Below are 111,694 nucleotides of genomic sequence, written 5' to 3'. Positions count from 1 at the left end.
GACATCAACTCCGAGTTCGGCCAAGCCGACGTGGTGCTGGTGCTGGGCGCGAACGACGTGGTCAACCCGGCCGCCAAAAACGACCCGAACTCGCCGATTGCCGGCATGCCGATCCTCGAAGCGTTCAAAGCCAAGACCATCATCGTCAACAAGCGCTCGATGGCCAGTGGTTATGCTGGGCTGGATAACGAACTGTTCTACCTGGACAAGACCATGATGGTCTTCGGTGATGCCAAGAAGGTCATCGAAGACATGGTCAAAGCCGTCGAGTAACACTGCCTCAGCGCAATACTCGAAACCCCGGCCTGCGATAGGCTGGGGTTTTTTATTGCTGCATGAAACCCGACCAAAGGCTCTAAATCGCTGCCTGGCATTCGACCATGGTAGCGGGCCGAAATTTTTTGAAATCACTAAACTGCGCACCTTGCTTCCGTAGCCTGAGATAAGAATCCATGTACCGTGATCGCATCCGCTTGCCTTCGTTGTTGAACAAGGTCATGAGCGCGGCAGACGCCGCCGCACTGATCGAGGACGGCATGACCGTCGGCATGAGTGGCTTCACCCGTGCGGGTGAAGCCAAGGCCGTCCCTCACGCCCTGGCCGAACGCGCCAAGACGTCGCCGCTGAAAATCACCCTGATGACCGGCGCCAGCCTGGGCAATGACCTGGACAAGCAACTGACCGAAGCGGGCGTACTGTCACGACGCATGCCTTTCCAGGTCGACAGCACCCTGCGTAAGGCAATCAACGCCGGCGAAGTGATGTTCATCGACCAGCACTTGTCGGAAACCGTCGAACAACTGCGCAACAACCAACTCAAGTTGCCGGACATCGCGGTGATTGAAGCGGTGGCGATCACTGAACAAGGGCATATCGTGCCCACCACGTCTGTGGGCAACTCGGCCAGCTTCGCGATTTTTGCCAAACAGGTGATCGTCGAGATCAACCTGGCGCACAATCCGAACCTGGAAGGGTTGCACGACATCTATATCCCAACCTACCGGCCGACGCGCACGCCGATCCCGCTGGTCAAAGTTGATGACCGTATCGGCAGCACCGCGATCCCGATTCCACCGGAAAAGATCGTCGCCATCGTGATCACCCACCAGGCCGACTCCGCCTCCACGGTGACGCCGCCCGACAGCGACACCCAAGGCATCGCCAATCACCTGATCAACTTCCTCAAGCAGGAAGTCGACGCTGGCCGCATGACCAACAAGCTCGGCCCGCTGCAGGCCGGTATCGGCAACATTGCCAACGCGGTGATGTGCGGCTTGATCGAGTCGCCGTTCGAAGACCTGACCATGTATTCGGAAGTGTTGCAGGATTCGACCTTCGACCTGATCGACGCCGGCAAGCTCAGTTTCGCCTCGGGCAGCTCGATCACCTTGTCGGAGCGACGCAACGCCGACGTGTTCGGCAACCTGGAACACTATAAGGACAAGCTGGTACTGCGCCCGCAGGAGATCTCCAACCACCCTGAAGTGGTGCGGCGCCTGGGCATTATCGGCATCAACACCGCGCTGGAGTTCGATATCTACGGCAACGTCAATTCCACCCATGTCTGCGGCACACGGATGATGAACGGCATTGGTGGCTCCGGGGACTTCGCGCGCAATGCGCACTTGGCGATCTTCGTCACCAAGTCGATTGCCAAGGGCGGCGCAATTTCCAGCGTGGTGCCAATGGTCAGCCACGTGGACCACACCGAGCATGACGTCGACATCCTGGTGACCGAGATTGGCCTGGCCGACCTGCGTGGCCTGGCGCCACGGGAACGGGCTAGGGTAATCATCGACAACTGCGTGCACCCGGCCTACCGAGATGCCCTCAACAGTTACTTCGATGCCGCCTGCGCCATCGGCGGGCATACCCCGCACATCCTGCGCGAAGCACTGAGCTGGCACATCAACCTGGAAGAAACCGGGCACATGCTCAAGGCGTGATTGATACAGATCCGAGCTGATGCAAATACAGTTTCATCAGCTCGATGGATTCGCCCCCACTTAATGATAAAACTGTACTACTGTACCGGTCATTTCCTACCGAAATATCCTACGAACCTCACCAAAAATACCTATTTCGCACTATCTCAGTGCGGACAGGTACAGTTGCCCCATTTACGTACAGTACAGCAGCTATAAACAGTTAACTGGCCCCTCACAATACAGGTGAACTGTATCTAGAGAGTGTTGCGCCGGAAGAGGATCATTGGCATCAGTTAAACCACTACCTAATCCCGCCACAAGCGGAAGGATGTCATCATGGAACGTACACTCAGTTCCGAACTGTTCTTCGAAGAAAAAGCTGTAAACACCCAGGCCTCCCTGCCTCTGCGCGTTATCGCCAACCTGATGTTGTGGCAGCGCCGCATCTCCAGCCGCCACCAACTGGCTCGTCTGGATTCGCGTCTGCTGGCTGACGCAGGCATCAGCGAAGCTCAACGCTACGAAGAGCTGAGCAAGCCGTTCTGGCGCTGATTCAGCGCTCGCTGGCCCTGACCTGACGGGTCCACTGCCAGCAACCTGATTTGTCAAAACAAAGCCCGCCCCGGGAAACCGGAGGCGGGCTTTGTTGTTTCCAGGATTCGGATTTTTAACGGAAAACAGAAGCCTAGCGCAGCAATAGGTACAGTTAAAAATATATAACAGTTAAGCGGTACAATTTAACATTGGTGTATCTGTATCGGTCGGACGCCGCCACCCAACATGGTGTTCCAAGACCTCATGAAAGGTACTCGCCATGGATACGTCACCCTCCCTTTATAAGCGACTGTCACTCCAGGCAGCCTCCATTCTGGCCAAGTGGCTACGCCATGCTTATGAACGACGCCAATTGTCGCAGCTTGATACCCGGGAGCTCTCCGACGTCGGCATCAGTCAGGGCGACCGAATGGCCGAGCTGTCCAAGCCGTTCTGGCGTGACTAGGCAGTCAAGGCGCTTCCCGAACGGATAAGCGGCGGCTTAATATCCATTCACAATGTGGCAAACCGCGCAGTACAGGCGTCTGATCCCCAATGGCTGCCCTGCGCCACCTTATCCGTTCATCTACTGGAGTCATCCCATGTCCCGTCTTCGCCTGCTGAGTGCTGCCACCCTGTTGGCCCTGGCCGCCAACGCCAACGCGAGCAGCTTCATCGTGACCACCGACTCCATCGTCGGCGCGCTGAAGGCCACTTCCGACGCCACCTCCGATGCCACGTCCTCCCTACGTGACAACAAGGTCGTGCGTGCAGCCCGTGACGACGCCGCCAGCTTTGTCGCCAGCGAAGGCGCCATCCGTGGCGTGAAACTGGAAAGCGCCCTGGCCCAGATCCGCCAGCAAGCGCCGCAATTGAACACTGCCACTGATGCACAACTGGCCCAAGCCATCCTGGCCATCTGACGACAAGGCGGACGCCCGGGCGCTGGCTCTCGCCCGGGCATTGCGCTAGCCTTGGCGCTCGTTTTCAGTTGTCGAGTGCCATGGTTTTTTCATACCGCCTTTTAATCGTCCCTGTGATGTTTTCGTTCGCTTGGTCGCCGATGGCTTCAGCCTTTGACCTCACCACCCAGAACACCGTCGTGAGCGCGTATGTCACCAGCAAGGTGACCTCCGCACCCTTCGACAGAAAAGTGATAATGGCCGCCCAGGATGACGCCGCTGCGTTTATCGCCACTGACGGCCAATGGCGGGGCGCGCGGCTGGAGTCGGCACTGGATTATCTGCGCCGTAGCCAACCAAAACTTAACGCCAGCGACCTTGAACTGGCGCAGGCAATTCTCGTCCAATAATCATCCTTATTTTTTGGAGTCATTCCATGCGTAGCCCGCTGATTGCTGCCACCCTGGGCCTGCTGTTGTTGGCCGACATCGCCCAGGCGCATACGCTGGTGGCCACCAGTAACATCATTGTTCGCGCCTCCGGCCGCACCATTGATTTCACCTCGGACACGACCACCTCCATCCGCGACTCCAAAGTCGTGCGCGAAGCCCACGATGACGCCGCCAGTTTCGTCGCCAGCAATGGCGAGATCCGTGGCGCCCACCTTGAGGCCGCCTTCGACGCCCTGCGCACACGCCTGCCGGAAGCCCGCGACGCCAGTGACCAGACCCTCGCCGAAGCCATCCTCGCACTGTGAGGCGAATCGTCGCCTGGCTCCTGGCCGGGGCAGTGCTGCTGTGCGCCAGCGCAGCCCAGGCCAGCCTGCAGCTGCGACTCAAGACCGAAGGTCTGAGCCCGGCTGAACAACAGGCCAGCCAGGCGTTGCTCGACGAAGCGATGCGCTCCCTGCCGCCACGCTTTGTCGAGCAGTTGGACCGGCGCATTGATGTCGGCTGGACCGACAAGATGCCCGAGAACGCCTACGGGCAAGCCTCGCTCGTGTCCGAGCTGGACCTCAACAGCAACCTGCTGGCCAGCCTGACCGACGGTAGCGCCGCCACCCAGAAAACCAATCGCCCCCACGGCACTGTGCGCCGGGAAATGCTCGCCACGGTGCTGCATGAACTGACCCACATCTATGACCGTGCGCGCCTGTGGTCCAAAGAAGACCGCACGCTGATCAATCGCTGCAGCCGCCAGAACAACCTCACCGGCCTGATCGGCCTGCCTGATCAATGCCGTGGCCAGAATGGCCGGCGCTTTACCCTGAGCGATGATCCACGCCTGCTGGACCTGGCCGGTTGGCCGCAATACGTCGGGCGCCGTGGCGAGCGTGAGCAGCACAACCATCAGGTGGCTCGCAGCCCGGACATTTACGAAACCACCAGCCCGCTGGAGTTCGTCGCGGTCAACATGGAGTATTTCCTCCTCGACCCTAGCTACGCCTGCCGCCGTCCCGCGCTGTTCCGCTATTACAAGGAACACTTCGGCTGGGCCCCGCCGCAACAAGACACCTGCGCCAGCACCTACGCGTTCCTCAATGCCGGTAACGATTTTGCCAAGACACCGCTGGGCCATGTGGACCCGGAGCGCGTCTACGAGATCGACTACCTGCTGGCCGAAGCCAACCAGAACCTGGTCAGCCGCTGGGGCCACAGCATGCTGCGCCTGGTGATCTGCGCACCGGGCCGCCCGCGTGGACCGGATTGCCGGCTGGACCTGGACCAGCATCTGGTTCTTTCCTATCGAGCGTTCGTCGGTGACGTACAGCTGTCGAGTTGGGATGGCCTGGTCGGCAAATACCCCTCGCGGCTGTTCGTGCTGCCGCTGGCGCAAGTGATCGATGAATACACCAAGACCGAGCTGCGCGGCCTGGCCTCGGTGCCGTTGAAACTGACCCGCCAGGAAATCAACGATACCGTCGAGCATGCCGCCGAAATGCATTGGAGCTACGACGGCAACTACTTCTTCATCTCCAACAACTGCGCGGTGGAAAGCCTGAAACTGCTACGCAGCGGCAGCGCCAATCCGCAATTGACCGGCCTGGACAACATCACCCCCAATGGCTTGCTCGAGGTGCTGAGCGCACGCGGCCTGGCCGACACCAGTGTGCTGGATGACAAACGCAGGGCATTGCGCCTGGGTTATCACTTCGACTCCTTCCGCGAACGCTACCAAGCCATGTTCGATGTGCTGCGCAAACACCTGCCGATCAAACAGACCCAGGTCGAAGACTGGCTATCCCTGAGCGCCGAGGAGCGTCGCCAGTGGTTCGACCAGGCCGATCTGCGCACCAGCGCCGCGTTGCTGCTGCTGGAGCAGGCGAGCTTTCGCAAGCAGTTGATGCTGGCCCAGGACGAAGTCAAACAACGCTACCTCGGCGCCCGCGAGCTGAAAAACGGTGGCATGGAGAAAGCCAACGCCACGCTGCAACAAATCCTCGCCAACAGCGGCTTCCTCAGTCGCCCGGCGGAACTGCTCGGCAGCGGCGGCTATGGCTTGCCGCAACCTTCGGAAGCCACGCGTCTGGAATCGGAAAGCGCCGAGCGCCAGAAGCAGCTGCAATCGCTGACCGGCGAATTGGACAAGGAGGTGAGGGCGCTGCTGGAGCCTTCCCGTTCAGCCGAGATAGCCGCCTGTGAAGCCAACCTCAAGCTGGTGGGCGAACACTTGCGCAAGCTGCACAAAGCCGCCGGCGGCCTCGAACTGCCCTAAAAACCTCAAGCAAAATATAGACAAATGTGGGAGGGGGCTTGCCCCCGATAGCGGTGTGTCAGCCTGCGCATGCAGTGACTGGCACCCTGTTATCGGGGGCAAGCCCCCTCCCACGTGTTGATCTACATAAATCCAGGGACCGCGTGCATTCCCTTCGTCACCTGTTTTTTCAGCGAAAGCTGGCTGAAAGCTTACCCGTCTAGGATCGCCCCCACTGCCGGCAACAGACCGGCTGTTAACAACAACAATGGTGATTCCCGATGTCCGCCCGTACCCGCCTGTTCGCCCCAACTCCACCCGTACGCCTCGTGCCTTTCGTTCTGCGCTGACCGCCACCCGGTTTGCCATTCCCTAGCCGCGCTACGCCTGGAGTATTCCTATGCTGACTTTCCTTGGCTTTGCCATGGTCATCACGTTCATGTTCCTGATCATGACCAAGCGCCTGTCCGCGCTGATTGCCCTGATCATCGTGCCGATCCTGTTCGCGCTGTTCGGTGGCTTCGCACCCGAGATCGGCCCAATGATGCTGGCCGGTATCACCAAGCTTGCGCCCACCGGCGTGATGCTGATGTTCGCCATTCTGTACTTCGCCCTGATGATTGACTCCGGCCTGTTCGACCCGGCCGTGCGCAAGATCCTCAAGATGGTCAAGGGCGACCCGCTGAAAGTCTCGGTCGGCACCGCTGTACTGGCCCTGGTCGTGTCCCTGGACGGTGACGGCGCCACCACCTACATGATCTGCGTGGCCGCCATGTTGCCGCTGTACCAGCGCATCGGCATGAGCCCCCGGATCATGGCCGGCCTGATCATTCTCGCCGGTGGCGTGATGAACATGACCCCTTGGGGTGGCCCGACCGCTCGTGCCGCCAGTGCATTGCATGTGGACCCTTCGGACATTTTCGTACCGATGATCCCGGCGATGGCCGCCGGTGTGGTCGCGATCCTGGCGATCGCCTACCTGTACGGCAAGCGCGAGCGCGCACGTCTGGGCGAACTGCACCTGCAAGGCGATGAGATCGACCACAGCGAGATCAGCGTCTCCCAATACCCGGACGCCCGTCGCCCGAAACTGATCTGGTTCAACGGCGCGCTGACCTTCGCCCTGATGTGCGCGCTGATCGCCGGCCTGCTGCCGCTGCCGGTGCTGTTCATGGTGGCGTTCAGTATCGCGATGATCGTCAACTACCCGTGCCTGCAGATGCAGAAAGACCGCGTCGCCGCCCACTCCGGCAGCGTACTGGCGGTGGTTGGGCTGATCTTCGCGGCCGGTATCTTCACTGGCATCCTGTCGGGTACCGGCATGGTCGATGCCATGTCCAAGAGCCTGCTGGCGGTCATCCCTGATGCATTGGGCCCTTACCTGGCGGTGATCACTGCACTGGTGAGCATGCCGTTCACCTTCTTCATGTCCAACGACGCGTTCTACTATGGCGTACTGCCCGTACTCGCCGAAGCCGCCAGCCACTACGGCATCACGGCTGCAGAAATGGGACGTGCGTCGATCGTCGGACAACCCGTGCACCTGTTGAGCCCACTGGTACCCTCGACCTACCTGTTGGTCGCTTTGGCAGGTATCGAATTTGGCGATCACCAGCGCTTCACCCTCAAGTGGGCAGTGCTGGTATGCCTGTGCATAATGGTCGCCGCTTTGCTGATGGGGATTATTCCGCTTTTCAGCACTCTATAATCCCAAACACCCAACCGCGCGGCGCTGCAGCTTGCGCGGTTTAACACTCGCTTAAAGGAATACACATGGAATGGCTGACCAATCCGGAAATCTGGATTGCCTTCTTCACCCTGACGGCCCTCGAGATCGTCCTGGGCATCGATAACATCATCATGATTTCGATCCTGGTCAGCCGCATGCCCAAGCACATGCAGGCACGCACCCGGATCTTCGGCCTGGCCCTGGCCATGGTCACGCGCATCCTGTTGCTGTTGTCGATCACCTGGGTGATGCAACTGACCGCCGACCTGTTCGTGGTCTTCGGCCAAGGCATCTCCGGTCGCGACCTGATCCTGTTCTTCGGTGGCCTGTTCCTGCTCTGGAAAAGCTCCCAGGAGATGTACCACGCGCTGGAAGGTGAAGACGAAACCCACGACGAGCCGAAGGGCGCCGGTGGCAAGTTCATCTACACCATCATCCAGATCGCGATCATCGACATCGTGTTCTCCCTGGACTCGGTGATCACTGCGGTCGGCATGGTCTCCCATGTACCGGTGATGGTCGCGGCGATTGTCGTGGCGGTATTGGTGATGATGCTGGCAGCCGGCACCATCAGCGAATTCATCGACAAGCACCCGTCGTTGAAGATGCTCGCGCTGTCGTTCCTGCTGGTAGTCGGTACCGTGCTGATCGCCGAATCCTTCGACGTGCACGTGCCAAAAGGCTACGTCTACTTCGCCATGGCGTTCTCGCTGGCGGTGGAAGCGGTGAACATCAAGATGCGCACCGCGATCGCGAAAAAGAAGAAACAGCAGGATCCTGTGAAACTGCGCAAAGACATTCCGGGTCAATAAACCCGAGCCAGACAATTAAGGGGCCTGCACAGGCCCCTTATTTTTATCCGCAAAAAGCTGATTTCATGACAGTTTTATTTCAATCCCCACTTTAGCTATGCGATGCTGGCGCAGAGCGCATTCGCCAACTACAGCTTAAGTACAAGACGTAGAGCGGCACGCGGCAACTTTCCTTCGCTCATTTTCGAGCGCACCCACACGGGGGGCCGAGCATGCTGACCTTGCTCAATCTGCTTTCCGCCGTGACCCTGCTTATCTGGGGCACGCATATCGTCCGTACCGGCATCCTGCGGGTCTACGGTTCCAACTTGCGCCAAGTCATCGGGCAGAACATGTCCAAGCGCTGGCTGGCGTTTATCGCCGGTATCCTGGTGACGGCCATGGTGCAGAGCAGCAACGCCACGGCAATGCTGGTCACGTCCTTTGTCGGCCAGGGCCTGATGGGGCTGATGCCCGCCCTGGCGACCATGCTCGGCGCCGACGTCGGTACCGCGCTGATGGCGCGGGTGCTGACGTTTGATTTGTCTTGGCTGTCGCCGCTGCTGATTTTTCTCGGGGTGATCTTCTTCCTGTCACGCAAACAGACGCGGGCAGGGCAGTTGGGCCGGGTGGGTATCGGTCTCGGGCTGATCATCCTCGCACTGCAATTGATTGTGGAAGCGGCCGGGCCGATTACCCACGCCCAGGGCGTCAAAGTCATCTTCGCGTCGTTGACCGGCGATATCCTGCTCGACGCCCTGGTCGGCGCCTTGTTCGCGATGATTTCCTATTCCAGCCTGGCCGCCGTCCTGCTGACCGCCACCCTGGCCGGCGCCGGTGTGATCGGCCTGCACGTGGCCATCGGCCTGGTGATCGGCGCCAACATCGGCAGCGGCGTGCTGGCGTTTCTCAGCACCAGCATGCAGAACGCTGCCGGACGCCAGGTAGCCTTGGGCAGCCTGTTGTACAAATTGATCGGCCTGCTGCTGATCATCCCGGTGCTCGACCCGCTCGTACGCTGGATGGATGGCCTGGACTACAGCGCGCAAGGCATGGTCATCACCTTCCACCTGCTCTACAACGTCAGCCGTTGCCTGATCCTGTTGCCGACCATTGGCCCGATGGCCCGCTTGTGTGCCTGGTTGCTGCCTGAGCGCGAAGAGGTGAACGGCAAGGCCAAACCACGCCATCTGGACCTGGCCGCCCTGGCCACACCCAGCCTGGCACTGGCCAACGCTGCCCGCGAGACCCTGCGCCTGGGGGACCTGATCGACAATATGCTCACCGCCATGCTCGAAGTGCTGCGCGGCAAGCAGACCGCCATCACCCAGGAAATGCGCAGCCTCAGCGATGATGTCGAAGCGCTGTACAGCGCGATCAAACTCTACCTGGCACAAATGCCCCGGGAAGATCTCAGTGAACACGACAATCGGCGCTGGGCCGAGATCATCGAACTGTCGATCAACCTGAAACTGGCCGGCGACCTGATCGAACGCATGCTGCGCAAAGTCCAGCAGCAGAAAACCTCCCAGCGTCGTCAGTTCTCCGAAGTGGGCCTGGAAGAACTCACCGGCCTGCACAGCCAGTTGATCGCCAACCTGCGCCTGGGGTTGTCGGTGTTCCTCAGCGCCGACCCGGAAAGCGCCCGCCAGTTGCTGCGCGAGAAGCGCCGCTTCCGCGCCCAGGAACGGCGCCTGGCCCACGCCCATGTCAGCCGCCTTCAGCGCAAGATCGTCCAGAGCCTGGAGACCAGCTCTCTGCACCTGGAACTGATTGCCGATATGAAACGCCTGAACTCGTTGTTTTGCAGCAGTGCTTATGTAGTGTTGGAAACGTCTGACACCGGCGCGCTCTCCGCCGAAGATATTGCCGACATCACACATTCGCCCTGAACGTACGGTGGCCCGTGAAGTCAGTTAAAAATGACCTCACTCGCCAGGAAGCTTGTTATGCGTCGCCTGTTGTTCGCTTGCCTGCTCATGGGATCTGCCCACGCCTTTGCCTTTGACCGCCTGCAAGTCGAGGGCTACACCTTGCCCAACGGCCTGCAATTGTTGCTCAAACCCGGCACCGAACGCGGGCATGTAGCGATCCGCCTGGTGGTCGGTGTAGGCCTGGATGACTTCAACTGCGCAGACAAAGAGCTGCCGCACCTGCTCGAACACTTGCTGTTCAGCGGCATCGACGGCGGTGGCGAAGCCGAGCTGGAAGACCGTATGCAAGCCCTGGGCGGCGAGTGGAATGCCTACACCAGCAACGCCGATACCACCTTTGTGATCGAGGCGCCCGCGCAAAACCAGCGCAAAGTGCTGGACCTGCTGCTGGCGATCATCACCCGCACCGAACTGACCGACGCCAATATCAACGCCGCCAAGCGGGTAGTGGAGCGCGAAGACGGCGGCCACTACTCACACTTGCAACGCCTGTTGGACCGCCAAGACCTGGGCCACACCGCCAGCAACCAATTGGCCGTCGAACTGGGGCTCAAATGCGCCGAGCGCGCCGAAGTCGATCACCTGACCCGCGACCAGCTGGAGAACCTGCGCGCACGCTGGTACGCCCCCAACAACATGACCCTGATTATCGTCGGCGACCTCGACAAACTGCTGCCCGCCTACCTGGAACGCACCTACGGCCAACTCGATCCGGTCGACCCTACTGAGCATCCGGCGCTGCCGGAAATACAACACGCCGCTGCCAGCCATCGCGAGTTGATCCACGGCTGGGTCGGCAACAGCGCCAAGTTGCACTGGTTGTTTCCCGAACCGGTGCTGGACGAGGGGCATGATGAAACCTACGACCTGCTCAAGGATTACCTCGACTGGGCGCTGTACCGCCAACTGCGTCTCAAGCACGGTTTGTCCTACGGCCCCTGGAGCGAGCGCGAAGTACTCGGCGGTGTCGGTTTCCTCAGCCTGAATGCCGACTTAGAGCGGGAAAATCTTCCCGAAGCGGAACACGTACTCCAGGACCTCAAGGCCCGACTGCTCAAGGACGGCCTCGACCCAGCGGTATTTGCGCGCCTGCAACAAGCTGCCATTGCGCGCCAGGCGTGGGCCGTGCAAGGCAACAGCGCCTTGGCCGACTACTACTGGAGCGCGTCCGGCGATTACAACAACGGCCACTTCAGTGACCCGGCCAAGCGCATCAAGGCCGTGAGCCTGGACCAGACCAACCAGGCCATGCGTGAAGTGTTCAAGCAGCCCGGTTACTGGCGTATCGAAAAACCGCTGCTCAGCTACGACATGCTGAGCTGGATCGGCGCCGCAGTGCTGGGACTGATCGCCTTTGTGCTGATCGGCGTGCGGCTTTATCGCAAACGGATTGCGCAATGAGGCACCGGACAACGGCCTAAGACGTTATTCTGTCTGGGATTTTTTCCTACAAGACTGTGAACCGCCGAATGCCAAACCTGACCCACTTAATCCAGCGCATCCTCGAGCTGATCAAGCGCTACCCAGGGGTGATTGCACTCGGCGGTTTTATCTCAGGCGTGGGCAGCTTCATTCTGGTGGATCGCCAGCAGGGCATGGCCAGCTGGATTGCGGTGATCATGCTGGTGAGCTGGCTGTGGCTGATGCTGGAAAACAGCTTCACCCAGCTGTTCACCAGGATTTTCAAGCGCGAAATCCCCGAACCGCTGTTGCGCTACGCGACCCAGATGATCCACCAGGAAAGTCTGTTTTTCGTGCTGCCGTTCTTTTTCGTCACCACCGCGTGGAACAGTGGCCAATCGGTATTCACGGGCTTGCTTGGCGCCGCGGCGCTGATCTCGATCACCGACCCGCTTTACTACAAGTGGCTGGCGCCCAAGCGCTCGCTGTTCCTTGCACTGCACACCTTTACGCTGTTCGCGGCGCTGCTCACCGCGTTGCCGATCATCCTGCACCTGACCACCGCCGAGAGTTACAAACTGGCCCTCGGCGTGGCCATGGCACTGTCGATCCCCAGCCTGGCGGTAAGCCTGCCGCTGCGTAGCGTCAAAGGCTGGGCGATGCTGCTCGGGGTGACCGCCGCCATCGGCTGCGCCGGGTGGTTCCTGCGCAGTTGGGTGCCTCCGGCCACCTTGTGGATGACCGAAGTGGCCATCAGCACCCAACTGCAGGACCGCACGCCAGGCGACGACCTCAAGGAAGTCACTGCCGCCCAACTGCGCAGCGGTGGGCTGTACGCCTATACCGCGATCAATGCGCCGCGTGGACTGGATGAACGCATTTACCACGTGTGGAAATTCAATGGCCAAGAGGTCGACCGCATCGCCCTGGATATCCACGGCGGGCGCAAAGAGGGTTACCGCGCGTGGACCCACAAGCAGAACTTCCCGGCCGACGCCGTGGGCCGCTGGCAGGTACGGGTACTGACCGAAGACGGGCAGGTGATCGGTGTGCTGCGCTTCAAGGTGACGGACTCAGCACAAACGGACAACCCAAAGTAGGCCGTATCGTGCTATTACGTAGGAATTGTGGATAGCCAAACAAGCTCGGAGCTTATGACCCCCCCTACAACGGCCGGCGCAGCCCACCTCGATACGTCCACCACCCCGCCACAACTGCGGATTACGGGGGACTGGACGCTTGCCCACTATGCCAGTCTGAAAAAGCTGTCGGACAAGCTCGACGGCCAATACGACGCCGGCGCGCGCATCGACCTCAACGGCCTCGGCGCCCTGGATACCGCCGGCGCCTCGTTGCTGGTGGAACTGCTGGGACCGACCCGCATCGAGCAGTCCGCCGAACAGACCGATTGCAGCTTGTCTGCCGCCGACCGCGCGCTGCTCAAGACCGTCTACCGTTCCCTGAATGATTTTTGCGTGCCGGAAAAAGCCCCGGAAGAAGCGGCGGGCATTCAGGTTCTGGCACGTATCGGCCGTGCGGTGGACACGGTCTGGCAGGACACCAAGAAACTCCTGGGTTTCGTCGGCCTGATTCTCGAAACCTTCGCCCGTAGCATCTTGCGCCCCAAGCGCTGGCGCGTGACGCCCATGGTTGCGCACCTCGAACAGGTCGGACTGGATGCCGCGCCCATCGTGGCTTTGCTGACGTTCCTGGTGGGTGCGGTGGTGGCCTTCCTCGGCGCCACGGTGCTCAAGAGCTTCGGTGCGACGATCTTCACGGTAGACCTGGTGGCGTTCTCTTTCCTACGGGAATTCGGCGTCTTGCTCACCGCGATCCTGATCGCCGGCCGCACCGCCAGTGCCTTTACCGCACAGATCGGCTCGATGAAGGCCAACGAAGAAATCGACGCGATCCGCACCCTGGGCCTGGACCCGATGGAACTGCTGGTACTGCCCCGCGTGCTGGCGCTGCTGGTGGCGCTGCCGATGCTGACGTTCCTGGCAATGCTCTCGGGCGTCATCGGCGGCGGCGTGGTGTGCGCGGTGGCCCTGGATATTTCGCCGGCGATGTTCCTCTCGCTGCTGCAATCGGACATCGGCGTGCAGCACTTCCTCGTGGGTATGGTGAAAGCGCCGATCTTTGCGTTCCTGATCGCTGCGATTGGTTGCCTGGAAGGCTTCAAGGTCAGCGGCAGCGCCGAATCGGTCGGTGCCCACACCACCTCCAGCGTGGTGCAATCGATCTTTGTGGTGATCGTGATGGATGCCGTGGCCGCGCTGTTTTTCATGGAGATGGGCTGGTGAGTCGTCTACACCGAGCGCCCAGTGAGGCGGTGATTGAAGTGCGCGGCCTGTGCAATCGCTTTGGCAGCCAGAGCGTGCATGAAAACCTCGACCTGGATTTGTACAAGGGCGAGATCCTCGCAGTGGTTGGCGGCTCCGGCAGCGGCAAGTCGGTGCTGTTGCGCAGCATTGTCGGCCTGCGTCGTCCCAGCGAAGGTGAGGTGCGGGTGTTCGGCAAGAACCTGCCGAGCCTGCCGGAGCACGAACGCTCTTTGGTGGAACGACGCTTTGGCGTGCTATTCCAGAAGGGCGCGTTGTTTTCCTCGCTGACCGTTACCGAAAACGTCGCGCTGCCCTTGATCGAACACGCCGGCCTCAGCCGCCGCGACGCCGAGCACTTGGCCGCCGTCAAGCTGGCCCTGGCCGGGCTGCCATTGTCGGCGGCGGACAAATATCCGGCCTCGCTGTCCGGCGGCATGATCAAGCGCGCCGCCCTGGCCCGCGCATTGGCGCTGGACCCGGACATTCTGTTCCTCGACGAACCCACGGCGGGCCTCGACCCCATCGGTGCGGCGCAATTCGACCAACTGATCCTGACCCTGCGCGATGCGCTGGGCCTGAGCGTATTCCTGGTCACCCACGACCTGGACACGCTGTACACCATTACCGACCGCGTGGCGGTGCTGGCACAGAAGAAAGTGCTGGTGGCCGATGCCATCGATGTTGTCTCGGAAACCGACGACGCGTGGGTCCACGAATATTTCCACGGCCCCCGTGGCCGCGCGGCATTGGATGCCGCTCAATCGCTCAACGAGGTATGACATGGAAACCCGAGCCCATCATGTGATGATCGGTCTGTTCAGTGTGATCGTGGTGGTCGGCGCGATGCTGTTCGGCCTGTGGCTGGCCAAGTCCAGCGTCGACAGCGCCTTCCAGGACTACGAAGTGATCTTCAACGAGGCGGTCAGCGGCCTGTCCCAGGGCAGCTCGGTGCAGTACAGCGGGATCAAGGTGGGCGACGTGATCAGCCTGAGCCTGGACCCCAAGGACCCGCGCCGCGTGCTCGCGCGCATCCGCCTAGCCGGGCAGACGCCGATCAAGGAAGACACCCAGGCCAAGCTCGCCCTGACCGGTATCACCGGCACCTCGATCATCCAGCTCAGTGGTGGCACCCCGCAGAGTCCCGAGCTCAAGGGCAAGGACGGCAACCTGCCGCAGATCATAGCCTCGCCATCGCCCATCGCGCGCTTACTGAACAACAGCAACGACCTGATGACCAGCGTCAACCTGCTGTTGCACAACGCCAATCACATGTTCTCCCGCGAGAACGTCGAGCGCTTGAGCAACACCCTGGAGAACCTGCAGCAAACCACCGGCGCGATTGCCGACCAGCGCGGCGATATCAAGGTGGTGATGCAGCAACTGATGCTGGTGAGCAAGCAGGCGACTGCGGCGCTGGAACAGACCACCGTGCTCATGCGCAACGCCAATGGCTTGCTCAACGAACAAGGCAAGCAGGCCTTCGGCAGCGCCGAGCAGGCCATGAAATCCCTTGAACAAAGCACCGCGACCATCAACACCTTGCTGACCAACAACAAGGACTCGGTGAACAGCGGCATGCAAGGCCTCAACGAACTGGCGCCGGCGGTGCGCGAGCTGCGCGAAACCCTCGGTTCGCTGCGCGCCATCTCCCGCCGCCTGGAAGCCAACCCCAGCGGGTACCTGCTGGGCAGCGACAAGAACAAGGAGTTCACGCCATGAAGCGTGCTTACACAATGATCGCCCCTTTGGCCCTGGCGCTGGTGAGCGCGTGTTCGATTCTGCCCAAGGCCGACCCTTCGGATGTGTATCGCCTTGCCGCGGCGCAGACCGCCAGCCAGGGCGCGCCGGTCAGCTGGTCACTGCGTGTGAACAAGCCGCAGACCAGCGAGTTTCTCGACAGCCCGCGCATTGCCGTGGTGCCCACTGGCGACCTGATCAGCAGCTATGCGAACTCGCGCTGGAGCGATCCGGCGCCGGTGCTGTTGCGCAACCGCTTCATGGACGGCTTCCAGCGTGATGGCCGGGTGACGCTGCTAAGCACCGATGACACCAACCTGCAGTCCGACTACGAACTGGGTGGGCAATTGCAGGCGTTCCAGAGTGAATATCACGGCGGTGCGGTAGAGGTGGTGATTCGCCTGGATGCGCGGCTGGTACGCGGCAGTGATCAACGGATCGTGGCCAGCCGACGGTTTGAGGTGAGGCAACCGGTGAGCGACACCAAGGTGCCGGCAGTGGTTGCCGGGTTTGGGCAGGCGGGGGATCAATTGAATAAGCAGGTGGTAGGGTGGGTTGTTCAGCAAGGCAATAGTGCAGCTAAACACTGAGGGCCTCATCGGGGGCAAGCCCCCTCCCACATTTGAATGTGTTCACAGATCAACCTGTGGGAGGGGGCTTGCCCCCGATAGCAATCCGAGCCTTAACCAAAGAACCAATAGCACACCGCAATCGCCGCAACGACGCCGGCCAACTCCGCCAGCAACGCACAGCCCACGGCGTGCCGCGCGCGCTGGATACCCACCGAACCGAAGTACACCGCCAACACATAGAAAGTGGTCTCGGTACTGCCCTGGATCGTCGCCGCGACCAGCGCCGGGAAGCTGTCCACGCCCTGGGTCTGCATGGTCTCGATCAACATCGCCCGCGCGGCGCTGCCGGAAAACGGCTTGACCATCGCGGTCGGCAAGGCATCGACAAAGCGCGTGTCCATGCCCGTCCAGGCGACCACATGGCGTATGCCTTCAAGGCCGAAGTCCAACGCGCCCGACGCTCGCAACACCCCCACGGCGCAGAGCATCGCCACCAGGTACGGCAGCAGGTTCTTCGCCACGTCGAAGCCTTCCTTGGCGCCTTCGACAAACGCCTCGTAGACCTTGACCTTGCGCAGCGCACCGATCACCAGGAACAGCATGATCAGGCCGAACAAGGTGAGGTTGCCAAGGATCGAGGACAGCCCGGCCAGCGCCGTGGCGGAGAGGGTCGCCAACAACGCCATGAAACCACCCAAGACCAGCGCACCGGGAACCAGGTACGCCAGCACCACCGGGTCCCACAGCCGCAGGCGCTGCATGATTGCCACCGAGAGCAGCCCCACCAGCGTGGATGCACTGGTTGCGAGCAGGATCGGCAGGAACACCAGCGTCGGGTCCGCCGCGCCTTGCTGGGCGCGGTACATGAAGATGGTTACCGGCAACAGCGTCAATGAAGATGCGTTGAGCACCAGGAACAGGATCTGCGCGTTACTGGCGGTGTTGGGGATGGGGTTGAGTTCCTGCAAGGCCTTCATGGCCTTAAGCCCGATGGGGGTGGCGGCGTTATCCAGGCCCAGGCCGTTGGCGGCAAAGTTGAGGGTGATCAAGCCGATGGCCGGGTGGCCGGCGGGTACTTCCGGCATCAAACGGCGGAACAGCGGGCCGAGGGCCTTGGCCAGCCAATCGACGATCCCGGCTTTCTCTGCGATGCGCAGAAAACCCAGCCACAGCGTCAGGGTGCCGAACAACAGCACCATGACTTCCACCGATAATTTGGCCATGGCGAAAATGCTTTCGACCATTGCCGCGAATATCCCGGCGTTACCGCCGACCAGCCATTGCGCCAGTGCCGACACCATTGCCACGACAAAGAAGCCAAGCCACAGGCCATTGAGCATCAGTTGAATCCCCCGAAGAATGGGACGAATGATAGCGGGGCCGGCAGAAACGACAAACCCCGGAATTTTCCGGGGTTTGTCTTTAAGCCGTCACGCTATCAGCTGCGGGTGGCCTGGGCGACCGGTGCGGCGGTCTTGGTGCGCCAATGCGGCAGCGAGTTCCAGTAGCGCTCGCCCTTGGCGTCGTCGTACATGCCTTCCCAACGGGAGATCACCAGCACGGCCAAGGCATTGCCGATCACGTTCAGGGCAGTACGCGCCATGTCCATGATGCGGTCGACACCGGCGATGAACGCCAGGCCTTCCAGCGGAATGCCCACGCTGCCCAGGGTGGCCAGCAGCACCACGAAGGACACACCCGGCACGCCAGCGATGCCTTTGGAGGTGACCATCAGGGTCAGCACCAGCATCAGTTGCTGGCCGATCGACAGGTCGATGCCATACAGCTGGGCAATGAAGATCGCCGCGATGCTCTGGTACAGGGTCGAACCGTCGAGGTTGAACGAGTAACCGGTCGGCACCACGAAACTGCAGATGGCTTTCGGCGCGCCGTAGGCTTCCATCTTCTCGATCACACGCGGCAGCACGGTCTCGGAACTGGCGGTGGAGTAGGCCAGTACCAGCTCATCCTTGAAGATGCGCATCAGCTTGATCACCGAGAAGCCGAACAGGCGGGCAATCAGGCCGAGGATCACGAACGCGAAGAACAGGATGGCGACGTAAACCAGGATCACCAGCTTGGCCAGCGGTAGCAGCGAGGCAAAGCCGAAGTTGGCAACGGTCACCGCGATCAGTGCGAAGACCCCGATAGGGGCGTACTTCATGATCATGTGAGTGACTTTGAACATGCTCTCGGACACGCCCTGGAACATGGTGACCAGCGGCTCACGCAGCTCAGGCTTGAGGCTCGACAAGCCAAGGCCGAACAGCACCGAGAAGAAGATGATCGGCAGCATCTCGCCACGGGCGACGGCGGCAAAGATGTTCGACGGGATCAGGTTGAGGATGGTCTGGATGAACGCATGCTCATGCTGCACTTCGGCAGCAGTGGCGGTGTACTTGGAGATGTCGACGGTACCCAGGGTACTCATGTCGATACCCGCGCCCGGGTGGAACAGGTTGGCCAGCAGCAGGCCGACCACGATAGCGATGGTGGTGACGATTTCGAAGTAAAGGATGGTTTTGACGCCGATGCGCCCGAGTTTCTTCGCATCACCCACACCGGCAATGCCGACGATCAGCGAGGAAATCACAATCGGGATCACGATCATCTTGATCAGGCGGATAAAGATATCGCCCGCTGGCTGCAATACGTTGCTGATCCACCAGGCTTTTTCAGCACTGAAATGGTTAAGCACTGCACCGATTGCGATCCCCAGCACCAAACCGATGAGGATCTGCCAGGCGAGGCTTAGCTTTGCCTTCTTCATGTCATTACCCTTACTTCAAGTGAACTTAAGGCAAATGCGCCAGCCGCAACGCTCGAGAGCGAAAAAGTGTGTGCATCTGCCTCCATGGAAGGTCACCGCAGCATGGCCGAAATGGCTTACTGGCAGGCGAAAAAAGGCGCAACTATTCCCATGCAAGGGTTCGACGTCTAATGCCGTAAACGCCTACCCTATGCCGAATCGGCATGAGATTTTTTAATAATAACTGTCCGAACGGTCAGTTCAAATGTGACATTTTGTCCGACAAAAATGCCGTGAACCGGCCAAACCCGGCTCGCTCAGAGATTCGGGACGTCCTCGGGGACCTGGCGGAAATGCCTGAGAATTCCATCATTTAGTGTCGGAAATGTCCTATGGCACCCACCAAAATTTATCGATAGATGGTCTACCCGACACACTAAGTAATGTTTGGAGATGAGCAGAAAGGTGATTGGCGACTAAGGGCGGCATGAACAGCGAAAAAAGGAGCGTTAAAGCCCGCCGCAAGTTCAGCAAGCCGATGGCTTGTGAACCTGCGTCGCAGCTTTTCGCCTGACCCGGCCCTTGCGCAGGCACTCCCTGTACCCGTAGGTCGCGCCGATCGTAGGTGATCAGAGCAACCCGGCCCCTTGGTCATGCACCGCCCTTGGCAAGCGGTGCAAACAGAAAGAAGCAAGGGCTTCCTTCTATGGACGCCGGCCCCGCAGACAACACGCGTGTCAGACGGAACCTAGTACCAATTCGGATCTTTCTTCAGCTGCTCCATCAGCAGCTTCTGCATGCCTTCATCCGGTTTACCGATAAAACGGTAATCGGCGTGCCGTGTTGGAGACTTGTCCTTCGGCAGACCGGCCGGGACTTCCACCAACATGGCGTAGGCATCTTCCTTGTCGAGGCTGAAGGCAACGATCAGGCGCTTGTTCAGGCAGGTGTCCGCGGTTTCGCAGAGCGGCCCGACCAGGTACTTGTCGCCATCTTCTTCCACGGCATTCATTTGCTCAGCGGTGCCGGACAGGTTTATCACCCATTCCGGCAGGCGCTCTTCTTTCTTCACCACGCCTTGCCAGGTCTCACGGTATTGCGGGTCCGCGCTGAGCAATTCGTTGGCTCGGGACTGGCCGTCGTTGGCGGCCATCGCCAAGCCGCTGCCGCCCAGTAGCAGCGCGGCAGTAATGGCTTTGAAGGACAAAGTGGTCATTTTCAGCCTCGGCCGCGACGACCAAAGAAGAAGGAAGCGATGAACATCACCAGGAACACCACAAACAGAATTTTTGCGATACCCGTGGCAGTGCCCGCGATACCACCGAAGCCCAGGACTGCAGCCACAATGGCGATGATCAGAAATGTGATTGCCCAACTCAACATGGTGATTCTCCTTATGCTTCTTTATAGAGGTAACAGCGGTAGTGCTTTGCGGCCACGAAAGTGGCCTTTTGGTGCCTAGAACACCCAACGCTCCTGGGATGGCAGATCACTCAGGGAAGACTCCTGGTCAACCATCCGCAGTTGCGGGGCTGTTGCATCGGCAGCAACACTGCCAACGGAACGGAAATGGGTTTGGGTCATGGACGGACGTTCAAACTGGGGGATCTGCTGCTGACTCTGCTGCCAATGTTGCAACTGCTGGCCACCGATCAGCGTGACCATCAGGGCCAAGCTGGCAAACAGACCTTGCTGCAAGCGCAGTGGCGATACACGCAGTTGGCTGAGGCTTTGGCGAGTCATGCTGTTGTTCTCCCGCATTTTGATTATTCGTTGGAAGAGCTATTGCAGAGCGCGTGCCAGTTTTTTTACAAAATAAAACTCAATAAAATCATATAGTTATGAACTAAAGACTCATGCACCCTCCAGCATCCTGCACGATGCCCCCGTAGATGCCGTGCGAAATGCACGATGGCCAGCGGTCGGGTCGAGGGATAGAAAACGAAGAGGGTGTTGCCGAAGTGGCAAGACGGCATGAAAACGCCATCAGACGGGGCTTTGTAGGAAGTGATGCAGATACCTGCACGAGACTGCTATTTATCGATCAGAATAAACCATGCAACTTGCCCGATTATTCCGGGACTAAACACCATCATTCATAGTTTAAGGAGCGCGGGACCGATGGAATCAGCCAAGGAACTTCAAGGCCGCATTCTTTTAGTGGACGATGAGTCCGCGATCCTCCGCACCTTCCGTTATTGCCTGGAAGATGAAGGCTACACCGTCGCCACTGCGAACAGCGCGGCCCAGGCCGACGCCTTGATGCAACGCCAGGTATTCGACCTGTGCTTCCTGGACTTGCGCCTGGGCGAAGACAATGGCCTGGATGTGCTGGCCCAGATGCGAATCCAGGCGCCCTGGATGCGCGTGGTGATTGTCACCGCCCATTCGGCAGTCGATACCGCCGTCGATGCTATCCAGGCCGGCGCCGCTGACTACCTGGTAAAACCCTGCAGCCCCGATCAACTGCGCCTGGCCACCGCCAAGCAGTTGGAAGTGCGCCAACTGTCTGCGCGGCTCGAAGCCCTGGAGGGCGAAGTGCGCCAGCCGAAAGACGGCCTCGACTCTCACAGCCCATCAATGATGGTGGTGCTGGAAACGGCGCGCCAGGTGGCTGGGACAGATGCGAACATCCTGATCCTTGGCGAGTCAGGCACGGGTAAAGGCGAACTGGCCCGCGCAATTCACGGCTGGAGCAAGCGTTCGAAGAAATCCTGCGTGACCATCAACTGCCCTTCTTTGACGGCAGAACTGATGGAAAGCGAGCTGTTCGGCCATAGTCGAGGGGCGTTTACCGGCGCCAGTGAAAGCACCCTGGGCCGCGTCAACCAAGCGGACGGCGGCACGCTGTTTCTCGACGAGATCGGCGACTTTCCCCTCACCTTGCAACCCAAGTTACTGAGGTTCATCCAGGACAAGGAGTACGAGCGCGTGGGCGACCCTGTCACCCGCCGTGCCGATGTGCGCATCCTCGCCGCCACCAACCTGAACCTGGAAGACATGGTGCGTGACGGCCGCTTCCGTGAAGACTTGCTGTACCGCCTCAATGTAATCACCTTGCATCTGCCACCGTTGCGCGAGCGCAGTGAAGACATCCTGACCCTGGCCGACCGGTTCCTGGCGCGCTTCGTCAAGGAATATGCCCGACCAGCACGCGGTTTCAGCGATGAAGCGCGCGAAGCGCTGCTCAACTACCGCTGGCCGGGCAACATTCGCGAACTGCGTAACGTGGTGGAACGCGCCAGCATCATTTGCCCGCAGGAGAAGGTGGAAATCAGCCACCTGGGCATGGCCGAACAACCTAGCAACAATGCTCCACGCATTGGCGCGGCACTCAGTCTGGACCAGTTGGAGAAAGCCCACATCGGCGCAGTGCTTGCCACCAGCGATACCCTGGACCAGGCGGCCCGCACCCTCGGCATCGACGCGTCGACCCTGTACCGCAAACGCAAACAGTACAACCTGTGAGCTGTACTCTATGAAGTTAGCGATGAAGTTGCGCACTCGATTATTCCTGAGCATCTCAGCGCTGATTACCGTTGCCCTGCTGGGTTTGATCCTGGGCCTGGTAAGTGTCATGCAAATGGCCAAGACCCAGGAGTCCCTGATTCGCAGCAACTTCGTCACCCTGGACCTGGGCCTCAAGCTACGCCAGAGCCTGGGCGATCAATTGATCATGATGCTGGAAGACCGGCCGGACCCCGAGGCGCTGCAATCCTCGGAACGGCGCTACTTCGACCTGCTGGATCAAGGCATTGCCCATGAACAGCGCGACGGTCGCGGGACGGGATTCAGCCAGGCCCGAGGCCAATATCAGGCGCTGCTGGAGGCCTTTGATGAATCCCAGCAACCGACGCCGCCGCCCGGCGCCAAGGACAAACTCACCGACACTTTCAACACGCTGCGCAATGGCCTGATCGCCGAACACAAGCAGGCTTTGGAAAACATCAGCAACAGCGAGCACAAGTCCCGCGAACGCGCGTTATTGGTCGCCGGATTACTGGGGTTGGTGGGGCTTGCCGTGCTGATCATCGGGTTTGTGACAGCCCATGGCATCGCGCGGCGTTTTGGCGGACCGATCGAAGCGCTGGCCAAAGCGGCAGACAAGATCGGACAAGGGGATTTCGAGGTGACGCTGCCAATCTCCTCGGCAGCAGAAATGAACCAGCTGACCCGCCGCTTCGGCATCATGGCCGAAGCTCTGCGCCAGCATCAGGCGACCAATGTGGATGAACTGCTGGCCGGCCAACAGCGCTTGCAGGCTGTGCTCGACAGCATCGACGATGGCTTGCTGATGATTGACCGCCAAGGCCGCCTGGAGCATCTCAACCCCGTGGCTCAGCGCCAACTGGGCTGGGACGAGGAGCGCCTCGGCCAAGGCCTGGGCGAAGCCTTGTCGCGTCCGGAGCTGGATGAGCAACTGCACCTGGTGCTGCGCGGCGGCAACCTGGAGCGGGCGCCGGAGGATCTGGAAGTGGAGGTCGAGGGCGAACTGCGCCTGCTGACCTACAGCCTGACCCCGGTCAGCCATACCCAGGGACATATTCTCGGCGCAGTGATGGTGCTGCATGACGTGACTGAACAACGCGCCTTCGAGCGGGTGCGCAGCGAGTTCGTACTGCGCGCTTCCCATGAACTGCGTACGCCGGTGACCGGCATGCATATGGCCTTCGGACTCTTCCGCGAACGTGCGAAGTTCCCGGCGGAGTCCCGCGAAGCGGACTTGCTGGATACCGTCAATGAAGAGATGCAGCGCCTGATGCAGTTGATCAACGACCTGCTCAATTTCTCACGCTACCAGAACGGCCTGCAAAAACTCACGCTGGGGCCGTGCGACGTCACCGATCTGCTCGAGCACGCCCGAGCACGCTTCGCCGAGCCCGCCAACGCGCAAAATATCGAACTGCTGGTGGAAGCCCAATCCGACCTGCCTCGGCTGTATGCAGACCAGGTCCAACTGGAGCGTGTGCTCGACAATCTACTGGGCAACGCGCTGCGCCACACTCCCGCGGGCGGGCAGATACGCCTGCAGGCACGGCGCCATGGCGAGCGGGTGATCGTCAGCGTCGAGGATAACGGCGAGGGCATCGCCTACGGGCAGCAGGGGCGGATCTTCGAACCCTTTGTCCAGGTGGGCCGCAAGAAAGGCGGCGCCGGCCTGGGGCTGGCGCTGTGCAAGGAAATCGTGCAATTGCACGGTGGCCGCATGGGCGTGTACTCGCGACCGGGGCAGGGCACTCAGTTCTATATGGCGCTGCCGCTCTAGCTTCGGTTCAACGCACGCAGAATGGCTGCACTTTCTGCATCCGGCGTGCCATCGAACAGCGACGGCCGGAAATGCATCTGGAACGCCGCGATCACATGGCGCGTGGCGACATCCAACTCGCCGGTCTGGGGCGTCTGGTAGCCCAGGCGGGCCAGCTCTTCCTGGAACCAGGTGATGCTTGGCAGCTCGGCGGCGTATTGCACCTGAAACCGCGCAACGGCCTGCGCATCCGGCCAAACGCCCAACCCTTCGGCGGCCAGCCGCTTCCAGGGGAACAGCGGGCCTGGGTCGAGCTTGCGCAACGGCGCGATATCGCTGTGACCAATAATATTCTTGGGGTCGATACCGTTGCGCTTGCTGATGTCCTTGAGCAACACCACCAGGGACTTCACCTGCGCCTCTGAGTAGGGGTACCACAAGCGGCCCGTAGGTGTGTCCTTGTAGCCTGGGTTCACGATCTCGATGCCAATGGAGCTGGAGTTGAGCCAGGTGCGGCCCATCCACTCGCTTTCCCCCGCGTGCCAGGCGCGCTGGCTCTCGTCCACCAGCTTATAGATGGTGGCCGAGGCGTCGTCGCCGATCAGGTAATGGCTGCTGACCTGACCATGGGTGAGCAATGCCAGCGAGCGTTCAAGGTTGGTCGAGGTGTAATGCACGACTACGAACTGCACGCGGTTGTCGTGGTTCACCGAGGGGTGGTTGGTGTTTAGGCGAGGGCCGCTGGCACAGCCTGCGAGCACAAGGAACACAAAAGCGAAGTACAAGGATTTCATGGCGGTAGACGGTACGCAGAAGACAATAATGCAACAGTGTAACGTACCGATCGCAAGCCAGCGGTCAAATCACAAAATGGAACATCTTTCAGGCAGCCTGCACCTGGTTGCGCCCCGCGGCCTTGGCCCGATACAACGCTTCATCGGCACGCTTGAGCGCAAGATCACTGCGCTCTCCCGGCTGGAACTGCGCCACACCCATGGACACGGTGATCGTCACCGGCTCGCCCTTGAAGTGAAACGGGCACGCTTCAATCGCCGCACGCAACACCTCGCCCACGGCCAGGGCATCCGCCAGGGATGAGTCGGGCATCAGCAAGACAAACTCTTCACCACCAAAGCGCGCGATAAAGTCGGTCGGGCGCAGGCGCTTGCGCAGCACGTTGGCGATGATCTTCAGCACCTTGTCGCCGGCGAGGTGGCCGTAGCCATCGTTGATACGCTTGAAGTGATCCAGGTCCAGTATCGCCAACGACAGGTTGTTGCCGTGCTGGTGCCAGGTGTTCACCTCATAATCGAGGCGCTCGCTCCAGGCGGCACGATTGGGCAGGCCCGTGAGCGGATCGATCAACGCCTTCTGGCGCTGCACCTCCAGGTGCTCGCGATAGCCCTGGGCTTCCTGCTCCATATTGGCAACCCGCTCAGCCAGGCCTTTGAGGCGCGCCGCCGTCTCCTGCTCGCGCAGGTCGCGCTGCTGCTGATGCTCATCCATGGTGCCGAGCAGCCCCTCAAGGTGGCTTTCCAACACGTGCTTGAGGCTGTCCAGGTCGGCAGCTTCCTGCACGCTGCTTTGCAGGCCATCGACCTGTTCGCGGATCTGTGTGTCCAGCTCACGGGCGGCGGAGCGGCTGTCGGCATGCCCCTCGCTGGCGACTTGCAAGTGGCCCTGAAACGCCTCGAGCCGTTCGTTGAGCTGCTTGAGGTAAGCCTCGAACTCATGCTGGCCGCTGTCGGTGATCGCCAGCATCAAGACTGCCAGATCGTCGAGGATCGGCAGCAGTTCGTACCAGTTCAAACCATGGGCCAGGCGCTCGCGCATGGCCTCGGCCTGGGGTCGGTGACGTTCGGGCAACGAGAGTTCTTCGAGCAGGCCGAGCAGAGTGTCTTCGATGTGCTTTGCCACGGAGCTGTAGGACGGTTCTGGCGAGTCGGGCAGGGCATAGGTTCCATCCCCTTGCAACTCGTCAGGATCAGGCTCTTCTAGCACCGGTGGAAGCGACAAGCTGCCAATGGTGGTCTCATCCGGGGTCTCGACCTGAACTTCAGGCGTTTCGATAAAGGCGGCGAGGGCGCTCTCCGGTGCGGGTTCTTCGACTTGAGGCTTGGGCTCGACACGTGCTTCGGGTGTTTCAATAGCGGCGGCTTGAGGCGGGGCTTCATAGACGAAGGTTTCGCTGGAGGGCTCGGCCACCTGGGCGGGGGCTACGGGCTCGATGACCGGAGCGACGTTTTCTTGAGGCTGCGGCGCAAAGGCACGCAACGCTTGCGTCAGTTCCTCGGATTGCTCGGACGGCTGTGGCTCGACAGCGACTGGCTTGGTCGCCGCAGGCTGCGGGGCCGGTCGGAGGGTCGATTCGTCCGCCACCGTTTCGTTCGCAACGTCCTTGGCGCCGAACAGGCGCTGCAAAAGCCCAGGGCCTGGTCGCGCGGTTTCGCCGTCCGGCTCCAGGTTGTTCAGTGCCTGGCCCTGCAGGCCGCTCAACTCGCTGAGCAACAGCGGGATCTCTCGCGCCTGGCCGACGCGGCCGTCCAACTGCTTGGCGAACGTCTTCAGCGGCCGAGCCACCTCACGGGGCAATGGAAGTTTCTGTAGTTGCGTGACCAGGGACGTCAGCGCGGTGCTGATCTGGTCGACCCGGGTTTCGCGGCGCTGCTCCGAATCCAGCACGGCTTTTTCCAGGCGCGGCAGCAAGGCGGCGAGGGCGGCGTCCATATCATCGGTACGGACGACGTCGCGCATTTCCTTCATGCATTGGTCGACGGCGCGGTCAGTGCCCTCAGCCGCCAGCGTGCTGCGCACCAGTCCACGGCGCAGCAGGTCGAGGCGAGCGGCCCAGCGGCGTTCGAGTTTTTCCTGTTGCTCGATGCTCTTGAGGTATTTCTCTTTCCAGCGCTGGGCGTCGTCGCTCATGAAAGGGGTCCGCGGGGGCCAGGGCTCAACGCGGGTAATGCATCAGCCGTGAGCGAACCCGGCAGACGAATCTCTACCGCGACCGGCAGGTGATCGGAGATGGGCTGCGCCAGCACCTGCACACTCTCGAGTGTGAGGGTAGGACTGAGCAGGATATGGTCAAGGCAGCGTTGCGGGCGCCAACTGGGGAACGTGGCTTCGGCTTGCGGCGCCAGTAGGCCGAGGTCGCGCAACGGAGAATTCTGCAACAGGTCGCTGGCGTGGGTATTCATGTCCCCCATCAGCACCTGGTGCTTGTAATTGCCAATCAGCTCGCGGATGTAAGCCAGTTGCATCGTGCGAGTGCGGGCGCCCAGTGCCAGGTGCATCATCACGACCACCAAGGCCTCCGGGCCTTCGCCAAAGCGCACGAGGATCGCACCCCGCCCCTTGGGTCCGGGTAACGGGTGATCTTCGATGACTGAGGGCTTCAAGCGACTGAGCACACCATTGCTGTGCTGCGCCAGGCGCCCGAGGTTACGGTTGAGCTGCTGATACCAATAGGGGAAGGCACCCAGCTGGGCCAAGTGTTCCACCTGGTTTATATAGCCGGAGCGCATGCTGCCGCCATCAGCTTCCTGCAGGGCGACAAGGTCGAAGTCGTTCAGCAGGTTGCCGATCTTTTGCAGGTTGCCGGCACGTCCGTTATGGGGCAGCAGGTGCTGCCAGCCACGGGTGAGGTAGTGCCGGTACTTCTCGGTACTGATGCCTACCTGGATATTGAAGCTGAGCAGGCGCAGGCGGCTGTCTGCCGGCAGGCCCGTGGACTCCAGGTGATGTTCATTGACCTGCGGATCATGCAGGCCAACCACACGTTCGGTACCCCAGCGGCGCATGACGGGCCCCTTACTTGGCTGCGCGCTCTTTGGCGATCAGTTGGTCGGCAACATTGAGGGTCTGCTCAGGACCACCGGAAGTGCCCAGGTCGAAACGGTATTTGCCGTTGACGATCATGGTCGGTACGCCTTGCACGCCATACTTCTGCGCCAGCTCCTTGGCCTGCTTGATCTGGCCCTGGATAGCGAAGGAGTTGAAGGTGGCCAGGAACTTGTCCTTGTCGACACCTTGGGTGGCCACGAAGTCAGCCATTTCGTCCGGCTTGGTCAGGCGCTTGCCTTGCTTCTGGATCGCGTCGAATACCGCGTTGTGGACCTTGTGCTCCACACCCATGGCTTCCAGGGTCAGGAACAGTTGGCCGTGGGCATCCCATGGGCCGCCGAACATGGCTGGAATGCGCTTGAAGTTCACGTCCTTGGGCAGTTTTTCAACCCATGGGTTGATGGTCGGTTCAAAAGCGTAGCAATGCGGGCAGCCGTACCAGAACAACTCCACCACTTCGATCTTGCCGGGTTCGGAAACCGGAACCGGATTGGCCAATTCAACGTAGGTCTTACCGGCTTCAAGCGGCACGTCGGCGGCTTGTGCGGTCATGCCGAAGAGGCTGGCAGTGACGAGAGCGGCGCTGAGGATCAGATTACGCATGCTTTACTCCTGGACAAATAAAGTCGCCTCACGCGACCTTTGTTGTGACAGGCCTGCGCGGGCATGAGTTCGTTAGTGTAACGGCACCGGCCACAAAAAAGGGCGGCCTGGGCCACCCTTTTTATGCTTGCATCGCGGGATTAATCGAGTGTTAACGTTGCGTGCACCTCAGTGCAGGCCCTGGATGTAGCTGGAGACCGCCGCAATGTCCTCGTCACTCAGCTTGCGGGCGATGGTGCGCATGATCGCCGCGTCGCCATCGTTGGTGCGCCCGGCCTCTTCCTTACGGAAATCGGTCAGCTGTTTGGCAATGTAGGTGGCGTGCTGGCCACTCAAGTGCGGGAAGCCGGCGGCGGCAATGCCCGCGCCATTGGGCGAATGGCAACCGGTGCAGGCCGGCAGGCCTTTATCCAGGTCGCCACCGCGGAACAGTTTCTCGCCGCGGGCCACCAGTTTCGGATCAGCAGCTCCCACACTGCCTTTCTGGCTGGCAAAATACGCCGCGATGTCTGCCAGGTCCTGATCGCTGAGGTTGGTCAACAAGCCGGTCATTTCCAGGACCGTGCGCTTGCCGGACTTGATATCCTGCATCTGCTTGGTCAGGTAACGCTCGCCCTGGCCGGCCAGTTTGGGGAAGTTCGGTGCCGGGCTGTTACCATCCGGTCCATGGCAAGCACCACATACGGCGGCTTTCGCCTGGCCCGCTGTAGCGTCGCCTGCAGCATGGGCAACACCGGTGATGCCCAAGGTCAACAGCAGACTCACGATCAGTTTGTTCATCAGCTAATCCAACTACGGCTAAGGGGTTTAAGAGTTATCTACCGGGTTTACTCACCATCAATTCAATGATGGCCTGGTAATCCTCAGTACTGCAGTCCATGCACAAACCACGCGGCGGCATTGCCTTGAAACCCTGGGTCACGTGTAGCACCAGCGTGTCCATGCCCTGCGCCAGTCTTGGCGCCCAGGCTGCCTGGTCACCCCGTCTGGGGGCGCTGGGCAACTGGCCGGCATGGCAAGCCACGCAAACTCGGTTGTACACCGCTTCCGGATCCTGTGTAGCCTGAGCGCCGTAAAGCGGGACCAGGGCACCGATAGCGAGCAACCACTTGGTCATACGTCGACCATTTCAGGGTTTGAGAGCGTTTTGCGTTCTAATGCGCAATAAAGGTCTATCGCTCCCGTGAACTTCATCCTTCGCTGGGACAAAGCACACACAAAATCTGCGGCATTATATACTGGCGCTACTGAAACGGAAACGACACCGCTTGCCGCACCCTTTCTCGGCACCGCCCACATCGGAAATCTCATGCAACTCAAGAATCCCATCCTCGGCCTGTGCCAACAGTCCACGTTCATGCTCAGCGCCGCCAAAGTTGACCAATGCCCCGATGACGAAGGCTTTGAAGTCGCCTTTGCCGGTCGTTCCAACGCCGGTAAATCCAGCGCGCTGAACACCCTGACTCACGCCAGCCTGGCGCGCACCTCGAAAACCCCGGGCCGTACGCAACTCCTCAATTTCTTCAAGCTAGACGATGATCGGCGTCTGGTCGACCTGCCGGGTTACGGTTATGCAAAAGTACCTATCCCGCTGAAGTTGCACTGGCAGCGTCACCTGGAGGCTTACCTGGGTGGCCGGGAGAGTTTGAAAGGCTTGATTCTGATGATGGACATCCGCCATCCGATGACCGATTTCGACCTGTTGATGCTCGATTGGGCGGTCGCCAGCGGCATGCCGATGCATATCCTGCTGACCAAGGCCGACAAGCTGACCTACGGCGCGGCCAAGAACACCTTGCTCAAAGTGCAGTCCGAAATCCGTAAGGGCTGGGGCGACGCGATCACGATCCAGCTGTTCTCGGCACCAAAGCGCATGGGCCTGGAAGAAGCTTATACCGTGCTGGCCGGTTGGATGGAATTGGCGGACAAAGGCGCGGAACTCGCGGAATAACTTTTCTGCGGGCAAAAAAAACCCCGGACTTCGTATGGGGAGGGGAAGTTCGGGGTTCAAGTTCCGGACCGCTAGGGCGGGGTCCAGATATCTGCCAACACTTAACACAACATAGGAGCATTGAAGGGCTTCACCACCCATTCAGTAACTCTGAGTAGCAGTTCACGGGTTAAGTTCCGGCAAGTCAGAAAAACTATTTGAAATAACCAACGGCGATTTCCGCACTAAAGCACTCTGCCACCACACAACGCGGTGGCAGCGCCCGCGCGTCAGTGCGCTTCATCCCAGTTATTGCCGACGCCCACTTCCACCAGCAGCGGCACGTCCAGCTTCGCGGCAGCACTCATATGCTCGCGAATCTTTTCGCTGACCTGCGCCACCTGATCCTCACGCACTTCCAGTACCAATTCATCGTGCACCTGCAGGATCACCTTGGCATCCAGGCCCGAATCGGTCAGCCAGTTGTCCACCAGCACCATGGCTTTCTTGATGATGTCTGCCGCCGTGCCCTGCATCGGCGCGTTGATCGCGGTGCGTTCAGCGGCCGCGCGCTCCTGGGGCTTGTTGGAGTTGATGTCGGGCAAGTACAGGCGACGGCCGAAGAAGGTTTCCACGTAGCCCTGATCAGCGGCTTGGGCGCGGGTGCGCTCCATGTACTCGCGAACCCCGGGATAACGGGCGAAATACACATCGATGTAGGCCTTGGCCGTCTTGGTATCGACACCGATGTCCTTGCCCAGCTTCTGCGCGCCCATGCCGTAGATCAGACCAAAGTTGATCGCCTTGGCACTGCGGCGCTGGTCGGAGGTGACCTCGCCCAGCTCAACCTTGAACACCTCGGCCGCCGTGGCGGTGTGCACATCCAGGTTGTGACGGAAGGCGTTCATCAAGCCTTCGTCCTTGGAAAGGTGCGCCATGATCCGCAGCTCGATCTGCGAATAGTCCGCCGCCAGCAGCTTGTAGCCCTTGGGTGCAACAAACGCCTGGCGAATCCGCCGTCCTTCGGCGGTACGCACCGGGATGTTCTGCAGGTTCGGATCACTGGAAGACAAGCGCCCGGTCGCCGCCACCGCCTGGTGATAGGAGGTGTGGATACGTCCGGTACGCGGGTTGATCTGTTCCGGCAGGCGATCGGTGTAGGTGCTTTTCAGCTTGCTCATGCTGCGGTACTGCATCAGCACCTTGGGCAGCGGATAGTCATCCTCAGCCAGCTTGGCCAGCACTTCTTCGGCCGTCGACGCCTGGCCCTTGCCGGTTTTCTTCAGCACCGGCAGGCCGAGTTTTTCATAAAGAATCGCGCCGAGCTGCTTGGGCGAGCCCAGGTTGAACGCCTCGCCGGCGATCTCGAAGGCCTGGCGCTCCAGTTCGATCATCTTGTTGCCCAGCTCGATGCTCTGGATACCCAGCAGGTCCTTGTCCACCAGTGCACCCTGGCGCTCGATACGGGCCAGCACGGGCACCAATGGAATCTCGATATCCGTGAGCACGCTCGCCAGGCTCGGGATGGCGGACAATTGTGCAAACAGCGCCTGGTGCAGACGCAGGGTCACATCGGCATCTTCCGCCGCATAAGGGCCGGCCTGCTCCAGGGCGATCTGATCGAAGGTCAGCTGCTTGGCGCCCTTGCCGGCGATGTCCTGGAAAGCAACAGTGTCGTAGTCCAGGTACTTCTTGGCCAGGCTGTCCATGTCGTGACGGGTTGCCGTGGAGTTCAGCACATAGGACTCAAGCATGGTGTCGAACGCAATGCCACGCACGGTAATGCCCTGCGCCGGGTCGCCGCCGATAGCGCAGTTGGCCAGGATGTTCATATCGAACTTGGCGTGCTGGCCGACTTTGAGCTTGGTCGGGTCTTCCAGCAGCGGTTTCAGGGCCAGCAGCACGGTGTCGCGGTCCAACTGCTCCGGCGCGCCGATGTAGGAATGGGTCAACGGGATGTAGGCCGCTTCATGGGGCTGCACGGCGAAGGAGACGCCGACCAGCTGCGCCTGCTGGGCATCGATACCGGTGGTTTCGGTGTCGAAGGCAAACAACTTCGCATCGTTGAGCTTCTTCAGCCAAAGGTCGAACGTCGCCTGGTCGAGGATGGTGGTGTAGGTGGCCTCTGCCGGCGCTACTGCCTCGACGACTTGCTCGGCAACCGGCGCAGCCTTGAGTTCCACGCGTTTGGCATCGCGCTGGACCTCATCAATCCAGCTCTTGAACTCCAGCAGCGTGTACAACTCCAGCAGCTTCTCGCGATCCGGCTCGATCAGGTGCAAGTCATCCAGACCGATATCCAACGGTACATCGCACTTGATCGTCGCCAACCGGTAGGAAAGAAAAGCACTCTCCCGATGTTCTTCCAGCTTGGCCGGCAACGTCTTGGCGCCTCGGATAGGTAAGGTCGGCACAATATCCAACTGCTCATAAAGCTCTTTGATGCCGCCGTTCACGCCGACCAGCAAGCCGGAAGCGGTCTTCGGACCGATACCCGGAACACCCGGAATGTTGTCGGACGAATCGCCCATCAGCGCCAGATAGTCGATGATCTGCTCGGGAGCGACACCGAATTTCTCCTTCACGCCCTCGATGTCCATCGCGCTACCGGTCATGGTGTTGACCAAAGTAATGTGCCCGTCGACCAACTGCGCCATGTCCTTGTCACCGGTGGAGATCACCACGGGGCGGGCAGCCGCCGCACTGCTGCGCGCCAGGGTGCCGATCACATCGTCGGCCTCGACGCCTTCGACGCACAGCAACGGGAAGCCCAGCGCGATCACGCTCTGGTGCAACGGCTCGATTTGCACGCGCATGTCATCCGGCATGCTCGGGCGGTTGGCCTTGTATTCGGCGTACATGTCATCGCGAAAGGTCCCACCCTTGGCGTCGAACACCACCGCGAACGGGCTGTCCGGGTACTGCTTGCGCAGGCTCTTGAGCATGTTCAACACGCCCTTGACCGCGCCGGTGGGCAGGCCTTTGGAAGTGGTCAGCGGTGGCAATGCGTGGAAGGCACGGTACAGATACGAAGAACCGTCCACCAGGACGAGGGGTGCTTGGCTCATGAGCAGAATCAACCTTTTCGGCGGGTCAGGCGCTAGAATAGCCGGACCAATGACGACAAAGGGACAAGGTTATCATGCGTACATTCAATCGCCTGCTGTTGACTGGCTTGATTGCACTCGCTCCGATGGCTGCCGTGGCGGCAGACGATGCGCCTGGGGGCGATCCGGAAGTGACCATTCGCACGGAAGGCGACAAGACCATTCAGGAGTACCGCCAGAACGGTTTCCTGTACGCAATCAAGGTCATCCCGAAGGGCGCACCTCCTTATTTCCTGGTGCGCGCGGACGGAACCGATGCGAACTTCATCCGTTCTGACCAGCCGGATATGCTGATCCCGTCATGGAAGATCTTCGAATGGAAATGATTTCTTAACTTCAATTGGCGCCGCGCACCGCGGCGCCCGTACTGGCAGTTTTAACCATGTCTGTGTTCACCCCCCTGGCTCGGCCCGAGCTGGAAACCTTTCTCGCCCCTTACGGCCTCGGCCGCCTGATCGACTTCCAGGGGATTGCCGCCGGTAGCGAAAACACCAATTTCTTTATCAGCCTGGAGCAGGGTGAGTTTGTCCTGACCCTGGTCGAGCGTGGCCCGGTTGCGCAAATGCCGTTCTTCATCGAACTGCTCGACGTACTCCACGACGCCGACCTGCCGGTGCCCTACGCCCTGCGCACCACCGACGGCGTGGCCTTGCGTGAACTCAAAGGCAAACCGGCGCTGCTGCAGCCGCGCCTGGCCGGTAAGCACGTCAAGGACGCCAACGCCCAGCACTGCGCCCAGGTCGGTGACCTGCTGGGCCATCTGCACCTGGCGACGCAGGGCGAGAAAGTCCTCGAGCGCAAGACCGATCGCGGCCTGGACTGGATGCTCAGTGAAGGTGCGCAACTGATTTCGCACCTGAACGCCGCACAGCAGCGCCTGCTGCAGGACGCTCTGACCGAGATCGCAGCGCACAAGGCCGAGATCCTCGCCCTGCCACGCGCCAACGTGCACGCCGACCTGTTCCGCGACAACGCGATGTTCGAAGGCACGCACCTCACCGGCCTGATCGACTTCTACAACGCCTGCTCCGGCCCGATGCTGTACGACGTGGCGATCGCCCTGAATGACTGGTGCTCGGACGCCGATGGCGTGCTTGATGGGCAACGCGCCAGGGCCTTGCTGGGAGCGTATGCAGGGCTGCGGCCGTTTACCGCGAAGGAAGCCGAGCTGTGGCCGACGATGTTGCGCGTGGCCTGTGTGCGGTTCTGGCTGTCACGCCTGATCGCGGCTGAATCCTTTGCGGGACAGGATGTGCTGATCCACGACCCGGCGGAGTTCGAGCATCGACTGGTGCAGCGTCAGCGGGTCACCGTGCAACTGCCATTTGCCCTCTAAAAGCCTGTGAGATCAAAAAGTGTGGGAGGAGGCTTGCCCCCTCCCACATTTGGTCGTCGTTTGCTGTCAGAGCGATTCCAGGCAACCCGCCAAGTCGTTGCCCAACTTATCCAGCACTTGCTCGTAGCCTTGAGCGGTAGCCGGGGTATAACCCCCCAGCGCATCCAACTCCGCCAACTTCACCGGCAACCCGGCCACCAGGGTTTCAGCCAGGCGCGGACGCAACGGCGGTTCACTGAACACGCACGTCTTGCCCACTTCCTGCAAACGGGTGCGCATCGCCGCCACATGTTGGGCACCCGGCTGGACTTCAGCGGCCACGCTGAACACGCCGGCATGCTTGAGCCCATAAGCGTCTTCGAAGTAATCGAAGGCTTCATGGAACACGAAGTAGGGCTTGCCATCGATCGGCGCAAGACGGGCTTTCAGGCGAGCATCCAGGGCATCCAGGCGCTCGTCGAAGGCCTTCACGTTGCTCTGGTAACGCGAGGCATTAGCCGGATCGGCAGCAGCCAGATCAGTGGCCATGCGTGCAGCAATAACCCGTGCGTTGATCGTGGACAGCCACAAGTGCGCGTCCAGGCTGCCTGGGCGGTGATCGTGGTCATGTTCGTCGGCTTCATCGGCGTGGGAGTGGCTATCTTCGGCAAAACGGCGCAGCTTCATGCCCGGCAGGTCCTGCACTGCTACCGTTGTTGCCGTACGACCTTTCAACACGCGCGGCAGGAAACTCTCCATGTCCGGGCCGATCCAGTACAGCAGGTCCACCGACTGCACACGCCGTACGTCGGATGGTCGCAACGCATAGTTATGCGGCGACGCGCCCGGTGGCAACAACACCTCCGGAACCGCCACGCCGTCCTGCACCGCCGCAGCAATCAACTGCAGTGGCTTGATGCTGGTTAACACCTTGACGTCGGCCTGAGCGGCGCCAGCCATGAACAAACTGGTGACAAATACGACAAAAACGGGAAAAAGTCGGGACACGATGACCACTCAATGGCGTAGGAACGGGTAACATAATAACGTCTCTATCAAATATCTGTCGCCGCTCATGCCTAAAACACCGCTTGCCAGCCGTCCCCACGACCACTCTCACTGCGTGCATACCGCGCTGTCGGAAGCCGACACCCTGTGCACACAGAAGGGTCTGCGCCTGACCGCACTGCGCCGCCGCGTGCTGGAATTGGTGTGGCAGAGCCACAAGCCGCTGGGCGCCTACGACATTCTCGGCGTGCTCAGCGAGCAGGACGGCCGCCGCGCCGCGCCGCCCACCGTGTACCGCGCACTGGACTTCCTGCTGGAAAACGGCCTGGTGCACCGCATCGCCTCGCTTAACGCCTTCGTCGGCTGCAGCCACCCGGAACACGCGCACCAGGGCCAGTTCCTGATCTGCCGCGAGTGCCACGCCGCCATCGAGCTTGAACAAAAAAGCATCAGCGACGCCATCATCAAGAGTTCTGCCGAGGTCGGCTTCCGGGTCGAAGGGCAAACGGTCGAAGTGGTCGGCCTGTGCTCGGGCTGCCAGGGGGCTTGATGAGCAACGCGTTAATCCGCCTGGAGCAGGTCGGGGTCACGTTCGCCGGGCAAAACGTGCTGGATAACATCGCACTGAGCGTGGAGCCGGGGCAGATCGTTACCCTGATCGGCCCCAACGGCGCCGGCAAGACCACCCTGGTGCGTGCCGTGCTGGGCCTGCTCAAGCCCGACACCGGCAGTGTGTGGCGCAAGCCCAAGCTGCGCGTCGGCTACATGCCGCAGAAGCTGCATGTCGATCCAACCTTGCCATTGTCAGTCCTGCGCTTCCTGCGCCTGGTGCCCGGCGTAGACCGTGCCCGCGCCCAGGGGGCGCTCAGGGAAGTCGGCGCCGAACAGGTGATCGACAGCCCGGTGCAAAGCATTTCCGGCGGCGAAATGCAGCGCGTGCTGCTGGCCCGCGCCCTGTTGCGCGAGCCGGAACTGCTGGTGCTGGATGAGCCCGTGCAGGGCGTCGACGTCGCCGGCCAGGCCGAGCTGTACAGCTTGATTACCCGTCTGCGCGACCGCCATGGCTGCGGCGTATTGATGGTGTCCCACGATTTGCACCTGGTGATGAGCACCACCGACCAGGTGGTGTGCCTCAACCGCCACGTGTGCTGCTCGGGCCATCCGGAACAGGTCAGCGGCGACCCGGCGTTCGTCGAGCTGTTCGGCAAGAACGCCCAGAGCCTGGCGATCTACCACCACCATCACGACCACGCCCACGACCTGCATGGCGCCGTCGTCGATGACCCCGCCACCCCCCATACCCACGTTCATGGAGATAGCTGCAAGCATGGCTGATTTTCTGCTCTACGCCCTGCTGGCAGGCTTGGCTTTGGCGTTGGTGGCGGGCCCGTTGGGCTCGTTCGTGGTCTGGCGGCGCATGGCCTATTTTGGCGACACCTTGTCGCACGCCGCGCTGCTGGGCGTGGCCCTGGGCTTTCTGTTGGATGTGAGCCCGACCATCGCCGTGACCGTTGGCTGCCTGTTATTAGCGGTACTGCTGGTGACCCTGCAACAGCGCCAGCCCCTGGCCTCCGACACCCTATTGGGCATCCTGGCACCCAGCACCCTGTCCCTGGGCCTGGTGGTGCTGAGCTTCATGCATGAAGTGCGCATCGACTTGATGGCCTACTTGTTCGGCGACCTGCTGGCGATCAGCCCCGGCGACCTTGCGTGGATCCTCGGCGGCAGCGCGGCCGTACTGGCGCTGCTGGTCGCGCTGTGGCGCCCGCTGCTGGCGATTACCGTGCACGAAGAGCTGGCCACGGTAGAAGGCTTGCCCGTGCCGGCCCTGCGCATGGCCCTGATGTTATTGATCGCCGTGGTGATCGCTGTCGCGATGAAGATTGTCGGCGTATTGTTGATCACGTCGCTGCTGATCATTCCCGCGGCCGCTGCCCAGCGCCACGCCCGCTCACCGGAGCAGATGGCGGTGGGCGCCAGCCTGCTGGGGATGCTCGCTGTGTGCGGGGGCCTGGCGTTGTCCTGGTTCAAGGACACGCCGGCCGGGCCGTCGATTGTGGTCACGGCCGCCGCCCTGTTTCTGCTGAGTTTTGTCCTGCCCCGTCGAGGGGTGTAGACTTGCTCGCTTTTTGCGCAAATAGAGAGTCGCAGGAATGAAGCCGTTCACCTCCCGTTATCTGCTCCTTGCCGCATTTTCCCTGCTGCTGGGCGCCTGTCAAAGCACACCGCCCGCCGTCCCAGAGGCCCCGGACGCACGCGCTGCGGCCATCGCACAGCTGGAACAAAACCTGGCCAGCAGCGAACTGGCCACCGCAGAAGACCAGCTAGCGGCGCTGCAAGCCCAGTCGCCCAACGACCCGGCGCTGGAAACCTACCAGCGGCAGTTGGCTGAAGCCTACTTGCAACGCAGCCAGATCGTGTTGCAAAAGGGTGATGTAAACGCCGCCGCGACCGCCCTGAGCCGTGCCCGCGCCCTGATGCCCAAGGCACCCGCGCTGACCGGTGGCGTCAACAGCGCCATCAGCCATGCGCGCAAGGCCGAACTGGACAAAGCCGAAGCCGACCTGAAAGCGGCCGAGGCCAAGCCCGCCGCCAAGGTCATCGACCCCACGGCGCCCAGCACCACCGTGGCGTTGAACCTCACCAACATCGAAGAACTGCGCCATCAGCTGGATGCGATTGCCACCGACGTGGTGAATTACCAATGCGATGTGAGCATCCAGGCGCCGCGCACAGAGGATTACCCGTGGCTGGCCACGTTGCTGACCAAACGGGTGAAGCGAATTGATTCGGGGTATGACCTGAAGATTCACCGGCAGATTCTGAAGAAGATTCCGGCGCAGGTTGTGCTGATTCCGCGCAAGGCGGAATAAAACCATCGGCGGCAAGCCCCCTCCCGCACTTTGAATGTATTCACAGCTCAAAATGTGGGAGGGGGCTTGCCCCCGATGACGATCTAACAAACAACCAAAGACTTAAGCCGGAATCGCCTTGGCCTTAGGCTCACGATCCCAGACCCGGTGCTGGGCAATCGCGGCAAAGAATGCCTTGAACGCCTTGGCATCCGACCCGACGATCAGTCCCGCATCCGCCTCAAGCTTCAACAGATCCAGCAATGACTTAGCGTCGTTGGCGACGGTAATCGCCTTCAAGTGCTTGTACGCTTCCAACAGGAAGTGCAACGCCACGCCATCACCACTCAAGGCTTTAACAGAGTCTTTCCCGCCAGGGACAAATACCGCATCGAACGCAATCGATGGCATACCTTCCATCGAGGCATCCACCTTCAGGCTTTTACCATCAGCCGTTTTTACCGGTGCCGAGGTTGGCCCCAGCAGCTTGGCATGTGCGCCCTCGGCTTCCAGTGCCTTCTTCAACGCATCAATTGCAGCACCATCAACGCCGTTCGCGGCAAGAATCGCCACTTTTCGCGTTTTGATATCACCCGGCAGCAGGTTTGCCTGGCTCAATGCCGGCGAACGTTCCGGCTGGGTTTTACGGACAGGCACCGTGCCTTGGGTCGGCGCGGGCAGCCCCAGGTTCTGCGCCACGCGCTTGGCCAGTTCCAGGTCGATGTTGGCCAGGATCTCGTTGACCTGACGCGCGCGGATAAACTCGCGCTCGACCTTGCCCAGCTCAAAGCTGTAGGCCGCAATGATGTGCTCCTGTTCGTGCTTGCTCATGCTGTGGAAGAACAGACGCGCCTGGGAGAAGTGATCGCCGAACGACTCGCTGCGCTCACGGATCTTGTGGGCGTCGATGCGCTCAGGGTAGGACTCAAAACCACCATCCTGCGCAGCCGGTGGCGTTTCTTTCGGCCAGCCGCCATCGATTGAGTTCGGCTCATAAGAGGCTCGCCCTTTATCGATGGTGCTGCGGTGCATGGCATCGCGCTGGTTGTTATGCAGCGGCGTGACCGGCTGATTGATCGGCAACTGATGAAAGTTCGGCCCGCCGAGTCGGCTGATCTGCGTGTCGGTGTAGGAAAACAGCCGACCTTGCAGCAGTGGATCGTTGGAGAAGTCGATACCCGGCACGATATGGCCTGGGCAGAACGCGACCTGCTCGACCTCAGCGAAGAAGTTGTCCGGGTTGCGGTTGAGCACCATCTTGCCCAGCGGCGTGATCGGCACCAGCTCCTCAGGGATCAGCTTGGTCGGGTCGAGGATATCGAAGTCGAACGCATGCTCCTTGTCCTCGGGAATCACCTGCACGCCCAATTCCCACTCAGGGTAGTCGCCCATCTCAATGGCTTCCCAAAGGTCGCGGCGGTGGTAGTCGGTATCTTTACCGGCCAGCTTTTGCGCTTCGTCCCACACCAGCGAGCAAGTACCCGCCGTAGGACGCCAGTGGAATTTGACGAAGTTGGATTTCCCCTCGGCGTTCACCAGGCGGAAGGTGTGCACGCCAAAACCCTGCATGCTGCGCAGGCTCTTTGGAATGGCACGGTCAGACATCGCCCAGATCACCATGTGCGCCGATTCAGGCTGCAACGAGACGAAGTCCCAGAAGGTATCGTGCGCCGACCCGCCTGTAGGAATTTCATTGTGCGGCTCGGGCTTCACGGCGTGTACGAAGTCAGGAAACTTGATCGCGTCCTGAATGAAAAACACCGGCATGTTGTTGCCCACCAGGTCGAAGTTGCCTTCTTCGGTGAAAAACTTCACGGCAAAACCGCGCACATCACGCACCGTGTCACCCGAACCACGCGGGCCCTGCACAGTGGAAAAGCGGGTGAAGACCGGCGTTTTATGCCCAGGGTCACGCAGGAAACCAGCCTTGGTCAGCGCCGAATGGTTCTCGTAGGTCTGGAAATAGCCATGGGCACCGGTGCCACGGGCATGCACGATGCGCTCCGGGATACGCTCATGGTCAAAGTGCGTGATTTTTTCACGCATGATGAAATCTTCCAGCAGCGATGGGCCACGGGAGCCCACTTTCAGGGTGTTCTGGTTGTCGGAAATCTTGACGCCCTGATTGGTACGCAGGGCCTGACCGGTCGCATCGGAGCGGAAGGCCTCCAGGGCCTGCAGCTTGGCGTTGGTGTTACCACGATCCAGGGTGTCGGTGCCCGCTAGCTCGCTCTTTGGCTTTTTGCTACTCATCAGTCAAAACTCCTTATTCAAAGTGGCCAGAGCGGTCCCCGGCTCGTTTGAGCAAAACCCCAGGCACGGCACCTGGGAAATCGAGTTGCTTAAGTAGTGACTGACGCGGTTTTGTACCGTTCCTTTTTTATGACCTTTGATCGCGTTATTGCCAAATCGCTGGTTGAATACGAAATAAATGCTAAGAAACGCTATACAGACAGGCTAAAATGCGCCCCCGGCTAACCGCTGATCCCTTTTCCATGCGCCCCACAAGGTTCGCTACGTGATCGAGTTTCAAAACGTCCATAAAACCTACCGCGTCGCCGGTAGGGATATTCCCGCGCTGCACGCCACCAGTCTGAGTGTCGAAAACGGCCAGGTGTTCGGCCTGATCGGCCACTCCGGCGCGGGTAAAAGCACCCTGCTGCGCCTGATCAACCGCCTCGAAGAACCGAGCGGCGGCATCATCAGGGTAGATGGCGAAGAAGTCACCGCCCTGGACGCCAACGGCCTGCGCCGTTTCCGCCAGCAGGTCGGGATGATCTTCCAGCACTTCAACCTGCTGGCTTCCAAGACCGTCGCCGACAACGTGGCGCTGCCACTGACCCTGGCCGGCGAACTGTCGCGCAAGGACATCGACCTGCGCGTCGCAGAACTGCTCGCGCGCGTCGGCCTGTCGGACCACGCCAAAAAGTACCCGGCGCAGTTGTCCGGCGGCCAGAAACAACGCGTCGGCATCGCCCGCGCCCTGGCGACCAAGCCAAAGATCCTGCTGTGCGACGAAGCCACCAGCGCCCTCGACCCGCAGACCACCGCCTCGGTGCTGCAACTGTTGGCCGAGATCAACCGCGAGCTGAAGCTGACCATCGTGCTGATCACCCATGAAATGGACGTGATCCGCCGTGTCTGCGACCAGGTGGCCGTAATGGACGCCGGCGTGATCGTCGAGCAAGGCTCGGTGGCCGATGTATTCCTGCACCCCAAGCACCCAACCACGAAGCGTTTCGTGCAAGAGTCCGAGCAGGTCGACGAAAACGAGCAACGCGATGACTTCGCTCACGTACCCGGCCGCATCGTGCGCCTGACGTTCCAGGGCGAAGCGACCTACGCGCCGCTGCTGGGCACCGTCGCACGCGAAACGGGCGTGGACTACAGCATCCTCGCCGGTCGTATCGACCGCATCAAAGACATCCCTTACGGGCAATTGACCCTCGCCGTCACCGGTGGCGACATGGACGCTGCGTTTGCGCGCTTCACCGCTGCTGACGTCCACATGGAGATCCTGCGCTAATGGACGTCCTGTTGAGTTTCTTCGCCAATATTGACTGGTCCGAAATCTGGCTCGCCACCGGCGACACCATGACCATGCTGTTCGGCTCACTGTTCTTCACCGTGGTGCTGGGCCTGCCCCTGGGCGTGCTGCTGTTCCTCACCAGCCCGCGCCAACTGTTCGAACAGAAGGGCCTGTACGCGCTGCTGTCGCTGATCGTGAACATCCTGCGTTCGCTGCCGTTCATCATCCTGCTGATCGTGATGATCCCGTTCACTGTATTGATCACCGGCACTTCGCTGGGTGTGGCTGGTGCGATTCCGCCGTTGGTGGTGGGCGCGACGCCGTTCTTCGCACGCCTGGTGGAAACCGCGCTGCGTGAAGTGGACCGCGGCATTATCGAAGCCACGCAATCGATGGGCGCCAGCACGCGCCAGATCATCACCAACGCCTTGCTGCCCGAAGCGCGCCCAGGCATTTTCGCGGCGATTACGGTGACCGCGATTACACTGGTGTCCTACACGGCCATGGCCGGTGTGGTGGGTGCCGGCGGCCTGGGTGACCTGGCGATCCGTTTCGGTTACCAGCGTTTCCAGACTGACGTGATGGTGGTCACGGTGGTGATGCTGCTGATCCTGGTGCAAATTCTGCAAACCGTCGGCGACAAGCTGGTGGTGCACTTTTCTCGAAAATAACGGCCATTGCCGGTGATAAGCCGGCACATGCCCGAACAAGGAGCTTGTTGGATGAAGAAACTACTGGTTGCTTTCGCCGCCGTTGCCGCGTTTTCCGCCCACGCCGAGACCATCACGGTCGCGGCTTCGCCGGTCCCACACGCGGAAATCCTCGAATTCGTGAAACCTGCCCTCGCCAAAGAAGGCGTGGACCTGCAGGTCAAAGTCTTCACCGACTACGTGCAGCCGAACGTACAAGTCGCGGAAAAGCGCCTGGACGCCAACTTCTTCCAACACCAACCGTACCTGGATGAATTCAACAAAGCCAAGGGCACCCACCTGGTGAGCGTCGGCGCGGTGCACCTGGAACCCCTGGGCGCCTACTCCAGCAAGTACAAGAAGCTGGACGAACTGCCAAGCGGCGCCAATGTGGTGATCCCCAACGACGCCACCAACGGCGGCCGGGCCCTGTTGCTGCTGGCCAAGAACGGCCTGATCACCCTGAAGGACCCGACCAACATCCTGTCGACCATCAAGGACATCACCGCCAACCCGAAAAGCCTGAAATTCCGCGAACTGGAAGCCGCCACCTTGCCGCGCGTACTGACCCAGGTCGACCTGGCGCTGATCAACACCAACTACGCGCTGGAAGCCAAGCTGGACCCGTCCAAGGATGCGCTGGTGATCGAGGGCAGCGATTCGCCTTACGTGAACATCCTGGTGACCCGCGAAGACAACAAGGACTCGGACGCCGTGAAGAAGCTGGTTGCAGCCCTGCACACGCCTGAAGTGAAGCAATTCATCGAAGAGAAGTACAAAGGCGCGATCAAGCCGGCGTTCTGATCTGATTCGATCTCCAACACGCTGAAGATCAAAAAATGTGGGAGGGGGCTACACCCCGATTGCTGAGTGTCAGTCACTGCATCTGGTGGCAGACCCACTGCTATCGGGGGCAAGCCCCCTCCCACATTTGTTATGTGTCGCCTGTTACTGACGCTTCAACAACCCCGGCAACTGCGCCACCAGCTTCTGGTTGTTCAACGGCGCACGGATGAACCCGCGCTGAGTCCCATCCGGCCCGATCAATGCCAGGTTGCCGCTGTGGTCGACGGTGTAGTTGGGCTTGCTGGTATCCGCCGGAATGAACGGAATGCTCACCGCATTCGAGACCTTCTGCACCTCCTCCACATTCGCGCCCGTCAGGCCCTGGAACTGCGGGTCGAAGTAGCCCAGGTACTGTTTGAGCTGGGTCGACGTATCGCGGTTCGGGTCCACACTGACCAAAATCACCTGCAACTTATCCACAGCCTCTTTAGGCAGCTCGCTCTTGATCTGGCGCAGCTGGGCGAGGGTAGTCGGGCAGATGTCCGGGCAGAAGGTGTAGCCGAAGAACAACAGGCTCCACTTGCCTTTCAATTCGTTGACCAGCACCGGCTGGCCGTCCTGGTTGGTCATGGTCACCGGCGGCAACTGACGGCTTTGCGGCAACAGGATGATACCTGCGTCGATCAGCGCGGTAGGGTCGCCCTGGCCCTTGCCCGAGAGCACTTTGTTAACGGTCAGGCCCATGATCAATGCCACCAGGGCCACCAGGATGAAGACAGTCTTTTGAGTTCGAGTCATAGGTTCAACAGTAAGTAGTGGTCTACGAGCAGGGCGATAAACAGCAGCAGCAAGTACCAGATAGAGTACTTGAAGGTGTTGATCGCCGCGTGCGGCCGACCGCCACGGTACAACACCCAGGCCCATTGCAGAAAGCGCCCGCCCAATACCAGGGCGCAGCCGAGGTACAGCAGGCCGCTCATGTGGATCACATAGGGCATCAGGCTCACCGCCAGCAGGGCAAAGGTGTAGAGCAGGATATGCACCTTGGTGTAGTGCTCGCCGTGGGTTACCGGCAGCATCGGGATATCGGCCTTGGCGTATTCTTCCTTGCGATGGATGGCCAAGGCCCAGAAGTGTGGCGGAGTCCAGGCAAAGATGATCAACACAAGCAGCAGGGGCTCGGCGCTGACATGCCCGGTGACGGCGACCCAACCCAGCAAGGGCGGCGCTGCACCGGCCAAGCCGCCGATAACAATATTCTGTGGCGTCGCACGCTTGAGAAAACCGGTGTAGATCACCGCATAACCGAGCAGCGAGGCCAGCGTCAGCCAGGCTGCGAGCGGATTGGTGAATGCCAGCAGCAGGGCCAAGCCGGCAACAGCCAGAAACAAAGCAAAGGCCAACGCCGCCAGCGGTGACACCCGGCCCTCCGCCAACGGCCGCTTGTGAGTGCGCGCCATTACCGCGTCGATGCGTCGGTCCACCACATGGTTGACCGCCGCCGCGCCGCCTGCACACAGGGCAATCCCCAGGTTGCCAAACACCAGCACGGTCCACGGCACACCAGCGCGAGTCGCCAGGAACATCCCCACCAGCGAGGTGATGAGCATCAGCACCACCACCTTCGGCTTGGTCAGCTCCAGATAATCACGCCAGATGGCCTGGCCGTGACGCGCGCCGATCAAGGTCGCCATGGCATCTCTCCTTTAAGGGTAACGAGGCCCGATACGTGTTTGCGCGGAATAAAGCGCCAGCCGAACGGCAACTGGTTGCGCACCCGGACCAGACTGGTGCGCGCGTGATAGTTGACCAGTACCAGCGTCAGTAATAACGCCGCACCGCCCGCGTTATGCCCTACCGCAACCGGCAGCGGCAGGTGGAAATACACATTGCTCAGGCCCAGGCAGATTTGCGCCGCCAGGGCGATCAACAGCAAGCCGGCCAACCGCGTCATGCCGACTGCGCGCAACTGCCAGGCCAGGCCCAGCAGCACCAGGCTGACGATGACGGCGCCGATGCGGTGGGTCAGGTGGATGGCGGTGCGCGCCTCGCTGTCCAACTGCCCACCGAGGTAATTGGGGCCGATGTGTTGAGTCAGGTGGAAGCCGTTGGCAAAGTCCGCTGCCGGCCACCACTGCCCATGGCACGTTGGCAAATCGATACAGGCCACCGCCGCGTAGTTGGAACTGACCCAACCGCCCAGGGCAATCTGGCCGATCACCACCACCAGGCCTGCCGTCGCCCAATATTGCAGGCGCTTGGGCACGATCAGCGCGGGCAATACGCCGGACAAACGCAGGGTCAGCAGGAACAGCAGGCTCAAGGTCGCAAAGCCACCCAACAGATGCCCCGTCACCACCTGCGGCCACAGCTTCAATGTCACCGTCCACATGCCAAATGCCGCTTGGGCGAACACCACCGCCAGTACAAACAGCGGCAGCTTCACCGGCTGGCCCGGATCGCGCCGATGGCTCCACGAGCGCGCCGCCAGCAACACAATCAGCAAGCCCAGGGTGCCGGCGAAGTAGCGATGGGTCATCTCGGCCCAGCCCTTGTCCGCCTCCACCGGCGTATCGGGGAAGTGCAGCTCGGCGTGGGCCAGTTGGGCTTCGGTGTTGGGCACGCCGATGAAGCCATAGCAGCCGGGCCAGTCCGGGCAGCCCAGACCCGCATGGGTCAGGCGGGTATAAGCGCCGAGCAGCACAACGATCAGCGCCAGCAAGGTGGCAAACAACGCGAGGCGAAATCCAGGTTTGGCCATGACGATGCCCCTATCCGATGTTCGACAGTTTCAGCAGGTGGCGCAGGTCGTTGAGCAAGTCCTTGCCTTTGACCTTGGTGTCATAGCGCAGCACCAGGTTGCCGTGGGGGTCGACGATCCACAGCTGAGCATCCCCCGGTGCAGCGGCGTTTTTACTGAAGGTCGACAGGTCCAGCGGGTAGCGTTGCAGTTGCGGGTACTCGGCCTTGAGCTTGGCGTCATAGTCGCTGTCCAGCGGCTGCGCACTGGCCAAGGCATGGCTGGCGCGGGAGGCATCGCGCCCCAGGCCGATCTGCAATTGACGCGCGAGGTAGACCAGTTGCTGGCAATCGGCGGCGCAGGCGGCGGGCGCGGTGACCAGCAGTTGCCAGCGCTGCTCATCGGCCTGCACGCCAATGTCGGCGCGGGTCTGGCCGTTGCCGATCATCTCGCCGTGGTAGCTGCGGCTTTGCGGCACCCAGAACTGCAGCTTGTACATGAAAGTGGCCAGCGCCATCGGGCCGATCACCATCATCAGGATCAGAATCAGTTGCCAACGGCCTTTGCGCCGATCAGGCACCTCAGACATGTTGGGTGGATTCATGGCCGCTCCCATGGGGCTTCTCCTTTTTGTTGTGCCATCCGAGGTAGAGGTAAAGCGCCAGCAACGCCAGCGACATGGCGAACCACTGCACGGCATACGCCAGGTGTTTTTCCGGCCCCATGGCCACGATGGGCCAGCTGGTTTCGTAAGTGCCGGGGCCGGGCTCGGCACGTAGCTCATAGGCGAAACCGCTGCGGCCCAATTGCGCCCACAACGCGGCAGGGTGCAGCGCCGTCAGCAGGCGTGGCCATTGCGCACTGGCGGGGTCGGCGTGCAATTGGAAGGTTTCGCCAGGGGCGACGTAGACCCAGGCATCCAGATTCAAGAGCTGCTCCGGGGTACTGAATACCGGTGGCGTGCGCCGGTCCGGCCAGGGTAGCCAGCCGCGATTCAGCAACAGCCACAGGCCGCTGGCCTGATCGTGGAAGGGTTGCAGCAGCTCTACGCCGGCCTTGCCGTCGCGCATGCGGTTATCGAGAAACACGCTGTGCCCGGCATCCAACTGCCCGCGCAAGCGCACGCGGCGAAAGGCCGGGTCGGCCATGTCATTGAGTTGCGCACTGCTGATCGGCTCCGCTGCGCGCCGCTCGGCATAACTGTCCACCAGCAGCTGCTTTTCATGGCCGCGCGACAGTTGCCAGAACCCCAACCCCACCATCAGGGGCAGCAGTACCAGCACCACTAAGGTGGGTGCGATCCCTGGACGAAAGCGTTTTGCGGCGCTGGCTATACTTGTTTTCATTGCCCGCCCATCCCCGTGGAGCCCGACCATGCTCAAAGCTGCTATTGCCCTGATGCTGATCGCGACCGTCGTGAGCCTGTTCAGTGGCTTGTTCTTCCTGGTCAAGGACGAGGGCAACTCCAACCGCCTCGTCAACGCCCTGACCGTGCGTGTCGTGCTGGCCGTGATCACACTGGCCTTGATCACCTGGGGCTTTTTCAGCGGCCAACTGGTTTCTCATGCGCCGTGGTAAGTCGCCTCACAGCACGTAAACGAAGAAAAACAGCCCGATCCACACCACGTCCACAAAGTGCCAATACCAACTGGCCGCCTCGAAGCCGAACTGGTGCTCGGCATTGAAATGCCCCTTGAGGATGCGCATCAGCATCACGAACAGAATGAGGGTGCCGATGGTCACGTGGGCGCCATGGAAGCCGGTGAGCATAAAGAACGTCGCGCCATACACGCCGGAGCCCAGCGTCAGGCCCAGCTCTTTATAGGCGTGGATGTACTCCTCGGCCTGGAACCCCAGGAACGCCAGCCCCAACAGCACCGTGATCGCCAACCAGATCTTCAACGCACCGCGATGACCTTTGCGCAGGGCATGGTGGGCAATGGTAATGGTCACGCTGGAGCTCACTAGCAGGATGGTATTGACCAGCGGCAGACCCCAAGGGCTGATGGTGCCTTCAGGCGCGGGATACATTTTGGGGTCAGGGTTGTTGAGCAACGGCCAGGCAAACTCGAAGTTCGGCCACAGCATGTGCGCAATGCCCTTGTGACCCTCACCGCCCAACCACGGGCCGGACATGTGCCGCACATAAAACAGCGCACCGAAGAACGCGATAAAGAACATCACTTCGGAAAAGATGAACCAGGTCATGCCCCAACGGAACGATCGGTCCATCTGCGAACTGTACAAACCGGCGCGGCTTTCCTTGATGACCGCACCGAACCAACCGAACAGCATGTAAGCCAGCAGCAGCCCACCGACAAAAAAGATCCACGGGCCGTGGGATTCCGGGCGTGCCGCCTTGAGGTCGTTGAACCACACAGCCAGTCCATACACGGTGACCAGCATGCCAATCGTGGCAATTATCGGCCATTTGCTTTGCGCTGGTACGTAGTACGTATCATGAGTCGACATGTATTCGCTCTCCTGATTGAGGGGGCAAACAGTAGCTAGCCGCCGGTATGCACAGCCACCGGCGGTTGGCGCGCAGTGATATCGAACAGCGTGTACGCCAGAGTCAGATGCTTCACATCCTTGGGCATGTCGCGGTCGACGATGAAGCGCACCGGCATCTCGATCCGCTGGCCCGGCTGCAGCACTTGCTGGGTGAAACAAAAGCATTCGGTCTTGTGGAAATACATCGCCGCTTCGGCCGGGGAAATGCTCGGTACGGCCTGGGCAGTCATCGGCTTGTCAGTCGGGTTGTGAGCCACGAACAGCATCTCGGTCACCGCGCCCGGGTTGACCACCACTTCGTCCGCCTTGGCATAGAAATCCCAGACCATATCGATGGCATTGGTAGACAGGAACTGCACGCGCACCTGGCGCGTCGGGTCGACAACCTGCTCGCCCTCATACTGCCCTGCGGTCTTGCCGTTGATGCCGAACGCCTTGCACATCACGTCGTAGATCGGCACCAGCGCAAAGCCGAAGGCGAACATCGCCACCACCAGGATCAGCAGCCGTGTGACCAGGCGCTTGATCGGCAAGTATTCAGCCATGACGCCCACCCAATGTGAATGAGGCCATTGTGGGAGGGGGCTTGCCCCCGATAGCTGTTTTACAGCCAATCATGATGTCGGCTGACACACCGCTATCGGGGGCAAGCCCCCTCCCACATTGGCCGTGTAAGCAGTGCCAAGGCGTGTTCATTTGACCTCCGGCGGCGTGGTGAAGGTGTGGTATGGCGCCGGCGAAGGGATGCTCCACTCCAGGCCTTCAGCGCCATCCCAAGGCTTGGCCGGCGCCGGCGGGCCGCCACGGATGCACTTGATCACGATAAACAGGAAGAAGATCTGCGTGGCGCCGAACATGAACGCGCCGATCGACGAAACCATGTTGAAGTCAGCGAACTGCAGGTTGTAGTCCGGCACCCGGCGCGGCATGCCCGCCAGCCCGACAAAATGCATCGGGAAAAACGCCATGTTCATGCCCACGAAAGACAACCAGAAGTGCAGCTTGCCCAGGGTTTCGTCGTACATGTGGCCGGTCCATTTCGGCAGCCAGTAGTAGGCCGAGGCGAAGATGCCGAAGATCGCACCGGGCACCAGTACGTAATGGAAGTGCGCCACCACGAAATAGGTGTCGTGGTACTGGAAGTCCGCCGGGGCAATCGCCAGCATCAGCCCGGAGAAACCGCCAATGGTGAACAGGATTACGAAGGCCACGGCGAACAGCATCGGCGTCTCGAAGGTCAGCGAGCCCTGCCACATGGTGCTGACCCAGTTGAACACCTTCACCCCGGTGGGCACGGCAATCAGCAGGGTGGCGTACATGAAGAACAACTCGCCCACCAGCGGGATGCCCACCACGAACATGTGGTGCGCCCACACGATGAACGACAGGAATGCAATGCTCGCCGTGGCGTAGACCATCGAGGTGTAGCCGAACAAAGGCTTGCGCGAAAAGGTCGGGATGATCGAGCTGACGGCGCCGAAGGCCGGCAGGATCATGATGTACACCTCGGGGTGACCGAAAAACCAGAACACGTGCTGGAACAGCACCGGGTCACCGCCGCCGGCCGCGCTGAAGAAGCTGGTACCGAAGTGGATGTCCATCAGCATCATGGTCACACACCCGGCCAGCACCGGCATGACCGCGATCAGCAGGAACGCGGTGATCAGCCAGGTCCACACGAACAGCGGCATTTTCATCAAGGTCATGCCCGGCGCGCGCAGGTTGAGGATGGTGGCGACCACGTTGATCGCGCCCATGATCGAGCTGATACCCATCAGGTGGATGGCGAAGATAAAGAACGTCACGCTTTCCGGTGCGTAGGTGGTGGAGAGCGGCGCGTAGAAGGTCCAGCCGAAGTTCGGCCCGCCTCCTGGCGTGAACAGCGTCGAGACCAGCAGCAGGAAGGCCGCCGGCAACAGCCAGAAACTGAAGTTGTTCATGCGCGGCAGGGCCATGTCGGGCGCGCCGATCATCAGCGGGATCATCCAGTTGGCCAGGCCGACAAACGCGGGCATTACCGCGCCGAACACCATGATCAGACCGTGCATGGTGGTCATCTGGTTGAAGAACGCCGGCTGCACGATCTGCAGGCCGGGCTGGAACAGCTCGGCCCGGATCACCATGGCGAACGAGCCGCCGAGCAAGAACATGGCAAAGGCGAACCACAGGTACATGGTGCCGATGTCTTTGTGGTTGGTGGTCAGCACCCAGCGCATCAGGCCCTTGGCGGGGCCGTGGGCATGGTCGGCGTGACCATGGTCGTCGATCACAGCGCTCATGGTCGTTCTCCTGCAAGCGAGTGGGCGGGGCGGGTCGCGGTCAATGCCATGAGAGAGGTCATTTGCTTTCCGCCTGCTTGATGGCCAGCACGTCTTTAGGCGTGACCATGTCGCCTTTGTTGTTACCCCAGGCATTACGCTCGTAGGTCACCACGGCGGCGATATCCACTTCCGAGAGCTGCTTGCCGAACGCCGCCATCGCGGTGCCGGGCTTGCCGTGGTACACGAGGCTCAGGTGATCGGCGGCAGGACCGGTGGCGATCTTGGAACCCTTGAGCGCCGGGAACATCGGTGGCAGGCCCTGGCCTTCGGCCTGGTGACAGGCCACGCAGGTGGTGTGGTAGACCTTGTCGCCACGGGCCACCAGCTCTTCCAGGGTCCACTCTTTGGAGGTCAGCTCCTTGAGCTTGGCGGCCTCTGCCTTGCGCTCGCCGAGCCAGGTGTCGTAGTCGGCCTTGGACTTGACCTCGACGACGATGGGCATGAAGCCGTGGTCCTTGCCGCACAGCTCGGCGCACTGGCCACGGTAGATGCCGGGCTTCTCGACACGGGTCCAGGCCTCGTTGACGAAGCCGGGAATTGCGTCGCGCTTGACCGCAAACGCCGGCACCCACCAGGAGTGGATCACATCGGCGGCGGTCACCAGGAAGCGCACCTTGGCCCCCACCGGCAACACCAGCGGCTGGTCGACTTCCAGCAGATAGTGTTCGCCCTTGGTCGCCTGGTTGTGGATCTGTTCGGCGGGCGTGGCCAGGTTGCTGAAGAACTCCACATCCTGGCCCAGGTATTTGTAATGCCATTTCCACTGGTAGCCGGTGACCTGGATATCGATATCCGACTCACTGCTGTCGTAGATATTGATCAGGGTCTTGGTGGCCGGAATGGCCATCGCGATCAGGATCAGCAAGGGCACGACGGTCCAGAGGATCTCCACGGTAGTGCTCTCGTGGAACTTGGCCGCGACCTGGCCCGTTGACCGGCGATGAACGATCATCGACCAGAACATCGCGCCAAACACGATGATGCCGATCACCACACAGATCCAGAATATGGTCATGTGCAGGTCGAACACAGCGTGACTGACTTCTGTCGCCCCTGGCGCCATATTCGTTGTCCAGGCGGCATGTGCCTGGCCGAATACCGACCACAACAGGAGGCCCATCCAAACATGTGGATGTCGCATCATTGCGGGTTCCCCTTATCGTTCTTGTTATCCCGCCGGTTTGCACCTGCGTCGAAGGGAGCGGCTTCCATACTGCTTACAACCGCCTGGCCTTGCCTGCTTATGCAGTCTGGCGTCATCAGCTAATCGCGTACAAATCCGAGTATAGACAGGCTCTGCAACCCCGCAATGTGTAGGGGCAAATGAGTAGAAATGACTGGCTGGAGTCAATAAAACCGGGCACGGAATCGTTTATCCGACGAACGATGGCAATTCGATATAACGCGGGCGCATAACCATGAAATAATTATGACAAATGCGTCTGAGGCGCTCGTATAAACGAGCTACCTTATCTTCTCCCTTTTCCTACGCCTGCATCACTGGAGCTTTCATGAACACCGCCGCATTGCGCGAGCAGATTTCCCGTGCCCATCAACACGAAGCCAGCACTGGCCAGCTTGCCCTGCAACTGGAAAAACAATTGCCGCACCTGCATTCGGCCATCTCCCTGGCTGACGGTGATCGCAACATTGTCATGACCCGCTTTGTCACCGCCTACATCGACTTGGTCCCGGACTTGCTGGACGCCGCCAACGACGTGGCCCGCGAGGCCGGTATCGAAAGCCAGATCAAACCGGTACTGAAAATCGCCGAGCACTTCTTCCTGCAACCACCTGCCATCCTGGCCGGACATGAAGGTCTCGATGGCCTGCTGGATGAGGCCTACCTGGCTCATCGCCTGGTCGAAGAGGTCAACGATCTGTATATCAAGCACTTCGGCCAGCCGTTGATTCCGGCCGATACCACGGTGGCCAATGTCATTGCCCATCAGCTGATCGGCGAAACCTTCGCCAACCAGCTGGATGAAGCGGTACACCACGCAGTGGATGAAATGCTCAACGAAGAAAGCTTTGCGCTGGAGTCCGTGGAGGCTTATCGCGAACAGCTCAAGAGCCCCGACACGGAAGCCGCGTGGAAGCGCTGGCCATGCCTGTCGCGACAGCTGGGGGTTGAGTTGGCGCTGGATCAGCCGGCCTGATCCCGCCTTGTAGGAGCTGGCTTGCCGGCTCCTACAGGCGTTGTTTTGCTGTTCAGGCTGGCGCGGAGCCTATCCCCGTCGTCGTCCTCACCCGGCCTTCCAGCCGACGCTTCAACCCGCGCGCCTCGATCACCAACGTCGAGCCCTTGGCCGCATTGGCCCGCCCCCATTCCTCCAGCAATTCCAGGCAGGAATGGTCGATGTAACTCAGGTTGCTCAGCGGAACATGCACGGTCGTCCCGGCAGGCACCGTCGACAAGACTTGAGTCAACGCGGGCACTTTCAGAAAGGTCGCCGCACCGGTCAGGCGCAGTTCCATCTCACCGTCCTGAGGCAGGTCGATCAGGCTGACCTTCAACCGCGAAGCCTTGAACGCCAGCTTGACCAACGTCAGCCCGAAGCCCACCAATACGCCGGTCAGCAGGTCGGTAAAGATGATCGCCAGCGCCGTGGCCGCGTAGGTAAACATCGGCATCCGCCCATAGCGTCCCAGTGCCTTGAAGGCCTTGATGTCGACCAGCTTGATACCGGTGTACACCAGCACACCCGCCAGGCTCGCCACCGGGATGCTTTGCAGCACACTCGACAGCAACAGCACGAACGCCAGCAGCCACAGGCCATGGAACATCGCCGACAAGCGCGTGGTTGCACCGGCCTGCACGTTGGCCGAGCTGCGCACAATCACGCCGGTCATCGGCAAGGCGCCGACCAGGCCGCAGAGCATGTTGCCCACCCCTTGAGCAGACAACTCCTTGTCGAAATCCGAACGCTGACCGCTGTGCATGCGGTCGACCGCCGCCGCAGACAGCAGCGTTTCAGCGCTCGCGATAAACGCCACGGCAAATGCGGCGATCAACAGTTGGGGATCGGCAAGGTTCAACAGGTCACTGGGGCGTAGCCAGTCGATGGCATCAGCAAGGTTTTCCGGGACTTCGACACGTTTGACCTGCAACGCCAGCACCAGGCTGACAACCGTGGCCAGGCCCACGCCCAGCAAAGCACCGGGCACAAAGCGCAGCTGCTGCGGGCGCAATTTGTCCCAGGCGTACATCACCAGCATCGTCGACAAACCGAGCAACCCGGCCTGCCAGCCCAGGCCACCGCCCAGGGTCGGGATTGCGTCGGCCAGTGCCGCCGGGAAGCCTGCCAGATTGTCGAGCCCCGAAGGCTTGGGCGCGCCGTCGAGCATCACGTGGATCTGCGACAGCACAATCAGCACGCCAATCCCCGCCAACATGCCGTACACCACCGCCGGTGCCGTGACGCGAAACCAGCAGCCCAGGCGCAAACGCCCGGCAACCAGTTGCAGGAATCCCGCCAGCAGCAGGATCGGCCCGAGCATCAGCATGCCGTGCTGGCGCACCAACTCGAACACCAGCACCGCCAGACCCGCCGCCGGGCCACTGACTTGCAACGGCGAGCCCGCCAACCAGCCCACCACCAAGCCTCCGATAATCCCGGTAATCAGGCCTTTGGCCGGCGGCATGCCAGAGGCGATCGCAATCCCCATGCACAAGGGCAGGGCGACCAGAAACACAACCACGGAAGCGAGCAGCTCCCTTGGCAATACAGCTTTCAATTGAGCAGCACGCATGATGACTCTCCCGAGGCATTCGCCGGGCGCGGTAAAGCCTGGCTGCGTCCATGGCAGCCACCGCTTTACCCGGCAGGGAAGTGTGTTAGAAGCGCGCTTTAGGCGTCGCGCAAGGGATCGGTCCGTCGCCGCTCAACGGTCGGAACGTCGACTGGTCGGCATCGTAGGCGCGGATTTCGCTGGTCTCGATGTTGTAGATCCAACCGTGGATAAACAAATGACCATTGGCCATGCGCGAAGCCACGGAGGGGTGAGTGCGCAAATGTTGCAGTTGGGCGATGACGTTTTCTTCGGTGAGCACTTTCATGCTCTCGCCTTCATTGGCGCAGTCGCAGTTGTCATGGACCATGGTCTTGGCAACCTCGGCATGCCGCAGCCAGGCCTTGACCGTCGGCATCTTCTCCAGGCTGTCAGGGTTGAGCACCGCGCGCATGGCGCCACAATCGGAGTGCCCGCAGACGATGATGTGCTGCACGCCAAGGGCGAGTACCGCGTACTCGATGGCCGTGGAAACACCGCCGTTCATCTGGCCGTAAGGCGGTACGACGTTGCCGACGTTACGGGTCACGAACAGATCGCCAGGAGAGCTCTGGGTGATCAGCTCAGGCACGATGCGCGAGTCGGCGCAGGTAATGAACATCGCACGTGGGCTCTGGGCCGTGGCGAGTTTCTTGAAGAGTTCTTCCTGCTGGGGGAAGACGTCGTGATGGAAATGCAAAAAGCCGTCAACGATATGCTTTAGCGCTGCATCGGCGGTTTCAGCCACCTGAGGGGCAGAAGCCGACGCAGCCAACGGCTGTTTATCCTTGTCACTCATGGTTCATCCTCTTGATTAATGCAGGGGAGTTTTCAAGTCAGTTGGACGCTTGGCCAGTGGATTAGTTGTAAAACGCCAGGGGCCACAGTGCCGACTCATCAGTCACTCGCTGAACAAGGTAACCGCCGAAACTTAACTCAAACTGAATGAACCGCTCTAGATCGAGGGTTTCAGTGATGTCAAAACGCGACCACTCCTACGGGAACGGTGCGTTCTGCCCTGTCAGTCTACAACAATGCCATCTGTCTGCCCGGAGGACAGAACGCCGTGCAATCCAGGTCAAACCCTTCCCGCCGGTTGAGCCCCAGCCGCTTGATGGCTTTACTGAAGCGCTGCGCCAGCAAGTCGGCAAACGGCCCTTCGCCACGCATGCGTACGCCGAAGCGGCTGTCATACACCTCGCCGCCACGCACCTGGCGCACCAGGCTCATCACATGGGCCGCACGCTGTGGGTAATGCGCCGCCAGCCACTCCTCAAACAACGGCGCCACCTCCAGCGGCAGGCGCAGCATCATGTACGCCGCACTTTGCGCGCCCGCAGCGTGAGCTTCGGTCAGCAGGCTTTCCAGCTCACTGTCATTGATCATCGGAATCATCGGCGAGCACAGCACGCCCACCGGGATCCCAGCCTCACGCATCACCCGGATCGCGCGCAGGCGCGCCTTGGGCGCCGCCGTGCGTGGCTCCAGGATACGCTTGAGTTCGTCGTCCAGGCTGGTGAGGCTGATCATCACGGCGACCAGCCGCTGGCGCGCCAACTCGGTGAGCACGTCCAGATCGCGCAATATCAGCGAGCCCTTGGTGATGATGGTCACCGGATGGCGATAGCGCAGCAGCACTTGCAGGGTTTGCCGGGTGATCTTGTACTCGCGCTCGATCGGTTGGTACGGGTCGGTGTTGGACCCAAGGTTGATCGGCGCGCACACGTAACCCGGTTTCGACAACTGCTGTTCCAGCACATCGGCGGCGTTGGTCTTGGCGATCAGTCTGGTTTCGAAATCCAGCCCCGGCGACATGTCCCAATAGGCATGGCTCGGCCGTGCGTAGCAGTAGATACAGCCGTGCTCACAGCCACGGTAGGGGTTGATCGAACGATCGAACGGCAAGTCCGGCGAGTTGTTGCGGGTGATGATGGTCTTGGCCGTTTCGATGCGCACTTCAGTGCCCTGGGTCGGCGGCACTTCCTGGAACCAGCCGTCATCCTCGACCACGCTGACAGTCGGTGCGAAGCGGTTGTGCAGGTTGGTGGCCGTGCCCCGGCCACGGGGCGGCAACGGAGTAGACATGAAAACGCCTCGATACTGTTTTTATATACAGTATCGAGGCGCAGGGCTTCTGACCAGTGCCGTTTGGCGGTCAGCCAGGGATCAGTGCCGTTGCGTGACCTGGCCCAGGTCATCGCCCGAGGTGGTGCGCATATCGTTCTTGCGCAGGTCCGCCACTTCGTTGGCCTTCACCGGCGCACCTTTATTGCCCCAACTGCCCCGAATGAAACTGACCACATCCGCCACTTCCTGATCCGACAGACGCCAGGCGAACGCCGGCATGGTGAAGGTCGAGGGCGCCGCGTGGGTAGCCGGCAAGGTGCCGCCATTCAACACGATGTTGATCAACGACGTGGCATCCGCCGTCTGCACTACCGGGTTACCCGCCAGCGCCGGGAACACCCGCGTGTAGCCATGCCCGTCGGTACGGTGGCAGGCCGCGCAGTTGTCGATATATACCGACGCGCCCGGCTTGCGGTCATCGCCTTTCCACAGCGCCTCGGCCACCTGCTTGTCGTACTGATGCGCTTGGTCCTTGGGGTCTACCGCCGGCAAGCTCTTGAGGTAACGGGCGATAGCCGTCAGGTCATCCTCCGACATGTACTGCATGCTGTGGACGACAACGTCGCTCATGCCACCAAACACCGCGCTGCGATCACTGCGCCCGGTCTTGAGGAATTGCACCAACTGCTCCTCACTCCAACTGCCGAGGCCGTCCTTGTGGTCACCGCGCAGGCTTTTGGCGATCCAGCCCTCCAGCGGCGCACTGCCGGACAGGAAGGCGTTGCCGTCAGAGGCACTCAGGGCTTTTTCCTGCATGGTCAGGGCCCGTGGCGTGTGACATGCGCCGCAATGGCCAAGGCCTTCCACCAGGTAGGCGCCACGGCTGACCACCGGGTCGGCGGCGGCTTGCGCCTGATGCGCTTCGACAGCCGGCGCAAACATCCAACGCCACGCCGCCAGCGGCCAGCGCATGCTCAAGGGCCACGGAATATCGCTGTCCTTGTTCTGCTGAGCGACCGGTTCGACACCCTTCATGAAATACGCATACAACGCCTGCATATCGCTGTCGCTGACACGCGCATAAGACGGGTAGGGCATCGCCGGGTAAAGCGTACTACCGCTCTTGGCGACGCCATGGCGCACGGCCTTGTCGAAGTCTTCGAAGCTGTAGTCGCCCAGGCCGGTCTTGTCCGGGGTGATGTTGGTGGAATAGATCACGCCTATCGGCGTTTCCATCGGCAGGCCGCCGGCGAAGGGCTTGCCGCCTTTGGCGGTGTGGCAGGCCACGCAATCACCGGCGCGGGCCAGGTATTCACCCTGCTTGATCAAATCGGTTTCAGCCGCACTGACAGAGCAACTGCTGAACAGGGCGAAGGTGGCGATAACAAGTGCTTTCATGGTCGTCGCTCCTTATGCCTGAACCAGTGGGCCGGGATTTTTCAGGTATTGCTCGCGAATGGCCCGCGCCGACCAGTAGGTCAGCGCCGCCACCAGGCCGGTAGGGTTGTAGCCCAGGCCTTGTGGGAAAGCGGACGCACCTGGGACAAACACGTTGTGCACATCCCAGCACTGCAGGTAGCGGTTCAACGCGCTGGTTTTCGGGTCGGTGCCCATGATCGCGCCGCCATTGAGGTGGGTGGTCTGGTAGGACGCCGTGTCGAAATGCTCACCGACCTTTTTGCCGAGCAGGGCAATCGCCTTGGGGTTCATCGCCTCGGCGACCTTGCTCATTTTCTCGACCATGAAGCGGTTCATCTTGATGTCGTTTTCCTGCCAGTCGAACGTCATCCGCAGCAGCGGCAGGCCGTAGGCATCGCGATAAACAGGGTCCAGATCCAGGTAGTTGCCCCGGTAGGATTGATGGGCACCGTGGGCATCCATCGACACCTGGTGGGTGTAGTAATCGGCGGTGGCGCGTTTCCACGCGCTGCCCCAGGCCGGTGTGCCTGGCGGGTTGGACGTACCGGCAATCGGCCGGCTGCCGGCCTGGTTGACCCACATCGGCGAGCCCCCCACGAAGCCATGGGGGCCATGGTCGAAGTTGTCGGCGTTGAAGTCATCGATGGCCACGCCATTGCCGCCTGCACCGATGAAGTTGTTGGTATGAGTGTCTTTGTCGAAGAAGGCCTTGATGGTGGCCATGTTCTGGTAGGCGAAGTTCCTGCCCACCACGCCCTCATTGGTTATCGGGTCGTAGGGCTTGCCGATGCCCGACAACAGCATCAAACGCACGTTGTGGAACTGGAAGGCGCCGAGAATCACCAGATCTGCCGGCTGTTCGCATTCCCGGCCCTGGGCGTCGATGTAGGTCACGCCGGTGGCCTTGCTCTTGGTGCTGTCGAGGTTGACCTTGAGTACGTGGGAATTGGGCCGCAGCTCAAAGTTCGGTACCTGGCGCAACGCCGGCAGGATGTTCACGTTCGGCGAGGCCTTGGAATACATGTAGCAGACATAGCCGCTGCAGAAACCGCAGAAGTTGCACGGCCCCATCTGCGCACCGTAGGGGTTGGTATAGGGCCCCGAGGTATTGGCGGACGGCAGGTTGTAGGGTTTGTAACCCACCTCGGCAGCCGCTTTCTGAAACAGCTGTGCGGAGACCGTATTCTTCTGCGCTTCCAACGGGAACGGATTGGAACGGTCCGGTGCATACGGGTTGCCGCCACGGCCTTCGCCTACCAGCTGACCTTTTACGGTCCAGGCCTGGCCGGAGGTGCCGAAGACTTTTTCCGCGTAGTCGAAAAACGGCTCCAGCTCTTCATAGCTCACGCCGAAGTCCTGGATGGTCATGTCCTTGGGGATGAAGTTTTTGCCGTAGCGCTCCTCATAGTGGCTGCGCATGCGCAGCTCGATCGGGTCGACACGGAAATGCACCCCCGACCAATGCAGGCCCGCGCCGCCCACACCGTTGCCCGGCAGGAACGCGCCCAACTGACGGTTGGGCAGGGCGACGTCATTCACGCTATGGCGAATGGTCACGGTCTCTTTGGAAATGTCCTGGAAGAGTTTTTTACGCACGCTGTAGGTCAGTTCGTCGATGACCTGGGGATAGTTGCCGTCCGGGTAGGTGTCCTGCATCGGGCCACGCTCCAGCGCAACCACGTTGAGGCCTGCTTCCGTCAGCTCCTTGGCCATGATCGCGCCGGTCCAGCCGAAGCCTACGATCACTGCATCCACTTTCTTCATGATGGTCGCCACGTTTATGCCCTCTCACCGCGGATGGAAACTGCCGGAAAGGGGTATTGCTCGTTGCGTTCAACCCAGTCCATGAAATCGGCGCGAGCGCCGGGGAAGCCGATCATGGTCCAGCCGACCATGCCTTTGTTGCCACCGTGGATGGGGTCGCAAAAGAACCCTTCCTTGGTGTTTTGCAGCAACAGGTTGAAGAACATCTTGGGCGGCACCGCTTCAAAATGCGCCGTCACTTCACTGCCGCCAGCCTCCAGACGACGCAACATATCGTCTCGGGTAGCGCTGTCTTGCGCAGCAAAAGCTTTACCGTTGAAGGCTTTCGACCAGGCATCCGTCGCGGCAATGCCCAGGCGATAGATGTCCTTGGGCACCAGTTTGGACTGCCAGCCCATCTCTGGAGCGGCATCCGCGTTGAACGGCCCTTGCATGAACCACAGGGCGCCGCTGGCGTACGGGGTGTTCATCTGACGGTCGATATATTCCGGCGCACCGGCTTCCAGGGCGCCCGGGCCTTGCTCATCGGCGGGAATCAGGCGCTCGACGGCGGCGTTGATAAACGCCCACTCCTCAGCCGTGAAGTAAGTAGGCTCGTAGGCCTTTTCACTTACCGCAGGCTTGGCGGGAGCGGCCTGCGCCGGTTCAGGCGTTGCCATCAACATCGAGCCGCCAAGGCCAGTGCTGGCAACCGTGACCACCGGGATCAAGGTCAAGGATTTGCGCAAAAAGTCACGCCGGGGGTTGTCTTGATCTTGATCAGACATGGTGGCACCTCATCATGTGGTCACGGGAATATCGGCCGGCTTCTAGTGAGCGGCTTGGCCTTTTAGGCAATCAATAGTTACAAATGATAGCAGGCTATGAATTCACAGAACCGTTTCAGCGACTAAAGACTGAGGATTCACGATTCTTTGACGGCCTCCTCACGCCTCATTGACCCCCTCTGGACGAACCTGAGCACCACCCACTCCTTGCTCGGTTATGTCACCCATGCTCAAGAATCAATGGTTGTCGGGCCTCGGCCTCGCGATCATCGCGATGTTCACCTGCGCTTACGCTCAAGCCGACGACACCGTCTCCATCCGTTCACCGGAGTGGGCCCAGCCTGTGGGTAATCAATACAACTTGCACCAGATGATGCCCACCCTCTACCGCAGCGCACTACCGGATCGCAACGCCGGGCCGCTGTTGGAACAGCTGAAGATCGGCACCGTGATCAACTTCCTGCCGGAGTCGGATGCCGACTGGCTCAAATCGCCTGGCATCCGTCAGGTTCAACTGACGTATCGCACCAACCATGTAGATGATACGGACGTGTTGGCGGCGCTGAGGGCCATCCGGGAAGCCGAAGCCAACGGCCCGGTGCTGATGCATTGCAAGCACGGCTCTGACCGCACTGGCCTGATGGCGGCGATGTATCGAGTCGTGATTCAGGGATGGAGCAAGGAAGACGCGCTGAACGAAATGACCTTGGGCGGGTTTGGCACCAGCAATGGCTTCAAGGACGGCGTTCGCTACATGATGAGGGCCGATATCGACAAGTTACGCACGGCCTTGGCGAATGGCGATTGCAGCACCAGCGCGTTCGCGTTGTGCTCGATGAAGGATTGGATCACGACGACGGGAAAAGACGAGAAATAACTGTAGGAGCCCGGCTGGCCGAACTCCTACAGAGGGCCGCCCGTCAGTCTTTTTTCAACTTCGGATTAGGAAAGAACTGCACCGCCTGCACCTTCGGGTCCGCCGGTGCTTTCAACGCCGTGGTATTGACCCGCGTACCCAATTCCTTGGGCACCGACAACCCTTGATCATTCAGCGTGTCGGTATAGCCGCAAGCCACGCACTCACGGTGCGGGACGTTGTCCTCGGTCCACATCTTCAGCTTGTCCGGTTCACTGCATGCCGGGCAGACCGCCCCGGCGATAAATTGCTTTTTGGTAATCACAGGCCCTTCACTCATGCTGCCGCGTCCTCACTCAGGCCGCTGTGGCGCAAGAGTGCGTCAATCGACGGCGCACGTCCGCGGAAGTCGACGAACAGCACCATCGGCTCCTGGGAGCCGCCACGCGCCAGGATCGCTTCGCGGAAGGCACGGCCGGTCTCGGCGTTGAGCACGCCGTCTTCTTCGAACTTGGAGAAGGCATCCGCCGACAACACTTCGGCCCACTTGTAGCTGTAGTAACCCGCCGCATAACCGCCCGCGAAGATGTGCGCAAAGCTGTTGGGGAAGCGGTTGTAGGCCGGCGGACGCATCACCGATACTTCATCGCGCACTCCTTCCAGCACCTGCGCCACGCTGCGACCATCGCCGTGGGTGGCGTGCAATTCAAAGTCGAACAGCGAGAACTCCAGTTGGCGCACCATCATCAGGCCGGACTGGAAATTCTTCGCCGCGAGCATTTTTTCCAGCAGGTCCTGGGGCAACGGCTCGCCGGTTTCATAGTGGCCGGAGATCAGCGCCAGGCCTTCCGGCTCCCAGCACCAGTTCTCCATGAACTGGCTCGGCAGTTCCACCGCATCCCAGGCCACGCCATTGATGCCGGACACGCCTGCGTGTTCTACGCGGGTCAGCAGGTGATGCAAGCCGTGGCCGAATTCGTGGAACAACGTGGTGACTTCATCGTGGGTCAGCAGGGCAGGCTTGCCGCTGTCGGCCGGGGTGAAGTTGCACACCAGGTTGGCCACCGGGCTTTGCAGCACACCGTCGATGGTGCGGCGACGGTCGCGGGCACCGTCCATCCAGGCACCGCCGCGCTTGTTGGCGCGGGCATACAGGTCAAAGAAGAAGCGGCCCACGTGTTGCCCGTTTTCCTTGATTTCGAACAGGCGGACATCCGGGTGCCAGGTGTCGAAGCCTTTCTGCTCGGCGATCTCGATGCCGTACAGGCGCTGCACGATGGCGAACAGGCCGCCCAGCACTTTGTCGATCGGGAAGTAGGCGCGCAGGGCTTCCTGGGACACGCTGTAGCGCTGCTCGCGGAGTTTTTCGCCGTAGAAACCGCTGTCCCAGCTTTGCAGGTCGGCGCAGCCTTGTTCGGCGGCGTAGGCCTTGAGCTGTTGCAGGTCCTGGGCGGCAAACGGCTTGCTGCGCTTGGCCAGGTCACGCAGGAAGCTCAGCACCTGGTCACTGGACTCGGCCATCTTGGTGGCCAGGCTCAGTTCGGAGAACGACGCATAACCCAGCAACTGGGCCAGTTCCTGGCGCAGGTCGAGGATCTGTTCCATCACCGGGCCGTTATCGTTCTGACCGGCATTCGGGCCTTGGTCCGACGCGCGGGTGCAGTAGGCCGCGTAGACTTCTTCACGCAGGGCACGGTCCTGAGCGTAAGTCATGACGGCGTAGTAGCTAGGGAATTCGAGGGTGATCAGCCAGCCGTCGAGGCCTTTGGCCTGGGCGGCGGCGGCCATTTGCGCCTTGGCCGAGTCGGTCAGCCCGGCGAGGGTGGCTTCATCGGTGACGTGCCTGGTCCAGGCCTGGGTGGCGTCCAGCAACTGGTTGGAGAACTTACTGCCCAGCTCCGACAGCTTGCTCTGCACTTCGGCGTAGCGTTTTTGCTGCTCCGGCGGCAGATCGATGCCCGACAGGCGGAAGTCACGCAGGGAGTGTTCCAGGATGGTTTTCTGCGCCACGTCGAAACCGGCGGCTTCCGGGCTGTTAGCCAGGGCTTCGAAGGCCTGGAACAGCGCACGGTTCTGGCCCATCTCGGTGGAGTAGGCGCTCAATGCCGGCAGGCAGCCTTCGTAGGCTTCGCGCAGTTCGGCGCTGTTGCACACGGCGTTGAGGTGGCTGACCGGGCTCCACGCGGCGCCCAGACGATCATTCAGCTCGTCCATGGCCAGCACCAGGCCGGCCCATGTCGGATTTTTGCCCTGGCTTTGCAGGATGCCTTCGATGGCAACGCGGTTGTCGGCGAGGATCTGTTCGATGGCCGGCTGGACGTGCTCGGCACGGATCGCCGAGAACGGCGGCAGGTCGTAGGACTGCAGAAGAGGGTTGTTCGCGCTCACGGTTGGCACCTTGGCTGAAGAAACATGTAAGAACAAAGATGGGGCCATCTTAATTACAATCAACGCCCACCGCAGCTATCAGCAGAAGAGAGAGAGGCTATCGTGACCCTTCGCACCTATCAGAACCACACGCCAGCCCTGGGCGCCGGGGCTTTTGTCGATATTTCGGCGGTGGTGATCGGCGATGTCGAAATCGGCGCCGACAGCTCGGTCTGGCCGCTGACCGTGATCCGTGGCGACATGCACCGTATCCGTATCGGTGCGCGCACCAGCGTGCAGGATGGCTGTGTGCTGCACATCACCCACGCCGGGCCGTTCAACCCGAACGGTTTCCCCCTGTTGATCGGCGACGACGTGACCATCGCCCACAAGGTCATGCTGCATGGCTGCACAGTCGGCAATCGCATCCTGATCGGTATGGGCAGCATCGTGATGGATGGCGCCGTGGTCGAGGACGACGTGATCATCGGCGCCGGCAGCCTGGTGCCGCCGGGCAAGAAACTTGAAAGCGGCTTCCTGTATGTCGGCAGCCCGGTCAAACAGATTCGCCCGTTGACTGACAAGGAACGCGCCTTTTTCACCTACAGCGCCGCGAACTACGTGAAGCTCAAAGACCTGCACCTGGCTGAAGGATTCGACCGATGACCCTGCCTTACCAAACCGTCCTGTTCGACCTGGACGGCACGCTCACCGACCCACGCGAGGGCATTACCCGCTCGATCCAGTATGCCCTCGGCAAGTTGGGTATCGACGAGCCGGACCTGACCAAACTCGAACACTTCATCGGCCCGCCCTTGCTGCAGGCGTTCATGCAGTTCTACGGCTTCGACGAGGCCAAGGCCTGGGAAGCGGTGAACTTCTATCGCGAGCGTTTCAAGGTCACCGGCCTGTACGAAAACCGTGTGTTCGACGGCGTGATGCCACTGCTGGAAGCATTGAACGATCAAGGCCGCCAGCTCTACGTCGCCACTTCCAAGCCCTGGGTGTTTGCCCGCGAAATCGCCCGGCATTTCGACTTTGCCAAGCACTTCAAGGTGATCTACGGCAGCGAGCTGGACGGGACGCGCACCAACAAAGTCGAACTGATCGCCCACCTGATGAGCGAGGAAGGCCTGGACCCGGCCACCACCTTGATGATTGGTGATCGCAAGCATGACCTGATCGGCGCGCACAAGAATGGGCTGGATTCGGCGGCGGTGGGGTATGGGTTCGGCAGTTTCGAGGAGCTGAATGCCGAGGCGCCGACCTGGCATTTCGAGACGTTGGCGCAGATGCACCAGGCGTTTTTGCAGCGCACTTGAGGGCGCTATCGGGGGCAAGCCCCCTCCCACGCATGTGGGAGGGGCTTGCCCCCGATGAGGCCCTAAAGGCCAATACCTTGCAACTGCCTCAACGCCGCCTTGCGCTGCTCCATCGGCAATCCGCCCAGCTTCTCCACCGCCGCATAAAACCTCAGCCAATCCCCACCTTCCTGCGCAAACAACGCCGCAAACGCAGGCACCCACTGGTCATACAGCCCGAACGGTAACAACCGCGCATTGTTCATGGGTTGGTTGATCCACGCGTCATACCGTTTGTCCCCGCCCCACTGGCTGTCGCGCAGCTGCCGGTAATCGCGACGCAGACGCTCGAACTCAGCCGTCTTCGCCCGGCGCATCACATCAGCGGCCAAGGGTTGGGCATAGAGTTTTTCCAATCGTTGGCGGGTATCGAGGATCAGCTGAATGAACTCATCACGCTGCTTCGACGCCGACAGGCTCTGCGGCGCCAAGCCACGTGCAGCGCGCCACTGGCGCGTGCCTTCCTGCTCGACGAAATTGGCAAACGACTCATTGAACTCGGTGTCGTCCTTCACATAGAAACGCTGATGCGCCAGTTCGTGGAAGATCAACGTGGCCAGCCGCTCATCACCCCAGTTCATCATCGAATTCATGATCGGGTCATTGAACCAGCCCAAGGTGGAATAGGCCTCGACACCGCCGATCGACACGTCCATGCCTCGCTGCTTCAACAACGCCGCCTCACCACGCGCCGCACCCTGGTTGTAGTAGCCGCGATAGGCCACACAGCCCGCAATGGGGAAGCAATGGGTTTCAGGAGACAGGGAAAACTCCTGCGTGGCGAAGACGTTCCAGACCACATAGGGTCGGCCAATGTCGGCGTACAACCTGTAACTCTGGTTGTCAGGCAGATGCAGGTGTTCACTGGCGAACGTACGCGCCTTTTGCGATTGCGCCAGGTGTTCGCGCAACAGCGGTGGGCGGGAAGGGTCGGCGATCACCTGCGCCACCGGCTCCCGGGCCCGCAGCAATTGCCACTGACCGCTGGCCAACTGGCTGTAATAGCTGACACTGGAACAGCCGCTGAGCAGCACAACCATCAACCCTGGAAGAAAACGCCTGACCATGCCCCGACCGCTCCTGGGTAATTTGCTCGCCAGACTATCGCGCCCAGGCGGAATTTTTCCATGGCGCGACGTGTTTATACTCATAGGAAGTCTGCCGCCGTCGCAGCAGGCTCAATTCTATCTTCCCGTTGAGTGCCTGCCATGCGCCAGCTCTTGTTACCCGTCGCCGCTTTGTTCCTCAGCGCCTGCACGACAACACCCGTACCACCGATGGATCCGCAACAGGCGTGGGTCGATTTCACTACGCCGACGCCGGGTTCCAAGCTGGTCATGGCGCAGCGTCTGGACGGCAAGAACCTGGATGACGGACGTTTCTTCCAAATGCCACCCGGCCATCATGAACTGATGGTGCGCTTCGACTTTGAAGTCCCGGCCGGCGGCGGTTTGGGTGGGCTCAGCCAGATGATGTATCGCACCTGCTTCATGACCCTGGAATATGACCACTTCCAGGCTGGCCAGCGTTATGTGCTGGAAGGACGCTCGCTGGCCTTCACGCCGAATATCCGGTTGTACGATTCGGCGCGTCAGTTGCTCGCGGAGGAACGCAGCGTCAACTGCATCTGATCAGTCGTTGTTCTTCTGGTAGACAATGGCCTTAGTGCCGTTCTCACAGCTGCCGACGACCATGGCACTGTCGTGCTTGTCGGCTTCTTCCTTGCTGACAATCTCCAAAGTGTAGGACGGAACCGCGTTGGCCTGGATCTTGACCTCGATCTCCTTCCTGAGCTCTTCGCAGTCTTTTGGCGCGGCCACAGCCGATGTGGCCAATACACCGCAGATGATCGCCAAGGCAAAACGTTTCATGTGTGAAGCTCCCTGAATGCATTGCGCACGGGTGTGCGCCTAGGCTGCATGGTAATAGGACCACACTTACAAAACACGAGTTCTGATTTAACGCAGGGCTAAATGTGGAAGAGGGCTTGCCCCCTCCCACATTGGACGGGGTGTGTCAGCTGACCAAGGTGGCATCCAGGCTGATTTTTGCGTTCAGCACTTTGGACACCGGGCATCCTTCCTTGGCTTTTTTGCTCAGTTCATCGAACTGCGCCTGGCTCGCGCCCGGAATCTTGGCCTTGAGGATCAGGTGCACAGCGGTGATCGCAAAACCACCGTCAACCTGGTCCAGAGTCACTTCGGCCTGGGTATCAATGCTGTCAGCCTTGAGCCCGGCATCGCCGAGAATCATGGAAAACGCCATGGAGAAACAGCCGGCGTGGGCCGCACCGATCAGTTCTTCCGGGTTGGTGCCCTTGCCGCCCTCGAAACGGGCCTTGAAGCCGTAGGGCGCTTCACGCAGTACGCCGGTTTCCGTGGAAATAGAGCCCAGGCCAGTCTTCAGGTCACCTTCCCAATGCGCGGATGCTTTTTTAACAATACTCATAGCGGTCTCCTCGAACGGTGGTTTTGCGTCAGTAAGGGTTCTGAGGATAGTCGGCCCGGCAAAGTTCATCTTGTGAGAAAAACCTAGCGATTCAGTAGGAAATTTCCTGGCCTGCTATTGAATCTCGGGTATATGCCCTCATTGCATAGAGCATGCACATGAAGCGGCAGGTTTTGGTTCGTCTAAAAAGCCTGCGGCCCCTTTGGAGAAGCAGGCTTATGAAATCGCTGTCCGACGTAAAGTTCTCGACCCTCGACCTGGTGCCCGTGCGCGCCAACGGCAGTCCGGCGCAGTCACTGCGCAATTCCCTGGACCTGGCCCAGCATGTAGAGAAGTTTGGCTACACCCGTTTCTGGGTGGCTGAACACCACAATATGGACGGTATCGCCAGTTCGGCCACCTCGGTGCTGCTGGGTTACCTGGCCGGTGGCACCTCGACGATCCGCGTCGGCTCTGGCGGCGTGATGCTGCCCAACCATGCGCCACTGGTGATCGCCGAACAGTTCGGCACCCTGGAAAGCCTCTACCCCGGCCGTATCGACCTGGGCCTGGGCCGCGCACCCGGCTCCGACCAGATGACCGCCCGCGCCCTGCGCCGTGAGCGCTCCGGCAGTGCCGACGATTTCCCCGAAGATGTGGCGGAGCTGATGGCCTACCTCGGCCCACGCACCCCCGACCAACGGGTGATCGCCGTCCCCGGTACCGGCACCAACGTACCGGTCTGGCTGCTGGGCTCCAGCCTGTTCAGCGCGCAATTGGCAGGTGAGCGCGGTCTGCCTTACGCCTTCGCCTCGCATTTCGCACCGCGCCTGATGCATGAGGCGATTCGCGTGTATCGCAATCACTTCAAGCCTTCGGCCGTGCTGGACAAGCCTTACGTGATGCTTGGCATTCCGCTGGTCGCTGCAGATACGGATGAACAGGCTGAATACCTCGCCACCTCGGTCTACCAGCGCATCCTCGCGCTGATGCGCGGGCAAAGCCTGGTGCAGCGCCCACCGGTGAAAACCATGGACGGCCTGTGGCTGCCCCATGAAAAAGACGCGGTCGGCAGCTTCCTCGGTCTCGCCATGGTCGGTAGCCCGGCAAAGATCCGCGCCAAGCTGGAGGTGCTGATCGAACAAACCGGCGCCGATGAGCTGATCTTTACCTGCGACCTGTACGAGCACGCCGATCGGATTCATTCCTACGAACTGCTGGCGCAAGTGATGAAGGGCTAAAACCCTCAGGCGAAAAAAAACCGACGCACTCGCGTCGGTTTTTTACGTCTGCAACACGGGATTAACCGCGCTTGTAGGCGATTTCCTTGGTACCGGCTTCGCAGCTGCCGACTACCGTGTAGCCATCGGCTGCAGCGCCTTTATCCACAACTTCCAACGAATAACCCGAAGCGCCCTTGGCGTCGATTTTCGCCGCAATCTCGCTTTTCAGCTCTTCACAAGGCTTGCCCGCCGCCAGGGCTGTGCCTGCAATGCTCAACAAACCTACCGCTAACAGGAACTTCTTCATCCGTTACTTTCCTTGCGCTGATCAAAAAGAGCGTGCCGACGCTTGCGGCATCGGCACCCATTGGTTGTAGCGCAGGTTATGGCAATCGGCCAGTCAGCAAGTTCAACCGCTGCGATCAACTACTGGCAATTCGGAACCCTACCTTGAGGGTGACCTGATAGTGCGCAACCTTGCCATTCTCGATATGGCCACGTGTTTCAGTCACTTCAAACCACTCGAGATGCTTGATGCTCTTGTTGGCTTCAGCAATGGCATTGTTGATCGCGTCTTCGATGCTGGTGGTCGACGAGCCAACCAATTCGACTTTCTTGTAGGTGTGATGATCACTCATGGCAGTTCTCCTAAGGGTCGTTAAGCAAGCGTAGCAGTCAATGTTCGTACTGCTTCTGGCGACCGTTCCTACCTGAAAGTTCAGATTAACTGCACTTTCTGAAACGGCCGCAGTCGGTATCTACACACGCCACTCAATCACTTCAGGAGAGTCCACATGGCCAACACTTCTTTACGCAAAGCGTCGCTGGAAAGCATGGAAGCCGAGATTTCGAGCCTGCTCAAGTCTCTGGAAAGCCTCAAGGACGATGCGTCTGACGAATCGCGCAAAACCTTGAAGGCCCTGAAAAGCAATGCCGAGAATGCCCTCAAGCACTCCCGCCACCTGATCAGCGATGCCTACGAAGAAAGCAAAGTCAAAATTCGCGAAACCGGTGTCGCAACCCGGGACTACGCACAAGAACACCCATGGACCACAGCCGGTGTTGCCGTAGGCGCACTGGGCCTGCTGGCCGCCTACCTGCTGTGCAAGCGCGGTGACTAATCTGGCTGGCGCAACAGCTCAGCCTTGAGCCACTGCGCCAGTTGCCCGGCGCGTCCGTCTGCGGCGCGCTTGGGTAGCCACAACGCCAGGTGCGCCGGGGTTTCACTGAAACCCCACGGCGCCACCAGGCGACCCGCGCGCAAGTCTTCGACCACCAGCGGTTCTGGCGCAATCGCAACGCCCAGCCCGGCCACTGCCGCCTCCAGCAAATAATACAAATGCTCAAACCCCTGGCCGTGTTTCAACGCGCCGGGTTCGATGCCGTGTTGCCGCGCCCAACTGGGCCAGGCTTGCGGACGTGAGGTGGTGTGCAACAGCGCTTCACCACACAACGCCGACGCGGGTGCCCGGCGCAGCCGCTCGTAGCCGGCAAAACGCGGGCTCATCACCGGGCCGATGCGTTCGCTGGCCAGTTCATACACCTGCATATCCGCAGGCCAGGGTGGCTCGGCGAACACCAACAGGGCATCCAGGCCGGGGCGGCGCGGGTCGAGGTCACCGTCACCCGCCGACAGATGCAGGCGCAGGTCCGGCAGGTCCGCGTTCAAGCGACCCAGGCGCGGGATCAGCCAGCGCGCCAGCAAGCTGCCCGAGCAACCCAGCACGAACGGTGCGTCGGCACTGCTCTGGGTCAGTTCGGCGCACACGTCCCTCAGCCGCTCGAACGCCTCGGCACTGGCGTCACGTAAACGAGTACCGGCATCTGTGAGTTTAAGGCCGCGCCCCTCCTTGACGAACAAACTCACGCCCAAGTGCTCTTCCAGCACTTTCAATTGCCGGCTTACCGCACCATGGGTCACATGCAATTGCTCGGCTGCCTGGCTGACGCTGTTCAAACGGGCGGTGGCTTCAAAGGCACGCAAGGCATTGAGGGGTGGAAGGTCTCGACTCATTTGTGAGTTTTCCTGACAGGTTGCGGCGATCTTATCGGTTTTCAGCGCAGGACGTCAGGGGTAGAGTGGCCCTCATTGCTTCCTACACCCATTCTCTCCTGGAGTGTCCCATGACTCAGTCCCAGACCGATCTACGCAACGGCCCAGACATCAACGGCCTGTTCGGCGCGTTCGGCGGCCGTTACGTCGCTGAAACCCTGATGCCGTTGATCCTCGACCTGGCCCGCGAATACGAAGCGGCCAAGATCGATCCGGCGTTCAACGAGGAATTGGCCTACTTCCAACGTGACTACGTCGGTCGTCCAAGCCCGTTGTATTTTGCCGAGCGCCTGACCGAGTTCTGCGGCGGCGCCAAGATCTACCTCAAGCGCGAAGAGCTGAACCACACCGGCGCACACAAAATCAACAACTGCATCGGCCAGATCCTGCTGGCGCGGCGCATGGGCAAGAAACGCATCATCGCCGAGACCGGCGCCGGCATGCACGGCGTGGCGACTGCCACCGTGGCTGCGCGCTTTGGCCTGCAATGCGTGATCTATATGGGCACCACTGATATCGAGCGCCAACAGGCCAACGTGTTCCGGATGAAGCTGCTGGGCGCCGAAGTGATCCCGGTGGTCGCCGGCACCGGCACCCTCAAGGACGCGATGAACGAAGCCCTGCGTGACTGGGTAACCAACGTCGACAGCACCTTCTACCTGATCGGCACCGTGGCCGGCCCGCACCCGTACCCGGCCATGGTGCGCGACTTCCAGGCCGTGATCGGCAAGGAAACCCGCGACCAACTGCAAGCCCAGGAAGGCCGCCTGCCGGACAGCCTGGTGGCGTGCATCGGCGGGGGGTCCAACGCCATGGGTCTGTTCCACCCGTTCCTGGATGACACGAGCGTGGAGATCATCGGCGTTGAAGCCGCCGGCCACGGCATCGAAACCGGCAAGCACGCCGCCAGCCTCAACGGTGGCGTACCTGGCGTACTGCACGGCAACCGTACTTTCCTGCTGCAGGACGACGATGGCCAGATCATCGACGCCCACTCCATCTCTGCCGGCCTGGATTACCCCGGCATCGGCCCGGAACACGCCTGGTTGCATGACATCGGCCGCGTCCAGTACACCTCGGTGACCGATGACGAAGCCCTCGATGCCTTCCACAAATGCTGCCGCCTGGAAGGGATCATTCCGGCCCTGGAAAGCGCCCACGCCCTGGCCGAAGTGTTCAAGCGCGCCCCGACCCTGCCGAAGGATCACCTGATGGTGATCAACCTGTCGGGTCGTGGCGATAAAGATATGCAAACCGTCATGCACCATATGGAACAGTCGCAGCAGGAGAAACACTGATGAGCCGCCTGCACACCCGCTTCGCCCAGCTGAAAGAACAGAACCGTGCCGCCCTGGTAACCTTCGTCACCGCTGGCGACCCTGGCTATGACACCTCCCTGGCGATCCTCAAAGGCCTTCCGGCCGCCGGTGCCGATGTGATCGAGCTGGGCATGCCCTTCACCGATCCGATGGCGGACGGCCCGGCCATTCAGCTGGCCAACATCCGTGCGTTGAATGCCAGACAGAACCTGGTGAAAACCCTGCAGATGGTCCGCGAGTTCCGCCAGGACAACAACGACACGCCGCTGGTGTTGATGGGCTACTTCAACCCGATCCACAAATACGGCGTACCGAAGTTCATCGCCGACGCCAAGGAAGCCGGGGTCGACGGCCTGATCGTGGTCGACATGCCGCCCGAGCATAACGGCGAGCTGTGCGACCCGGCCCAGGCCGCAGGCATCGACTTTATCCGCCTGACCACACCGACCACCGACGACGTACGCCTGCCTACCGTGCTCAACGGCAGCTCCGGCTTCGTGTATTACGTTTCGGTCGCCGGCGTGACCGGTGCCGGTGCGGCGACCCTGGAACACGTCGAAGAAGCCGTGACCCGTCTGCGCCGCCACACCGACCTGCCGATCAGCATCGGCTTTGGTATCCGCACACCGGAACAAGCGGCGGCCATCGCCCGCCTGGCCGACGGTGTGGTGGTGGGTTCGGCGCTGATCGATCACATCGCCAATGCCAAGAACGACCAGCAAGCCATCGACGGCGTGTTGAGCCTGTGTGCGGCACTGTCGGAAGGCGTGCGTAACGCCCGTAAGTAAGGCCCCCGTAAGCGGTAGGTAAAGTTCCTGATACAGAGGAATCAACCTGCTCGGGCACGGCCTAAACAGCAAGACCAAGGGATTTCGAACCTCGTTCGAGGTCCCTTTTTTGTTTGTGTGCCCTGAGGAAGACCCGATGAAAATGCCCAGATCCGTGATCGCAGGCCTAGGCGTGCTGGTGCTTGGCGCCAGCGCGCTGGTGCAAGCCGCGCCTTATGACCAAGGCGGCCCCGACCATGGCGGCCCGCAAGGCCAGCACGAACAACATGGCGACGACCATCGCGGCCCGCAGGACAACCGCCGCGGCGGCCCGCCCCAGGACTTCGGCCCGGTACGCCAGATCATCCATGACAACCACGGCCAGTTCGCCCGAGGCGCACCGCCACCCCCCAACGTGCGCCTGGTACGTGGCCAGCCGTTGCCCCGTGGTTACTACGGCGAACGCCTCGACAACCGTGCCCTGGCGCGCCTGCCGGTGTACCCGGGTTATGAGTGGCGCCGTTCGGGGCCGGATGTGGTGTTGATTGCGGTGGGCACGGGCATCGTCTACGAGATCCTCGACGGCGTGCTCAACTAGGCCCCAACGATAATATTGTGGCGAGCGCTTTCACCGCAGGCTATTCATTCAGCTGGATGCGCTCGACTTTACCCACCAGCAACACGTAGGAAAGCGCCCCGAGCAGGGCAAGCACCGCGATGTAGGTAATCGCCGGCGCAAACGAATCACCGCTGGCCAAAAAGCCGATCACAATCGGTGTGGCAATCGCCGACAGGTTGCCGATGAAGTTGAACACCCCACCGGTCAGCCCCAACAGGCGCGCCGGTGCCAGGGTCGACACCAGCGACCAGGTAATCGACGCCAGGCCATTGCCAAAGAACGCCACCGCCAGGAACGCAATCACCCAGGCCGTCGAGTCCACATAGTTGGCGCCGATGATCGCCGTGGAAATCAGCAGCCCGCCAATGATCGGCAACTTGCGCGCAACCCCCACCGACGCGCCGCGACGAATCAGCCAGTCGGAAAAGATCCCGGAACACAGCACGCCGACAAACGCCGCCAGGAACGGCAACGATGCCAGCAGGCCGGACTTGATGAAGTCCATCCCGCGATATTTCACCAGGTAGGTGGGGAACCACGTCAGGAAAAACCACAGCGTGGAATTCAGGCAGAACTGCCCCAGGTAGATGCCCCAGAGTTTGCGCTTGCTCAGCACGATCCCCAGGTCGACCCAGCTGAACGGGGCCTTGGCGGTTTTTTCCTGCATGTCCACCAGGCCGCCGCCTTCGCGGATCAGCTCGATTTCAGCGGCGTTGGCGCCTTTGAAATCCTTCGGCTCGCGATACACCGCGTACCAGATGATCCCCCACAGGATGCCAACGCCACCGGTGACGACAAACACCATGTGCCAGCCGAAGGCGTGTTGCAGCCAGGCCAGTACCGGCGTGAGGAATGCCAGCCCGACAAACTGCCCGGAGGTGTAGAAGCCAATCGCCGTGGCGCGTTCGCGCTCGGGAAACCAGGTGGTGACCACGCGGCTGTTGATCGGATACGCCGGGGCTTCCAGGGCACCCACCGCCATGCGCAGCACGAACAACGCGATAAAGCTGGCAGCGAAGCCGAGCATCACGGTGGCGATGGACCACAAGATCAGCGCGGCGGTATAGAGAATGCGCGGCGGCACGCGGTCCACCAGCCAGCCGCCAGGGATCTGCATGGCTGCGTAGGTCCAGCCGAACGCGGAGAAAATCAGCCCGACCTGAACCGGGTCGATGCCCAGTTCGCTGGTCAGCGCCGGGGCGGCAATCGACAGGTTGCTGCGGTCGAGGTAATTGATCACCACGGTGATGAACAGCAGCACCATGATGAAAAAACGCTTTTTGGTAGGCGTGACTAAAGACGCCTGCCCGGTGAAGGATTCAGGGTGCATGGGGGTTGCCTCTTCTTATGTTTATTGAGGGCTTGCAGGAGCCGGCATCCCGGCTCCTACAGGGTGCTTACCACTCGGCGAAGCTGCCGTCGGCATGCCGCCAGATCGGGTTGCGCCAGCGGTGGCCGATGGCCGCGCGCTCGATCACGTATTCCTCATTGATCTCGATGCCCAGCCCCGGCCCGTTGGGGATCTTCACGAAGCCCTGGTCATAGTCGAACACACCGGGGTCGCGCACGTAGTCGAGCAGGTCATTGCTCTCGTTGTAGTGAATGCCCAGGCTTTGCTCCTGGATAAACGCGTTGTAGCAGACCGCATCCAGTTGCAAACACGCCGCCAGTGCAATCGGACCCAGCGGGCAGTGCAGTGCCAGGGCCACGTCATAGGCCTCGGCCATGTTGGCGATCTTGCGGGTTTCGGTGATGCCACCCGCGTGGGAAGCATCGGGCTGGATGATGTCGACATAGCCTTCGCTGAGCACACGCTTGAAGTCCCAGCGCGAGAACAGGCGCTCGCCCAGGGCAATCGGGGTGCTGGTCAGCGGCGCAAGCTCCTTGAGCGCTTCGTAGTTTTCGCTGAGCACCGGCTCTTCGATAAACATCAGCTTGTACGGATCCAGCTCCTTCATCAGCACCTTGGCCATGGGCTTGTGCACACGGCCATGGAAGTCGACGCCGATGCCGACGTTGGGGCCGACCGCATCACGCACAGCGGCGACGTTTGCCAGGGCCAGGTCGACCTTTTCGAAGCTGTCGACGAATTGCAGTTCTTCGGTGCCATTCATCTTCACCGCGGTGAAGCCTCGAGCCACAGCCTCTTTGGCAGCGCGGGCGGTGTCGGCTGGGCGGTCACCACCGATCCACGAGTACACGCGGATCTTGTCGCGCACCTGGCCGCCGAGCAAGTCGCTGACGGACACGCCGAGGGCCTTGCCCTTGATGTCCCACAGCGCCTGGTCGATACCGGCGAGGGCGCTCATGTGCACCGCGCCGCCGCGATAGAAGCCGCCGCGATAGAGCACGGTCCAGATGTCTTCGATGTTGCGCGGGTCTTTGCCGATCAGGTAGTCGGACAGTTCTTCGACCGCTGCCGCCACGGTATGGGCGCGGCCTTCGACCACGGGCTCACCCCAGCCGGTCACGCCCTGGTCGGTCTCGACCTTGAGGAAGCACCAGCGCGGCGGGACGATAAAGGTCGTCAGTTTGGTGATTTTCATCTCTTGTCTCTCTTATAGATGCAGCGCCAGGGGCGCGGAACTTGATGTCAGCTCAGGACTTTCCAGGCGGCGACATAAGCCTGGGCACGGCTCGCTACCTGATCCACTGTCATACCCGGTTTGAACAACCCGGAACCCAGCCCGAACCCTTTGGCGCCGGCATCGACAAACACCTGCATGTTGTCCGGGGTAATGCCGCCGACCGGCAGCAGCAAGGTGCCTGCCGGCAGTACCGCCAGCCACGCCTTGATCACCGCCGGGCCCATCTGCTCGGCGGGGAACAGCTTCAGCACATCAGCACCTTCGGCCAGGGCGGCGAAAGCTTCGGTCGGTGTCGCCACACCTGGCGACAGGAACAGGCCTGCGGCTTTCGCCGCTCGCAGCACCTTGGCATCGCTGTGGGGCATCACGATCACCTGGCCACCGGCCGCCTTCACCTGCTCGACCTGCTCAGGCAGCAACACCGTGCCGGCGCCGATCAGGCAATCGGCGGGCAGGCTGTCGCGCAGGGTGCGGATGCTGGTGTAAGGATCGGGCGAATTCAGCGGGACTTCGATCACACGAAACCCGGCCTCGTACAACACCTGGCCGACGGCCTGGGCTTCGTCCGGGCGGATGCCGCGCAGAATCGCGATCAAACCGTTTTGTGCGAGTGCGTGCTTGAGCATGTCAGGCCTCCAGTACAGGTTGAGTGAGCCCGGATGCCACCGCCAATTGCCACAGCCCGCGCTCGGTGGCTTCCTGCGCCAGGCTGACGTGGGCGAAGCCGCAGAGGGCGAGGGCGCGTTGATAGCGGGCGCAGAGGGGCGCGGCGCCGACCAGGATGATCGGCTTGTGCCGGGCACTGCCGGGCAGGCCGGCGAGTTCATGGCCGATGAGCAAGCCGGAGAGGTAATCGGGCTGCTGCTCGGCAGTGAGTTCGGCGGTGAGGCCCAGGGTGCGCGCACTGAAAAGCGTCGACAGCACGCCGCGCTCGCCGTCTTTGGACAGCGCCACCTGCACGCCGCGGTCAAAGGCGTCAGCCTGGAATTGTGCGGATTGTTGTTGGGTACGCCCGAGGATGCTGTGCTTGCTCAACACCGCAAACAGCTCGCCGGTCATGAAGGTGTCGAAGTGAGTGATGCAGCCATCGACCACCTCGACCCACTTGGAATGGCTGCCGGGCAGGCCGATCAACCCATCGGTGCCCAGCTCTTGAAGCACGCCCAGCACTTGGGTTTCTTCGCCGCGCATCACGTTGGGCAAGCCGATCTGCTCGATCACGCCCGGCACGATATGCACATCCACGCCACGCAGGCTGCGCACCTTATGCAGCGCCTGGCCAAGGCTGGCGACATCGACAGGGGTGTTGCGATAAGCCGCTTCGCTCCAGCCCTGGGCACTGCCGACCATGCCGCAGGCAATCACTGGCAAACCGGGCTCGGCGTCGAGCCAGTCACCACACGCCGCATCGAACGCCAACTCGAAGCCATCGCTGCAACGCACGCCAGCAATGTCCCGGGGTTCATTGGGCAAATGCATGATGCCCCACGCCAGCGAGCGCTGTTCCAGCACTGCGCCGGCGGGGCCGAGTTTATAAGCACGAAGGGAACTGGTACCCCAATCGAGCGCGATCAATTGCGCCTGCATCGCTTCACCTGCGTTCTGAGCGGATGCAGCGAATATAAACCTACGGCGGATGAAGTCTCAATATATAAATATCAATCCCATATTTAGGGATTTAATTTAAGAAAAGGCTGACAAGTTCAGCTCCCGCATCGCCCCCATCCAGACGGCATAGTCCGTGTGGTCCTTCAGGTCATCGCCGGTATCGGGGTGCAGGAACACCACCAGGCCATTGCGATGGATCACCAGCCACGGCAGCACCACACCGATGTATTCCGGGTCGAACGCCAACTGGCAGCTCCAGTCCGGGTGCGGCCCTACAGGCCGCTCGTGCACACGGCCCATGCGCAGCGGGAACAGTTTGGCAGCGTCTTCGCACAAGGTGCGTGCCTGTTCGATAGTGTTCGCGTCGAAGTAGATATGGGCGTGATAGCCCTTGATACGTTGCATGACGGACTCCGGATCCAATATGCGCCAGATGCTAGACCGCAATCGATGGCAGGGCCAGTCCGGTCAGCGACTGCGCGCTGCTGGCTTGCTCGGCCACCAGCCAGTCGACAAACCGCTCCACCAACTGCCCTCGGCGTTTGCGCTGGGGTTGCACCACGTAATAGCCGAAACGCGAGATCACCGTGTCGTGGATCGGTCGGCACAGCCAGTTCTGCTCCAGCAGGTTATCCACCAGATGGCGCCAGCCGATGGCCACGCCCTGGCCGGCAATCGCAGCCTGGATCAACAGGGTGTAGTTATCGAAGCGCAGCTGGCCGGGAGTAGGCGCAGTGGTGATGCCCAGTTCGCGAAACACGCCACTCCAGTCGAACCACTGGCTGTTGTTTTCCTGGCGCAGGTGCAACAACGGAAAATCGTGCAAATTTTGCTTAGTCAGTGGCGTGGCCTGTTCTTTGAGCCACTGCGGGCTGCACACCGGGAACACTTCCTCGTTGAACAGCCACAGGCTATCGCCCTGCTTGAAACGGCCGTCGCCAAACAGCACCGCCACATCAATATCGCTGCGCAAGGTCGCGTGGTTGCGTTCGCTGGTCACCAGGCTGACGTCCACCTGAGGGTTGGCCTGGTGGAAGCGGTGCAAACGCGGCATCAACCAATAAGCGGCGAAGGCGAAGTCGGTCGCCACTTGCAGCACTTCATGCTGATCCTGCTGGGTGATCAGGCTCAGTCCCTGGTTGATGCCCTGCAAACCGCCCTGCACATGCTCGAACAACAGGGCGCCGGCATCGGTCAACTCAATGCCACGGTAGATGCGATCAAACAGGCGGATCGTCAGTTGTTCTTCCAGGCGCTTGATCTGCTGGCTGATCGCGGGCTGGGTGGTGCCCAGTTCCATGGCAGCGGCGGTAAAACTGCGGTGGCGCGCTGCGGCTTCGAACGCGCGCAGCAGATCGAGGGACAGGTCGCCAAGGGCTTCATACATAAGCGGTGCTTATCCTAGACATTGCTTTTCATGGGCTTTACCCCATTTTCCATGGGCTGCATGCTCATTCGCATAAACACCGCCTATGGAATGCCGATAGATCATGAAGCGCAAGAACATTCTTTTCATCATGGCCGATCAAATGGCCGCGCCGATGTTGCCGTTCTACGGACCTTCCCCCATCAAATTGCCCAACCTGAGCCGCCTCGCCGCACAGGGCGTGGTGTTCGATGCCGCGTACTGCAACAGCCCGCTGTGCGCACCGTCGCGCTTTACCTTGGTCAGCGGCCAGTTGCCGAGCAAGATCGGCGCCTACGACAACGCCGCCGATTTCCCCGCCGACGTGCCGACCTACGCTCACTACCTGCGCCGCCTCGGCTACCGCACCGCGCTGTCGGGCAAGATGCACTTCTGCGGCCCCGACCAACTGCACGGTTACGAAGAACGCCTGACCAGCGACATCTACCCCGCCGACTATGGCTGGGCGGTGAACTGGGACGAGCCGCACGTGCGCCCCACCTGGTACCACAACATGTCGTCGGTGCTGCAAGCCGGCCCGTGCGTGCGCACCAACCAGCTGGATTTCGACGAAGAGGTGGTGTTCAAGGCCCGGCAATACCTGTTCGACCATATCCGCGAAGACGGCGAACGACCGTTCTGCCTCACGGTATCGATGACCCACCCGCACGACCCGTACACCATTCCCAAGCCGTTCTGGGACCTGTACGACGACGCCGACATCCCCCTGCCTGCAACGCCTGCCCAGGCTGATCTCGACCCCCACTCCCAGCGCCTGCTCAAGGTCTACGACCTGTGGGACAAACCGCTGCCCGTGGATAAGATCCGCGATGCGCGCCGCGCCTACTTCGGCGCGTGCAGCTACATCGACAGCAATGTCGGCAAGCTGCTGCAGACCCTGGAAGACACCGGCCTGGCCGATGACACCATCATCATCTTCTCCGGCGACCACGGTGACATGCTCGGCGAGCGCGGGCTCTGGTACAAAATGCACTGGTTCGAAATGGCCGCGCGCGTACCGCTGCTGGTCAGTGCGCCGGGGCAATTCGCGGCGGGTCGAGTGACGCAAGCCGTGTCCACCGCCGACCTGCTGCCGACCCTGGTGGAACTGGCCGGCGGCGAACTGGACCCGCGCCTGCCGCTGGACGGCCGCTCGCTGGTCCCGCACTTGCAAGGGCAGGGCGGGCACGACGAAGTGTTCGGCGAATACATGGCCGAAGGCACCATCAGCCCGCTGATGATGATTCGCCGAGGCGCCTACAAATTCATCTACAGCGAAGACGACCCTTGTCTACTGTTCGATGTGCACAACGACCCGCACGAGCGGGAGAACCTCAGCCAGTCACCGGAACACCGGCCACTGTTCGAGGCGTTTTTGAGTGAGGCGCGGGCCAAATGGGACATCCCGGCGATCCACCAGCAGGTACTCGCCAGCCAACGCCGTCGTCGCCTGGTATTCGAGGCACTCACCCAGGGCAAGCTGAAGAGCTGGGATCACCAGCCACTGGTGGACGCCAGTCAGCAATACATGCGCAACCATATCGACCTCGACGACCTGGAGCGCAAGGCACGTTATCCACAACCCTGCCAAAACCAATAAATACAGAGGGAAGGCCATGCAAAAGTTGACTGTGATGTTGAGCCTGTTGGTACTGACCAGCGCCAACGTGTACGCGGACGCCAGTTGTGAAACGGTAAAAATGGCCGATCCGGGCTGGAGCGATATCGCAGCCACCAACGCCATCGCCGGTTTCCTGCTGACCGGCATGGGCTACAAACCGAAGGTGGACACCCTGGCGGTGCCGATCACCTTCGGCGGGCTCAAGGACGGCCAGGTGGACGTGTTCCTCGGCAACTGGATGCCGGCGCAGCAGGGCTTCTACGACAAGTTCGTGGCCAATGGCGATGTGGTGCAACTGGCGAAAAACCTCGACGGCACCGAGTTCACTCTCGCTGTGCCCGACTATGTGTGGGACGCCGGGGTGCATGATTTTGCCGACCTGAACAAGTTTGCCGACAAGTTCGACAAGAAGATCTACGGCATCGGCTCCGGCGCGCCGGCAAATATCTCGTTGCAGGAAATCATCAAGAAGAACGACTTCGACCTGGGCCAGTGGAAGCTGGTCGAGTCCAGCGAACAGGCGATGCTGGCCGAAGTGTCGCGAGCGGTGAAGAAACAGAAATTCGTCACCTTCCTCGGCTGGACCCCGCATCCGATGAACGTGCAGTTGAAAATGCGCTACCTCAAGGGTGGCGAGAAATACTTTGGTGACACTGGCAGCGTGTATACCTTGACCCGCAAGGGTTACGCACAGGCCTGCCCGAACGTAGGAAAACTGCTGACCAACCTGAGTTTTACCCAGGAGATGGAGAACGGCATCATGGCCGAGGTCGCCAACAACAAGGTCAGCAACGCCGATGCGGCGAAGGCGTGGATCAAGGCCAATCCGGCGGTATTGGATAAGTGGCTTGAGGGTGTAAAAACACTGGACGGCCAAGACGCACTCCCTGCAGTTAAAGCCAGACTCTGAGGCCTGATGCAATTCAAATGTGGGAGGGGGCTTGCCCCCGATAGCGGTGTCTCAGCCATGGATGTATCAACTGACACACCCTCATCGGGGGCAAGCCCCCTCCCACATAGGCCCTGTGTGTACTGATACTCTGATGCAAACCTTCCGATCCGAGTCCGCGATGCCCCGGCCCAACCGCCACACACTTTTTCCCTTCCTCAGCTGGCTCCCGCGCCAAACCCGTGCCAGCGTCGGCCGGGATGCAATCGTCGGCCTCAGTGGCGCAGTCCTCGCCCTGCCACAGTCGATTGCCTACGCGCTGATTGCCGGTCTCCCACCCGAGTACGGCCTGTACGCCGCGATCATCCCGGTACTGATCGCTTGCCTCTGGGGTTCGTCCTGGCACTTGATCTGCGGGCCCACGGCGGCGATTTCCATTGTGCTGTACGCCAGCGTCAGTCCATTGGCCGTGCCGGGGTCACAGGACTACATCACCCTGATCCTGCTACTGACCTTCCTCGCCGGCGTTTTCCAGTGGCTGTTGGGCATGCTGCGCTTCGGCGCGTTGGTAAATTTTGTATCGCACTCGGTGGTGCTCGGGTTCACCTTGGGTGCCGCCGTGGTGATCGCCCTCGGCCAGTTGCCCAACCTGATGGGGCTGGATCTGCCAAGCCAGGCCACCGCCATCAATAGCTTGTTGGCACTGATCCATCACAGCGGCGAATGGGACCACGCGTCCCTCTTACTGGGGTTTGGCACGTTGCTGGTCGGCGCGCTGCTCAAGTACCTGGTGCCTCGCTGGCCAACGCTGTTGATTGCGCTGGCACTGGGCAGCCTGGTGGCGTGGCTGTGGCCAGCGATGTTCGGGCACGTAGCGCTGGTCAGTTCGTTTGTGGGCAAACTGCCGCCGTTCAGCCCGTTGCCGATGGACCTGGACATGCTCCTGCGCCTGCTGCCGAGCGCCGTGGCGGTGGGCATGCTCGGGTTGGTGACCAGCCTGTCGATTGCCCGCTCGTTGTCGGCGCGCTCACAGCAATTGCTCGACGCTAACCAGGAAGTCCGTGCACAGGGTCTATCCAATATCGTGGGCGGATTTTTCTCCGGCTACCTGTCAGCCGGCTCGTTCACACGTTCCGGCCTCAGCTACGAGGCGGGCGCCTGCTCGCCGTTGGCCGGGGTGTTTTCCGCGTTATGGGTGGCGTTGTTCGCGTTATTTGGCGCGGCCCTGATCGCCCATATTCCGATCCCGAGCATGGCCGCGAGCATCTTGCTGATCAGTTGGGGGCTGGTGGACCGTCGCGGCATTCGTGCGCTGTTCCGCGTCAGTCGCGCCGAGTTTGTGGTGATGAGCTTGACGTGTGTGGCCACCTTGTTGCTGGAGCTGCAAACCGCCATTTATGCAGGCGTGCTGGCGTCGCTGTTTTTCTACCTCAAGCGCACCTCCCAGCCACGGGTACAACAGTGGCGAGATGGCGATGAGGATGTGCTGCGGGTGGGCGGCTCGATCTTTTTCGGCGCCAGCCATTACCTGCAAGCGCGTCTGCAAAGCCTGCAGGGCGAGCGGGTGGTGATCGAGGCGCAGCAGATCAACTTTATCGACTATTCCGGGGTGGAGATGCTGCACCAGGAAGCGCGGCGACTACGTGGATTGGGACGTAGTTTGACCTTGCGCCGGGCTCGGCCGCAGGTGATGGAAGAGTTGAGGAAACTGGAAGGGGCCGACAACTGCCCCATCCAGTTCCAAGACTGAAAACGATCAACAATGTGGGAGGGGGCTTGCCCCCGATAGCGGTGTGTCAGCCATGGATGTATCAACTGACACTCCCTCATCGGGGGCAAGCCCCCTCCCACATTCGGATCAGTGTCAGATCAACTGGCGGCGAAGTTCAGCCAATACAGGCGCCGAATCCGGGCGCACGCCGCGCCACAGGTAGAAGGCTTCCGCCGCCTGTTCCACCAGCATGCCCAGGCCATCCATCGCCACCGCTGCACCGTGCTCCGTCGCCCAACGGCAGAACGCGGTCGGTTCCTTGGCGTACATCATGTCGTAGCAAAAGGTCTTGCCCGGCTCGATCAGGCTACCCGCAATCGGCGGTACATCGCCTGACAGGCTGGCGGACGTGGCGTTGATGATCACGTCCACCGGCTCACGCAGCCAGTCGAAACCGCTGGCAGATACCGGGCCCAGGTCGTCGAACAGCTCGGCGAGCAATTCGGCCTTTTCCACGGTGCGGTTGGCGATGATCAGCGAGCCCGGCTGCTCGGCCAGCAACGGTTCCAGCGCGCCACGCACCGCACCACCCGCGCCCAGCAGCAGGATGCGTTTGCCTTGCAGGCTCAGCCCGGCGTTGATGGTGAGATCGCGCACCAGGCCGGCGCCATCGGTGTTGTCGCCCAACAGGCTGCCGTCTGCCAGCTTGCTCAAGGTGTTCACCGCGCCGGCACGTTGGGCGCGCTCGGTCAGGGTGTCGGCCAGTCGGTAGGCGTCTTCCTTGAACGGCACGGTGACGTTGGCGCCACGGCCCTGCTGAAAGAACTCACGGGCACAGCCGATGAAATCCTCCAACGGCGCCAGCAGGGTGCTGTAGTCCAGTTGCTCGCCGGTCTGCTCGGCGAACATGCGGTGGATCAGCGGCGACTTGCTGTGGCCGATGGGGTTGCCGAACACCACATAACGGTCCATCAGACAGCTGCCTTGGGCGCGTCAAGGCCCAGCCAGTCACGGTCTTGCAGGAAGTAGTCGGTGAGGCGTGCTTCTTCACTGCCGGCCTCGGCCTTCCAGTCGTAGCTCCAGCGCACTTGCGGCGGCAGCGACATCAGGATCGACTCGGTACGCCCGCCCGACTGCAACCCGAACAAGGTGCCACGGTCGTAGACCAGGTTGAATTCAACGTAGCGGCCCCGGCGAAATTCCTGGAATTCGCGCTGTTGCTCGGTGTAGGCGATGGCCTTGCGGCGCTGCACGATCGGCAGGTAGGCGTCGAGGTAGGCATCGCCGATGGCACGGATGAAGGCGAAGCAGGTGTCGAAGCCCCACTCGTTCAGGTCATCGAAAAACAGGCCGCCGATACCGCGCGGTTCATTGCGGTGCTTGATGTGGAAGTAAGTGTCGCACCACGCTTTGTAGCGCGAATACACCTCAGGACCGAACGGCGCACAGGCCTGCTCGGCCACGCGGTGCCAGTGGATGCAGTCTTCTTCGTTGCCGTAGTAAGGCGTGAGGTCGAAGCCACCGCCGAACCACCACACCGGTTCTTCGCCTTCTTTTTCTGCGATGAAAAACCGCACGTTGGCGTGGGACGTCGGCACATGAGGGTTGTGCGGGTGGATCACCAGCGACACGCCCAGGGCCTCGAAACCACGCCCGGCCAGCTCGGGCCGATGCGCACTGGCAGACGGTGGCAGGCCGCTGCCAAACACATGGGAAAAGTTAACGCCGCCTTTTTCGATCACCGTACCGTTCTCGATCACACGAGTGCGACCGCCGCCGCCGGCAGGCCGGGTCCAGGCGTCTTCGATAAAGCGAGTGTCCGTCTCGAAGGTTTCCAGGGCGCTGCAAATGCGGTCTTGCAGGTCAAGCAGGTAGGCCTTTACAGCCTCGGTGCGGGTAGTCATGGCATCACCTTGATCGGGCAAAGCTACGCGAGGCCATTGGGCGTCGGCGGCAAATGGGCGCACAGGATAACACCGCACCTACGTGCGTCGCAGTTGACGAAGATCAAGCTTAGGAGTCCGATAGGGGGCTACGCGATTCGAACCCAGGAGAAGTGCAGATGGCCAAACGTATCCAGTTCAGCGCCCATGGCGGCCCCGAAGTGCTTGAGTATGTGGACTACACGCCGGCCGAGCCTGGCCCGCAGCAGGTTCGCGTGCGTAACGAGGCGATCGGCCTGAACTTCATCGACACCTATTTCCGCAGCGGCCTGTACGCGCCGCCGGCCTTGCCATCGGGGCTGGGCGCAGAAGGCGCCGGCGTGGTCGATGCCGTCGGCAGTGAAGTCACCCAATTCAAAGTCGGCGACCGCGTGGCCTACGGCAGTGGCCCGTTGGGCGCCTACAGCCAATTGCATGTGTTGCCCGCCGCCAACCTGGTGCACTTGCCGGACGATATCAGCTTCGAACAGGCCGCCGGCGCCATGCTCAAGGGCCTGACCGTGCAGTATCTGCTGCGACAGACCTATGAACTCAAAGGCGGTGAAACCATCTTGTTCCACGCGGCTGCCGGCGGCGTAGGCTCCCTGGCGTGCCAGTGGGCGAAGGCCCTGGGCGTCAAGCTGATCGGAACGGTGAGCTCGCCGGAAAAAGCTGCCCTGGCCAAATCCCTCGGCGCCTGGGAAACCATCGACTACAGCAAGGAAAACGTCGCCCAGCGCGTGCTGGAATTGACCGACGGCAAAAAGGTGCCGGTGGTGTATGACGGTGTTGGCAAGGACACCTGGCTGACCTCGCTGGACAGCGTGGCGCCCCGTGGGCTGGTGGTGAGCTTCGGCAATGCGTCAGGCGCGGTGGATGGGGTGAACCTGGGGATCCTGTCGGCCAAGGGCTCGCTGTACGTCACCCGGCCGACCTTGGCGACCTATGCCAACAACCCGCAGAACCTGCAGGCGATGGCCGATGACCTGTTCTCGATGATCAAGAGCGGCAAGGTGCGCATTGATATCAACCAGCGGTACTCGCTGGCAGAGGCAGCCAAGGCGCAGACTGAGTTGTCGGCACGGCGCACGACGGGGTCGACCATTCTGCTGCCGTAAGCCAATCGATATCTGGAGTCTATAAGGGCCTCATCGCGGGCAAGCCCGGCTCCCACATTTGACCGCGTTGTCATGAATGACGCGGATCAGGGGTGGGAGCCGGGCTTGCCCGCGATGGCCGCACCTCGGTCTCAGGAAGGCCGCACAACCTCGCCGGTCACCAGGTCGCGAATCAGGCTGGGGTTCTTGCGCCCCCCCAGGGCGCCGCCCAACACCAGGTCCACCTGGCCACGGAAGTACTGCTCCACGCGAATCCGCGTACGCGCAGCCGGGCGACCCTGAGGGTTGGCCGAGGTGGAAATCAACGGCCCCACCAGCGAGCACAAGTCCCGCACCAGCGGATGGTCCGTCACCCGCAGCGCCACCGTGTCATGCACACCTGTCACCCATTCCGGCAGCAAGTCCTGATGGGGCACCAGCCAGGTATTCGGCCCGGGCCAGGTGGCGGCCATGCGGTCGATCCACTCTTGCGGGAAGTCTTCGAAGAGAAAGTCGAACTGGCGGATGCTGTCCGCCACCAGGATCAGGCCCTTGTCCACCGAGCGATTCTTGATGGCGAGCAAACGGTCCACTGCTTCTTCGTTCCACGGGTCGCAGCCCAGGCCCCAAACCGCTTCGGTTGGGTAGGCAATCACCGCGCCTGCGCGAATTTCTCGTGCGGTTTCCAGCACACGCCACCGGTTGACCATTGTTCACTCTCCAGACTAAAGCTCTGCGCAGTTTACCGATCTTCGTTACAAAACCTAGCAGCGCGCAAGCCAGCGCCCGCTTTCGCAGATGACCTGGCCTTCAAGCTCCAGCTCCGTAAGCGTCGCCAACACCTGGGACAACGGCCGCCCGCTGGCAATCGCCAGCGCTTCACTGCTGTGCGGCGCCGCGTGCAGCAGCGCTACCAGCGGATGGGTCACCGGCATCGGCGCCGGACGGGACAGCGCGTGCCAGCCGCGCAAGCCTTCAAGAATGTGCTCGATGGTTTCCACCAATACCGCACCGTCGCGAATCAACTGATGGCAACCCTTGGCGCCGGGGTGATGGATGGAGCCCGGAATCGCGTACACCTCACGACCCTGCTCGGCCGCCAGCTTGGCCGTAATCAGCGAACCACTGGCCATGCTCGCTTCCACCACCAATACGCCAAGGGACAGGCCACTGATGATGCGGTTACGCCTGGGGAAATTGGCCGCCTGAGGCGGAGCGTCCAGCGGAAACTCGGAAACCACGGCGCTGCCCTGGTCAATCATCGCCGCCGCCAGCCGTCGGTGGCGCTGTGGATAAAAATTTTCGAGCCCGGTGCCGAGGACGCCGATTGTCTGGCCGCCCACGTCCAATGCGGCTTGATGGGCGGCGCCGTCAATACCCAAGGCTAGGCCGCTGGTGATGACAAAACCCGCGCTCGCCAGGCTGCGGGAAAACGCAGCGGCGGTGTCCATGCCAGGACGGGATGCGCGGCGGCTTCCCACCATCGCCAGTTGCGGTTTTTCCAGGATCAGAGGGTCACCCGCGACGAACAACAGCGGCGGCGCGTCGTCAATCTGGGCGAGCAGTGCGGGGTACTCCGGTTGGTCCCACATCAGCAAATGCTGGGTAGGGCACCCCAGCCAGGCCAATGCCGCGCTGGCGCCCTCGCGGATTTCATGGCTGCGCCGGGCATCGGCGCTGATGGCCGGCAACCCGAGCGAACGCCAGGCACTGGCGGGAGCACTGATTGCCTTTGACGCAGAGCCGAACGCTTCGATCAATAAGCGAAAACGCTTGGGGCCCAGTTCCGGCAGCCTGTGCAAGCGTAGTCGGGCTTCCAGTTCTGACGGGGATATTTCATGACTGTTTATCGGATTCATTTGATCATCCTTGACCGGAACAAGCTGTGGATAACTCTGTTGGTAACTTATTTAGCAACCTATTCATTGTGTTTGATGGGCAGTCTCGAAACGGTCCATCACCGCCAGCGGTCGCGAGGCATTGAGGATCAGGCCGTAACTGAGCTTTTCGTAGGTGCGAAATACCAGCAGGGTGCCGGCACGTTCATCGGGGAGTCGGGTCGGCGTGCCGGTGAGGCTGTCGCGCACGGTTGCGCCAGCCTTGATCACGCTGAGCAGTTGGCCTTCGACCAGGCCGTCACGGCGGCCTTTGTTCAGGGTGACAGCATCGAGCACGCCGATCTGGGCGACACCCTTGGGGATATCAATGATGTGCCCTTCGATGAAGGGCGCCGTTGAAATGACCTCCAGGGAGGCCGGATCGACAGGAGATTGCGCGCGTAGCAGGCGGTCACCCGGGCGCACCTCCTGGGTCACTCGCTGCACGGCCAGGGTGGTGAGGTCGCCAGCCGTGACGAAACGGGCAGTGCCGATATCGTCGGCGTTGATGCCCAGTAGTTCTTGGGTCTGCGGGTCGGTGTAGACCTTGCCGCGTCGGAATATTCCGTAATGGGGTTGGGAAGGATCCAGGTTGCCCCTGGCATGCACCCGCTCACCGTTGCCCCCCAGCACTCGACCCGCATCAGCGGCAACAATGTACGGCGCGCTGTCCAGGTCCTGTGGCGAATCAAGAATGCGGTTGTGCAGTAAAAAGCGCTGGATGGCCTGTTGTGTCGATTGATCCAGGCGCTGGACGGGCTGGGGCAGCAGGGCCATGGCAAACGGGGCCCACAGCAGCAAGACGAGTAGCGATTTCCTCATGGGGTGAATCTCCTTTATTATGTGCGTTCGCGTGAAATGCCAGGGCCTTCGCGGCTTCGGGGCGTTTCACACCGGCTGTCTGGGTCCATCCCAACGCCGATTTGCCTTTACCTCACATGTGCAGCAATTACGCTTATGGCTATTTTGAACATCCTCGAATTTCCCGACTCGCGTTTGCGCACGATCGCCAAGCCGGTGGCCGTAGTGGACGACAAGGTTCGTCAGTTGGTCGATGACATGTTTGAAACAATGTATGAAGCCCCGGGCATCGGCCTCGCCGCGACCCAGGTCAACGTACACCTGCGTGTCGTGGTCATGGACCTGTCGGAAGATCGCAGCGAACCGATGGTGTACATCAACCCCGAGTTCGAACCGCTGACCGACGAGATGGGCGAGTACCAGGAAGGCTGCCTGTCGGTGCCCGAGTTCTACGAGAACGTCGAGCGCCCGCTGCGCGTGAAGATCAAGGCCCTGGACCGCGACGGCAAGCCGTTCGAGCTGATTGCCGAAGGCCTGCTGGCGGTGTGCATTCAGCACGAATGCGACCACCTCAACGGCAAGCTGTTTGTCGATTACCTGTCCACGCTCAAGCGCGACCGGATCAAGAAGAAGCTGGAAAAAAAGCATCGCCAGCAAGCTTGATGCCCTTCTTCCAAAGGCTTGCTGCGGCAAGCCTTTTTCTTTTGTGACTGCTTTTAACCGAGACCTCCCATGACCGAGCCACTGCGCATTGTTTTTGCCGGCACTCCAGAATTCGCCGCCGAACACCTCAAGGCCCTGCTTGCCAGCCCTTATGACATCGTCGCGGTGTACACCCAGCCGGATCGCCCGGCCGGTCGCGGGCAAAAACTGATGCCAAGCCCGGTCAAGCAGCTGGCGCTGGAGCACAATGTTCCCGTGCTGCAGCCGCCGACCCTGCGTAATACCGAAGCCCAAGCCGAGCTGGCAGCACTGAAGCCTGACCTGTTGGTGGTCGTAGCCTACGGCTTGATCCTGCCGCAAGTGGTGCTGGATATCCCGCGCCTGGGCTGCATCAACAGCCATGCCTCGCTGCTGCCACGCTGGCGCGGTGCGGCGCCGATCCAACGTGCCGTGGAAGCCGGCGACAGCGAAAGCGGCGTGACCGTGATGCGCATGGAGGCGGGCTTGGACACCGGCCCGATGCTGCTCAAGGTCACCACCCCGATCACCGGCGAAGACACCGGCGGCAGCCTGCACGACCGCCTCGCCGAACTGGGCCCGCCCGCCGTGATCCAGGCCATCGCCGGCCTGGCCGCCGGCACCCTGGAGGGCGAAGTCCAGGACGACAGCCTGGCCACCTACGCCCACAAACTGAACAAAGACGAAGCGCGTATCGACTGGAGCCGCCCGGCCGTGGAGCTGGAACGCCTGGTACGTGCCTTCAACCCCTGGCCGGTCTGCCACAGCACCCTCAATGGCGAAGCCGTAAAAGTGTTGGCCGCCAAACTCGCCGAGGGCAAAGGCGTTCCGGGTGAAATCATCGGCGCCAGCAAGGACGGCCTGCTGGTCGCATGCGGCGAGCAGGCGCTGTGCCTGACCCGTCTGCAATTGCCCGGTGGCAAGGCGCTTAATTTCAGTGATTTGTTCAACAGCCGTCGTGAAAAATTTGCCCTGGGCACCATCCTCGGGACAGCCCAATGAACCCACGTCTGGCTGCCGCCAAGGCTCTCGCCGCCGTCCTCAACGGCAAGGCGTCGCTGAACAGTTCATTGCCGACCCAGTTGGACAAGGTCGAAGACCGCGATCGCGGTTTCACCCAGGACCTGGCCTTCGGCACCGCGCGCTGGCAGCCACGCCTGTCGGCACTGGCGGCCAAGTTGCTGCAGAAGCCGTTCAAGGCCGCCGATGCCGACGTGGAAGCGCTGCTGCTGGTGGGCCTCTATCAGTTGCTCTACACCCGTGTGCCGGCCCACGCAGCCATCGGCGAGACGGTCGGTTGCGCCGACAAACTGAAAAAGCCCTGGGCCAAGGCCCTGCTCAACGCCGTGCTGCGCCGCGCCCAGCGCGAAAGCGAAGCGCTGCTGGCCGAGCTGGAACATGACCCGGTGGTGCGTACCGCTCACCCGCGCTGGCTGCAAAAATCCCTGAAGGCGTTCTGGCCCGAACAGTGGGAAGCCATCTGCGCGGCTAACAATGCGCATCCGCCGATGATCCTGCGGGTCAACCGCCGTCACCACAGCCGTGACGCCTACCTGCAATTGCTCACGACCGCCGGCATCAATGCCACGCCCTGCGTGTACAGCGTCGACGGCATCGTGCTCGAAGCGGCCACCGATGTGCGCAACCTGCCGGGCTTTGCCGAAGGCTGGATCAGCGTGCAGGACGAGGCCGCACAACTGGCTGCCGACCTGCTCGACCTGGCACCGGGCCAACGCGTCCTCGACGCCTGCTGCGCGCCAGGCGGTAAGACGTGTCACATTCTGGAGGTCGAAAAGGACTTGGCCGGTGTCGTCGCCGTCGACCTGGAAGCCAAGCGCCTGGTGCGCGTGCGTGAAAACCTGACGCGCCTGGGCCTCAGCGCCGAGCTGATTGCCGCCGACGGCCGTGACACCGCGACGTGGTGGGACGGCAAACCCTTCCAGCGCATCCTGCTCGATGCACCCTGTTCCGCCACCGGCGTAATCCGTCGCCACCCGGACATCAAGCTCACCCGCCAACCCGATGACATCGCCGCCCTGGCCGTGCTGCAGGGCGAGTTGCTCGACGCGATGTGGTCGACCCTGGAAGTCGGCGGCATCCTGCTCTACGCCACCTGCTCCACCTTGCCGACGGAAAACACCGAGGTGATCGAAGCCTTCCTCGCCCGCACCAGCGGCGCACGGGAGCTGGACCTCGCCACCGCTGCTGGCATCAAGCAGCCCCACGGTCGCCAGTTGCTCGCGCAAGAAGGCGGACACGATGGCTTCTACTACGCCAAACTGATCAAGATCGCCGCCGCGCGCGGCTGAACGGGTTAAAGGGAGTGACCGGATGAAAATCATCATCCTTGGGGCAGGGCAGGTTGGTGGCACCTTGGCCGAACATTTGGCCAGCGAAGCCAACGACATCACCGTGGTCGACACCGACAGCGAGCGCCTGCGCAACCTCGGCGACCGCCTCGACATCCGCACCGTACAAGGCCGCGCCTCGTTCCCGACCGTGCTGCGCCAGGCCGGTGCGGATGACGCCGACATGCTGGTGGCCGTGACCAACAGTGACGAAACCAACATGGTCGCCTGCCAGGTGGCCCACACCCTGTTCCACACGCCGACCAAGATCGCCCGCGTACGCGAAGCGGCCTACCTGACACGCGCCGGGCTGTTCGACAACGACGCGATTCCGGTAGACGTACTGATCAGTCCGGAACAGGTGGTAACCCACTACATCAAGCGCCTGATCGAAATCCCGGGTGCTCTGCAAGTGATCGACTTTGCCGGCGGCAAGGCGCAACTGGTCGCGGTAAAGGCCTACTACGGCGGTCCGCTGGTGGGCCAGCAACTGCGCCAGTTGCGCGAGCATATGCCGAATGTGGAAACCCGCGTCGCGGCGATTTTCCGGCGTGACCGTCCGATCCTGCCCCAGGGCGATACGGTGATCGAGGCCGACGACGAAGTGTTTTTCATCGCCGCCAAGGCGAATATTCGCGCGGTGATGAGCGAAATGCGCCGCCTCGACGAAACCTACAAGCGCATCGTCATCGCCGGCGGTGGGCAGATCGGCGAGCGTCTGGCCGAAGCCATCGAAAGCCGCTACCAGGTCAAGATCATCGAGATGAGCCCGGCACGTTGCCGGCATTTGTCCGACACCCTGGACAGCACCGTCGTACTGCAAGGCAGCGCCTCGGACCGCGACCTGCTGATGGAAGAAAACATCGCCGACGCCGACATCTTCCTGGCACTGACCAACGATGACGAAGCCAACATCATGTCGTCGTTGCTGGCCAAGCGGCTGGGGGCAAAGAAGGTGATGACCATCATCAACAACCCGGCCTACGTGGACCTGATCCAGGGCGGTGATATCGACATCGCCATCAGCCCGCAACTGGCCACCATCGGCACCTTGCTCGCCCACGTACGCCGTGGCGATATCGTCAGCGTGCACTCCCTGCGCCGTGGTGCGGCGGAAGCCATCGAGGCGATTGCCCATGGCGACTCCAAGTCGAGCAAGGTGATCGGCAAGGCCATCCGCGATATCGGCTTGCCGCCGGGTACCACCATTGGCGCGATCATCCGTGACGAAGAGGTGATCATTGCCCACGACGATACGGTGATCCAAACCGGGGACCATGTGATTCTGTTCCTGGTGGACAAGAAACATATCCGCGATGTGGAGAAGCTGTTCCACGTGGGGTTGAGCTTTTTCTGATCGAATGGAGTGAACGGCATGCTCGAATCCCTGGAGAAAATGCTCGCCAAGGGTGTGGATAACGCGCTGCTGCGGTTTGGCTTGGGCAAGGGTTATCTGGATCTGAAGGACAACGCCAAGGCGGCGGAGCATTTGAGCAAGTGCGTCGAGTTCGACCCGAAGTATTCGGCGGCGTGGAAGTTGTTGGGCAAGGCGCTGTTGGGGTTGGAAGATCGTGCAGCGGCGCGGCTGGCGTGGGAGAAGGGGATAGAAGCGGCGCTTGCTCACGGCGACAAGCAGGCAGAGAAAGAGATGACTGTGTTCCTGAAAAAACTCGATCGCCAAGCCTGAGCAGCACTTAAATGTGGGAGGGGGCTTGCCCCCGATGGCAGTGTGTCAGTCGATACATATTTGACTGAGCAACCGCTATCGGGGGCAAGCCCCCTCCCACATTGGTTTTGCGTTGATCTTGAATCAGTACCAGCGCTCTTCACCCGGCGGGCGTTTCTTGAAGCGCTTCATGCTCCACATGTACTGGCTCGGGTAGGCACCGACGTAACGTTCCACCACCTTGCTCATCGCCGCGCAGGACGTGGCGGTATCGGTGCTGTACATGTCTTCCGGCGCCGCTTCCAGAATCACCTTGTAGCCCGAGCCATCCGGCAGCCGCAGTGCATGCAGGAACACGCCCACCGCCTTGTGACCAGCGAGCATGTTCGGCACGAACTTGCTGGTGAGCGCCTGGGTGGCGAAGAACGGCACGAAGATCCCGGCGGATTCGGCCGGCTCCGGATCGGCGGGAATCCCCACCTGGCCGCCCTTGCGCACTTCCTTGATCACGCTGAGGATGCCTTCCTTGGTCGACGCGGCCACGCGGTTACCCAGTTGCACGCGCTGCTTGCGCAGCAGCTCATCCACCGCCTTGAGCTTGGGCGGCCGGTAGAAAATGATCGGCTTGCACTGGCTGCAATAGAAGTGGTTGAGCACTTCCCAGTTGCCCAGATGGCTGGTGATGCCGACCACGCCTTTGCCCGAGGCCAGGGCTTCGTGCAGCACTTCCAGGCCTTCGACTTCACGTACCAGGTCGATGGAGCGCTGGGCCGGCCAGATCCAGGCGCAGGCGCTTTCGGTCAGGGACTTGCCGATGTCCATCAGGCTCTGGCCGACCAGGCGCTCACGGGCAGCCGGGTCCATGTCCGGGAAGCACTTGGAGAGGTTGATCCGCACCGTGTCACGGGAGCGGTTGGGGGTTTTCCACATGATCCAGCCGATGGCCGTGCCAACCGCCTGGACAGCGCGCCAGGGCAGCAGGGCAAACAACCGCAGAGCGCCTACCAGCAAGGCGCCTTTAAACTTTTCCACAGGTCACTCCTGATCGTGTGTGGTGCGCAAAGCGCGCATTCTAACCGGCGTTGGCCAAGTCCGCGTAACGGTCGCAGTCCTGAGTGTGGTCCATGACCATGCCCGAGGCCTGCATGAAGGCGTAGCAAATGGTCGGCCCGACGAAGGTGAAACCGGCTTTTTTCAGGGCCTTGCTCATGGCTTCGGCTTCGGGCGTGATCGCCGGGACTTCGCTGCGGTCCTTGAAGTGATTGACCTTGGGTTTGCCGCCGACGAAGGACCAGAGCAAACCCACCGGGTCCTCCAGCGCCAGCCAGGCAGCGGCGTTGCGCCGAGTGGCGTTGAGCTTCAGGCGGTTGCGCACGATGCCCGGATCGAGCATCAGCGCGTCTATCTCGGCGTCGCTCAGTTGGGCCAACCGCTGCGCATCAAACCCGAACAAGACCTTCCGATAATGCTCGCGTTTGCGTAAAACGGTGATCCAGGACAGGCCCGCCTGGAACCCTTCGAGCAAAAGCAACTCGAACAAACCCTGCGCATCGCGCAGCGGCGTTCCCCACTCCTGATCGTGATAAGCCATGTACAGCGGATCTTCAGAACACCAAAAGCAGCGTGGCATAAGGCTCCAGGGAGTGGTGGCGGGGCCGAATCGGGTATACTCCCGCTCTTTAAATCGCAGCCCAAGTAACAGGTGAATTTCGTGAGCCAGCCTACGCCAGCCGTGCGTACCTTCCAAGACTTGATCCTCGCCCTCCAGCAATACTGGGCCGAGCAAGGTTGTGTGGTACTTCAGCCCTACGATATGGAAGTAGGCGCCGGCACTTTCCACACCGCTACATTCCTGCGTGCCATCGGCCCGGAAACCTGGAACGCCGCTTATGTGCAGCCCAGTCGTCGCCCGACTGACGGCCGCTACGGCGAAAACCCGAACCGTCTGCAGCACTACTACCAGTTCCAGGTGGTATTGAAGCCGAACCCGGACAACTTCCAGGAACTCTACCTGGGCTCGCTCAAGCATGTGGGCCTGGACCCATTGGTCCACGACATCCGTTTCGTCGAAGACAACTGGGAATCGCCGACCCTGGGCGCCTGGGGCCTGGGCTGGGAAGTCTGGCTCAACGGCATGGAAGTGACGCAGTTCACTTACTTCCAGCAGGCCGGTGGTATCGAGTGCTACCCGGTGACCGGCGAGATCACCTACGGTCTCGAGCGCCTGGCCATGTACCTGCAGGGCGTGGACTCGGTCTACGACCTGGTGTGGGCTGACGGCCCGTTCGGCAAGGTCACCTACGGCGACGTGTTCCACCAGAACGAAGTGGAGCAGTCCACCTACAACTTCGAACACGCCAACGTCGACAAGCTGTTCGAACTGTTCGATTTCTACGAAAGCGAAGCCAAGCGCCTGATCGAGCTCGACCAGCCGCTGCCGTTGCCAAGCTATGAAATGGTGTTGAAGGCCTCCCATACCTTCAACCTGCTGGACGCGCGCCGTGCCATCTCGGTAACCGCGCGCCAGCAATACATCCTGCGTGTACGCACCCTGGCGCGTTCCGTCGCCCAAGCCTACCTGCTGGCTCGCGCCAAGCTGGGCTTCCCGATGGCCACCCCGGACCTGCGTGATGAAGTGTTGGCTAAGCTGGAGGCTGCACAATGAGTGCTCAAGATTTCCTGGTTGAACTGGGCACCGAAGAGCTGCCACCCAAGGCACTGAACACTCTGGCCGATGCGTTCCTGGCCGGTATCGAAAAGGGCCTGCAAACCGCCGGCCTGAAGTTCGCCGCGAAAAAAGTCTACGCCGCGCCGCGCCGCCTGGCCGTGTTGCTGACCGCACTGGAAACCCAGCAGCCGGACCGCAGCATCAACCTCGACGGCCCACCGCGCCAGGCCGCTTTCGACGCCGAAGGCAACCCGACCCAGGCTGCCCTGGGTTTCGCCAAGAAGTGTGGCGTGGAACTGAGTGAGATCGACCAGAGCGGCCCGAAACTGCGGTTCAGCCAGGTCATCACGGGCAAGCCGACCGCCAGCCTGCTGCCAACCATCGTCGAAGATTCGTTGAACGACCTGCCGATCCCCAAGCGTATGCGCTGGGGTGCACGCAAGGAAGAGTTCGTACGCCCAACCCAATGGCTGGTGATGCTGCTCGGTGACCAGGTCATCGACTGCACCATCCTCGCCCAGAAGGCCGGCCGTGACTCCCGTGGCCACCGCTTCCATCATCCGCAAGCGGTACGTATCACTTCGCCGGCCAACTACCTCAATGACCTGCGCGCTGCCTATGTGCTGGCTGATGCCAACGAGCGTCGCGAGCTGATCAGCAAGCGCACCGAAGAACTGGCCCGCCTGCAGGAGGGCACCGCCATCGTGCCGCCAAGCCTGCTCGACGAAGTGACCGCGCTGGTTGAATGGCCGGTGCCGCTGGTGTGCTCGTTCGAGGAGCGTTTCCTCGACGTGCCGCAGGAAGCCCTGATCACCACCATGCAGGACAACCAGAAGTACTTCTGCCTGCTGGACGTGGACGGTAAATTGCTGCCGCGCTTTATCACCGTGGCCAACATCGAGAGCAAGGACCCGCAGCAGATCATCGCCGGTAACGAGAAAGTCGTGCGCCCGCGCCTGACCGACGCCGAGTTCTTCTTCAAGCAAGACAAGAAACAGAAGCTGGAAGACTTCAACCTGCGCCTGCAGAACGTGGTATTCCAGGAAAAACTCGGCAGCGTCTACGACAAAGCTGTGCGGGTTTCCAAGCTGGCCGCCTACATTGCGCCGCGCATTGGTGGTGACTCCGCCTGGGCTGCCCGCGCTGGCCTGCTGTCCAAGTGCGACCTGGCCACCGAGATGGTCGGCGAGTTCCCGGAGATGCAAGGCGTAGCCGGTTACTACTACGCCCTCAACGACGGCGAGCCGGACGATGTGGCACTGGCCCTGAACGAGCAGTACATGCCGCGCGGTGCCGGCGCTGAATTGCCAAGCACCCTGACCGGTGCAGCCGTGGCCATCGCCGACAAGCTGGACACCCTGGTGGGTATCTTCGGTATCGGCATGTTGCCAACCGGCAGCAAAGACCCGTATGCCCTGCGCCGTGCGGCCCTGGGCGTGCTGCGTATCCTGATCGACAAAAAGCTGGACCTCGACCTGACCCAGGCCGTGGTGTTCGCGGTCGGCCAGTTCGGTGCCAAGGTCAAGCAGGCCGGCCTGGCCGAGCAAGTGCTGGAGTTTGTGTTCGACCGCCTGCGTGCGCGGTACGAAGACGAAGGCGTGGACGTGTCGGTGTACCTGTCGGTACGTGCCCTGCAGCCAGGTTCGGCGCTGGACTTCGACCAGCGCGTACAAGCCGTGCAGGCGTTCCGCAAACTGCCGGAAGCCGACGCCCTGGCCGCCGTGAACAAGCGTGTGTCGAACCTGCTGAGCAAGGCCGAAGGCCTGGGCAACGCTGACGTCGACCCTGGCCTGTTTGCCGATGCCAAGGAGTTCTCGCTGAACTCGGCCATCGCCAAGGCGGAAAACGCGGTGAAGCCGCTGATCGCTGAGCGCAACTACGCCGAAGCATTGGCGCGCCTGGCCACCTTGCGTGAGCCGGTGGATGCGTTCTTCGAAGCGGTGATGATCAATGCCGACGATGCCGGCGTGCGGAAAAACCGCTACGCCATGCTGGCGCGCCTGCGTGGCTTGTTCGTCAACATCGCTGACATTTCGACGCTGAGCTGACCATGTTGAAACTGCTGATTCTCGATCGGGACGGGGTGATCAACTACGACTCCGACGCTTACATCAAGTCGGTGGCGGAATGGATTCCACTGCCCGGCTCCATCGAGGCCATCGCGCAGTTGAGCAAAGCCGGCTGGACGGTGGCGATCGCCACCAACCAGTCCGGAATTGCTCGCGGGTACTACGACATCGCCACCCTGGACGCCATGCACGCACGCCTGCGTGCACTGGTGGCCGAGCAGGGCGGTGAGGTGGGGCTGGTGGTGTACTGCCCCCACGGGCCGGATGAGGGCTGCGATTGCCGCAAACCCAAGCCTGGCATGTTGAAAACCATTGCAGAACATTACAAGGTGCCCTTGGCTGGGCTATGGTTCGTCGGGGACAGCCTCGGTGACCTGGAGGCGGCCAAAGCCGTCGACTCTCAGCCAGTTTTGGTCAAGACCGGGAAAGGCGAAAAGACCCAGGCGAAAAACCTGCCGGTAGGCACCTTGATTTTTGACGATCTGGCGGCCGTTGCCGCAGAACTTATCAACAACTAGCCGCCCTCGACTTCCTGACCAAGGACTGTTCGGGAGTGCGCTTTTAACAGGCGGGCGTTGTCCCGCAACGGTAAATGCCGCCATGTCGATTTTGCAGGCCATCAGAACCTTTTTCTTTTACCTGCTGTTGGGCACCAGTTCGTTTCTCTGGTGCACCCTGAGCTTTTTTATTGCGCCCTTCTTGCCGTTCAAGGCGCGCTATCGCTTCATCAACGTTTACTGGTGCCGCTGCGCGCTGTGGCTGACCAAGGTGTTCCTGAACATCCGCTTCGAGATCAGGGGCGCGGAAAATGTCCCGGACCAGCCGTGCGTGATTCTGTCGAACCACCAGAGCACTTGGGAGACGTTCTTTCTCTCGGCGTACTTCTCGCCGTTGAGCCAGGTGCTCAAGCGTGAGTTGCTGTATGTGCCGTTCTTCGGCTGGGCCATGGCCATGTTGCGTCCGATCGCCATCGACCGCGACAACCCCAAGGCAGCGCTCAAGCACGTGGCCAAGAAGGGCGATGAACTGCTCAAGGATAACGTGTGGGTACTGATCTTCCCGGAAGGGACTCGCGTGCCCTACGGCACCGTAGGCAAGTTCTCACGCGGGGGTACGGCTTTGGCAGTCAACGCAAACTTGCCCGTGCTGCCGATTGCCCATAACGCCGGCAAGTTCTGGCCAAAGACCGGATGGGCCAAGCGCGAAGGCATCATCACCGTGGTGATTGGCGAACCGATGTACGCAGAAGGTGAAGGCCCACGTGCCATTGCAGCGCTGAATGACCGCGCTCAGGCGTGGAATGAAGCGCAGCAACGGGCAATGGGTTCGCTGCCGCCAGAGCCTGTTGTGGTCGACACGCCGGTGATCTGAGCATCTGTGGATAACCTGTGTACGGTTTGTTGGCGAATTGCGCTTTTTTAATCATAACAGCCTGATTTTATTGCATATTTCCCAAGCTCATAAAATCTCGGAAAAGGTGCATAAGTTTTTCCGCATAAAAAAACCGGTCCTTGCGACCGGTTTTTTATGCACAGCAGAAAAGTACGTTTTTTCAGTCTTCCAGCAGGGGTAGTTGCAGGCTGAACGTGGTGCCTTTGCCTACCACGCTTTCGCAACGGATATGTCCACCGTGGCGCTCGATTACCGCCTTGACCATGGTCAACCCCAACCCCAATCCTTCACTACCCTGAGCGGACTCAAAGCGCCGGTATTGGCTGAATAGCTCCGGCAAATCCTCTGCCGCAATCCCCGGCCCCTGGTCGCTGATACGGCATTCCAACCAGCCCTGCGCACTGCTGTGCCGCAACCTGACGGTGGTACCGGAAGAGGAGTATTTGATCGCGTTCTCCAGCACATTGAACAACGCACGAGTGAGCAGCGACTGGTCAGCGGAGACCATGCCCTCGTCGGCCTCATCCAGATCATGAACCAGGTGGATCCCCTTGAGCTGGGCGATCAGCGCCACCTGATCAAAGGCATCCATCACCAACATCGCAAACAGCGTCGGCTGGAACTGGTAACCGTCAGCTTCGGCCTTCGCCAGTTGCACGAAAGATTCGGTAAGGCCCAGGGCGCGGCGAACCTGTTGTTCTATCTGGGCGAAGACTGGGGACTCGCCGTTATGCACATCCAGCAGCGCGAGGATCGCCGAGTGCGGTGCACGCAAGTCATGAGAGAGGAAACGCAACATGGTTTCGCGGTGCTGTTGCGCATCACGCTCCTTGCTCAAATCCGTCAGGCTCAACAGCCAGCCCAGTGCAACATCACCCTCGGCCGGCAGCAAGGGTGCCAATTCCATGCGCAGGCTGCGTTGATGGATGTCGCGGAACTCGACCAGCTCCAGCGCCGAGAGGGCGGGGCGCACGCCATTGTGCAGCGGCGGGTAGCCCAGGTCGGCCAATTGTTCCAGCAGGTTTTCGGTGACCAGGTCATTGCCGAACACCTCGCGGGCAATGCGGTTTGCCAGCAGGATGTTACCCATGGGGTCGGTAATCAGCGTCGCTACCGGCAGGCACTCCAGGCCATCGGCCATGAAGCGCCGCGTATCCCGCGTGCGGCTTACGGCCTGCTCCAGGGCAAAGATACGCGCTTGCAGCACGTCGCCTTTGCTGGCGGGCGCACGGCGGCGTTCGGGCAGGACTTTGGGTTCGTTATCCAGGCGCGCCAACTCCCAGCCGAAGTAGGCGAGGATCACGCTCAGGCGACGCCAGTTCCAGATCAGGTAGCTGAGCAGCAAACCAATCAGACACGCGGCTGGCGACCACCAGTGGCCCAGGCGCAACAAGGCCCAGGCGCCGAGCAACGCAGCGATCATGCAGCCCAGGGTCATCCACAGTGCATAGCGCGGGCGAAAGAGCAGCAGGCCCAGCAACAATGCCACCAGGGAGGTCGCCATCAGCGCCGCGAGCCAGCCCGGCAGGTCGACAATGCTGCGACCTTGCAGCAAGCCGTTGAGCACATTTGCCTGGATTTCCACACCCGCCGTTGTACCGACCGTGGAGGAGAGGGGGGTGACGAACCGATCCCCCATACCGGAAGCCGTTGAACCCACCAGGATCAGGCGGCCTCGTAGCTGCTCGGGAGGAACCTCACCGCGCAATACGCTGACGTAGGACACGCTGGGGAAATGGGTATGGGGTGCGATAAACGGGATGCGGATGGCGTGTTCACGGTGCCAGTGTTGTGCGATCGCCTGCTGCGGCTCGCCCGGCATGTCCGATAGCTCGCCGCTCATCTCATAGGCCAGCCAGGCCAGTTGCGGTGCCGTCGTCTCGGGAGGGCCTTCACGTAGATACAGGCTGCGGACCACGCCGTCGCTGTCCGCTTCGACATTGATGTGGCCCACGCCCTTGGCGCACTTATGCAACGCCAGCATCTGACCACCGGGCTGGCTATAACTTGAAGTACCCTCACGTACCAGAGGCAGCAAGACGTTGCCTGCATTGCATACCGCTTCGGCCAAGCGTATGTCATTGGCGGGATCGCCGGGCTCACTGAAGATCACATCGAAGAGGATACCCGCCGGTTGACTGGCGCTGAGGCGGTCGATCAGGTCGGCGTGCAAGCTGCGTGGCCAGGGCCACTGGCCAAGCTTCTTCAGGCTGGCGTCATCAATGGTCACCAGCAGGATGCGCGGGTCTACAGGAAGCGGGGTAAGGCGCCGAAGGCTGTCGTACAGCGGATTATTCAACGCCAGGCCTGGGCTCAACGACAGATAGACGGTAACAGGCAGCAACAGCAACCCGATCCACAACCACTCGCGCACCAGGCCATGAAACAGGCGCTGGGCATGGGTGGGCTGGCGTTTTTCGGTCTTGCCCCAGAGCTTCATAGGTCAATGTGCCTGGGTGGTGGGTGGGTAGTAAAAGATGTCATAGACCCCGGTTTCTCCCTCCAGCCCGTTTTCATCGTAGGCCGAAAGGCGCACGTGGTAGAACGAGGCTTTGAGCCCAGTGAAGCTCATTTTCGGCGCACTGGAAAAGTTTTCCTGCTTGATGTCCATGAAGGCTTTGTCGGTAGCGACCTGTGCCCGGTATCGCTGGGCTCCGGGCAAAGGCCGGAGGTACAGGCTCCAGACCGGCGCATCGCCTTTCTGGCCGTCCTGACCCACGAGCTTCGGTGCAGCAAGTAGCTCAACCGGTTTCAGGTCTCCCTGCTTCCTGAACAGCAGACCTTGCCGGGCACCGATTTTTACCTCCTGTTCCATCGGCTGGTTTTTCGCCTCGCGGCTGACGGCAACCTGCCCATCCAACACTTCGAGCAGCGATTGCTCTGCGTCGTTACGCACCCGGAAATGCGTGCCGCGTACGCCCAACACCCCCACGGGGGTCACGATCTGAAAACGATCATGGTCGCTGGTACGCTTGATCACATACGCTTCCGCCTGACCTTGTTCGAGTACAACCTGGGGAATCGACAGCTTGCGCTCCAGATGCAATCGAACCTGTGAACTTGCGGGCAACACCACGCGGGATCCGTCACCGAGCAACAGGCTGACAAACGCCGACGCCGAGGTCTTCACGCCTTCCTGTTCATCAATGGTCATGCCTTCCAGCAAAAGGCTCGCCTGGCCCTTGGTATCAATTTTCCAGGCTTCCCCGGTGAGATGCTGAACCACCGCCGGCAGGGGCTGGGGGCGACACAGCATGTGATCATCGATATAAGGCGTGCGCGTCTTGCCAACCGCCCCTGCAGAACCGACAGCCATGATCAACAATGAGGGGAGGGCGCGGCACAGGCGGTTCGAAGAAAGGATCATGGTGCTCATCAAGATTGGGTTCCAGAAGGTATCTGACACCAGCACGCAGGAGTGTACGGCAGCGCATGCGTCGGCTGATCCTTTTCCTTATGGGCGGGAGCCGGTATCTTTCCCACATCGGTATCAAGGACTTTCAATGGGTTAATCGCACATTGATGCCAGCGTACCGAGAGATCCAAGGGGTCGACGGATCTGAACACAATTCTTCAGATTCAGAGACCGGCATCTGCGCAGTACGTGCCCATCACTAACCCGGCTGACGGCTGCCGTATTTTTCAAGAAGAAAGGACCCACCCATGCGTGTCGCAATACTGGATGACGAACCCGCGGAACTGCGACGGGTGGAACAGACACTGCGACAAATCCCCAGCACCGCCGAACAACCCTGGACCCTGCACTGCTTCGAACGCGGTGAAGACCTGCTACGCCAATTGCGCCGGGAAACCTTCGACCTGTTGATACTCGATTGGCAATTGCCGGATATCAGCGGTATTGCTCTGTTGCGCTGGACCCGTGAACACATGGAGTCGCCGCCTGCGGTCATCATGCTGACCAGCCGCGATGCAGAGAGCGATATCGTCACTGCGCTGAACAGTGGTGCCGATGATTATGTCAGCAAGCCCTTCCGTCCCAATGAACTGAAGGCGAGGGTGACGGCGGTTCTACGTCGCCACGGCCTGCAGAAATCAGCCAACCATGAAGTGCAGAGCTTCAACGACCTGACCTTTGATGATGCGGAGTTGACCGTGACCCGGGCGGGCAAACCGATCAACCTCACCGAACGCGAGTACCGTCTGGCCAGTTGCTTGTTTGCCAACCTGGCCCGACCGCTTTCCCGAGAGTATCTCTATGAGCGGTTTTGGACCCACGAAGAAATGGTGTCGTCGCGGCCGCTCGATACGCATATCTATCGACTGCGTAATAAGTTGGGACTGACCGCGGATAGGGGGTGGCAGCTGTTGACGATCTATGGGTACGGTTACCGATTGGAAAGTGTAGCGGTGCCCTCGCAACAGGGCTGAAAACCAGAATGTTCCACGTGGAGCATTCAGCAGACAGCGGATATTCACCCAATAAAAAAGGCCAACGCATAGCGTTGGCCTTTTGGGTTCAGCAGACTATCAGAATCAGAAGTCCAGGTTGGAGACCGCCAGGGCATTACTTTCAATGAAGTCACGACGAGGCTCGACCGCATCACCCATCAGGGTGTTGAAGATCTGGTCCGCGCCAATGGCGTCCTCGATGGTCACGCGCAGCATGCGACGCTGAGCAGGGTCCATGGTGGTTTCCCACAGCTGATCCGGGTTCATTTCACCCAGACCTTTGTAGCGCTGGATGGTATGGCGCTTGGTGCTTTCGGCCATCAGCCAATCGAGGGCTTCCTTGAATTCCTTGACCTGCTTCTTGCGTTCGCCACGTTGAATATAAGCGCCGTCGTCCAACAGGGTGCTCAGTTGCGCGCCCAGCGTTACTACGGTCTTGTAGTCATTGCTGCCGAAGAAGTCGCGGTTGAAGGTGACGTAGTTCGACAGGCCGTGGGAGATCAGTTCGACCTCTGGCAGCCATACGTTACGTTCACGGTCTTCACGCAGGCTGGCTTTGTACACCAGGCCGGACTTCTCGACAGTGCGCAGACGCACTTCGTACTGGGCCAGCCAATCCTGCATGTGCGCGTGGTCGCCCAGTTGCTCCAGGCTGACGGCTGGCAGGTAGATGAAGTGCTCGGTCAACTCCTGAGGGTACAGGCGCGACAGACGCTTGAGGGTCTTCATCACCATGCGGAAGTCGTTAACCAGACGCTCCAACGCTTCACCGGAGATACCCGGAGCCTCATCGTTCAAGTGCAGGCTGGCATCTTCCAGGGCCGACTGCGTCATGTACTCTTCCATGGCGTCGTCGTCTTTGATGTATTGCTCTTGCTTGCCTTTTTTGACTTTGTACAACGGCGGCTGGGCGATGTAGATGTAGCCACGTTCGATCAGCTCCGGCAACTGACGGAAGAAGAAGGTCAGCAGCAGGGTCCGGATGTGCGAACCGTCGACGTCAGCATCGGTCATGATGATGATGTTGTGGTAGCGCAGCTTGTCGATGTTGTACTCGTCGCGGCCGATACCGCAGCCCAATGCTGTGATCAAGGTGCCAACTTCCTGGGAAGAAATCATCTTGTCGAAGCGCGCCTTCTCGACGTTGAGGATCTTACCCTTCAACGGCAGGATGGCCTGGGTGCGACGGTTACGACCCTGCTTGGCGGAACCGCCAGCAGAGTCACCTTCCACCAGGTACAGTTCGGAGAGGGCAGGGTCCTTCTCCTGGCAGTCAGCCAGTTTGCCCGGCAGGCCAGCGATATCCAGCGCACCTTTACGACGGGTCATCTCACGTGCTTTACGCGCCGCTTCACGGGCACGTGCAGCGTCGATCATCTTGCCAACGACCAGCTTGGCTTCGTTCGGGTTCTCCAGCAGGAAGTCGGAGAAATACTTGCCCATTTCCTGTTCAACGGCAGTCTTCACTTCGGAAGACACCAGCTTGTCTTTGGTCTGGGAGCTGAACTTGGGATCCGGCACTTTCACCGAAATAATCGCGGTCAGGCCTTCACGCGCATCATCACCGGTGGTGGCGACTTTGTGCTTCTTGGCCAGGCCTTCGGCCTCGATATAGGTATTCAGGTTACGCGTCAGTGCGGAACGGAAACCCACCAGGTGAGTACCGCCGTCGCGCTGAGGAATGTTGTTGGTGAAGCACAACAGGTTCTCGTTGAAACTGTCGTTCCACTGAAGGGCGATTTCCACGCCAATGCCGTCTTCACGCTGGATGTTGAAGTGGAACACCTGGTTCACCGCAGTCTTGTTGGTGTTCAGGTATTCAACGAACGCACGCAAGCCGCCTTCGTACTTGAACAGCTCTTCCTTGCCGCTGCGCTCGTCCTTGAGGACGATACCCACGCCGGAGTTAAGGAACGACAGTTCACGAATCCGCTTGGCCAGGATGTCCCAGCTGAAGTGGATATTCTTGAAGGTTTCAGCCGATGGCTTGAAGTGGATCTGGGTACCGGTGGTTTCACTGTCGCCGACGATTTTCATCGGTTCTTGTGGAACACCGTGGACGTACGTCTGTTCCCAGATCTTGCCGCTACGGCGCACGGTCAGGATCAGCTCTTCGGACAGTGCGTTCACTACCGAAACGCCAACACCGTGCAAACCACCGGAGACCTTATAGGAGTTGTCGTCGAACTTACCGCCGGCGTGGAGCACGGTCATGATGACCTCCGCCGCCGAGACGCCTTCTTCTTTGTGCACGTCTACTGGAATACCGCGACCGTTGTCACGCACGGTAATAGACTCATCCGGGTGGATGATGATGCTGATGTCGTCGCAGTGACCGGCCAAAGCTTCGTCGATGGAGTTGTCGACCACCTCGAACACCATGTGGTGCAGACCGCTACCGTCATCAGTGTCGCCAATGTACATACCGGGACGTTTGCGTACGGCATCCAAACCTTTCAGCACTTTAATGCTGGTCGAGTCGTACGTGTTTTCTTCGCTCATGCCTTCACTCCCGATGGTCGTGGGTCTGGGTGATACGGCCTTGTTCCACGTGGAACAAAGCGACTGGCGTTTCCGTCTGCCAGCCTTCCCTCAATAATTCGTGGTCTACACAAGTGATAAACACCTGGCAGCGTAATTCTTCCAACAAGCGGCATAGCGCGTGGCGGTGCTGCTCGTCGAGTTCCGACGGCAAGTCGTCCACCAGATAAATACACTGACCGCGCCGGGCTTGGCTCACTAAGTGGCCCTGGGCAATACGCAGTGCGCACACCACCAACTTCTGCTGGCCACGGGACAAAATGTCCGCAGCATTGTGAGCGCCTAATCTAAGGCGCAAATCAGCCCGTTGTGGTCCGGCCTGGGTATGGCCAATTTGCTGATCCCGCTGCAGGGACGTCGCGAGCACTGCACTCAGCTCACGCTCTTTGTCCCAACCACGGTAGTAGCTCAGCGTCAGCCCTTCGAGGTCCAACAACTCACTCAAGGTCTGCTCAAAGACTGGTTTCAAGGCTTTGATATAGGCGCGGCGGTATTCATCTATTTCGTCGCTGGCCAGGCACAGTTCACGGTCCCAGGCCGCTTGCGAAGCGGCGTCAAGTGTACCATGCCGCAGCCATGAGTTCCGCTGCCGCAGGGCCTTCTGCAAGCGCTGCCACGTGGCCATGAAACGTGGTTCCACGTGGAACACTCCCCAATCGAGGAATTGCCTGCGGATTTTCGGGGCACCCTCCAACAAACGAAAGCTGTCGGGGTTGATCAATTGCAGCGGCAGAATTTCCGCCAGCTGCGCGGCACTGCGAGCATTTTGCCCGTCAATGCGGATTTGGAACTCTCCACCGCGATCTCGGGATATGCCCAGGCTGCTATGCCCACCTTCCGCCAGTTCGACCTGGCCAAACACCGTGCACGCCAATTGTTCGTACTGGATGACGGGTAACAGGCGAGCGCTGCGGAAGGAACGGGCAAGCCCCAACAGATGAATGGCTTCCAGCACGCTGGTTTTGCCACTGCCGTTAGCGCCGTGGAGGATATTGATGCGGGGAGAGGGGGAGAAGGTCACCGGGTGCAGATTGCGCACCGCGGTGACAGAGACGCGACTGAGGGACATCTAGCTTCTGCTGAGCATGGTTACAGGCGCATCGGCATGACTACGTAAGCCGAGTCATCGTTGTCGGATTCCTGCACCAGGGCGCTGCTATTGGAGTCCGACAGAATCAGACGAACCTGTTCGGTGGTCATCACACCCAGTACGTCCAACAGATAGCTCACGTTGAAGCCGATTTCCAGCGAACCGCCGTTGTAGTCAACGCCCACTTCTTCTTCCGCTTCTTCCTGCTCCGGGTTGTTCGCCTGGATTTTCAACTGACCGTTGGCCAGTTGCAGACGGATACCACGGTACTTCTCGTTGGACAGGATCGCGGTACGGCTGAACGCTTCACGCAGCGCTTGGCGATCGCCCAGCACCAGCTTGTCGCCACCTTTAGGCAACACGCGCTCGTAATCCGGGAACTTGCCGTCAACCAGCTTGGAAGTGAAAGTGAATTCGCCGGTAGTCGCGCGGATATGGTGCTGCCCCAGCACGATGCTGACGTTGCCTTCCGGTTCTGTAAGCAGACGCGCCAGCTCAAGGATACCCTTGCGCGGCACGATCACCTGGTGACGATCCGGTTGGCCGATATCGGCACGCATCGAACACATCGCCAGACGGTGACCGTCGGTGGCCACCGCGCGGATAATACCTTCCGACACTTCCAACAGCATGCCGTTGAGGTAGTAGCGTACATCCTGCTGAGCCATGGCGAAGCTGGTGCGCTCGATCAAGCGACGCAGCTTGCTCTGATCCAGGCTGCACGTCAGAGAACCCGGGCCTTCTTCAACCGTCGGGAAATCATTTGCCGGCAAGGTGGACAAGGTGAAGCGGCTGCGGCCGGCCTTGACGACCAACTTGGCTTCATCAACCTTGATGTCGATCAACGCATCGTTCGGCAGGCTTTTGCAGATGTCCATCAGCTTGCGCGCCGGCACGGTGATCTCGCCAGGCTCGGCGGGTTCTTCCAGCTGTACACGGCCGACCAGCTCGACTTCCAGGTCGGTACCGGTCAGGGACAATTGCTGGCCTTCGACGACCAGCAATACGTTAGAGAGCACCGGCAAGGTCTGTCGGCGCTCGACGACGCCTGCGACCAGTTGCAGGGGTTTCAACAGGGCTTCGCGTTGAATGGTGAAATGCATGGTCTAGTCCCTTGCCTTAATAAGCTGCGCTGGTGTCATCAAGTAGTCAGTGTACGCAGCAGGTTCTTGTAGTCCTCGCGAATATCCGCGTCGGATTCCTTAAGTTCGTTGATCTTGCGGCACGCGTGCAAGACCGTGGTGTGGTCGCGTCCGCCAAACACATCACCGATTTCCGGCAGGCTGTGGTTGGTCAACTCCTTGGAGAGCGCCATGGCCACCTGACGGGGACGTGCAACCGAGCGCGAACGGCGCTTGGACAACAGGTCGGAAATCTTGATCTTGTAGTACTCGGCCACGGTGCGCTGGATGTTATCCACACTCACCAGTTTGTCCTGCAGCGCCAACAAGTCTTTGAGGGATTCGCGAATCAGCTCGATGGTGATGTCGCGGCCCATGAAGTGTGAGTGCGCGATGACCCGCTTGAGTGCACCTTCGAGCTCACGCACGTTGGAGCGGATGCGTTGGGCGATAAAGAAGGCGGCATCGTGTGGCAGATCGACTTTGGCCTGATCGGCCTTTTTCATCAGGATCGCTACGCGGGTTTCAAGCTCCGGCGGCTCTACCGCAACAGTCAGGCCCCAGCCGAAGCGCGACTTCAGGCGTTCTTCCAGGCCTTCGATTTCCTTCGGATAACGGTCGCTGGTCAAGATGACCTGCTGACCACCTTCGAGCAGGGCGTTGAAGGTGTGGAAAAACTCTTCCTGGGAACGCTCTTTACGGGCAAAGAATTGAATGTCATCGATCAGCAACGCATCAACCGAGCGGTAGAACCGCTTGAACTCGTTGATCGCGTTGAGCTGCAAGGCCTTGACCATGTCTGCCACGAAACGCTCCGAGTGCAGGTACACGACCTTGGCATTCGGGTTCTTCTTTAATAGGTGGTTACCCACAGCGTGCATCAAGTGAGTCTTACCCAAGCCAACGCCACCATAAAGGAAGAGCGGGTTGTAACCATGCTTGGGGTTATCGGCGACCTGCCAGGCGGCTGCGCGAGCCAACTGGTTGGATTTACCTTCGACAAAGTTCTCGAAGGTGAACGTACGGTTCAGGTAGCTGGTGTGCTTGAGCGCGCCTTCGACCTGGACGGTGCGCTGTTCGGCGCGGACCGGGGCTTGCTGGGACGCGGCGCCTGCCATCGGGTCAAAGCTGTCGCGGGACGGCTCTTCATTTTCTGGCGCGCTTTTCCTCGCAGACGATTTGGATGACGCCGGTGCAGGAGCAGGCGCACTGACGGCCGGTGCGGCGGCTGCCTGGGCTTGCGACGCCGCAGCGGCCAATGGCGCATTCGGCGCAGCGCGAGGTGCAGAGCTGCGTTTGCTGCCTATTAATAAGGAGAGCACGGGCGCGAGGCCGTTGCCATGTTCATCGAGCAATTCCAGAACGCGGCTCAGGTACTTCTCGTTGACCCAATCGAGAACAAAACGATTGGGTGCGTAGACACGCAACTCGTCGCCTTCGGCTTCGACCTGTAGCGGACGGATCCAGGTGTTGAATTGCTGGGCAGGCAGCTCATCGCGCAAAAGCTCCACGCACTGCTGCCAAAGTTCCACTGACACGGATATCCCCTAAGTTGAAAGCCGGTGAGGCAAAAACAGCCGCCATTGTAGCGGCGAGCCGTCCACTTATCCACATGTAGCTTGATCACAGGCC

At 60.9% G+C, this 111,694-nt stretch carries 109 protein-coding genes and 1 pseudogene (1 of these 110 cut by a window edge); 54 read left to right on the top strand and 56 right to left on the bottom strand.

Translation table 11 applies throughout. The features are described from left to right. The 17 genes from LUU92_RS00550 to LUU92_RS00470 form a co-directional block, all read left to right on the top strand. Window positions 1-273: the 3' portion of an NAD(P)(+) transhydrogenase (Re/Si-specific) subunit beta gene (locus LUU92_RS00550; RefSeq protein ID WP_105699076.1), read on the top strand. The gene continues 1,164 nt to the left of window position 1, outside the view; only the last 273 of its 1,437 coding nucleotides appear in the window; its start codon lies beyond the left edge, outside the window; its stop codon occupies window positions 271-273. Between the two features lie 179 nt (window positions 274-452). Beyond that, window positions 453-1,946: a succinyl-CoA:acetate CoA-transferase ScpC gene (scpC, locus tag LUU92_RS00545; RefSeq protein ID WP_071490969.1), complete on the top strand. Its 1,494-nt coding sequence runs from the start codon at window positions 453-455 to the stop codon at window positions 1,944-1,946. A 318-nt stretch (window positions 1,947-2,264) separates the two neighbouring features. Further along, entirely contained in the window at window positions 2,265-2,480 is a 216-nt protein-coding gene (locus LUU92_RS00540; protein ID WP_012721550.1) for a DUF1127 domain-containing protein, read from the top strand. A gap of 262 nt (window positions 2,481-2,742) precedes the next feature. Beyond that, on the top strand, window positions 2,743-2,928 hold the full coding sequence (locus LUU92_RS00535; RefSeq protein WP_257102989.1) for a DUF1127 domain-containing protein: 186 nt from the start codon (window positions 2,743-2,745) through the stop codon (window positions 2,926-2,928). 136 nt (window positions 2,929-3,064) lie between these two features. Then, complete coding sequence (locus LUU92_RS00530; protein ID WP_071490967.1) at window positions 3,065-3,385, top strand: DUF2388 domain-containing protein; 321 nt, start codon at window positions 3,065-3,067, stop codon at window positions 3,383-3,385. Between the two features lie 80 nt (window positions 3,386-3,465). Next, window positions 3,466-3,774, top strand: a complete 309-nt coding sequence (locus LUU92_RS00525; protein WP_071490966.1) for a DUF2388 domain-containing protein — start codon at window positions 3,466-3,468, stop codon at window positions 3,772-3,774. Window positions 3,775-3,800: 26 nt separating this feature from the next. Continuing rightward, the gene (locus LUU92_RS00520; RefSeq protein WP_071490965.1) at window positions 3,801-4,121 is read left to right on the top strand and encodes a DUF2388 domain-containing protein; all 321 of its coding nucleotides are present in this window, start codon (window positions 3,801-3,803) and stop codon (window positions 4,119-4,121) included. Continuing rightward, the gene (locus tag LUU92_RS00515; protein ID WP_257102988.1) at window positions 4,118-6,079 is read left to right on the top strand and encodes a DUF7844 domain-containing protein; all 1,962 of its coding nucleotides are present in this window, start codon (window positions 4,118-4,120) and stop codon (window positions 6,077-6,079) included. The genes LUU92_RS00520 and LUU92_RS00515 overlap by 4 nt, the downstream gene beginning before the upstream one ends. A gap of 379 nt (window positions 6,080-6,458) precedes the next feature. Further along, entirely contained in the window at window positions 6,459-7,766 is a 1,308-nt protein-coding gene (locus tag LUU92_RS00510; RefSeq protein WP_071490963.1) for a CitMHS family transporter, read from the top strand. A gap of 65 nt (window positions 7,767-7,831) precedes the next feature. After that, window positions 7,832-8,599, top strand: coding sequence for a TerC family protein (locus tag LUU92_RS00505; protein WP_014716354.1), 768 nt, complete (start codon window positions 7,832-7,834; stop codon window positions 8,597-8,599). A 212-nt stretch (window positions 8,600-8,811) separates the two neighbouring features. Next, a complete protein-coding gene (locus LUU92_RS00500; RefSeq protein ID WP_058424447.1) occupies window positions 8,812-10,470 on the top strand; it encodes a Na/Pi cotransporter family protein in 1,659 nt (552 codons plus the stop codon). 57 nt (window positions 10,471-10,527) lie between these two features. Continuing rightward, window positions 10,528-11,913: a M16 family metallopeptidase gene (locus LUU92_RS00495; protein ID WP_071490962.1), complete on the top strand. Its 1,386-nt coding sequence runs from the start codon at window positions 10,528-10,530 to the stop codon at window positions 11,911-11,913. 68 nt (window positions 11,914-11,981) lie between these two features. Next, complete coding sequence (locus LUU92_RS00490; protein ID WP_071490961.1) at window positions 11,982-13,013, top strand: DUF5924 family protein; 1,032 nt, start codon at window positions 11,982-11,984, stop codon at window positions 13,011-13,013. Window positions 13,014-13,067: 54 nt separating this feature from the next. Continuing rightward, the gene (locus LUU92_RS00485; RefSeq protein ID WP_257102987.1) at window positions 13,068-14,216 is read left to right on the top strand and encodes an ABC transporter permease; all 1,149 of its coding nucleotides are present in this window, start codon (window positions 13,068-13,070) and stop codon (window positions 14,214-14,216) included. After that, window positions 14,213-15,016 (top strand): ABC transporter ATP-binding protein, encoded by an 804-nt coding sequence (locus LUU92_RS00480; RefSeq protein ID WP_222540724.1) that lies wholly within the window; start codon window positions 14,213-14,215, stop codon window positions 15,014-15,016. The genes LUU92_RS00485 and LUU92_RS00480 overlap by 4 nt, the downstream gene beginning before the upstream one ends. 1 nt (window position 15,017) lies before the next feature. Beyond that, window positions 15,018-15,956 (top strand): MlaD family protein, encoded by a 939-nt coding sequence (locus tag LUU92_RS00475; protein ID WP_071490958.1) that lies wholly within the window; start codon window positions 15,018-15,020, stop codon window positions 15,954-15,956. Beyond that, complete coding sequence (locus LUU92_RS00470) at window positions 15,953-16,564, top strand: ABC-type transport auxiliary lipoprotein family protein (RefSeq protein WP_071490957.1); 612 nt, start codon at window positions 15,953-15,955, stop codon at window positions 16,562-16,564. Before LUU92_RS00475 ends, LUU92_RS00470 begins: the two co-directional genes overlap by 4 nt. 92 nt (window positions 16,565-16,656) lie before the next feature. Here the strand turns inward: LUU92_RS00470 and LUU92_RS00465 are convergent, their stop codons facing one another. The 5 genes from LUU92_RS00465 to LUU92_RS00445 form a co-directional block, all read right to left on the bottom strand. Then, window positions 16,657-17,886 (bottom strand): spore maturation protein, encoded by a 1,230-nt coding sequence (locus tag LUU92_RS00465; protein WP_071490956.1) that lies wholly within the window; start codon window positions 17,884-17,886, stop codon window positions 16,657-16,659. Between the two features lie 98 nt (window positions 17,887-17,984). Beyond that, window positions 17,985-19,316 carry a glutamate/aspartate:proton symporter GltP gene (gltP, locus tag LUU92_RS00460; RefSeq protein WP_058424440.1) on the bottom strand — a complete coding sequence of 444 codons (1,332 nt, stop codon included), beginning with the start codon at window positions 19,314-19,316 and terminating at the stop codon, window positions 17,985-17,987. A gap of 727 nt (window positions 19,317-20,043) precedes the next feature. Continuing rightward, entirely contained in the window at window positions 20,044-20,511 is a 468-nt protein-coding gene (locus LUU92_RS00455) for an inhibitor of vertebrate lysozyme family protein (protein ID WP_071490955.1), read from the bottom strand. 2 nt (window positions 20,512-20,513) lie between these two features. After that, window positions 20,514-20,678 (bottom strand): DUF1328 domain-containing protein, encoded by a 165-nt coding sequence (locus tag LUU92_RS00450; protein ID WP_003170804.1) that lies wholly within the window; start codon window positions 20,676-20,678, stop codon window positions 20,514-20,516. A gap of 75 nt (window positions 20,679-20,753) precedes the next feature. Next, on the bottom strand, window positions 20,754-21,038 hold the full coding sequence (locus tag LUU92_RS00445) for a hypothetical protein (RefSeq protein WP_222540723.1): 285 nt from the start codon (window positions 21,036-21,038) through the stop codon (window positions 20,754-20,756). Between the two features lie 378 nt (window positions 21,039-21,416). Here LUU92_RS00445 and algB point away from each other — a divergent pair, with 378 nt between their 5' ends. Both algB and LUU92_RS00435 read left to right on the top strand, forming a co-directional pair. Then, window positions 21,417-22,763 carry a sigma-54-dependent response regulator transcription factor AlgB gene (gene algB / locus LUU92_RS00440; RefSeq protein WP_058424438.1) on the top strand — a complete coding sequence of 449 codons (1,347 nt, stop codon included), beginning with the start codon at window positions 21,417-21,419 and terminating at the stop codon, window positions 22,761-22,763. Between the two features lie 10 nt (window positions 22,764-22,773). Next, window positions 22,774-24,561, top strand: a complete 1,788-nt coding sequence (locus tag LUU92_RS00435; RefSeq protein WP_222540722.1) for a KinB sensor domain-containing domain — start codon at window positions 22,774-22,776, stop codon at window positions 24,559-24,561. Here LUU92_RS00435 and LUU92_RS00430 read toward each other — a convergent pair. The 6 genes from LUU92_RS00430 to LUU92_RS00405 all read right to left on the bottom strand — a co-directional run bounded on the left by LUU92_RS00430 (window position 24,558) and on the right by LUU92_RS00405 (window position 30,103). Then, window positions 24,558-25,334, bottom strand: coding sequence for an N-acetylmuramoyl-L-alanine amidase (locus LUU92_RS00430; protein ID WP_093527066.1), 777 nt, complete (start codon window positions 25,332-25,334; stop codon window positions 24,558-24,560). The genes LUU92_RS00435 and LUU92_RS00430 overlap by 4 nt on opposite strands. Window positions 25,335-25,422: 88 nt before the next feature. Further along, on the bottom strand, window positions 25,423-27,465 hold the full coding sequence (locus LUU92_RS00425) for a diguanylate cyclase (RefSeq protein WP_257102986.1): 2,043 nt from the start codon (window positions 27,463-27,465) through the stop codon (window positions 25,423-25,425). Beyond that, entirely contained in the window at window positions 27,462-28,340 is an 879-nt protein-coding gene (locus LUU92_RS00420; RefSeq protein ID WP_071490951.1) for an endonuclease/exonuclease/phosphatase family protein, read from the bottom strand. The genes LUU92_RS00425 and LUU92_RS00420 overlap by 4 nt, the downstream gene beginning before the upstream one ends. Before the next feature lie 10 nt (window positions 28,341-28,350). After that, window positions 28,351-28,986, bottom strand: coding sequence for a thiol:disulfide interchange protein DsbA (gene dsbA / locus LUU92_RS00415; RefSeq protein ID WP_033899253.1), 636 nt, complete (start codon window positions 28,984-28,986; stop codon window positions 28,351-28,353). Between the two features lie 168 nt (window positions 28,987-29,154). Further along, the gene (locus LUU92_RS00410) at window positions 29,155-29,766 is read right to left on the bottom strand and encodes a c-type cytochrome (RefSeq protein ID WP_058424433.1); all 612 of its coding nucleotides are present in this window, start codon (window positions 29,764-29,766) and stop codon (window positions 29,155-29,157) included. A gap of 34 nt (window positions 29,767-29,800) precedes the next feature. Then, window positions 29,801-30,103 carry a c-type cytochrome gene (locus LUU92_RS00405; RefSeq protein WP_071490950.1) on the bottom strand — a complete coding sequence of 101 codons (303 nt, stop codon included), beginning with the start codon at window positions 30,101-30,103 and terminating at the stop codon, window positions 29,801-29,803. Window positions 30,104-30,295: 192 nt separating this feature from the next. Here LUU92_RS00405 and yihA point away from each other — a divergent pair, with 192 nt between their 5' ends. Further along, the gene (yihA, locus tag LUU92_RS00400) at window positions 30,296-30,937 is read left to right on the top strand and encodes a ribosome biogenesis GTP-binding protein YihA/YsxC (RefSeq protein ID WP_010207832.1); all 642 of its coding nucleotides are present in this window, start codon (window positions 30,296-30,298) and stop codon (window positions 30,935-30,937) included. Between the two features lie 269 nt (window positions 30,938-31,206). Here the strand turns inward: yihA and polA are convergent, their stop codons facing one another. After that, window positions 31,207-33,984, bottom strand: coding sequence for a DNA polymerase I (gene polA, locus LUU92_RS00395; protein WP_071490949.1), 2,778 nt, complete (start codon window positions 33,982-33,984; stop codon window positions 31,207-31,209). Between the two features lie 74 nt (window positions 33,985-34,058). Here polA and LUU92_RS00390 point away from each other — a divergent pair, with 74 nt between their 5' ends. Both LUU92_RS00390 and LUU92_RS00385 read left to right on the top strand, forming a co-directional pair. Further along, on the top strand, window positions 34,059-34,349 hold the full coding sequence (locus tag LUU92_RS00390) for a DUF2782 domain-containing protein (protein ID WP_071490948.1): 291 nt from the start codon (window positions 34,059-34,061) through the stop codon (window positions 34,347-34,349). 56 nt (window positions 34,350-34,405) lie between these two features. Continuing rightward, window positions 34,406-35,359 carry a homoserine kinase gene (locus tag LUU92_RS00385; protein WP_257102985.1) on the top strand — a complete coding sequence of 318 codons (954 nt, stop codon included), beginning with the start codon at window positions 34,406-34,408 and terminating at the stop codon, window positions 35,357-35,359. 66 nt (window positions 35,360-35,425) lie between these two features. Here LUU92_RS00385 and LUU92_RS00380 read toward each other — a convergent pair whose 3' ends face one another. Continuing rightward, window positions 35,426-36,355 (bottom strand): zinc ABC transporter substrate-binding protein ZnuA, encoded by a 930-nt coding sequence (locus LUU92_RS00380; protein ID WP_071490946.1) that lies wholly within the window; start codon window positions 36,353-36,355, stop codon window positions 35,426-35,428. Between the two features lie 58 nt (window positions 36,356-36,413). Between LUU92_RS00380 and LUU92_RS00375 the strand changes: the two genes are divergently transcribed. The 4 genes from LUU92_RS00375 to LUU92_RS00360 are packed head-to-tail and all read left to right on the top strand — an operon-like array spanning window position 36,414 to window position 39,219. Further along, window positions 36,414-36,896, top strand: a complete 483-nt coding sequence (locus LUU92_RS00375) for a Fur family transcriptional regulator (protein WP_025854323.1) — start codon at window positions 36,414-36,416, stop codon at window positions 36,894-36,896. Continuing rightward, window positions 36,896-37,681 carry a zinc ABC transporter ATP-binding protein ZnuC gene (gene znuC / locus LUU92_RS00370; protein ID WP_257102984.1) on the top strand — a complete coding sequence of 262 codons (786 nt, stop codon included), beginning with the start codon at window positions 36,896-36,898 and terminating at the stop codon, window positions 37,679-37,681. Before LUU92_RS00375 ends, znuC begins: the two co-directional genes overlap by 1 nt. Continuing rightward, window positions 37,674-38,462, top strand: coding sequence for a zinc ABC transporter permease subunit ZnuB (gene znuB, locus LUU92_RS00365; RefSeq protein ID WP_071490944.1), 789 nt, complete (start codon window positions 37,674-37,676; stop codon window positions 38,460-38,462). The genes znuC and znuB overlap by 8 nt, the downstream gene beginning before the upstream one ends. Before the next feature lie 37 nt (window positions 38,463-38,499). Continuing rightward, window positions 38,500-39,219 carry a PA5502 family lipoprotein gene (locus tag LUU92_RS00360; protein WP_071490943.1) on the top strand — a complete coding sequence of 240 codons (720 nt, stop codon included), beginning with the start codon at window positions 38,500-38,502 and terminating at the stop codon, window positions 39,217-39,219. Between the two features lie 102 nt (window positions 39,220-39,321). Here LUU92_RS00360 and katE read toward each other — a convergent pair whose 3' ends face one another. Further along, complete coding sequence (gene katE, locus LUU92_RS00355; protein WP_071490942.1) at window positions 39,322-41,451, bottom strand: catalase HPII; 2,130 nt, start codon at window positions 41,449-41,451, stop codon at window positions 39,322-39,324. 265 nt (window positions 41,452-41,716) lie between these two features. Between katE and LUU92_RS00350 the strand changes: the two genes are divergently transcribed. Genes LUU92_RS00350 through LUU92_RS00340 form a run of 3 tightly spaced genes read left to right on the top strand, consistent with a single transcriptional unit; the run spans window position 41,717 to window position 44,220 of the window. Beyond that, window positions 41,717-42,724, top strand: coding sequence for a methionine ABC transporter ATP-binding protein (locus LUU92_RS00350; RefSeq protein ID WP_222540717.1), 1,008 nt, complete (start codon window positions 41,717-41,719; stop codon window positions 42,722-42,724). Beyond that, entirely contained in the window at window positions 42,724-43,398 is a 675-nt protein-coding gene (locus LUU92_RS00345; RefSeq protein WP_010207814.1) for a methionine ABC transporter permease, read from the top strand. The genes LUU92_RS00350 and LUU92_RS00345 overlap by 1 nt, the downstream gene beginning before the upstream one ends. 51 nt (window positions 43,399-43,449) lie before the next feature. Then, entirely contained in the window at window positions 43,450-44,220 is a 771-nt protein-coding gene (locus LUU92_RS00340) for a MetQ/NlpA family ABC transporter substrate-binding protein (RefSeq protein ID WP_071490940.1), read from the top strand. A 144-nt stretch (window positions 44,221-44,364) separates the two neighbouring features. Here LUU92_RS00340 and LUU92_RS00335 read toward each other — a convergent pair whose 3' ends face one another. Genes LUU92_RS00335 through LUU92_RS00315 form a run of 5 tightly spaced genes read right to left on the bottom strand, consistent with a single transcriptional unit; the run spans window position 44,365 to window position 48,288 of the window. Continuing rightward, the gene (locus LUU92_RS00335) at window positions 44,365-45,000 is read right to left on the bottom strand and encodes an SCO family protein (RefSeq protein WP_071490939.1); all 636 of its coding nucleotides are present in this window, start codon (window positions 44,998-45,000) and stop codon (window positions 44,365-44,367) included. Next, on the bottom strand, window positions 44,997-45,896 hold the full coding sequence (cyoE, locus tag LUU92_RS00330) for a heme o synthase (RefSeq protein WP_071490938.1): 900 nt from the start codon (window positions 45,894-45,896) through the stop codon (window positions 44,997-44,999). The genes LUU92_RS00335 and cyoE overlap by 4 nt, the downstream gene beginning before the upstream one ends. After that, window positions 45,884-46,963, bottom strand: coding sequence for a COX15/CtaA family protein (locus tag LUU92_RS00325; RefSeq protein WP_071490937.1), 1,080 nt, complete (start codon window positions 46,961-46,963; stop codon window positions 45,884-45,886). Before LUU92_RS00325 ends, cyoE begins: the two co-directional genes overlap by 13 nt. Before the next feature lie 10 nt (window positions 46,964-46,973). Beyond that, window positions 46,974-47,558, bottom strand: a complete 585-nt coding sequence (locus LUU92_RS00320; RefSeq protein ID WP_071490976.1) for a PA_0111/PP_0108 family redox-active disulfide protein — start codon at window positions 47,556-47,558, stop codon at window positions 46,974-46,976. Further along, a complete protein-coding gene (locus LUU92_RS00315) occupies window positions 47,524-48,288 on the bottom strand; it encodes an SURF1 family protein (protein ID WP_071490936.1) in 765 nt (254 codons plus the stop codon). Before LUU92_RS00315 ends, LUU92_RS00320 begins: the two co-directional genes overlap by 35 nt. A 28-nt stretch (window positions 48,289-48,316) precedes the next feature. On the opposite strand from LUU92_RS00315, the gene LUU92_RS00310 reads away from it, so the two are divergent. Further along, a complete protein-coding gene (locus LUU92_RS00310; protein ID WP_058424417.1) occupies window positions 48,317-48,520 on the top strand; it encodes a twin transmembrane helix small protein in 204 nt (67 codons plus the stop codon). Between the two features lie 6 nt (window positions 48,521-48,526). Here the strand turns inward: LUU92_RS00310 and LUU92_RS00305 are convergent, their stop codons facing one another. The 4 genes from LUU92_RS00305 to coxB form a co-directional block, all read right to left on the bottom strand. Continuing rightward, window positions 48,527-49,414, bottom strand: a complete 888-nt coding sequence (locus LUU92_RS00305) for a cytochrome c oxidase subunit 3 (RefSeq protein ID WP_071490935.1) — start codon at window positions 49,412-49,414, stop codon at window positions 48,527-48,529. 35 nt (window positions 49,415-49,449) lie between these two features. After that, on the bottom strand, window positions 49,450-50,001 hold the full coding sequence (locus tag LUU92_RS00300) for a cytochrome c oxidase assembly protein (RefSeq protein ID WP_071490934.1): 552 nt from the start codon (window positions 49,999-50,001) through the stop codon (window positions 49,450-49,452). A gap of 147 nt (window positions 50,002-50,148) precedes the next feature. Beyond that, a complete protein-coding gene (gene ctaD / locus LUU92_RS00295; protein WP_016978771.1) occupies window positions 50,149-51,735 on the bottom strand; it encodes a cytochrome c oxidase subunit I in 1,587 nt (528 codons plus the stop codon). A gap of 58 nt (window positions 51,736-51,793) precedes the next feature. Then, window positions 51,794-52,921: a cytochrome c oxidase subunit II gene (coxB, locus tag LUU92_RS00290; RefSeq protein WP_058424414.1), complete on the bottom strand. Its 1,128-nt coding sequence runs from the start codon at window positions 52,919-52,921 to the stop codon at window positions 51,794-51,796. A 367-nt stretch (window positions 52,922-53,288) separates the two neighbouring features. On the opposite strand from coxB, the gene LUU92_RS00285 reads away from it, so the two are divergent. Continuing rightward, on the top strand, window positions 53,289-53,936 hold the full coding sequence (locus LUU92_RS00285; RefSeq protein ID WP_058424413.1) for a hypothetical protein: 648 nt from the start codon (window positions 53,289-53,291) through the stop codon (window positions 53,934-53,936). 52 nt (window positions 53,937-53,988) lie between these two features. Here LUU92_RS00285 and LUU92_RS00280 read toward each other — a convergent pair whose 3' ends face one another. The 6 genes and pseudogenes from LUU92_RS00280 to LUU92_RS00255 all read right to left on the bottom strand — a co-directional run bounded on the left by LUU92_RS00280 (window position 53,989) and on the right by LUU92_RS00255 (window position 61,565). Beyond that, a complete protein-coding gene (locus tag LUU92_RS00280; RefSeq protein WP_071490930.1) occupies window positions 53,989-55,530 on the bottom strand; it encodes a SulP family inorganic anion transporter in 1,542 nt (513 codons plus the stop codon). A gap of 85 nt (window positions 55,531-55,615) precedes the next feature. Then, complete coding sequence (locus LUU92_RS00275; protein WP_071490929.1) at window positions 55,616-56,347, bottom strand: carbonic anhydrase; 732 nt, start codon at window positions 56,345-56,347, stop codon at window positions 55,616-55,618. A gap of 227 nt (window positions 56,348-56,574) precedes the next feature. After that, the gene (locus LUU92_RS00270; protein WP_071490928.1) at window positions 56,575-57,633 is read right to left on the bottom strand and encodes a PA0069 family radical SAM protein; all 1,059 of its coding nucleotides are present in this window, start codon (window positions 57,631-57,633) and stop codon (window positions 56,575-56,577) included. A gap of 70 nt (window positions 57,634-57,703) precedes the next feature. Beyond that, a pseudogene (locus LUU92_RS00265) lies at window positions 57,704-59,013 on the bottom strand (c-type cytochrome). A gap of 12 nt (window positions 59,014-59,025) precedes the next feature. Beyond that, window positions 59,026-60,810: a GMC family oxidoreductase gene (locus LUU92_RS00260; RefSeq protein ID WP_071490926.1), complete on the bottom strand. Its 1,785-nt coding sequence runs from the start codon at window positions 60,808-60,810 to the stop codon at window positions 59,026-59,028. A 2-nt stretch (window positions 60,811-60,812) separates the two neighbouring features. After that, entirely contained in the window at window positions 60,813-61,565 is a 753-nt protein-coding gene (locus tag LUU92_RS00255; protein WP_071490925.1) for a gluconate 2-dehydrogenase subunit 3 family protein, read from the bottom strand. Window positions 61,566-61,791: 226 nt separating this feature from the next. On the opposite strand from LUU92_RS00255, the gene LUU92_RS00250 reads away from it, so the two are divergent. Beyond that, complete coding sequence (locus tag LUU92_RS00250) at window positions 61,792-62,442, top strand: phosphatase domain-containing protein (RefSeq protein ID WP_257102983.1); 651 nt, start codon at window positions 61,792-61,794, stop codon at window positions 62,440-62,442. Window positions 62,443-62,485: 43 nt separating this feature from the next. Here the strand turns inward: LUU92_RS00250 and LUU92_RS00245 are convergent, their stop codons facing one another. Next, complete coding sequence (locus tag LUU92_RS00245; RefSeq protein WP_003187322.1) at window positions 62,486-62,761, bottom strand: YheV family putative zinc ribbon protein; 276 nt, start codon at window positions 62,759-62,761, stop codon at window positions 62,486-62,488. Then, a complete protein-coding gene (gene prlC, locus LUU92_RS00240; RefSeq protein WP_170856038.1) occupies window positions 62,758-64,857 on the bottom strand; it encodes an oligopeptidase A in 2,100 nt (699 codons plus the stop codon). Before prlC ends, LUU92_RS00245 begins: the two co-directional genes overlap by 4 nt. Window positions 64,858-64,911: 54 nt before the next feature. Here prlC and LUU92_RS00235 point away from each other — a divergent pair, with 54 nt between their 5' ends. Beyond that, window positions 64,912-65,454, top strand: a complete 543-nt coding sequence (locus tag LUU92_RS00235) for a gamma carbonic anhydrase family protein (RefSeq protein WP_092241455.1) — start codon at window positions 64,912-64,914, stop codon at window positions 65,452-65,454. After that, on the top strand, window positions 65,451-66,110 hold the full coding sequence (locus LUU92_RS00230) for an HAD family hydrolase (protein ID WP_071490921.1): 660 nt from the start codon (window positions 65,451-65,453) through the stop codon (window positions 66,108-66,110). The genes LUU92_RS00235 and LUU92_RS00230 overlap by 4 nt, the downstream gene beginning before the upstream one ends. A 62-nt stretch (window positions 66,111-66,172) precedes the next feature. Here LUU92_RS00230 and LUU92_RS00225 read toward each other — a convergent pair whose 3' ends face one another. Further along, on the bottom strand, window positions 66,173-67,216 hold the full coding sequence (locus LUU92_RS00225) for an aminopeptidase (RefSeq protein WP_257102982.1): 1,044 nt from the start codon (window positions 67,214-67,216) through the stop codon (window positions 66,173-66,175). A gap of 141 nt (window positions 67,217-67,357) precedes the next feature. Here LUU92_RS00225 and LUU92_RS00220 point away from each other — a divergent pair, with 141 nt between their 5' ends. Beyond that, a complete protein-coding gene (locus tag LUU92_RS00220) occupies window positions 67,358-67,780 on the top strand; it encodes a PA0061/PA0062 family lipoprotein (protein ID WP_071490919.1) in 423 nt (140 codons plus the stop codon). Here the strand turns inward: LUU92_RS00220 and LUU92_RS00215 are convergent, their stop codons facing one another. Both LUU92_RS00215 and LUU92_RS00210 read right to left on the bottom strand, forming a co-directional pair. Next, window positions 67,781-68,020, bottom strand: coding sequence for a DUF1161 domain-containing protein (locus tag LUU92_RS00215; RefSeq protein WP_010207769.1), 240 nt, complete (start codon window positions 68,018-68,020; stop codon window positions 67,781-67,783). A 145-nt stretch (window positions 68,021-68,165) separates the two neighbouring features. Continuing rightward, window positions 68,166-68,597 (bottom strand): OsmC family protein, encoded by a 432-nt coding sequence (locus tag LUU92_RS00210; protein WP_017253980.1) that lies wholly within the window; start codon window positions 68,595-68,597, stop codon window positions 68,166-68,168. 218 nt (window positions 68,598-68,815) lie between these two features. On the opposite strand from LUU92_RS00210, the gene LUU92_RS00205 reads away from it, so the two are divergent. Then, window positions 68,816-69,817 carry an LLM class flavin-dependent oxidoreductase gene (locus LUU92_RS00205; protein ID WP_071490918.1) on the top strand — a complete coding sequence of 334 codons (1,002 nt, stop codon included), beginning with the start codon at window positions 68,816-68,818 and terminating at the stop codon, window positions 69,815-69,817. 61 nt (window positions 69,818-69,878) lie between these two features. Here the strand turns inward: LUU92_RS00205 and LUU92_RS00200 are convergent, their stop codons facing one another. Both LUU92_RS00200 and LUU92_RS00195 read right to left on the bottom strand, forming a co-directional pair. Next, the gene (locus LUU92_RS00200) at window positions 69,879-70,106 is read right to left on the bottom strand and encodes a DUF1161 domain-containing protein (protein WP_012721486.1); all 228 of its coding nucleotides are present in this window, start codon (window positions 70,104-70,106) and stop codon (window positions 69,879-69,881) included. 115 nt (window positions 70,107-70,221) lie between these two features. Continuing rightward, window positions 70,222-70,437, bottom strand: a complete 216-nt coding sequence (locus LUU92_RS00195; protein WP_032885105.1) for a dodecin — start codon at window positions 70,435-70,437, stop codon at window positions 70,222-70,224. A gap of 156 nt (window positions 70,438-70,593) precedes the next feature. On the opposite strand from LUU92_RS00195, the gene LUU92_RS00190 reads away from it, so the two are divergent. Then, a complete protein-coding gene (locus LUU92_RS00190) occupies window positions 70,594-70,920 on the top strand; it encodes an ElaB/YgaM/YqjD family protein (protein WP_003170746.1) in 327 nt (108 codons plus the stop codon). Here the strand turns inward: LUU92_RS00190 and LUU92_RS00185 are convergent. Then, window positions 70,917-71,813, bottom strand: a complete 897-nt coding sequence (locus LUU92_RS00185; protein WP_093514267.1) for a LysR family transcriptional regulator — start codon at window positions 71,811-71,813, stop codon at window positions 70,917-70,919. The two genes, LUU92_RS00190 and LUU92_RS00185, sit on opposite strands and share 4 nt — an antisense overlap. 110 nt (window positions 71,814-71,923) lie before the next feature. On the opposite strand from LUU92_RS00185, the gene trpB reads away from it, so the two are divergent. The 3 genes from trpB to LUU92_RS00170 all read left to right on the top strand — a co-directional run bounded on the left by trpB (window position 71,924) and on the right by LUU92_RS00170 (window position 74,536). Beyond that, window positions 71,924-73,150 carry a tryptophan synthase subunit beta gene (gene trpB, locus LUU92_RS00180; RefSeq protein ID WP_179029153.1) on the top strand — a complete coding sequence of 409 codons (1,227 nt, stop codon included), beginning with the start codon at window positions 71,924-71,926 and terminating at the stop codon, window positions 73,148-73,150. Further along, the gene (gene trpA / locus LUU92_RS00175; protein ID WP_092241470.1) at window positions 73,150-73,959 is read left to right on the top strand and encodes a tryptophan synthase subunit alpha; all 810 of its coding nucleotides are present in this window, start codon (window positions 73,150-73,152) and stop codon (window positions 73,957-73,959) included. The genes trpB and trpA overlap by 1 nt, the downstream gene beginning before the upstream one ends. A 136-nt stretch (window positions 73,960-74,095) precedes the next feature. Further along, window positions 74,096-74,536, top strand: a complete 441-nt coding sequence (locus tag LUU92_RS00170) for an anti-virulence regulator CigR family protein (protein WP_257102981.1) — start codon at window positions 74,096-74,098, stop codon at window positions 74,534-74,536. Between the two features lie 40 nt (window positions 74,537-74,576). On the opposite strand, the gene LUU92_RS00165 is transcribed toward LUU92_RS00170, so the two are convergent. From LUU92_RS00165 to LUU92_RS00140, 6 genes are all read right to left on the bottom strand, one after another. Next, window positions 74,577-75,887, bottom strand: a complete 1,311-nt coding sequence (locus tag LUU92_RS00165) for an MFS transporter (protein ID WP_071490913.1) — start codon at window positions 75,885-75,887, stop codon at window positions 74,577-74,579. Window positions 75,888-75,954: 67 nt separating this feature from the next. After that, window positions 75,955-77,103, bottom strand: a complete 1,149-nt coding sequence (dgoD, locus tag LUU92_RS00160) for a galactonate dehydratase (RefSeq protein WP_003170741.1) — start codon at window positions 77,101-77,103, stop codon at window positions 75,955-75,957. 47 nt (window positions 77,104-77,150) lie between these two features. Then, a complete protein-coding gene (locus LUU92_RS00155) occupies window positions 77,151-77,771 on the bottom strand; it encodes a 2-dehydro-3-deoxy-6-phosphogalactonate aldolase (protein ID WP_092241476.1) in 621 nt (206 codons plus the stop codon). A 1-nt stretch (window position 77,772) separates the two neighbouring features. Further along, on the bottom strand, window positions 77,773-78,732 hold the full coding sequence (locus tag LUU92_RS00150) for a 2-dehydro-3-deoxygalactonokinase (protein ID WP_257102980.1): 960 nt from the start codon (window positions 78,730-78,732) through the stop codon (window positions 77,773-77,775). Window positions 78,733-78,828: 96 nt separating this feature from the next. Continuing rightward, window positions 78,829-79,158, bottom strand: a complete 330-nt coding sequence (locus LUU92_RS00145; protein WP_058424390.1) for a DOPA 4,5-dioxygenase family protein — start codon at window positions 79,156-79,158, stop codon at window positions 78,829-78,831. A 31-nt stretch (window positions 79,159-79,189) separates the two neighbouring features. Further along, window positions 79,190-80,140 (bottom strand): choline sulfate utilization transcriptional regulator, encoded by a 951-nt coding sequence (locus LUU92_RS00140; protein WP_257102979.1) that lies wholly within the window; start codon window positions 80,138-80,140, stop codon window positions 79,190-79,192. Window positions 80,141-80,243: 103 nt separating this feature from the next. On the opposite strand from LUU92_RS00140, the gene betC reads away from it, so the two are divergent. The 3 genes from betC to LUU92_RS00125 all read left to right on the top strand — a co-directional run bounded on the left by betC (window position 80,244) and on the right by LUU92_RS00125 (window position 84,418). After that, the gene (gene betC / locus LUU92_RS00135) at window positions 80,244-81,758 is read left to right on the top strand and encodes a choline-sulfatase (protein WP_071490909.1); all 1,515 of its coding nucleotides are present in this window, start codon (window positions 80,244-80,246) and stop codon (window positions 81,756-81,758) included. 16 nt (window positions 81,759-81,774) lie between these two features. Beyond that, window positions 81,775-82,689: a choline ABC transporter substrate-binding protein gene (gene choX / locus LUU92_RS00130; RefSeq protein ID WP_071490908.1), complete on the top strand. Its 915-nt coding sequence runs from the start codon at window positions 81,775-81,777 to the stop codon at window positions 82,687-82,689. A gap of 160 nt (window positions 82,690-82,849) precedes the next feature. Beyond that, entirely contained in the window at window positions 82,850-84,418 is a 1,569-nt protein-coding gene (locus LUU92_RS00125; protein WP_071490975.1) for a SulP family inorganic anion transporter, read from the top strand. 114 nt (window positions 84,419-84,532) lie between these two features. On the opposite strand, the gene aroE is transcribed toward LUU92_RS00125, so the two are convergent. Then, a complete protein-coding gene (gene aroE / locus LUU92_RS00120) occupies window positions 84,533-85,351 on the bottom strand; it encodes a shikimate dehydrogenase (protein ID WP_071490907.1) in 819 nt (272 codons plus the stop codon). Further along, entirely contained in the window at window positions 85,351-86,283 is a 933-nt protein-coding gene (gene hemF, locus LUU92_RS00115; protein WP_222540704.1) for an oxygen-dependent coproporphyrinogen oxidase, read from the bottom strand. Before hemF ends, aroE begins: the two co-directional genes overlap by 1 nt. 158 nt (window positions 86,284-86,441) lie before the next feature. On the opposite strand from hemF, the gene LUU92_RS00110 reads away from it, so the two are divergent. Next, on the top strand, window positions 86,442-87,419 hold the full coding sequence (locus tag LUU92_RS00110; protein ID WP_071490905.1) for a quinone oxidoreductase family protein: 978 nt from the start codon (window positions 86,442-86,444) through the stop codon (window positions 87,417-87,419). A 131-nt stretch (window positions 87,420-87,550) separates the two neighbouring features. On the opposite strand, the gene tsaC is transcribed toward LUU92_RS00110, so the two are convergent. From tsaC to LUU92_RS00095, 3 genes are all read right to left on the bottom strand, one after another. Further along, on the bottom strand, window positions 87,551-88,108 hold the full coding sequence (tsaC, locus tag LUU92_RS00105) for an L-threonylcarbamoyladenylate synthase type 1 TsaC (protein WP_071490904.1): 558 nt from the start codon (window positions 88,106-88,108) through the stop codon (window positions 87,551-87,553). A 54-nt stretch (window positions 88,109-88,162) separates the two neighbouring features. Then, window positions 88,163-89,257: a DNA-processing protein DprA gene (gene dprA, locus LUU92_RS00100; protein WP_222540702.1), complete on the bottom strand. Its 1,095-nt coding sequence runs from the start codon at window positions 89,255-89,257 to the stop codon at window positions 88,163-88,165. A 63-nt stretch (window positions 89,258-89,320) separates the two neighbouring features. After that, the gene (locus LUU92_RS00095; RefSeq protein ID WP_071490902.1) at window positions 89,321-90,097 is read right to left on the bottom strand and encodes a peptidoglycan-binding protein; all 777 of its coding nucleotides are present in this window, start codon (window positions 90,095-90,097) and stop codon (window positions 89,321-89,323) included. Between the two features lie 135 nt (window positions 90,098-90,232). On the opposite strand from LUU92_RS00095, the gene def reads away from it, so the two are divergent. From def to LUU92_RS00070, 5 genes are all read left to right on the top strand, one after another. Continuing rightward, the gene (gene def / locus LUU92_RS00090) at window positions 90,233-90,739 is read left to right on the top strand and encodes a peptide deformylase (protein ID WP_029290229.1); all 507 of its coding nucleotides are present in this window, start codon (window positions 90,233-90,235) and stop codon (window positions 90,737-90,739) included. 69 nt (window positions 90,740-90,808) lie between these two features. Beyond that, the gene (gene fmt, locus LUU92_RS00085; RefSeq protein WP_071490901.1) at window positions 90,809-91,759 is read left to right on the top strand and encodes a methionyl-tRNA formyltransferase; all 951 of its coding nucleotides are present in this window, start codon (window positions 90,809-90,811) and stop codon (window positions 91,757-91,759) included. Further along, the gene (gene rsmB, locus LUU92_RS00080) at window positions 91,756-93,066 is read left to right on the top strand and encodes a 16S rRNA (cytosine(967)-C(5))-methyltransferase RsmB (RefSeq protein WP_071490900.1); all 1,311 of its coding nucleotides are present in this window, start codon (window positions 91,756-91,758) and stop codon (window positions 93,064-93,066) included. Before fmt ends, rsmB begins: the two co-directional genes overlap by 4 nt. A 22-nt stretch (window positions 93,067-93,088) precedes the next feature. Next, entirely contained in the window at window positions 93,089-94,462 is a 1,374-nt protein-coding gene (gene trkA, locus LUU92_RS00075) for a Trk system potassium transporter TrkA (RefSeq protein ID WP_071490899.1), read from the top strand. A gap of 18 nt (window positions 94,463-94,480) precedes the next feature. Further along, window positions 94,481-94,792, top strand: coding sequence for a hypothetical protein (locus LUU92_RS00070; RefSeq protein ID WP_071490898.1), 312 nt, complete (start codon window positions 94,481-94,483; stop codon window positions 94,790-94,792). 123 nt (window positions 94,793-94,915) lie between these two features. Here the strand turns inward: LUU92_RS00070 and LUU92_RS00065 are convergent, their stop codons facing one another. Both LUU92_RS00065 and LUU92_RS00060 read right to left on the bottom strand, forming a co-directional pair. Further along, window positions 94,916-95,803, bottom strand: a complete 888-nt coding sequence (locus LUU92_RS00065; RefSeq protein ID WP_071490897.1) for a lysophospholipid acyltransferase — start codon at window positions 95,801-95,803, stop codon at window positions 94,916-94,918. A gap of 40 nt (window positions 95,804-95,843) precedes the next feature. Then, window positions 95,844-96,401, bottom strand: a complete 558-nt coding sequence (locus LUU92_RS00060) for a DNA-3-methyladenine glycosylase I (protein WP_071490896.1) — start codon at window positions 96,399-96,401, stop codon at window positions 95,844-95,846. 81 nt (window positions 96,402-96,482) lie between these two features. Between LUU92_RS00060 and glyQ the strand changes: the two genes are divergently transcribed. The 4 genes from glyQ (at window position 96,483) to LUU92_RS00040 (ending at window position 100,879) form a co-directional block, all read left to right on the top strand. Then, on the top strand, window positions 96,483-97,436 hold the full coding sequence (glyQ, locus tag LUU92_RS00055; protein ID WP_003187265.1) for a glycine--tRNA ligase subunit alpha: 954 nt from the start codon (window positions 96,483-96,485) through the stop codon (window positions 97,434-97,436). Continuing rightward, window positions 97,433-99,487, top strand: a complete 2,055-nt coding sequence (gene glyS / locus LUU92_RS00050) for a glycine--tRNA ligase subunit beta (protein ID WP_257102978.1) — start codon at window positions 97,433-97,435, stop codon at window positions 99,485-99,487. Before glyQ ends, glyS begins: the two co-directional genes overlap by 4 nt. 2 nt (window positions 99,488-99,489) lie before the next feature. Beyond that, window positions 99,490-100,026, top strand: a complete 537-nt coding sequence (gene gmhB / locus LUU92_RS00045) for a D-glycero-beta-D-manno-heptose 1,7-bisphosphate 7-phosphatase (RefSeq protein WP_170856039.1) — start codon at window positions 99,490-99,492, stop codon at window positions 100,024-100,026. Window positions 100,027-100,108: 82 nt separating this feature from the next. Further along, a complete protein-coding gene (locus LUU92_RS00040) occupies window positions 100,109-100,879 on the top strand; it encodes a lysophospholipid acyltransferase family protein (RefSeq protein ID WP_071490894.1) in 771 nt (256 codons plus the stop codon). A gap of 181 nt (window positions 100,880-101,060) precedes the next feature. Here LUU92_RS00040 and LUU92_RS00035 read toward each other — a convergent pair whose 3' ends face one another. Together LUU92_RS00035 and LUU92_RS00030 are read right to left on the bottom strand one after the other, a co-directional pair. Beyond that, window positions 101,061-103,340, bottom strand: coding sequence for a CHASE2 domain-containing protein (locus LUU92_RS00035; protein ID WP_257102977.1), 2,280 nt, complete (start codon window positions 103,338-103,340; stop codon window positions 101,061-101,063). Between the two features lie 3 nt (window positions 103,341-103,343). Next, the gene (locus tag LUU92_RS00030) at window positions 103,344-104,276 is read right to left on the bottom strand and encodes a FecR family protein (protein WP_071490892.1); all 933 of its coding nucleotides are present in this window, start codon (window positions 104,274-104,276) and stop codon (window positions 103,344-103,346) included. A 287-nt stretch (window positions 104,277-104,563) separates the two neighbouring features. On the opposite strand from LUU92_RS00030, the gene LUU92_RS00025 reads away from it, so the two are divergent. Then, on the top strand, window positions 104,564-105,289 hold the full coding sequence (locus tag LUU92_RS00025; protein WP_071490891.1) for a response regulator transcription factor: 726 nt from the start codon (window positions 104,564-104,566) through the stop codon (window positions 105,287-105,289). 105 nt (window positions 105,290-105,394) lie between these two features. On the opposite strand, the gene gyrB is transcribed toward LUU92_RS00025, so the two are convergent. The 4 genes from gyrB to dnaA are packed head-to-tail and all read right to left on the bottom strand — an operon-like array spanning window position 105,395 to window position 111,600. After that, window positions 105,395-107,812 carry a DNA topoisomerase (ATP-hydrolyzing) subunit B gene (gyrB, locus tag LUU92_RS00020; protein ID WP_025854386.1) on the bottom strand — a complete coding sequence of 806 codons (2,418 nt, stop codon included), beginning with the start codon at window positions 107,810-107,812 and terminating at the stop codon, window positions 105,395-105,397. 4 nt (window positions 107,813-107,816) lie between these two features. Next, a complete protein-coding gene (gene recF, locus LUU92_RS00015; protein WP_058424369.1) occupies window positions 107,817-108,920 on the bottom strand; it encodes a DNA replication/repair protein RecF in 1,104 nt (367 codons plus the stop codon). A gap of 20 nt (window positions 108,921-108,940) precedes the next feature. Continuing rightward, entirely contained in the window at window positions 108,941-110,044 is a 1,104-nt protein-coding gene (gene dnaN, locus LUU92_RS00010) for a DNA polymerase III subunit beta (RefSeq protein WP_058424368.1), read from the bottom strand. A gap of 38 nt (window positions 110,045-110,082) precedes the next feature. Then, the gene (gene dnaA / locus LUU92_RS00005) at window positions 110,083-111,600 is read right to left on the bottom strand and encodes a chromosomal replication initiator protein DnaA (protein WP_222540694.1); all 1,518 of its coding nucleotides are present in this window, start codon (window positions 111,598-111,600) and stop codon (window positions 110,083-110,085) included. Window positions 111,601-111,694: the final 94 nt, after the last annotated feature.

It is taken from the genome of Pseudomonas extremorientalis (assembly GCF_024584605.1).
Lineage (GTDB): Bacteria > Pseudomonadota > Gammaproteobacteria > Pseudomonadales > Pseudomonadaceae > Aquipseudomonas > Aquipseudomonas extremorientalis.
Note: the sequence above shows the minus strand (reverse complement) of the source record. Positions and strands in the feature narration are given on the sequence as shown.

What these genes read in the sequence shown, in the direction of transcription:
- LUU92_RS00375 (WP_025854323.1), top strand. Translation starts at nt 36,414, where the DNA reads ATGCCTAAAACACCGCTTGCCAGCCGTCCCCACGACCACTCTCACTGC.
- LUU92_RS00335 (WP_071490939.1), bottom strand. Translation starts at nt 45,000, where the DNA reads ATGACTCGAACTCAAAAGACTGTCTTCATCCTGGTGGCCCTGGTGGCA.
- LUU92_RS00125 (WP_071490975.1), top strand. Translation starts at nt 82,850, where the DNA reads ATGCCCCGGCCCAACCGCCACACACTTTTTCCCTTCCTCAGCTGGCTC.
- LUU92_RS00510 (WP_071490963.1), top strand. Translation starts at nt 6,459, where the DNA reads ATGCTGACTTTCCTTGGCTTTGCCATGGTCATCACGTTCATGTTCCTG.
- LUU92_RS00425 (WP_257102986.1), bottom strand. Translation starts at nt 27,465, where the DNA reads ATGAGCGACGACGCCCAGCGCTGGAAAGAGAAATACCTCAAGAGCATC.
- LUU92_RS00345 (WP_010207814.1), top strand. Translation starts at nt 42,724, where the DNA reads ATGGACGTCCTGTTGAGTTTCTTCGCCAATATTGACTGGTCCGAAATC.
- LUU92_RS00035 (WP_257102977.1), bottom strand. Translation starts at nt 103,340, where the DNA reads ATGAAGCTCTGGGGCAAGACCGAAAAACGCCAGCCCACCCATGCCCAG.
- LUU92_RS00040 (WP_071490894.1), top strand. Translation starts at nt 100,109, where the DNA reads ATGTCGATTTTGCAGGCCATCAGAACCTTTTTCTTTTACCTGCTGTTG.
- algB (WP_058424438.1), top strand. Translation starts at nt 21,417, where the DNA reads ATGGAATCAGCCAAGGAACTTCAAGGCCGCATTCTTTTAGTGGACGAT.
- LUU92_RS00535 (WP_257102989.1), top strand. Translation starts at nt 2,743, where the DNA reads ATGGATACGTCACCCTCCCTTTATAAGCGACTGTCACTCCAGGCAGCC.
- LUU92_RS00320 (WP_071490976.1), bottom strand. Translation starts at nt 47,558, where the DNA reads ATGGGAGCGGCCATGAATCCACCCAACATGTCTGAGGTGCCTGATCGG.
- LUU92_RS00495 (WP_071490962.1), top strand. Translation starts at nt 10,528, where the DNA reads ATGCGTCGCCTGTTGTTCGCTTGCCTGCTCATGGGATCTGCCCACGCC.
- LUU92_RS00390 (WP_071490948.1), top strand. Translation starts at nt 34,059, where the DNA reads ATGCGTACATTCAATCGCCTGCTGTTGACTGGCTTGATTGCACTCGCT.
- LUU92_RS00315 (WP_071490936.1), bottom strand. Translation starts at nt 48,288, where the DNA reads ATGAAAACAAGTATAGCCAGCGCCGCAAAACGCTTTCGTCCAGGGATC.
- LUU92_RS00190 (WP_003170746.1), top strand. Translation starts at nt 70,594, where the DNA reads ATGGCCAACACTTCTTTACGCAAAGCGTCGCTGGAAAGCATGGAAGCC.
- scpC (WP_071490969.1), top strand. Translation starts at nt 453, where the DNA reads ATGTACCGTGATCGCATCCGCTTGCCTTCGTTGTTGAACAAGGTCATG.
- znuB (WP_071490944.1), top strand. Translation starts at nt 37,674, where the DNA reads ATGGCTGATTTTCTGCTCTACGCCCTGCTGGCAGGCTTGGCTTTGGCG.
- LUU92_RS00285 (WP_058424413.1), top strand. Translation starts at nt 53,289, where the DNA reads ATGAACACCGCCGCATTGCGCGAGCAGATTTCCCGTGCCCATCAACAC.
- LUU92_RS00280 (WP_071490930.1), bottom strand. Translation starts at nt 55,530, where the DNA reads ATGCGTGCTGCTCAATTGAAAGCTGTATTGCCAAGGGAGCTGCTCGCT.
- LUU92_RS00215 (WP_010207769.1), bottom strand. Translation starts at nt 68,020, where the DNA reads ATGAAACGTTTTGCCTTGGCGATCATCTGCGGTGTATTGGCCACATCG.
- gyrB (WP_025854386.1), bottom strand. Translation starts at nt 107,812, where the DNA reads ATGAGCGAAGAAAACACGTACGACTCGACCAGCATTAAAGTGCTGAAA.
- glyS (WP_257102978.1), top strand. Translation starts at nt 97,433, where the DNA reads ATGAGTGCTCAAGATTTCCTGGTTGAACTGGGCACCGAAGAGCTGCCA.
- LUU92_RS00270 (WP_071490928.1), bottom strand. Translation starts at nt 57,633, where the DNA reads ATGTCTACTCCGTTGCCGCCCCGTGGCCGGGGCACGGCCACCAACCTG.
- LUU92_RS00060 (WP_071490896.1), bottom strand. Translation starts at nt 96,401, where the DNA reads ATGCCACGCTGCTTTTGGTGTTCTGAAGATCCGCTGTACATGGCTTAT.
- LUU92_RS00170 (WP_257102981.1), top strand. Translation starts at nt 74,096, where the DNA reads ATGAAAATGCCCAGATCCGTGATCGCAGGCCTAGGCGTGCTGGTGCTT.
- fmt (WP_071490901.1), top strand. Translation starts at nt 90,809, where the DNA reads ATGACCGAGCCACTGCGCATTGTTTTTGCCGGCACTCCAGAATTCGCC.
- LUU92_RS00185 (WP_093514267.1), bottom strand. Translation starts at nt 71,813, where the DNA reads ATGAGTCGAGACCTTCCACCCCTCAATGCCTTGCGTGCCTTTGAAGCC.
- LUU92_RS00030 (WP_071490892.1), bottom strand. Translation starts at nt 104,276, where the DNA reads ATGAGCACCATGATCCTTTCTTCGAACCGCCTGTGCCGCGCCCTCCCC.
- LUU92_RS00410 (WP_058424433.1), bottom strand. Translation starts at nt 29,766, where the DNA reads ATGAACAAACTGATCGTGAGTCTGCTGTTGACCTTGGGCATCACCGGT.
- LUU92_RS00435 (WP_222540722.1), top strand. Translation starts at nt 22,774, where the DNA reads ATGAAGTTAGCGATGAAGTTGCGCACTCGATTATTCCTGAGCATCTCA.
- recF (WP_058424369.1), bottom strand. Translation starts at nt 108,920, where the DNA reads ATGTCCCTCAGTCGCGTCTCTGTCACCGCGGTGCGCAATCTGCACCCG.
- LUU92_RS00155 (WP_092241476.1), bottom strand. Translation starts at nt 77,771, where the DNA reads ATGCTCAAGCACGCACTCGCACAAAACGGTTTGATCGCGATTCTGCGC.
- dprA (WP_222540702.1), bottom strand. Translation starts at nt 89,257, where the DNA reads ATGAATCCGATAAACAGTCATGAAATATCCCCGTCAGAACTGGAAGCC.
- betC (WP_071490909.1), top strand. Translation starts at nt 80,244, where the DNA reads ATGAAGCGCAAGAACATTCTTTTCATCATGGCCGATCAAATGGCCGCG.
- LUU92_RS00275 (WP_071490929.1), bottom strand. Translation starts at nt 56,347, where the DNA reads ATGAGTGACAAGGATAAACAGCCGTTGGCTGCGTCGGCTTCTGCCCCT.
- LUU92_RS00360 (WP_071490943.1), top strand. Translation starts at nt 38,500, where the DNA reads ATGAAGCCGTTCACCTCCCGTTATCTGCTCCTTGCCGCATTTTCCCTG.
- LUU92_RS00230 (WP_071490921.1), top strand. Translation starts at nt 65,451, where the DNA reads ATGACCCTGCCTTACCAAACCGTCCTGTTCGACCTGGACGGCACGCTC.
- dgoD (WP_003170741.1), bottom strand. Translation starts at nt 77,103, where the DNA reads ATGAAAATCACCAAACTGACGACCTTTATCGTCCCGCCGCGCTGGTGC.
- LUU92_RS00520 (WP_071490965.1), top strand. Translation starts at nt 3,801, where the DNA reads ATGCGTAGCCCGCTGATTGCTGCCACCCTGGGCCTGCTGTTGTTGGCC.
- LUU92_RS00250 (WP_257102983.1), top strand. Translation starts at nt 61,792, where the DNA reads ATGCTCAAGAATCAATGGTTGTCGGGCCTCGGCCTCGCGATCATCGCG.
- LUU92_RS00210 (WP_017253980.1), bottom strand. Translation starts at nt 68,597, where the DNA reads ATGAGTATTGTTAAAAAAGCATCCGCGCATTGGGAAGGTGACCTGAAG.
- LUU92_RS00430 (WP_093527066.1), bottom strand. Translation starts at nt 25,334, where the DNA reads ATGAAATCCTTGTACTTCGCTTTTGTGTTCCTTGTGCTCGCAGGCTGT.
- LUU92_RS00470 (WP_071490957.1), top strand. Translation starts at nt 15,953, where the DNA reads ATGAAGCGTGCTTACACAATGATCGCCCCTTTGGCCCTGGCGCTGGTG.
- LUU92_RS00445 (WP_222540723.1), bottom strand. Translation starts at nt 21,038, where the DNA reads ATGACTCGCCAAAGCCTCAGCCAACTGCGTGTATCGCCACTGCGCTTG.
- hemF (WP_222540704.1), bottom strand. Translation starts at nt 86,283, where the DNA reads ATGACTACCCGCACCGAGGCTGTAAAGGCCTACCTGCTTGACCTGCAA.
- LUU92_RS00540 (WP_012721550.1), top strand. Translation starts at nt 2,265, where the DNA reads ATGGAACGTACACTCAGTTCCGAACTGTTCTTCGAAGAAAAAGCTGTA.
- LUU92_RS00405 (WP_071490950.1), bottom strand. Translation starts at nt 30,103, where the DNA reads ATGACCAAGTGGTTGCTCGCTATCGGTGCCCTGGTCCCGCTTTACGGC.
- LUU92_RS00165 (WP_071490913.1), bottom strand. Translation starts at nt 75,887, where the DNA reads ATGCACCCTGAATCCTTCACCGGGCAGGCGTCTTTAGTCACGCCTACC.
- tsaC (WP_071490904.1), bottom strand. Translation starts at nt 88,108, where the DNA reads ATGGTCAACCGGTGGCGTGTGCTGGAAACCGCACGAGAAATTCGCGCA.
- LUU92_RS00140 (WP_257102979.1), bottom strand. Translation starts at nt 80,140, where the DNA reads ATGTATGAAGCCCTTGGCGACCTGTCCCTCGATCTGCTGCGCGCGTTC.
- dsbA (WP_033899253.1), bottom strand. Translation starts at nt 28,986, where the DNA reads ATGCGTAATCTGATCCTCAGCGCCGCTCTCGTCACTGCCAGCCTCTTC.
- LUU92_RS00220 (WP_071490919.1), top strand. Translation starts at nt 67,358, where the DNA reads ATGCGCCAGCTCTTGTTACCCGTCGCCGCTTTGTTCCTCAGCGCCTGC.
- LUU92_RS00485 (WP_257102987.1), top strand. Translation starts at nt 13,068, where the DNA reads ATGACCCCCCCTACAACGGCCGGCGCAGCCCACCTCGATACGTCCACC.
- LUU92_RS00310 (WP_058424417.1), top strand. Translation starts at nt 48,317, where the DNA reads ATGCTCAAAGCTGCTATTGCCCTGATGCTGATCGCGACCGTCGTGAGC.
- LUU92_RS00340 (WP_071490940.1), top strand. Translation starts at nt 43,450, where the DNA reads ATGAAGAAACTACTGGTTGCTTTCGCCGCCGTTGCCGCGTTTTCCGCC.
- LUU92_RS00450 (WP_003170804.1), bottom strand. Translation starts at nt 20,678, where the DNA reads ATGTTGAGTTGGGCAATCACATTTCTGATCATCGCCATTGTGGCTGCA.
- znuC (WP_257102984.1), top strand. Translation starts at nt 36,896, where the DNA reads ATGAGCAACGCGTTAATCCGCCTGGAGCAGGTCGGGGTCACGTTCGCC.
- ctaD (WP_016978771.1), bottom strand. Translation starts at nt 51,735, where the DNA reads ATGAGCGCTGTGATCGACGACCATGGTCACGCCGACCATGCCCACGGC.
- choX (WP_071490908.1), top strand. Translation starts at nt 81,775, where the DNA reads ATGCAAAAGTTGACTGTGATGTTGAGCCTGTTGGTACTGACCAGCGCC.
- LUU92_RS00505 (WP_014716354.1), top strand. Translation starts at nt 7,832, where the DNA reads ATGGAATGGCTGACCAATCCGGAAATCTGGATTGCCTTCTTCACCCTG.
- LUU92_RS00420 (WP_071490951.1), bottom strand. Translation starts at nt 28,340, where the DNA reads ATGCGCCGCTGGGGTACCGAACGTGTGGTTGGCCTGCATGATCCGCAG.
- LUU92_RS00200 (WP_012721486.1), bottom strand. Translation starts at nt 70,106, where the DNA reads ATGAAGAAGTTCCTGTTAGCGGTAGGTTTGTTGAGCATTGCAGGCACA.
- LUU92_RS00500 (WP_058424447.1), top strand. Translation starts at nt 8,812, where the DNA reads ATGCTGACCTTGCTCAATCTGCTTTCCGCCGTGACCCTGCTTATCTGG.
- katE (WP_071490942.1), bottom strand. Translation starts at nt 41,451, where the DNA reads ATGAGTAGCAAAAAGCCAAAGAGCGAGCTAGCGGGCACCGACACCCTG.
- LUU92_RS00525 (WP_071490966.1), top strand. Translation starts at nt 3,466, where the DNA reads ATGGTTTTTTCATACCGCCTTTTAATCGTCCCTGTGATGTTTTCGTTC.
- trpA (WP_092241470.1), top strand. Translation starts at nt 73,150, where the DNA reads ATGAGCCGCCTGCACACCCGCTTCGCCCAGCTGAAAGAACAGAACCGT.
- LUU92_RS00095 (WP_071490902.1), bottom strand. Translation starts at nt 90,097, where the DNA reads ATGAGGAAATCGCTACTCGTCTTGCTGCTGTGGGCCCCGTTTGCCATG.
- LUU92_RS00150 (WP_257102980.1), bottom strand. Translation starts at nt 78,732, where the DNA reads ATGCAGGCGCAATTGATCGCGCTCGATTGGGGTACCAGTTCCCTTCGT.
- LUU92_RS00490 (WP_071490961.1), top strand. Translation starts at nt 11,982, where the DNA reads ATGCCAAACCTGACCCACTTAATCCAGCGCATCCTCGAGCTGATCAAG.
- trkA (WP_071490899.1), top strand. Translation starts at nt 93,089, where the DNA reads ATGAAAATCATCATCCTTGGGGCAGGGCAGGTTGGTGGCACCTTGGCC.
- LUU92_RS00255 (WP_071490925.1), bottom strand. Translation starts at nt 61,565, where the DNA reads ATGTCTGATCAAGATCAAGACAACCCCCGGCGTGACTTTTTGCGCAAA.
- aroE (WP_071490907.1), bottom strand. Translation starts at nt 85,351, where the DNA reads ATGGACCGTTATGTGGTGTTCGGCAACCCCATCGGCCACAGCAAGTCG.
- LUU92_RS00300 (WP_071490934.1), bottom strand. Translation starts at nt 50,001, where the DNA reads ATGGCTGAATACTTGCCGATCAAGCGCCTGGTCACACGGCTGCTGATC.
- LUU92_RS00245 (WP_003187322.1), bottom strand. Translation starts at nt 62,761, where the DNA reads ATGAGTGAAGGGCCTGTGATTACCAAAAAGCAATTTATCGCCGGGGCG.
- LUU92_RS00110 (WP_071490905.1), top strand. Translation starts at nt 86,442, where the DNA reads ATGGCCAAACGTATCCAGTTCAGCGCCCATGGCGGCCCCGAAGTGCTT.
- def (WP_029290229.1), top strand. Translation starts at nt 90,233, where the DNA reads ATGGCTATTTTGAACATCCTCGAATTTCCCGACTCGCGTTTGCGCACG.
- dnaN (WP_058424368.1), bottom strand. Translation starts at nt 110,044, where the DNA reads ATGCATTTCACCATTCAACGCGAAGCCCTGTTGAAACCCCTGCAACTG.
- prlC (WP_170856038.1), bottom strand. Translation starts at nt 64,857, where the DNA reads ATGGCCCCATCTTTGTTCTTACATGTTTCTTCAGCCAAGGTGCCAACC.
- LUU92_RS00455 (WP_071490955.1), bottom strand. Translation starts at nt 20,511, where the DNA reads ATGACCACTTTGTCCTTCAAAGCCATTACTGCCGCGCTGCTACTGGGC.
- LUU92_RS00465 (WP_071490956.1), bottom strand. Translation starts at nt 17,886, where the DNA reads ATGCTCAATGGCCTGTGGCTTGGCTTCTTTGTCGTGGCAATGGTGTCG.
- LUU92_RS00475 (WP_071490958.1), top strand. Translation starts at nt 15,018, where the DNA reads ATGGAAACCCGAGCCCATCATGTGATGATCGGTCTGTTCAGTGTGATC.
- LUU92_RS00530 (WP_071490967.1), top strand. Translation starts at nt 3,065, where the DNA reads ATGTCCCGTCTTCGCCTGCTGAGTGCTGCCACCCTGTTGGCCCTGGCC.
- rsmB (WP_071490900.1), top strand. Translation starts at nt 91,756, where the DNA reads ATGAACCCACGTCTGGCTGCCGCCAAGGCTCTCGCCGCCGTCCTCAAC.
- trpB (WP_179029153.1), top strand. Translation starts at nt 71,924, where the DNA reads ATGACTCAGTCCCAGACCGATCTACGCAACGGCCCAGACATCAACGGC.
- LUU92_RS00305 (WP_071490935.1), bottom strand. Translation starts at nt 49,414, where the DNA reads ATGTCGACTCATGATACGTACTACGTACCAGCGCAAAGCAAATGGCCG.
- LUU92_RS00205 (WP_071490918.1), top strand. Translation starts at nt 68,816, where the DNA reads ATGAAATCGCTGTCCGACGTAAAGTTCTCGACCCTCGACCTGGTGCCC.
- cyoE (WP_071490938.1), bottom strand. Translation starts at nt 45,896, where the DNA reads ATGGCGACCTTGATCGGCGCGCGTCACGGCCAGGCCATCTGGCGTGAT.
- coxB (WP_058424414.1), bottom strand. Translation starts at nt 52,921, where the DNA reads ATGATGCGACATCCACATGTTTGGATGGGCCTCCTGTTGTGGTCGGTA.
- gmhB (WP_170856039.1), top strand. Translation starts at nt 99,490, where the DNA reads ATGTTGAAACTGCTGATTCTCGATCGGGACGGGGTGATCAACTACGAC.
- LUU92_RS00025 (WP_071490891.1), top strand. Translation starts at nt 104,564, where the DNA reads ATGCGTGTCGCAATACTGGATGACGAACCCGCGGAACTGCGACGGGTG.
- LUU92_RS00385 (WP_257102985.1), top strand. Translation starts at nt 34,406, where the DNA reads ATGTCTGTGTTCACCCCCCTGGCTCGGCCCGAGCTGGAAACCTTTCTC.
- LUU92_RS00225 (WP_257102982.1), bottom strand. Translation starts at nt 67,216, where the DNA reads ATGGTCAGGCGTTTTCTTCCAGGGTTGATGGTTGTGCTGCTCAGCGGC.
- LUU92_RS00325 (WP_071490937.1), bottom strand. Translation starts at nt 46,963, where the DNA reads ATGGCCAAACCTGGATTTCGCCTCGCGTTGTTTGCCACCTTGCTGGCG.
- polA (WP_071490949.1), bottom strand. Translation starts at nt 33,984, where the DNA reads ATGAGCCAAGCACCCCTCGTCCTGGTGGACGGTTCTTCGTATCTGTAC.
- LUU92_RS00070 (WP_071490898.1), top strand. Translation starts at nt 94,481, where the DNA reads ATGCTCGAATCCCTGGAGAAAATGCTCGCCAAGGGTGTGGATAACGCG.
- LUU92_RS00145 (WP_058424390.1), bottom strand. Translation starts at nt 79,158, where the DNA reads ATGCAACGTATCAAGGGCTATCACGCCCATATCTACTTCGACGCGAAC.
- yihA (WP_010207832.1), top strand. Translation starts at nt 30,296, where the DNA reads ATGCAACTCAAGAATCCCATCCTCGGCCTGTGCCAACAGTCCACGTTC.
- gltP (WP_058424440.1), bottom strand. Translation starts at nt 19,316, where the DNA reads ATGAAGAAGGCAAAGCTAAGCCTCGCCTGGCAGATCCTCATCGGTTTG.
- LUU92_RS00195 (WP_032885105.1), bottom strand. Translation starts at nt 70,437, where the DNA reads ATGAGTGATCATCACACCTACAAGAAAGTCGAATTGGTTGGCTCGTCG.